The sequence below is a fragment of the Salegentibacter sediminis genome (genome assembly GCF_002078605.1).
GTDB classification, from domain to species: Bacteria; Bacteroidota; Bacteroidia; order Flavobacteriales; family Flavobacteriaceae; genus Salegentibacter; species Salegentibacter sediminis.
Genome location: NZ_MSJR01000005.1, coordinates 57672 through 173014 on the forward strand (window position 1 = coordinate 57672; position 115343 = coordinate 173014).

Annotated in this window: 102 protein-coding genes, 6 tRNA genes and 1 pseudogene (2 of these 109 cut by a window edge); 60 read left to right on the forward strand and 49 right to left on the reverse strand. The window is 40.2% G+C overall.

All coding sequences use genetic code 11. The features are described from left to right. Window positions 1–693, reverse strand: the 5' portion of a protein-coding gene (locus BUW93_RS09030) for a hypothetical protein (RefSeq protein ID WP_081211316.1). 81 nt of this gene lie to the left of the window's left edge; only the first 693 of its 774 coding nucleotides appear in the window; it begins with the start codon at window positions 691–693; the stop codon falls past the left edge of the window. Window positions 694–728: 35 nt separating this feature from the next. Beyond that, complete coding sequence (locus BUW93_RS09035) at window positions 729–1463, reverse strand: SAM-dependent methyltransferase (RefSeq protein ID WP_081211318.1); 735 nt, start codon at window positions 1461–1463, stop codon at window positions 729–731. Between the two features lie 11 nt (window positions 1464–1474). On the opposite strand from BUW93_RS09035, the gene BUW93_RS09040 reads away from it, so the two are divergent. Next, window positions 1475–1969, forward strand: a complete 495-nt coding sequence (locus BUW93_RS09040; RefSeq protein WP_081211320.1) for a YkgJ family cysteine cluster protein — start codon at window positions 1475–1477, stop codon at window positions 1967–1969. Here the strand turns inward: BUW93_RS09040 and BUW93_RS15175 are convergent. After that, window positions 1966–2211: a PLDc N-terminal domain-containing protein gene (locus tag BUW93_RS15175; RefSeq protein ID WP_081211322.1), complete on the reverse strand. Its 246-nt coding sequence runs from the start codon at window positions 2209–2211 to the stop codon at window positions 1966–1968. The genes BUW93_RS09040 and BUW93_RS15175 overlap by 4 nt on opposite strands. Window positions 2212–2229: 18 nt before the next feature. Beyond that, entirely contained in the window at window positions 2230–3459 is a 1230-nt protein-coding gene (locus BUW93_RS09050) for an exo-beta-N-acetylmuramidase NamZ family protein (RefSeq protein ID WP_081211529.1), read from the reverse strand. 9 nt (window positions 3460–3468) lie between these two features. Between BUW93_RS09050 and BUW93_RS09055 the strand changes: the two genes are divergently transcribed. After that, complete coding sequence (locus BUW93_RS09055) at window positions 3469–4701, forward strand: ABC transporter permease (protein WP_081211324.1); 1233 nt, start codon at window positions 3469–3471, stop codon at window positions 4699–4701. Window positions 4702–4770: 69 nt separating this feature from the next. Next, window positions 4771–5751 (forward strand): PLP-dependent cysteine synthase family protein, encoded by a 981-nt coding sequence (locus tag BUW93_RS09060; RefSeq protein ID WP_081211326.1) that lies wholly within the window; start codon window positions 4771–4773, stop codon window positions 5749–5751. A gap of 158 nt (window positions 5752–5909) precedes the next feature. Here BUW93_RS09060 and BUW93_RS09065 read toward each other — a convergent pair whose 3' ends face one another. Then, entirely contained in the window at window positions 5910–6476 is a 567-nt protein-coding gene (locus tag BUW93_RS09065) for a hypothetical protein (protein ID WP_081211328.1), read from the reverse strand. Window positions 6477–6533: 57 nt separating this feature from the next. Between BUW93_RS09065 and BUW93_RS09070 the strand changes: the two genes are divergently transcribed. From BUW93_RS09070 to BUW93_RS09185, 24 genes are all read left to right on the forward strand, one after another. Further along, window positions 6534–7238 carry an SGNH/GDSL hydrolase family protein gene (locus BUW93_RS09070; protein ID WP_081211330.1) on the forward strand — a complete coding sequence of 235 codons (705 nt, stop codon included), beginning with the start codon at window positions 6534–6536 and terminating at the stop codon, window positions 7236–7238. 44 nt (window positions 7239–7282) lie between these two features. Next, the gene (locus BUW93_RS09075) at window positions 7283–8563 is read left to right on the forward strand and encodes a DUF2851 family protein (RefSeq protein WP_081211332.1); all 1281 of its coding nucleotides are present in this window, start codon (window positions 7283–7285) and stop codon (window positions 8561–8563) included. Between the two features lie 23 nt (window positions 8564–8586). Further along, entirely contained in the window at window positions 8587–8817 is a 231-nt protein-coding gene (locus BUW93_RS09080) for a PspC family transcriptional regulator (protein WP_081211334.1), read from the forward strand. Window positions 8818–8952: 135 nt separating this feature from the next. Continuing rightward, window positions 8953–11031: an amino acid carrier protein gene (locus BUW93_RS09085; RefSeq protein ID WP_081211336.1), complete on the forward strand. Its 2079-nt coding sequence runs from the start codon at window positions 8953–8955 to the stop codon at window positions 11029–11031. 11 nt (window positions 11032–11042) lie between these two features. Next, a complete protein-coding gene (locus BUW93_RS09090) occupies window positions 11043–11915 on the forward strand; it encodes a ComEA family DNA-binding protein (protein WP_081211338.1) in 873 nt (290 codons plus the stop codon). A gap of 133 nt (window positions 11916–12048) precedes the next feature. Beyond that, complete coding sequence (locus BUW93_RS09095; protein WP_081211340.1) at window positions 12049–13218, forward strand: acyl-CoA dehydrogenase family protein; 1170 nt, start codon at window positions 12049–12051, stop codon at window positions 13216–13218. A 99-nt stretch (window positions 13219–13317) separates the two neighbouring features. After that, the gene (gene rpsU / locus BUW93_RS09100) at window positions 13318–13512 is read left to right on the forward strand and encodes a 30S ribosomal protein S21 (RefSeq protein WP_081211342.1); all 195 of its coding nucleotides are present in this window, start codon (window positions 13318–13320) and stop codon (window positions 13510–13512) included. A 133-nt stretch (window positions 13513–13645) separates the two neighbouring features. Beyond that, on the forward strand, window positions 13646–14536 hold the full coding sequence (locus BUW93_RS09105) for a tyrosine-type recombinase/integrase (protein ID WP_081211344.1): 891 nt from the start codon (window positions 13646–13648) through the stop codon (window positions 14534–14536). Between the two features lie 33 nt (window positions 14537–14569). After that, the gene (gene hpf, locus BUW93_RS09110; RefSeq protein WP_081211346.1) at window positions 14570–14872 is read left to right on the forward strand and encodes a ribosome hibernation-promoting factor, HPF/YfiA family; all 303 of its coding nucleotides are present in this window, start codon (window positions 14570–14572) and stop codon (window positions 14870–14872) included. Between the two features lie 103 nt (window positions 14873–14975). After that, window positions 14976–15049 (forward strand) — tRNA-Thr (locus BUW93_RS09115). Window positions 15050–15265: 216 nt separating this feature from the next. Then, window positions 15266–15347: transfer RNA gene (locus tag BUW93_RS09120), tRNA-Tyr, on the forward strand. A 76-nt stretch (window positions 15348–15423) separates the two neighbouring features. After that, window positions 15424–15496, forward strand: a tRNA-Gly gene (locus tag BUW93_RS09125). A 133-nt stretch (window positions 15497–15629) separates the two neighbouring features. Continuing rightward, window positions 15630–15701 (forward strand) — tRNA-Thr (locus BUW93_RS09130). Between the two features lie 58 nt (window positions 15702–15759). Further along, window positions 15760–16947 (forward strand): elongation factor Tu, encoded by a 1188-nt coding sequence (tuf, locus tag BUW93_RS09135; RefSeq protein ID WP_081211348.1) that lies wholly within the window; start codon window positions 15760–15762, stop codon window positions 16945–16947. Window positions 16948–17007: 60 nt separating this feature from the next. After that, window positions 17008–17080: transfer RNA gene (locus BUW93_RS09140), tRNA-Trp, on the forward strand. 78 nt (window positions 17081–17158) lie between these two features. Continuing rightward, the gene (secE, locus tag BUW93_RS09145) at window positions 17159–17356 is read left to right on the forward strand and encodes a preprotein translocase subunit SecE (RefSeq protein WP_081211350.1); all 198 of its coding nucleotides are present in this window, start codon (window positions 17159–17161) and stop codon (window positions 17354–17356) included. Between the two features lie 12 nt (window positions 17357–17368). Continuing rightward, complete coding sequence (gene nusG / locus BUW93_RS09150; protein ID WP_081211352.1) at window positions 17369–17920, forward strand: transcription termination/antitermination protein NusG; 552 nt, start codon at window positions 17369–17371, stop codon at window positions 17918–17920. 79 nt (window positions 17921–17999) lie between these two features. Then, window positions 18000–18437, forward strand: a complete 438-nt coding sequence (rplK, locus tag BUW93_RS09155) for a 50S ribosomal protein L11 (RefSeq protein ID WP_081211354.1) — start codon at window positions 18000–18002, stop codon at window positions 18435–18437. A 19-nt stretch (window positions 18438–18456) separates the two neighbouring features. Beyond that, window positions 18457–19155 carry a 50S ribosomal protein L1 gene (gene rplA / locus BUW93_RS09160; protein ID WP_081211356.1) on the forward strand — a complete coding sequence of 233 codons (699 nt, stop codon included), beginning with the start codon at window positions 18457–18459 and terminating at the stop codon, window positions 19153–19155. A gap of 10 nt (window positions 19156–19165) precedes the next feature. Next, window positions 19166–19687 carry a 50S ribosomal protein L10 gene (gene rplJ / locus BUW93_RS09165; protein ID WP_081211358.1) on the forward strand — a complete coding sequence of 174 codons (522 nt, stop codon included), beginning with the start codon at window positions 19166–19168 and terminating at the stop codon, window positions 19685–19687. Between the two features lie 57 nt (window positions 19688–19744). Further along, window positions 19745–20122 (forward strand): 50S ribosomal protein L7/L12, encoded by a 378-nt coding sequence (gene rplL, locus BUW93_RS09170; protein ID WP_081211360.1) that lies wholly within the window; start codon window positions 19745–19747, stop codon window positions 20120–20122. A gap of 130 nt (window positions 20123–20252) precedes the next feature. After that, window positions 20253–24065: a DNA-directed RNA polymerase subunit beta gene (gene rpoB, locus BUW93_RS09175; protein ID WP_081211362.1), complete on the forward strand. Its 3813-nt coding sequence runs from the start codon at window positions 20253–20255 to the stop codon at window positions 24063–24065. Window positions 24066–24142: 77 nt separating this feature from the next. Then, window positions 24143–28444: a DNA-directed RNA polymerase subunit beta' gene (gene rpoC, locus BUW93_RS09180; RefSeq protein ID WP_081211364.1), complete on the forward strand. Its 4302-nt coding sequence runs from the start codon at window positions 24143–24145 to the stop codon at window positions 28442–28444. A gap of 169 nt (window positions 28445–28613) precedes the next feature. Beyond that, on the forward strand, window positions 28614–28931 hold the full coding sequence (locus tag BUW93_RS09185) for a DUF3467 domain-containing protein (protein WP_081211366.1): 318 nt from the start codon (window positions 28614–28616) through the stop codon (window positions 28929–28931). A 42-nt stretch (window positions 28932–28973) separates the two neighbouring features. Here the strand turns inward: BUW93_RS09185 and BUW93_RS09190 are convergent, their stop codons facing one another. After that, window positions 28974–30341: an alanine/glycine:cation symporter family protein gene (locus BUW93_RS09190; RefSeq protein WP_081211368.1), complete on the reverse strand. Its 1368-nt coding sequence runs from the start codon at window positions 30339–30341 to the stop codon at window positions 28974–28976. A gap of 113 nt (window positions 30342–30454) precedes the next feature. Beyond that, window positions 30455–32044, reverse strand: a complete 1590-nt coding sequence (locus tag BUW93_RS09195; protein ID WP_081211369.1) for a peptide chain release factor 3 — start codon at window positions 32042–32044, stop codon at window positions 30455–30457. A 263-nt stretch (window positions 32045–32307) separates the two neighbouring features. Here BUW93_RS09195 and BUW93_RS09200 point away from each other — a divergent pair, with 263 nt between their 5' ends. The 6 genes from BUW93_RS09200 (at window position 32308) to BUW93_RS09225 (ending at window position 35663) form a co-directional block, all read left to right on the forward strand. After that, on the forward strand, window positions 32308–33792 hold the full coding sequence (locus BUW93_RS09200; RefSeq protein WP_157893306.1) for an OmpA family protein: 1485 nt from the start codon (window positions 32308–32310) through the stop codon (window positions 33790–33792). Window positions 33793–33847: 55 nt separating this feature from the next. After that, a complete protein-coding gene (gene idi, locus BUW93_RS09205; RefSeq protein ID WP_081211373.1) occupies window positions 33848–34366 on the forward strand; it encodes an isopentenyl-diphosphate Delta-isomerase in 519 nt (172 codons plus the stop codon). Beyond that, the gene (locus BUW93_RS09210) at window positions 34363–34773 is read left to right on the forward strand and encodes a 6-pyruvoyl trahydropterin synthase family protein (RefSeq protein ID WP_081211375.1); all 411 of its coding nucleotides are present in this window, start codon (window positions 34363–34365) and stop codon (window positions 34771–34773) included. The genes idi and BUW93_RS09210 overlap by 4 nt, the downstream gene beginning before the upstream one ends. Beyond that, window positions 34774–35229 (forward strand): peroxiredoxin, encoded by a 456-nt coding sequence (locus BUW93_RS09215; RefSeq protein ID WP_081211377.1) that lies wholly within the window; start codon window positions 34774–34776, stop codon window positions 35227–35229. It abuts the gene before it with no gap. An 82-nt stretch (window positions 35230–35311) separates the two neighbouring features. Then, window positions 35312–35578: a hypothetical protein gene (locus BUW93_RS09220; protein ID WP_081211379.1), complete on the forward strand. Its 267-nt coding sequence runs from the start codon at window positions 35312–35314 to the stop codon at window positions 35576–35578. Between the two features lie 11 nt (window positions 35579–35589). Further along, window positions 35590–35663, forward strand: a tRNA-Thr gene (locus tag BUW93_RS09225). 344 nt (window positions 35664–36007) lie between these two features. Here BUW93_RS09225 and BUW93_RS09230 read toward each other — a convergent pair. From BUW93_RS09230 to BUW93_RS09260, 7 genes and pseudogenes are all read right to left on the reverse strand, one after another. Then, complete coding sequence (locus BUW93_RS09230; RefSeq protein WP_081211381.1) at window positions 36008–37279, reverse strand: L-lactate MFS transporter; 1272 nt, start codon at window positions 37277–37279, stop codon at window positions 36008–36010. A gap of 163 nt (window positions 37280–37442) precedes the next feature. Then, the gene (locus tag BUW93_RS09235; RefSeq protein WP_081211383.1) at window positions 37443–38201 is read right to left on the reverse strand and encodes a DUF4369 domain-containing protein; all 759 of its coding nucleotides are present in this window, start codon (window positions 38199–38201) and stop codon (window positions 37443–37445) included. 52 nt (window positions 38202–38253) lie between these two features. Further along, window positions 38254–39516 (reverse strand): DUF819 family protein, encoded by a 1263-nt coding sequence (locus tag BUW93_RS09240; protein ID WP_081211385.1) that lies wholly within the window; start codon window positions 39514–39516, stop codon window positions 38254–38256. Window positions 39517–39631: 115 nt separating this feature from the next. Continuing rightward, window positions 39632–40441 carry a Cof-type HAD-IIB family hydrolase gene (locus tag BUW93_RS09245; RefSeq protein WP_081211387.1) on the reverse strand — a complete coding sequence of 270 codons (810 nt, stop codon included), beginning with the start codon at window positions 40439–40441 and terminating at the stop codon, window positions 39632–39634. Window positions 40442–40481: 40 nt separating this feature from the next. Further along, entirely contained in the window at window positions 40482–40643 is a 162-nt protein-coding gene (locus BUW93_RS09250; protein ID WP_081211389.1) for an Arc family DNA binding domain-containing protein, read from the reverse strand. A 4-nt stretch (window positions 40644–40647) separates the two neighbouring features. Next, window positions 40648–41589 carry an alpha/beta hydrolase family protein gene (locus tag BUW93_RS09255; RefSeq protein WP_081211391.1) on the reverse strand — a complete coding sequence of 314 codons (942 nt, stop codon included), beginning with the start codon at window positions 41587–41589 and terminating at the stop codon, window positions 40648–40650. A 38-nt stretch (window positions 41590–41627) separates the two neighbouring features. Then, a pseudogene (locus BUW93_RS09260) lies at window positions 41628–42487 on the reverse strand (SPFH domain-containing protein). Window positions 42488–42612: 125 nt separating this feature from the next. Here BUW93_RS09260 and BUW93_RS09265 point away from each other — a divergent pair. Further along, the gene (locus BUW93_RS09265) at window positions 42613–43392 is read left to right on the forward strand and encodes a S1/P1 nuclease (protein ID WP_081211393.1); all 780 of its coding nucleotides are present in this window, start codon (window positions 42613–42615) and stop codon (window positions 43390–43392) included. Between the two features lie 69 nt (window positions 43393–43461). On the opposite strand, the gene BUW93_RS09270 is transcribed toward BUW93_RS09265, so the two are convergent. Next, the gene (locus tag BUW93_RS09270) at window positions 43462–44019 is read right to left on the reverse strand and encodes an alpha-ketoglutarate-dependent dioxygenase AlkB family protein (RefSeq protein WP_317042193.1); all 558 of its coding nucleotides are present in this window, start codon (window positions 44017–44019) and stop codon (window positions 43462–43464) included. A gap of 2 nt (window positions 44020–44021) precedes the next feature. Then, on the reverse strand, window positions 44022–44381 hold the full coding sequence (locus tag BUW93_RS09275; RefSeq protein WP_081211395.1) for a DoxX family protein: 360 nt from the start codon (window positions 44379–44381) through the stop codon (window positions 44022–44024). Between the two features lie 143 nt (window positions 44382–44524). Between BUW93_RS09275 and BUW93_RS09280 the strand changes: the two genes are divergently transcribed. Beyond that, window positions 44525–46735, forward strand: coding sequence for a tetratricopeptide repeat-containing hybrid sensor histidine kinase/response regulator (locus tag BUW93_RS09280; protein WP_081211397.1), 2211 nt, complete (start codon window positions 44525–44527; stop codon window positions 46733–46735). A 69-nt stretch (window positions 46736–46804) separates the two neighbouring features. Here BUW93_RS09280 and htpG read toward each other — a convergent pair whose 3' ends face one another. After that, window positions 46805–48694, reverse strand: coding sequence for a molecular chaperone HtpG (gene htpG, locus BUW93_RS09285; protein WP_081211399.1), 1890 nt, complete (start codon window positions 48692–48694; stop codon window positions 46805–46807). 221 nt (window positions 48695–48915) lie between these two features. Here htpG and BUW93_RS09290 point away from each other — a divergent pair, with 221 nt between their 5' ends. After that, window positions 48916–49587, forward strand: a complete 672-nt coding sequence (locus BUW93_RS09290; RefSeq protein WP_081211401.1) for a TetR family transcriptional regulator C-terminal domain-containing protein — start codon at window positions 48916–48918, stop codon at window positions 49585–49587. After that, window positions 49588–50898: an ABC1 kinase family protein gene (locus BUW93_RS09295; protein WP_081211403.1), complete on the forward strand. Its 1311-nt coding sequence runs from the start codon at window positions 49588–49590 to the stop codon at window positions 50896–50898. A 174-nt stretch (window positions 50899–51072) separates the two neighbouring features. Here the strand turns inward: BUW93_RS09295 and BUW93_RS09300 are convergent, their stop codons facing one another. Then, window positions 51073–53529, reverse strand: a complete 2457-nt coding sequence (locus BUW93_RS09300) for a S9 family peptidase (protein WP_081211405.1) — start codon at window positions 53527–53529, stop codon at window positions 51073–51075. 141 nt (window positions 53530–53670) lie between these two features. Between BUW93_RS09300 and BUW93_RS09305 the strand changes: the two genes are divergently transcribed. Then, window positions 53671–54681 carry a 3-oxoacyl-ACP synthase III family protein gene (locus BUW93_RS09305; protein WP_081211407.1) on the forward strand — a complete coding sequence of 337 codons (1011 nt, stop codon included), beginning with the start codon at window positions 53671–53673 and terminating at the stop codon, window positions 54679–54681. A gap of 47 nt (window positions 54682–54728) precedes the next feature. Here the strand turns inward: BUW93_RS09305 and BUW93_RS09310 are convergent, their stop codons facing one another. From BUW93_RS09310 to BUW93_RS09320, 3 genes are all read right to left on the reverse strand, one after another. Beyond that, entirely contained in the window at window positions 54729–54926 is a 198-nt protein-coding gene (locus BUW93_RS09310) for a hypothetical protein (protein ID WP_081211409.1), read from the reverse strand. Continuing rightward, entirely contained in the window at window positions 54916–55164 is a 249-nt protein-coding gene (locus tag BUW93_RS09315) for a putative signal transducing protein (protein WP_081211411.1), read from the reverse strand. Before BUW93_RS09315 ends, BUW93_RS09310 begins: the two co-directional genes overlap by 11 nt. A gap of 77 nt (window positions 55165–55241) precedes the next feature. Further along, window positions 55242–55964 (reverse strand): hypothetical protein, encoded by a 723-nt coding sequence (locus BUW93_RS09320; RefSeq protein ID WP_081211413.1) that lies wholly within the window; start codon window positions 55962–55964, stop codon window positions 55242–55244. Window positions 55965–56134: 170 nt separating this feature from the next. Here BUW93_RS09320 and BUW93_RS09325 point away from each other — a divergent pair, with 170 nt between their 5' ends. Then, window positions 56135–56713: a DUF4136 domain-containing protein gene (locus BUW93_RS09325; RefSeq protein ID WP_081211415.1), complete on the forward strand. Its 579-nt coding sequence runs from the start codon at window positions 56135–56137 to the stop codon at window positions 56711–56713. Between the two features lie 83 nt (window positions 56714–56796). Here the strand turns inward: BUW93_RS09325 and pheT are convergent, their stop codons facing one another. The 3 genes from pheT to recG all read right to left on the reverse strand — a co-directional run bounded on the left by pheT (window position 56797) and on the right by recG (window position 62699). Then, window positions 56797–59223: a phenylalanine--tRNA ligase subunit beta gene (gene pheT, locus BUW93_RS09330; RefSeq protein WP_081211417.1), complete on the reverse strand. Its 2427-nt coding sequence runs from the start codon at window positions 59221–59223 to the stop codon at window positions 56797–56799. A 137-nt stretch (window positions 59224–59360) separates the two neighbouring features. Further along, entirely contained in the window at window positions 59361–60278 is a 918-nt protein-coding gene (locus BUW93_RS09335; protein WP_157893307.1) for a hypothetical protein, read from the reverse strand. 321 nt (window positions 60279–60599) lie between these two features. Further along, a complete protein-coding gene (gene recG / locus BUW93_RS09340; protein ID WP_081211421.1) occupies window positions 60600–62699 on the reverse strand; it encodes an ATP-dependent DNA helicase RecG in 2100 nt (699 codons plus the stop codon). 108 nt (window positions 62700–62807) lie between these two features. Between recG and BUW93_RS09345 the strand changes: the two genes are divergently transcribed. Together BUW93_RS09345 and BUW93_RS09350 are read left to right on the forward strand one after the other, a co-directional pair. Next, window positions 62808–64922, forward strand: a complete 2115-nt coding sequence (locus BUW93_RS09345) for a M1 family metallopeptidase (protein WP_081211423.1) — start codon at window positions 62808–62810, stop codon at window positions 64920–64922. Window positions 64923–65007: 85 nt separating this feature from the next. Next, window positions 65008–65931, forward strand: a complete 924-nt coding sequence (locus BUW93_RS09350) for a patatin-like phospholipase family protein (protein ID WP_081211425.1) — start codon at window positions 65008–65010, stop codon at window positions 65929–65931. Here the strand turns inward: BUW93_RS09350 and BUW93_RS09355 are convergent. The 3 genes from BUW93_RS09355 to BUW93_RS09365 are packed head-to-tail and all read right to left on the reverse strand — an operon-like array spanning window position 65928 to window position 69351. Beyond that, a complete protein-coding gene (locus BUW93_RS09355) occupies window positions 65928–66449 on the reverse strand; it encodes a DUF7935 family protein (RefSeq protein ID WP_081211427.1) in 522 nt (173 codons plus the stop codon). The two genes, BUW93_RS09350 and BUW93_RS09355, sit on opposite strands and share 4 nt — an antisense overlap. Further along, complete coding sequence (locus BUW93_RS09360; RefSeq protein ID WP_081211429.1) at window positions 66446–68068, reverse strand: FMN-binding glutamate synthase family protein; 1623 nt, start codon at window positions 68066–68068, stop codon at window positions 66446–66448. The genes BUW93_RS09355 and BUW93_RS09360 overlap by 4 nt, the downstream gene beginning before the upstream one ends. Before the next feature lie 2 nt (window positions 68069–68070). After that, window positions 68071–69351, reverse strand: a complete 1281-nt coding sequence (locus tag BUW93_RS09365) for an amidohydrolase (RefSeq protein WP_081211431.1) — start codon at window positions 69349–69351, stop codon at window positions 68071–68073. A 150-nt stretch (window positions 69352–69501) separates the two neighbouring features. Here BUW93_RS09365 and BUW93_RS09370 point away from each other — a divergent pair, with 150 nt between their 5' ends. After that, window positions 69502–71820: an ATP-dependent helicase gene (locus BUW93_RS09370; protein WP_081211433.1), complete on the forward strand. Its 2319-nt coding sequence runs from the start codon at window positions 69502–69504 to the stop codon at window positions 71818–71820. A gap of 197 nt (window positions 71821–72017) precedes the next feature. Further along, window positions 72018–72638, forward strand: coding sequence for an L-threonylcarbamoyladenylate synthase (locus BUW93_RS09375; RefSeq protein WP_081211435.1), 621 nt, complete (start codon window positions 72018–72020; stop codon window positions 72636–72638). Window positions 72639–72709: 71 nt separating this feature from the next. Here the strand turns inward: BUW93_RS09375 and BUW93_RS09380 are convergent, their stop codons facing one another. From BUW93_RS09380 to BUW93_RS09390, 3 genes are all read right to left on the reverse strand, one after another. Continuing rightward, window positions 72710–73543, reverse strand: a complete 834-nt coding sequence (locus BUW93_RS09380) for an OmpA/MotB family protein (protein ID WP_081211437.1) — start codon at window positions 73541–73543, stop codon at window positions 72710–72712. A gap of 93 nt (window positions 73544–73636) precedes the next feature. Next, the gene (locus BUW93_RS09385) at window positions 73637–74659 is read right to left on the reverse strand and encodes a glycosyltransferase family 2 protein (protein WP_081211439.1); all 1023 of its coding nucleotides are present in this window, start codon (window positions 74657–74659) and stop codon (window positions 73637–73639) included. Beyond that, complete coding sequence (locus BUW93_RS09390) at window positions 74649–75116, reverse strand: type I restriction enzyme HsdR N-terminal domain-containing protein (RefSeq protein WP_081211441.1); 468 nt, start codon at window positions 75114–75116, stop codon at window positions 74649–74651. Before BUW93_RS09390 ends, BUW93_RS09385 begins: the two co-directional genes overlap by 11 nt. An 86-nt stretch (window positions 75117–75202) precedes the next feature. Here BUW93_RS09390 and holA point away from each other — a divergent pair, with 86 nt between their 5' ends. The 6 genes from holA to BUW93_RS09420 all read left to right on the forward strand — a co-directional run bounded on the left by holA (window position 75203) and on the right by BUW93_RS09420 (window position 81063). After that, a complete protein-coding gene (gene holA / locus BUW93_RS09395; RefSeq protein ID WP_081211443.1) occupies window positions 75203–76207 on the forward strand; it encodes a DNA polymerase III subunit delta in 1005 nt (334 codons plus the stop codon). Next, window positions 76207–77109, forward strand: coding sequence for a 1,4-dihydroxy-2-naphthoate octaprenyltransferase (gene menA, locus BUW93_RS09400; protein ID WP_081211445.1), 903 nt, complete (start codon window positions 76207–76209; stop codon window positions 77107–77109). The genes holA and menA overlap by 1 nt, the downstream gene beginning before the upstream one ends. Window positions 77110–77226: 117 nt before the next feature. After that, window positions 77227–77907, forward strand: coding sequence for a metal-dependent hydrolase (locus BUW93_RS09405; RefSeq protein WP_081211447.1), 681 nt, complete (start codon window positions 77227–77229; stop codon window positions 77905–77907). An 18-nt stretch (window positions 77908–77925) separates the two neighbouring features. Continuing rightward, window positions 77926–78972 (forward strand): o-succinylbenzoate synthase, encoded by a 1047-nt coding sequence (locus BUW93_RS09410; protein WP_081211448.1) that lies wholly within the window; start codon window positions 77926–77928, stop codon window positions 78970–78972. After that, a complete protein-coding gene (locus BUW93_RS09415) occupies window positions 78963–79904 on the forward strand; it encodes a CPBP family intramembrane glutamic endopeptidase (RefSeq protein ID WP_081211449.1) in 942 nt (313 codons plus the stop codon). Before BUW93_RS09410 ends, BUW93_RS09415 begins: the two co-directional genes overlap by 10 nt. A gap of 61 nt (window positions 79905–79965) precedes the next feature. Beyond that, the gene (locus BUW93_RS09420) at window positions 79966–81063 is read left to right on the forward strand and encodes an AMP-binding protein (RefSeq protein WP_081211450.1); all 1098 of its coding nucleotides are present in this window, start codon (window positions 79966–79968) and stop codon (window positions 81061–81063) included. Between the two features lie 60 nt (window positions 81064–81123). Here the strand turns inward: BUW93_RS09420 and BUW93_RS09425 are convergent, their stop codons facing one another. The 4 genes from BUW93_RS09425 to BUW93_RS09440 form a co-directional block, all read right to left on the reverse strand. After that, the gene (locus BUW93_RS09425) at window positions 81124–81546 is read right to left on the reverse strand and encodes a DoxX family protein (RefSeq protein ID WP_081211451.1); all 423 of its coding nucleotides are present in this window, start codon (window positions 81544–81546) and stop codon (window positions 81124–81126) included. Window positions 81547–81702: 156 nt separating this feature from the next. Further along, complete coding sequence (locus tag BUW93_RS09430; protein WP_081211452.1) at window positions 81703–82635, reverse strand: 1-phosphofructokinase family hexose kinase; 933 nt, start codon at window positions 82633–82635, stop codon at window positions 81703–81705. Window positions 82636–83011: 376 nt separating this feature from the next. Beyond that, entirely contained in the window at window positions 83012–84649 is a 1638-nt protein-coding gene (locus BUW93_RS09435) for a M1 family metallopeptidase (RefSeq protein WP_081211453.1), read from the reverse strand. 57 nt (window positions 84650–84706) lie between these two features. Then, window positions 84707–86335 carry an acyl-CoA carboxylase subunit beta gene (locus tag BUW93_RS09440; protein WP_081211454.1) on the reverse strand — a complete coding sequence of 543 codons (1629 nt, stop codon included), beginning with the start codon at window positions 86333–86335 and terminating at the stop codon, window positions 84707–84709. A 157-nt stretch (window positions 86336–86492) separates the two neighbouring features. Between BUW93_RS09440 and BUW93_RS09445 the strand changes: the two genes are divergently transcribed. From BUW93_RS09445 to ettA, 3 genes are all read left to right on the forward strand, one after another. Further along, window positions 86493–86672: a CAL67264 family membrane protein gene (locus BUW93_RS09445; protein ID WP_081211455.1), complete on the forward strand. Its 180-nt coding sequence runs from the start codon at window positions 86493–86495 to the stop codon at window positions 86670–86672. Then, window positions 86673–87158 (forward strand): DinB family protein, encoded by a 486-nt coding sequence (locus BUW93_RS09450; protein ID WP_081211456.1) that lies wholly within the window; start codon window positions 86673–86675, stop codon window positions 87156–87158. Window positions 87159–87238: 80 nt separating this feature from the next. After that, window positions 87239–88930 carry an energy-dependent translational throttle protein EttA gene (gene ettA, locus BUW93_RS09455; RefSeq protein WP_081211457.1) on the forward strand — a complete coding sequence of 564 codons (1692 nt, stop codon included), beginning with the start codon at window positions 87239–87241 and terminating at the stop codon, window positions 88928–88930. A gap of 61 nt (window positions 88931–88991) precedes the next feature. Here the strand turns inward: ettA and BUW93_RS09460 are convergent, their stop codons facing one another. Together BUW93_RS09460 and BUW93_RS09465 are read right to left on the reverse strand one after the other, a co-directional pair. After that, window positions 88992–89246, reverse strand: a complete 255-nt coding sequence (locus tag BUW93_RS09460) for a DUF1456 family protein (protein WP_081211458.1) — start codon at window positions 89244–89246, stop codon at window positions 88992–88994. A gap of 25 nt (window positions 89247–89271) precedes the next feature. Next, window positions 89272–90567 carry a DUF2254 domain-containing protein gene (locus tag BUW93_RS09465; protein ID WP_081211459.1) on the reverse strand — a complete coding sequence of 432 codons (1296 nt, stop codon included), beginning with the start codon at window positions 90565–90567 and terminating at the stop codon, window positions 89272–89274. A 186-nt stretch (window positions 90568–90753) separates the two neighbouring features. On the opposite strand from BUW93_RS09465, the gene BUW93_RS09470 reads away from it, so the two are divergent. The 3 genes from BUW93_RS09470 to BUW93_RS09480 all read left to right on the forward strand — a co-directional run bounded on the left by BUW93_RS09470 (window position 90754) and on the right by BUW93_RS09480 (window position 93707). Continuing rightward, on the forward strand, window positions 90754–91197 hold the full coding sequence (locus tag BUW93_RS09470) for an Hsp20/alpha crystallin family protein (RefSeq protein ID WP_081211460.1): 444 nt from the start codon (window positions 90754–90756) through the stop codon (window positions 91195–91197). A 268-nt stretch (window positions 91198–91465) separates the two neighbouring features. Next, window positions 91466–93079 carry a thiamine pyrophosphate-dependent enzyme gene (locus BUW93_RS09475; protein ID WP_081211461.1) on the forward strand — a complete coding sequence of 538 codons (1614 nt, stop codon included), beginning with the start codon at window positions 91466–91468 and terminating at the stop codon, window positions 93077–93079. Window positions 93080–93107: 28 nt separating this feature from the next. Continuing rightward, entirely contained in the window at window positions 93108–93707 is a 600-nt protein-coding gene (locus BUW93_RS09480) for an indolepyruvate oxidoreductase subunit beta (protein ID WP_081211462.1), read from the forward strand. 134 nt (window positions 93708–93841) lie between these two features. Here the strand turns inward: BUW93_RS09480 and BUW93_RS09485 are convergent, their stop codons facing one another. Further along, on the reverse strand, window positions 93842–95059 hold the full coding sequence (locus BUW93_RS09485) for an aminotransferase-like domain-containing protein (RefSeq protein ID WP_081211463.1): 1218 nt from the start codon (window positions 95057–95059) through the stop codon (window positions 93842–93844). Between the two features lie 123 nt (window positions 95060–95182). Between BUW93_RS09485 and BUW93_RS09490 the strand changes: the two genes are divergently transcribed. After that, window positions 95183–97240, forward strand: a complete 2058-nt coding sequence (locus BUW93_RS09490; protein ID WP_081211530.1) for an acetate--CoA ligase family protein — start codon at window positions 95183–95185, stop codon at window positions 97238–97240. A 9-nt stretch (window positions 97241–97249) separates the two neighbouring features. Here BUW93_RS09490 and BUW93_RS09495 read toward each other — a convergent pair whose 3' ends face one another. The 5 genes from BUW93_RS09495 to BUW93_RS09515 all read right to left on the reverse strand — a co-directional run bounded on the left by BUW93_RS09495 (window position 97250) and on the right by BUW93_RS09515 (window position 105252). Continuing rightward, entirely contained in the window at window positions 97250–98464 is a 1215-nt protein-coding gene (locus BUW93_RS09495) for a hypothetical protein (protein ID WP_081211464.1), read from the reverse strand. Between the two features lie 112 nt (window positions 98465–98576). Continuing rightward, on the reverse strand, window positions 98577–100580 hold the full coding sequence (gene uvrB / locus BUW93_RS09500; protein WP_081211465.1) for an excinuclease ABC subunit UvrB: 2004 nt from the start codon (window positions 100578–100580) through the stop codon (window positions 98577–98579). Window positions 100581–100729: 149 nt separating this feature from the next. Continuing rightward, a complete protein-coding gene (locus BUW93_RS09505) occupies window positions 100730–103483 on the reverse strand; it encodes a T9SS type B sorting domain-containing protein (protein WP_081211466.1) in 2754 nt (917 codons plus the stop codon). A 24-nt stretch (window positions 103484–103507) separates the two neighbouring features. Further along, window positions 103508–104344 carry an ABC transporter permease gene (locus BUW93_RS09510; protein WP_081211467.1) on the reverse strand — a complete coding sequence of 279 codons (837 nt, stop codon included), beginning with the start codon at window positions 104342–104344 and terminating at the stop codon, window positions 103508–103510. A gap of 2 nt (window positions 104345–104346) precedes the next feature. Then, window positions 104347–105252, reverse strand: coding sequence for an ABC transporter ATP-binding protein (locus tag BUW93_RS09515; protein ID WP_081211531.1), 906 nt, complete (start codon window positions 105250–105252; stop codon window positions 104347–104349). A 94-nt stretch (window positions 105253–105346) separates the two neighbouring features. On the opposite strand from BUW93_RS09515, the gene BUW93_RS09520 reads away from it, so the two are divergent. After that, entirely contained in the window at window positions 105347–106414 is a 1068-nt protein-coding gene (locus BUW93_RS09520) for a hypothetical protein (protein ID WP_081211468.1), read from the forward strand. A 32-nt stretch (window positions 106415–106446) separates the two neighbouring features. Here BUW93_RS09520 and BUW93_RS09525 read toward each other — a convergent pair whose 3' ends face one another. The 7 genes from BUW93_RS09525 to BUW93_RS09555 all read right to left on the reverse strand — a co-directional run bounded on the left by BUW93_RS09525 (window position 106447) and on the right by BUW93_RS09555 (window position 113553). Beyond that, on the reverse strand, window positions 106447–107505 hold the full coding sequence (locus BUW93_RS09525; RefSeq protein ID WP_081211469.1) for a nucleoid-associated protein: 1059 nt from the start codon (window positions 107503–107505) through the stop codon (window positions 106447–106449). 247 nt (window positions 107506–107752) lie between these two features. Next, window positions 107753–108253: an IS1096 element passenger TnpR family protein gene (locus BUW93_RS09530; RefSeq protein ID WP_081211470.1), complete on the reverse strand. Its 501-nt coding sequence runs from the start codon at window positions 108251–108253 to the stop codon at window positions 107753–107755. A 49-nt stretch (window positions 108254–108302) separates the two neighbouring features. After that, a complete protein-coding gene (locus BUW93_RS09535) occupies window positions 108303–109316 on the reverse strand; it encodes a COX15/CtaA family protein (protein WP_081211471.1) in 1014 nt (337 codons plus the stop codon). Between the two features lie 45 nt (window positions 109317–109361). Continuing rightward, on the reverse strand, window positions 109362–110780 hold the full coding sequence (locus tag BUW93_RS09540; RefSeq protein ID WP_081211472.1) for a CCA tRNA nucleotidyltransferase: 1419 nt from the start codon (window positions 110778–110780) through the stop codon (window positions 109362–109364). Window positions 110781–110891: 111 nt separating this feature from the next. Then, window positions 110892–111461, reverse strand: a complete 570-nt coding sequence (locus BUW93_RS09545; RefSeq protein ID WP_081211473.1) for an L-threonylcarbamoyladenylate synthase — start codon at window positions 111459–111461, stop codon at window positions 110892–110894. Beyond that, window positions 111448–112563, reverse strand: coding sequence for a glycosyltransferase family 4 protein (locus BUW93_RS09550; protein WP_081211474.1), 1116 nt, complete (start codon window positions 112561–112563; stop codon window positions 111448–111450). The genes BUW93_RS09545 and BUW93_RS09550 overlap by 14 nt, the downstream gene beginning before the upstream one ends. A 3-nt stretch (window positions 112564–112566) precedes the next feature. Then, entirely contained in the window at window positions 112567–113553 is a 987-nt protein-coding gene (locus tag BUW93_RS09555) for a glycosyltransferase (RefSeq protein WP_081211475.1), read from the reverse strand. Window positions 113554–113684: 131 nt separating this feature from the next. On the opposite strand from BUW93_RS09555, the gene BUW93_RS09560 reads away from it, so the two are divergent. The 3 genes in view from BUW93_RS09560 to BUW93_RS09570 are tightly spaced (at most 18 nt apart) and all read left to right on the forward strand, a layout consistent with a single transcriptional unit that may run on beyond the window. Beyond that, entirely contained in the window at window positions 113685–114500 is an 816-nt protein-coding gene (locus tag BUW93_RS09560) for a glycosyltransferase family 2 protein (protein WP_081211476.1), read from the forward strand. After that, window positions 114497–115240, forward strand: coding sequence for a lipopolysaccharide kinase InaA family protein (locus BUW93_RS09565; RefSeq protein ID WP_081211477.1), 744 nt, complete (start codon window positions 114497–114499; stop codon window positions 115238–115240). Before BUW93_RS09560 ends, BUW93_RS09565 begins: the two co-directional genes overlap by 4 nt. Window positions 115241–115258: 18 nt before the next feature. After that, a protein-coding gene (locus BUW93_RS09570; protein ID WP_081211478.1) for a glycosyltransferase family 2 protein crosses the window boundary here: on the forward strand, window positions 115259–115343 show its start. The gene runs 740 nt beyond the window's last position; only the first 85 of its 825 coding nucleotides appear in the window; the start codon lies at window positions 115259–115261; its stop codon lies off the right edge, out of view.

The following is a 115343-nucleotide window of genomic DNA, read 5'->3' on the forward strand; positions in this document are numbered from 1 at the left end:
AATTCCGCTACCGAATTCTATGGAAGCCTGCATCAGGCAGCCCGAAACATTGCAATGCCCCGGATATTCTTCATCTTTATGATCTGATTGTGGCTCGGTACCCAGGTCTACAAGTCCGAAAAGATGTCCGAATTCGTGATTCAGGGTGGCAGCTTCAATATCTGCTTTTGATGGGGCGTTAGGGCGGTTGGCGAAATTTTTTATCGTTTCTCCGTAGATTACCATCGAGGTGTTTCTGAAGGCAGAGCCCAGAACAAAACGATTTTCTTCATCTTTTTCGCTACTGCCATCCGCAAAATAAATAAATACCGCAATTTCATCTCCTACATTATAAAGGCTTCTTGTATCTTTTTCTATTGCTGCTATTTCCTCAATATCGAAAGGAGCTTTCCCTGAGGATTCCACGGCCCTCATACTTATTTGAATTCCATCTGGTTTGTAAACCCTGTCCTGGAGGAAATTTTTAAACTCTGCTATGGCTTGTTGCGAGGGCGCGTAGTCGTTTACATAAGCAATCTCAATATTCATCGAGGTGAAACGCTCATCGCTAAGCAAATCGTGAGCTGAATCACCCAGTCCCTGGAGATTGGCAGTTTTATTAATCTTGTTATCATCGTCGGTATTATCTGATGTACAGGAAGACAATACCAGGAAGAGCGATAAAAACAGGGCTAAGTGATTTATTTTAAGCATTTGACAGAATTTGAAAGTTTGGTAAAAATAGAAATTTAATACATATTGGGCTTTAATTCAGCTAAATAATCATAGTGCTCCCCTTTTTTTATGAGTTTACAGCTGAAATTATTTTTATGAGCCGCCAGTTCCAGGGAGTTAAAATCGATGTAAAGCCAATTAAACCACGGGCCTTTTTCGCCTTTATAACTCAGCTGAAATTGAATTTCTCCATAATACCCCTCTGCAGGATTAACCCAGATTCCTCCATCTTCTTCAGGATCAAAGAGAAAGCTAAGGTCTGAAGAATCCAGCAGGATCTTTCCGCCGGGAGTTAATAAATTTCTGGCCTGGGAGAAGAATTGGTCCAGGTTGGAAAGTTTTCCGATTATTCCACTGCCATTCATCAGCATCAGTAGAGTATCGAATTTTTCATCTACCAGATCGAAGAAATCGATGCTTCGGACATCTTTTAGTCCGCGCAAACCTGCGATCTCTATGGCCCCTTCAGAAGTATCAATTCCGGTAACTTTTAATTTCTTTTGCTTCTGAAGATATAGCCCATGGCTTCCTGCGCCACAGCCTATATCCAGGACGTGCCCGGAACACAGCTGAAGCGCTTTTCGCTCCAAAGGAGGCATTTCAGAAAAACTCCTGAATAAATAAGGCACGGGTATAATATCATCATCAAAATCGGGGGAATGTACGTGGATAGGTGTGTCGTCTTTATGATGATAAAAAGCAGCGATCGCTTTTCCGAAGATATCTTTATCTGGAGTTTTGTTATTCATATCTTTGCAAAATGGAGGAAAATTTAGATAATCTCCCCGAGCGGGCCAAAGATAAGCATAAGGAAAATAAGAAGTTCTTTTCGCGGCTTCGGAAAAAACCACCAAGAGACCTGGACCGCCAAATGCAGGAGCTTCACGAGGATGAATTTTCCCGAACTAATTGTTTGGATTGTGCCAACTGCTGTAAAACCACGGGCCCGCTATTCACCAATAAAGATATTGAGCGAATAAGTAAACATCTTAAACTCAAACCGCAGCAGTTTATCGAACAATACCTTCGAATCGATGAGGATAATGATTATGTACTTCAGGAAGTTCCCTGTGCTTTTCTTGCTCCCGATAATTATTGTTTAATCTATGATGTGAGACCCAAAGCCTGCAGGGAATTTCCACATACCGACAGGAAGGACTTCCATAAGATCTCTAATCTCACCATAAAGAATACCGCGATTTGTCCCGCGGCATATAATATAGTGGAGGAGATGAAGAGGAGGATGAAAATCTAAGACCGCCGTCTGAAATGCCTTATTCTTCTCTTTCTAAGATTAAATTTCTTGTAGTTTTTAATTATTATAAAATATAATATCGGCCCGAAAAAGGGGAGGAAGATGATGATAAGCACCCAAATAAGACGATGCCGCCCCTTAAAGTTTTGCTTTAGCAAATGAGCAAAAGCAAGCACCGGGAGCACTAACAATGCCACCATAAAAGCCGAAAGCCAAAAACCGGATGTTTCTAACTCAATCATAGGGGATTTATTTTCCCCTTAATATAGTAAATATTTTTTTCGTTTTTCAGAAAATTCTGCTAATCCCGGTTTCCAGCTTTCACGAATTTCCTCCGCACTAAATCCTTCTTCTATTTGCTGCTGAAGTTTTGTTGTGCCGGCAAGCTTGGTAAAGAAAGCGTTGAAGAACTTATCTTTATCTTCGGTGTTTTGGTAGGCTTCAATAAGCCATTCCAGATTTATTTTATTCAGATGTTTGTGATCGCTTAGGTCACGTCCGTAGCAGGTTTTTCCAAGATGTTTTGGATTTTTCGCCCCATCTTTACTTTCGGGAGTGTAGCTATAATCAAAGTAGCTTTTATCTAAATAAGGCGACCCAAAAACCTGGAATTGCTTATCGGTGCCACGTCCGGCATTAACATTGGTACCTTCAAAAAAACAAAGGCTGGGATATAGATTTATTGACTGCGCATTAGGGAGATTGGGTGATGGTTTTACCGGGAGTTCATAGCTAAGAGAATGATCATAATTTTTCATTTCCACGACCTCCAGCTCACACTGAATCCCGTCTTTTAGCCATTTTTCGCCATTGATCATTTTAGCATATTCTCCCATCGTGAGTCCGTGTACGGTTGGGATTGGGTGCATTCCTACAAAACTTTTGTTTTCCATTTCCAGAATAGGTCCGTCTAGATAATGGCCATTTGGATTAGGGCGGTCAAAAACGATGAGTTGGATATCATTTTCGGCGCAGGCTTCCATCACATAATGTAAAGATGAGATATAAGTGTAAAACCTGGCTCCCACATCCTGAAGATCAAAAATAAGTACATCGAGTCCTTCCAATTGTTCGGGTTTTGGTTTTTTGTTACCGCCGTAGAGAGAGATCACCGGCAGCCCCGTTTCAGCATCTTTTCCGTCTTCAATGGCTTCACCGGCATCGGCCGTGCCACGGAAGCCGTGTTCAGGCGCGAAAACTTTTTTTAGATTGACCTCGAGTGAAAGCAGGGAGTCTACCAGATGAATATAACCGGATTCTGTCTCAATACGCGAGCTTTGATTTCCCACCAGGCCAACACTTTTTCCTTCCAACATGGGGAGGTAAGTTTCGGTGCGGTTTGCGCCGATAATTATGTTTTCTGAAGTCAATTCAGCTAGGTCCTTTTCCTCAGAAACTGTAGTGCTTTCTTTTTGGGAATTTGCGTTTCCGCAGGAAACAAGTCCAATAAAAGCGAATAAAAATGTACTTTTGAATAACCTTTTAATCATCCTGATAATTTGAATTTCGAATTTTTCGTAGTAAAGCGCCTCATCGGCGCCAAAGGCCATAAAAGTAGCATATCTGCCCCAATAATAAAAATCGCGATAGTAGCCATCGCTATCGGGGTTATCATGATGTTGGTTTCCTTTGCTACCGGGCTGGGACTGCAGGAAAAGATACGGGATAAGATTGCAGCTTTTAACGGGCATATTAGTATTTCCAGTTACGATAATAACAGCTCCCAGGTTTCCCTGGCTCCTATTTCCAAAGAGCAGGACTTTTACCCCGAATTCACCAGGGTAGAAGGAATTGAGCATGTTCAGGCTGTGGCTACAAAGGCTGGAATTATTAGAACTGAAACCGATTTTGAAGGGGTTTTGGTAAAAGGTTTGGGAGAAGATTATAAGTGGGAATATTTTAAAGACTTTATAATTGCAGGTGAAATTCCAGACTTCACCGGTAAACTTAACGATGAGGTGATGATCTCGGCTTATCTTTCCAACAGGTTGGGACTTAAGGTGGGAGATAAGGTACCGACATATTTCTTGCGGGAGGAGAGCGACCGGCCGCTATTGCGAGCCTTCGTGATCACGGGAATATATAATTCTGGTTTTCAGGAATTCGATGAATTGTATATGCTTGCAGATATCCGGCATATTCAGCGTATCAATCGTTGGGAAGAGGATGAAGTAGGAAATTTTGAGGTTTTTATAAGCGATTTTGGTCAACTGGATCAAAAAGGGCAGGAGGTTTACGAGAACACCGGTTCGTTTTTGGATGCGCAAACTATTAATCAGAAATACTATTCTATTTTTGAATGGTTGGAGCTTTTTGATTTTAATATAGCCCTTATTATAGGGATAATGATCCTGGTTGCAGGGATTAATATGATTACCGCGTTGTTGGTTTTAATCCTGGAACGTACCCAGATGATAGGCATCCTTAAGGCTCTGGGGAGCGGGGATTGGAGCATAAGAAAGATATTTTTATATAATGCGGGCTATTTAATTTTGTTGGGTTTATTCTGGGGAAATCTTATTGGAATTGGTTTGTTGCTAATCCAGAAATATTTTAAATTATTCCCGTTGAATCCCGAGACTTATTATGTAACCGAAGTTCCGGTGTATATAAACTGGGATTATATCCTTGCGGTTAATATTGGCACCCTGATATTATGTATGCTAATGTTATTGATACCTTCGGTAATTATCTCAAAAATATCCCCGGCAAAAGCTATTAAATTTGAGTAGAATGAAAGCCATTGAAGTTAAGAAGTTAATGCGACTACTTTTGGTAAGTTATAAATTGTAATATTTTATATGGAATACGCAGAAAATATTTTAGGAACCATTGGGAACACCCCTTTGGTGAAAATGAATAAAATAACTAAAGAGCTAGACGCCCTGGTTCTGGCTAAATACGAGACCTTTAATCCTGGCAACTCCGTAAAAGACAGGATGGCGGTTAAGATGATTGAAGAGGCTGAAAAAAGCGGAGCCTTAAAGCCGGGTGGGACCATAATTGAAGGTACCTCAGGAAATACAGGAATGGGGCTTGCCCTGGCCGCCATTGTAAAAGGTTACAAGATGGTTTGTGTAATCTCTGATAAACAGAGCAAGGAAAAAATAGATATTCTTAAGGCTGTGGGGAGTGAAGTAATAGTTTGCCCCACCGATGTTGCCCCTGAAGATCCCCGGTCTTATTATTCAACTTCAAAAAGGCTGGCAGAGGAGACCCCTAATTCATGGTATGTAAATCAATATGATAACCTGGCCAATACCCAGGCTCATTATGAAACTACGGGGCCTGAAATATGGCGTCAAACCGATGGGAAGGTCACCCATTTTGTAGTAGGGGTTGGAACAGGAGGAACTATCTCTGGGGTTGGTAGATACCTTAAAGAACAAAACCCCAATATTAAAGTTTGGGGAATCGATACCTATGGTTCGGTTTTCAAGAAATATCATGAAACAGGAGTCTTCGATGAAAACGAGATCTATCCTTACGTAACCGAAGGTATTGGAGAAGATATCCTACCCAAGAATGTAGATTTTAGTGTTATAGACGGATTTACCAAAGTAACCGATAAGGATGCGGCAATCTATACCAGGAAACTGGCAAAGGAAGAAGGTTTTTTTCTTGGAAATTCTGCCGGGGCAGCTGCAAAAGGTTTGCTTCAGCTAAAGGAACATTTTTCCAAAGACGATGTGGTGGTGGTATTATTTCATGATCACGGTAGCAGGTATGTTGGTAAGATGTTCAACGACGAGTGGATGAAAAAGATGGGATATATTGATTAAACTTTAATTCTTTTTCTCAAGAAGTAGTGGAGGTAAAAAACTTCAAAATACACACTGGAAAAGGTAAAAAGTGAAGATATGCTAAAGACCGGAAGAGGAATCTTCCGGTTTTTTTTATGAATTGTGTATATAAAAACAGGACAGTTTAAAGTGATTTTTTAATTCTCTTCCCATCCCCAGGGAGCGCCTGGATTTTCCACAGGTTGGTTTAAATTGAATTCAACAGAAAAACTGGTATTGGTGCCAATACGTTTCAGATTATAGGTAAAACTGTTTTCATCCAGTTCAATAAACCAAACATTGGTGGCTGCGGCCGGAAGTAAATCTGCAGTTTCTTTATCGGCAGGGAAGACTTGTAGGTCAGCAAGTCCTGTATTGGTAGCCAGTCCGCCATACTGTGTGATTTTATCTTCAGAACCATCACGGTGGCGGTGGTCGTGTTTTAGTTTTATCTTATCGTCCTTAAATGTAAGGACCCAGGTACGCGATTTATTGTCTCCTACAAAAAAGGGAATCCTGATAATGTTTTCATCACAGGACCTTACGTGCATGATGAGCTTTTTTCCAACGAAATCTTCTCCGGGATTTATACTGGTTATTGTTCCCTGGTAGGCTTCCCCGCAATGGCCCTGTAACTGTGTCCAGAATTTTTCTGCCGGACTGTGCTGGGCATAAAAGAATGAAAAGCTAAGAAATAAAAATAAGGAGATGTAGATCTTTTGCATACCTAAAAGTTTTGAGTTACTGCAAAATACAGTATTTTCAGCTTAAAATAATTTTAGATGAAAAAAATACTACTGGTTTTTATAGTCGCTGTATTTCTCACCAGCTGTGGGAGTGTAGTGGAAACAGTGCAGGAAGATGTAGCTCCCGAATATGAAATGGATTACAGTTATTTAGCACTGGGAGATTCTTATACCATTGGGGAAGGGGTGGCTGTGGCCGAGCGTTGGCCGGTTCAACTAACAAATAATTTACGGGACCGGGGCTATAAGGTCGCACCTCCAAAGATCATAGCTCAAACGGGTTGGACCAGTAGAAATCTTTTTAAAGCGATGGAGCAAGAATTGAATTATACCCGCAAATTCGATCTGGTTTCCATTCTTATAGGAGTGAACGATCAATACCAGGGAAAAAGCATTAGGGAATATGAAGAAGACCTGAGACAGGTATTTAGAATGGCCCTGAACTATTCAAAAACACGGGAGCACGGGGTCTTCGCCTTAAGTATTCCAGACTATGGGGTAACCCCTTTCGCCGGGGAGAAGGCTGAAGAGATCTCGGCTGAGATCGCTGAATTTAATGCGGTCTTCAGAAGAGTTGCTGAAGAATATGGTGTCGATTTCTATAATATCACCCCTGTTTCCCGGGAAGCCGCCCGTGATCCCGGCCTCCTGGTAGAGGATGAGCTTCATCCCAGCGGTAGGATGTACCGCTATTGGGTAGAGGAAATTATAGATGAAATCACCCAAAAGTTGCCAAATTAAGTCCTGGATTTTTAATAGGGGGAGGAGTTTTCTAATTTTAAGAAATGCAAGAAGATTTTCTCCATTACCTCTGGAAATATAAAAAATTCGATTTCACCCAGGCTCGAACTTCAGATGGCCAATCTGTAGTGCTCATAGACCCGGGGATGCATAACCATAATTCAGGTCCAGATTTTTTTAATGCGAGAATACGTATCGGGAATCAGCTTTGGGCGGGAAATGTAGAAATTCATTTAAGAGCTTCAGACTGGTATTTTCACCGGCATGAGACCGATAGCAATTATGATAATGTAATACTTCACGTGGTTTGGGAAGATGATATCGAGGTGTACCGGAAGAATAATTCTATAATTCCAAGTCTGGCTTTGAGCGGCTTAGTAGACAAAGCTCTTTTGAACAAATACCGTAACCTGGTAACTACCCGCGATAAATGGATCAATTGCGAAAAAAACTTCCCTTATGTCGACGAATTTAAATTGAGGCATTGGCTGGAACGGGTTTACTTTGAGAGATTGGAAAATAAATCGGAATTGATTCTGAAAATACTGAAGGCTTCTGAAAACAATTGGGAAGCCGTATTGTTCAGTCTTCTTTGCAGGAACTTCGGATTGAATGTAAACGGAGATGCTTTCCTGAGCCTGGCTCAGAGTTTCGATTTTTCCCTGGTTCAAAAATGTGCTTTGGACAGGTTAAGGCTGGAGGCTTTGCTTTTTGGACAGGCCGGTTTTCTAAAGGAAGATTCTTCAGAAATTTATTTCAGAAATCTTAAAAGAGAATATGAGTTCCTGCAACATAAATACCGGCTCAGGAATGATCAGGTTGTCCAGGCGAAATTCTTTAGGTTAAGACCGGATAATTTCCCTAATATTAGGCTCTCACAGCTGGCCTCGTTGTATCACCAGCATAAGAATTTGTTTTCAGAGCTCATTAGGGCCAGGGAACTCAATGCTATTGCTGAGGTTTTTAAGGTAGAGACTTCAGAATTCTGGCAAACTCATTATACATTTAGTAAAGCCCATAAAAAACGAACTAAAAGGATCACTAATAGCTTTGTAGATTTAGTTGTGATCAATACCGTGGTACCGCTTAAATTTTGCTATGCACGGGAAACAGGGCAGGAACCGGAAGAAGAAATACTGAATATTCTAACAGCTATAAAAGCTGAAAGCAATAGTATCATTGAGAAATTTAATCTGTTAAGACCTGGAACGACTTCAAATGCTTTGGATTCTCAGGCAGTGCTTCAGCTAAAAAACAATTATTGCGATATGAACAAATGTTTGAATTGTGAAATTGGAACAAGCTTATTACAGGCTGTAAATTAATTGGGAAAGTTTATCTTTGCGTAATGCGTAGTTTAATTTATAAAATAAGATACTTTTTTGAACGTCACGGTTTCTATGTTTCTTCGCGGCTGGCCGATAAAATTGGAATGCGTGCAAAGAGTGTAAGGCTATTCTTTATTTACGCATCTTTCTTCACCCTGGGAATAGGTTTTGTGGTTTATTTAACCCTGGCTTTCTGGCTTAAGCTCAAAGATTTGGTGTATACAAAGCGTACTTCTGTTTTCGACCTTTAAAAAAGATTTTTTAGTTGTGAGGATATTCTTTTTTAACAATTCCTTTACAATTTAACTCCTAAAAATTTGAAAAAGGCTATTTTTTTAGCATCTTGCTTCGCTGAAAAATAAAATCTAAATTAACTACTAGACTATATGGGAAAGTATATACTTTCATTGTTCTTTTTATTTTCATTTGTAGCTGTAAATGCTCAGGAACTTGAAGTTGAGGCCAAATTAGGGAATCCTTCAAATGTGATTAACAATGGTTTCATAGACCTGGATGTAAGTGGGGGCGTCCCGCCTTATACCTATCAATGGTCTAATCAGGAAACAGGATTAAATTCAGAGCGAGCCGAAGGCTTAACCGAAGGCATTCCTTATAATGTAGTAATCACCGATAGCGAGGGAACTTCTACGACCCGCTCTTATGAGGTGAAGGCGGAAGCTATCACCGAACATTTCAACGGTACCTTCGTACCTATCGTAGAAAATATGACGGCTATCCTTTTCTGGGATCCGTTTTCTGCAATTGGGGTCTACGACCCAATAGCTTATGCCGATATAAAAAATGTACCTACTCCGGGCTGGGAAGCCGGGATAGAAGATAGTTTTGTTCTCAAGCAATGGAATGTTGCTGAGGGGGAACACGTAGAAGAAGGCGAACTAATTGCGATAATAGGTTCAGACCGAGGAGAGGATATTAATGCCTATGCGAATACAACCGGTACGCTTCAGCACAAAGTGCCGGAGGGTGGCGTAATTTATGATTTTGAAAATACTGAGGATGTTATTGAGGCGGGAGCCCATTTTTTTGCCAGTATAGAATATGATGAGCCTGTTATGTTGACTCATCCTAACGGCGATCCTCAAACCCATAACATCCCTTTTATAGTAATATGGCTAATCTTTGGTGCGGCTTTCTTCACCGTTAGAATGGGCTTTATCAACTTTAGAGGGTTTAAACATTCTTTAGACCTTGCAAAAGGAAAATATGACGATCCCAATGCACCTGGTAGTATTACACACTTCCAGGCTTTAACCACTGCCGTTTCTGCGACAGTTGGTTTAGGAAATATTGCCGGGGTTGCCGTAGCGGTTTCCCTTGGTGGCGCCGGAGCAACATTTTGGATGATTATAGCCGGACTTCTGGGAATGTCTTCAAAATTTGTAGAATGTACCTTAGGAGTGAAATACAGATTTATTAATTCTGAAGGGCGCATCTTCGGAGGCCCAATGAATTATCTACGTTACGGTCTTGAGAAAAGAAATATGCGAGGTCTTGGGAAATTCCTGGCTGCATTCTTCGCTATTCTCGGTATTGGCGCCTCATTTGGTGGAGGAAATATGTTCCAGGCAAACCAGTCTTTTGAAATTCTTTCCGGACAATTCCCAATGCTTGTTGGAAATGGATTCTGGTTTGGAGTTGTGATCGCTGTTCTTGTAGGAATTGTGATTATTGGAGGTATACAGAGTATAGCCAAAGTAACCGGGAAAGTTGTACCATTTATGGCAGCCGTTTATATACTTGGTGCCCTTACCGTTATAGGTATTAACTTCGAAAATATAGGGCCTGCTTTTGCAGCAATTTATGACGGAGCTTTTAGCCCAACGGCATTAAAAGGTGGGGTTATTGGAGTACTTGTAGTAGGATTCCAGAGAGCTGCTTTCTCTAACGAAGCAGGTGTCGGATCTGCGGCTATTGCTCACTCCGCTGCTAAAACAAATAATCCGCCGTCTGAAGGTTTTGTAGCTTTACTTGAGCCTTTTATTGATACGGTGGTGGTATGCACTTTAACTGCTTTGGTGCTTATTTTTACCGGAATGCATGAGATAGAAGGTGTAGGTGGAGTTCAGTTAACCTCCGATGCTTTCGCCAGTGTTATTTCCTGGTTCCCTTACGTACTTGCATTGGCGGTATTCCTTTTTGCTTTTTCAACTATGATCTCCTGGTCATACTACGGAATGCGTTCCTGGACTTACCTTTTTGGTAAAAGCAAAAAAACCGAATTGGTGTATAAAATATTATTCCTTGTATTTGTAGTGGTGGGAGCATCCATTAGTTTAGGTGCTGTACTTGACTTCTCAGATATGATGATACTTGCTATGTCTTTCCCTAATATTATCGGGCTTTATATAATGTCTGGGGAAGTGCGGGAAGATCTTAGAGAATATTTCCGTAAATTAAAGGCTGGCGAACTCTTTAAAAAACAGAAGGAGGCCAAGGCTAGCTAATTTAATTTACAATGAAAGGTATAAGATCCCATTTTGTTTTTTCAAGAAATCAACAAAATGGGATCTTTCTTTTGGTGTTGATTGCTATAGTGCTGCAGGGAGTATTTTACTTTATAGATTTCAATACAGGGAAAAGTATTTCTGTGGAAGATGAGGAAATAAAAAGATTTCAGCAGCAAATAGATTCCATAAGAAGCGCCAGGGCAGAAGCCGATACCCTGAAGATTTACCCTTTTAATCCCAATTATATAACAGATTACCGGGGCTACACCCTTGGGATGAGCCTAAAAGAAATAGACCGGCTTCATAAATACCGGGCAGGGGATAAGTGGGTGAATTCGGCAGAAGAGTTTCAGAAAGTCACAGGGGTTTCTGATTCTTTGCTGAAAATTATTTCCCCTTATTTTAAATTTCCCGAATGGGTGACCAAGCCCAGACCATCCTTATCTCCAAAAACAGCATTGGTTCACCGAAGTTTTTCAGAAAAAGCCGATTTGAATACAGCTTCAGCAGAAGAACTTCGGGAAATCAATGGAATTGGGGAAGTGCTTTCCAGAAGAATCATTACTTATCGCAATAAGATTGGGGGCTTTGTGAACGACATTCAGTTAAAAGATATTTACGGTTTGGATTACGAAACCCGTGAAAAACTCAAGGCGCAATTCACCGTAAAAAGTAAACCCTCAATAGAGCTCTTGAATATTAATGAAGTCGGTCTCCTGGAGTTAAGTGAAGTGCCATATATTGGATATGAGCTGGCCCGGGAAATTATTGATTACAGATTGTTGCACGAGAAAATTGACAGCTTTGAAGAATTGTCAAAATTAGAGCGGTTTCCGGGGGATAAAATTGATAGGATTCAATTATATTTGAGCATTGATTAAGATTTCTAAATTATCTTTCTTATCAGGATTAACCTGGAATTTTTATTTCGGAATCTTGAAAAATCAGTTTATTTTTAACGAGTTAGAATTTAAAGGCTAAACTTCAGCTAGCCCTAAAACCTATTATTAGCGCATGAACAGTATGTATTTTACAGAAGAACACGAACTATTCAGAAAAAGTTTTAAGGATTTCCTTCAAAAAGAGGTGGTACCTCATATAGATAAATGGGAAAAAACGGGAGAGATTGAGCGTTTCATCTGGAAGAAATTTGGGGAAATGGGGTATTTTGGCCTTAATCAACCTGAAGAATACGGCGGAATGGGGTTGGACCTTTTTTACACCGTTATCTTTCTTGAAGAATTGCAAAAGATTAACTCCGGCGGTTTTGCTGCTGCTATGTGGGCCCATGCCTACCTGGCGATGACTCACGTAAAGACAGAAGGAAGCGAAGAGATCAAGAAGGAATATCTCACTTCCAGTATAGACGGAGAGAAGATAGGCTGTCTATGTATCACTGAACCTTTTGGGGGCTCCGATGTTGCCGGGATGCGAAGTACCGCGGTGAAGAAAGGAGATAAATATATTCTGAATGGATCGAAGACCTTTATCACTAACGGGGTATATTCAGATTATCTGGTAGTTGCTGCAAAAACCGACCCCGGGAAAGGGAGTAAGGGAATGAGCATCTTTATGGTAGATCGTGATACGCCTGGGATATTCAGTTCTAAACTCGATAAGCTTGGGTGGCGTGCTTCAGATACTGCCGAAATAGCTTTTGACAATGTAGAGATTCCTGCAAATCATTTGATGGGAGAGGAGAATAAAGGTTTTTCATATATTATGCAGCATTTTGCCATGGAGCGCTTAATAATGGGAATAAATGCGCACGCTCGTGCCGAATATGCCCTGGATTACACCCTGGAATATATGGCCGAGCGAGAAGCTTTCGGGAAAACTATAAATAAATTTCAGGCATTGAGACACAAGGTTGCCGATATGGCCAGTGAAGTAGAGATGTGCCGTGAGTTTAATTATTCGGTTACCAAAAGAATGGAGGCCGGGGAATACGTGGTAAAAGAAGCCAGTATGTCTAAGTTGCTTTCCACCAAAATAGCCGACCAGGTGATCTATGATTGTTTACAGATGCTGGGAGGTTATGGTTATATGGAAGATTACCCGCTAGCAAGAATGTTACGCGATAGTCGTTTAGGGCCAATTGGAGGTGGAACTTCTGAGATATTACGCGAGATAATCGCCAAAATGGTCATCGATAAGAAGGAATACAAACCTGCTGCCAAATAAATTTTTAGCGCTGCAGGAAATAATTTAAATAATAATTGTGGGTTTGTATAATTGAAGTATATTTGCAGCCTATAATTTTTAAAGAAAGGAGGTGACACTATGTTAATAATACCAGTAAAAGACGGAGAAAATATTGATAGAGCGCTGAAGCGTTTTAAGAGAAAATTCGATAAAACGGGAACGATGCGTCAATTGAGAAGTCGTCAACATTTCACAAAGCCGTCAGTAGAACGTAGGGCTCAAATCCAAAAAGCAGAATACATTCAGCATTTAAGAGATCAGGAAGACATCTAGAGCTTTTTTCTTTTAAGTTGATAATTCTCTTACAGAGATTTAAATTAAATCCAGGATAGCCTTGCTTCTTGGTATTTCAATATAACTGTTGGTAAAATAAAGTTTCATAACTTTGTTTACCAACAGTTTTTTTATGCCCTTTTCTCAGTTTCTGGACTACCTTCATTTAGAGAAGAATTACTCTGCCCATACTATTACCGCCTATAAGGCCGATCTTAACGCGTTTCTGAATTTTTTAAAAGAAGGGTTCGATACTGAAGATCTCGCTAAGGTGAGCTATCCTCAAATAAGGACATGGATCGTGAGCCTGGTGGAGACCGGGATCTCTAACCGAAGTGTTAACCGGAAAGTTTCCTCTTTGAAAGCCTACTATCGGTTTCTTCAAAAAACCGGCCAACTGGAAATTTCTCCCCTCGCTAAGCATAAAGCTCTTAAAACCCCTGTGAAAGTCCAGGTGCCTTTTTCTGAAAAAGAAGTGAAGCAGGTACTGGATTCTTTTGAAACCGATACCTTCGAGGGAATAAGAGATAAACTTATTGTGGAATTGTTTTATACCACGGGCCTCCGGCGAATTGAACTCATCAATATTAAGGCTGGGGATATCGATGAAGGAAATAAGGTGATGAAGGTATTAGGGAAACGAAACAAGGAAAGGTATATCCCATTACTGGGTTCGGTTTGCGAATCGGTTAAGGCATATCGGAGCGCCAGAATGGCTTTAATAGGAGGGGCTGGAAATAAGGAATTTTTTATAACTGAAACCGGCGTTAAATTATCTGAAAGTTTTGTTTATAGGATTATTAATAATTACTTTAGTAAGGTATCGGGGAAGCTAAAAACCAGTCCGCATATATTAAGGCATAGCTTCGCCACACATTTATTAAACCAGGGAGCGAACCTTAATGCTGTAAAAGAATTGCTGGGCCATTCAAGTTTGGCTTCAACACAAGTATATACGCACAACAGCATTGCCGAACTTAGTAAAGTTCATAAAATGGCGCATCCCCGGAACAAGAAAGACTAATTCAATTATTGTTTAATTAAACTCTTCGACAAGATGAAAGTAAACGTGCAGTCTGTAAATTTCAATGCTGATCAAAAACTCATTGATTTTATTCAAAGGAAATTAGATAAACTAGATAACTATTTTGATAAGATAATTTATGCTGATGTATTTCTGAAAACAGAGAACTCCAGTGATAAAACTAACAAGACCACAGAAATTTTACTCAGTATTCCCGGCGGGGAGTTAATAGTGAAAAAGACCTGCAAAAAATTCGAGGAATGTGTAGATGAATGTGTTGGATCTCTTCAAAGGCAATTGATTAAACGCAAAGAAAAAATGAACGCTCACGTTTAGGTAATTTTTTTTCGCAGAATTGTTTTGTGAAAGGAATAATTTATTTACATTTGCAGTCCGTTAGAAATAGCGGGCTTTTTTATGTGAAAAAAGTGGCTTAGAGGCCGATGTAGCTCAGCTGGCTAGAGCAGCTGATTTGTAATCAGCAGGTCGTGGGTTCGAGTCCCTCCATCGGCTCTTGAAATTTTGAAACACACAATTGTCCCTCTGGAAATAAAATATTCAGGGTTTAAGATTCTGGAGTTGAGGCGACTAAAAATTGTTCTTAAAATTTTTAAAAAAATGCTTTGGATGCTGCTGTAAATTTCTTTTTATTTGCAGCCGTTTTAAAAGACATCATAAAGCTTAACCGGGAGCGGTTATGGTTCTATGAAATAGTGGAAAATTTGTTTTGGGGAGATACTCAAGCGGCCAACGAGGGCAGACTGTAAATCTGCTGTTTTTAACTTCGCAGGTTCGAATCCTGCTCTCCCCACTTAATTAATTCAAAATTGAAAAATTAAAGATTCGAGGTTGGCCTTGAATTAAGGATTTGGAATATTGAATTGAACGCGGGAGTAGCTCAGTTGGTAGAGCGTCAGCCTTCCAAGCTGAATGTCGCCGGTTCGAACCCGGTCTCCCGCTCTGATTTTCCGATAGACGAATAGTTGACGTCTAAGTCGGATTAGGAACAAACGATTTTAAAACCCGTAAGCCTGAAGCAGGCTTATGGTGTTTTTTGTTTTTCTGAAAAAATAGGGGGGAAGCTTCCTTAAAAGCCGACGTAGCTCAGGGGTAGAGCGTTTCCTTGGTAAGGAAGAGGTCACGAGTTCAATTCTCGTCGTTGGCTCTAGATTTTGTATAAAATTGAACACTAATATATAACTAAGATTAAATAAGTATTAATTATGGCAAAGGAAACTTACGATCGGTCCAAGCCGCACCTTAATATAGGTACTATTGGACACGTAGATCACGGAAAAACGACTTTAACTGCAGCTATTACTAAGGTATTAGCTGAAGCTGGTTATTCAGAAGCAAGTGCTTTTGATCAAATCGATAATGCTCCTGAAGAAAAAGAAAGAGGTATTACTATTAACTCTTCTCACGTTGAGTATGCAACGGCTAACCGTCACTATGCTCACGTTGACTGTCCTGGTCACGCCGACTATGTAAAGAACATGGTAACTGGTGCTGCTCAAATGGACGGTGCTATTCTTGTTGTAGCTGCGACCGATGGTCCTATGCCACAAACTCGTGAGCACATCCTTCTTGGACGTCAGGTTGGTATTCCAAGAATTGTTGTCTTCTTGAATAAAGTTGACCTTGTTGATGATGAGGAACTACTTGAATTAGTTGAAATGGAAGTAAGAGATCTTCTTTCTTTCTACGAGTATGATGGAGATAACTCTCCTGTAATCTCTGGATCTGCTCTTGGAGCCCTGGAAGGTGATGAGAAATGGTCTAAAACCGTTCTTGAGCTTATGGAAGCTGTAGATAACTGGATCGAACTTCCAGAGCGTGATGTAGATAAGCCGTTCCTAATGCCAATCGAGGATGTATTCTCTATTACTGGACGTGGTACTGTTGCAACTGGTCGTATTGAGACTGGTGTTGCTAACACCGGAGATCCTGTAGAAATTATTGGTATGGGTGCAGGTAAACTTACTTCTACTATTACTGGTGTTGAGATGTTCCGTAAGATCCTTGATAGAGGTGAAGCTGGTGATAACGTAGGTATCTTACTTAGAGGTATTGAGAAAACTCAAATCTCAAGAGGTATGGTAATTACCAAACCTGGATCTGTAACTCCTCACTCTAAGTTTAAAGCTGAGGTTTATATCCTTAAAAAAGAAGAAGGTGGACGTCACACTCCATTCCACAACAACTACCGTCCTCAGTTCTACGTACGTACAACTGACGTAACAGGAACAATTAACCTTCCTGATGGTGTTGAGATGGTAATGCCTGGTGATAACCTTACTATTACTGTAGATCTTATTCAGCCAATTGCAATGAATGTTGGACTACGTTTCGCTATTCGTGAAGGTGGTAGAACAGTAGGTGCTGGTCAGGTTACAGAAGTTCTAGACTAATTAGAATTTTCATATAAAAAGGTATCCTGGTCTACAGCCGGGATACCTTCACTTATATTTACGGGTTTAGCTCAGTTGGTAGAGCACTGGTCTCCAAAACCAGGTGTCGGGAGTTCGAGCCTCTCAACCCGTGCAGAAAAAAAGAAACGAGAAGCCTGTCCTTAGGGAAACTGAAGGAAGTCTCTCAATCCGTTCAAATACTTTGAAAGAAATGGCAGGAATTGTTAATTACATATCTGAATCTTACAACGAATTAAAGAACCATGTTACCTGGACAAGCTGGTCAGAAGCTCAAAGGCTTACCGTACTTGTAGCGGTATTTTCTATAATTTTTTCACTAGCAATATGGGGTATAGACACTGTATTTAGTGGGGTTATTGAGGAATACTTTAAGTGGATTAAATCTTAAAATAAGTAGGCAATGGCAGATGTTAAGGAGAAAAACTGGTATGTAGTACGGGCTGTTAGTGGGCAGGAAAATAAAGTGAAGGAATATATTGAGCGGGAAATCGCCCATAATAATCTTGAAGACTATATCGATCAGGTTTTGGTTCCTACCGAAAAGGTGATCCAGATAAGAAACGGGAAGAAAGTTAATAAAGAAAGAGTTTATTTTCCTGGGTATGTAATGGTGCAAGCCAATCTTGGCGGAGAAATTCCTCATATTATTAAATCTATTAATGGAGTAATCGGCTTTTTGGGTGAAACCAAGGGCGGTGATCCGGTGCCTTTAAGAAAATCTGAAGTAAACAGAATGCTAGGTAAGGTAGATGAGCTTTCGGTTAAGACCGATAATGTGGCCATACCTTTTACCATAGGAGAAACCATTAAAGTTATTGATGGTCCTTTTAACGGGTTTAACGGTACGGTAGAAAAGATTAATGAAGAGAAGCGTAAACTTGAAGTAATGGTAAAGATCTTCGGAAGAAAGACACCATTAGAATTGAGTTATATGCAAGTTGAAAAAGTATAAAGATTTTATTGTTACATAGTTTTTTCGATAGTTTTTTTAAGCTTCCACTATAACAAACTATCACCTAAAAATTGAAAAAATGGCAAAAGAAGTAAGTAAAGTTGTAAAACTACAAGTTCGTGGGGGTGCTGCTAACCCATCACCACCAGTTGGACCTGCTTTAGGTGCTGCCGGGGTAAACATCATGGAATTCTGTAAGCAATTCAATGGTAGAACCCAGGATAAACAAGGTAAGGTATTGCCAGTTGCGATTAATGTTTACACAGATAAGTCTTTCGACTTTGTGATTAAAACACCTCCAGCTGCAGTACAGTTATTGGAAGCATCTAAAACAAAAAAGGGTTCAGGAGAACCTAACCGAAAAAAAGTAGCAAGTGTTTCTTGGGATCAGGTTAAAGCTATTGCAGAAGACAAAATGCAGGATTTAAATGCCTTCACGATAGAATCTGCTATGAAGATGGTTGCCGGAACAGCTCGTTCTATGGGAATAACTGTAAAAGGTAACGCACCGTTTTAATCCAAAAAGAAATTAAGAAATGGCAAAATTGACTAAAAAGCAAAAAGAAGCCCAATCTAAAATCGAAAGCGGTAAGACGTATTCGGTAGCAGAAGCTTCAGCTTTAATAAAGGATGTTTCCAATGAGAACTTTGACGCTTCTGTGGATTTAGCGGTTCGTTTGAACGTAGACCCCAGAAAAGCCAACCAAATGGTAAGAGGTGTTGTAACCCTTCCACACGGTACAGGTAAAGACGTTAAAGTATTGGCTTTGGTAACTCCAGATAAGGAAGAAGAAGCAAAACAAGCTGGCGCTGATTATGTTGGATTGGATGAGTATCTTGACAAGATAAAAGGAGGCTGGACCGATGTTGATGTAATTATCACTATGCCTAGTGTAATGGGTAAATTAGGACCTCTTGGTCGAGTTTTAGGACCACGTGGATTAATGCCTAACCCTAAGACCGGTACAGTAACTATGGATGTTGCAAAAGCAGTATCTGATGTTAAGGCTGGTAAGATCGACTTTAAAGTTGATAAAACCGGAATTGTACACGCTGGTATAGGAAAAGCATCTTTTGAGGCTGAAAAATTAGCCGGAAACGCGAGAGAATTATTAACTACTTTGGTAAAATTGAAGCCTCAGGCAGCAAAGGGAGTATACATTAAAAGTATACACATCTCTACTACTATGAGCCCAAGCGTGGAGATTGATACTAAAAGGTTCACTGAGCAATAATTAGATAGTTATGACAAGAGAAGAAAAATCAATAGTAATTGAAGATTTAACTGCCCAGTTAACTGATAATTCAATCATATATTTAGCTGATATTTCCGGTCTTAACGCCGGAGCGACCTCTAATTTACGTAGAGCTTGCTTTAAAGCTAATGTACAACTTGCGGTAGTTAAAAATACCTTGCTTGCCAAAGCCATGGAAGGATCTGATAAAGATTTCGGTGATCTTCCTGGAGTTTTGAAAGGCAATACCTCAATAATGATCTCTGAAACCGGTAACGCTCCGGCCAAAGTGATCAAAGAATTCAGAAAAAAATCTGATAAACCCCTTCTTAAAGGAGCTTTTGTAGAAGAAGCTATTTATGTTGGCGATGAGTATCTTGATACCTTGGTTAACATCAAATCTAAAGAAGAAGTTATTGGAGATATCATCGGATTGTTACAATCACCTGCTAAGAATGTTGTTTCAGCACTTCAGTCTGGTGGTGGTAAGCTAGCCGGAATTCTTAAAACACTTTCCGAAAAGGAAGGATAGCATAGTACGCACTTTTTAACAATTATATATTTAAAGAACATTTTAAAACGATAGAAAATGGCAGATTTAAAAGATTTCGCAGAACAATTGGTTAACTTAACCGTTAAAGAAGTAAACGAGTTAGCTGATATTTTAAAAGAAGAATATGGTATAGAGCCTGCAGCTGCTGCTGTAGCTGTTGCTGGTGGTGCTGCTGCCGGAGGTGGTGAAGAAGCTGAAGAGCAAACAGAATTCGACGTAATTCTTAAAGCTCCAGGTGGATCTAAACTTGCAGTAGTTAAATTGGTAAAAGAACTTACCGGTCTTGGTCTTAAAGACGCTAAAGCATTAGTAGATGGCGCACCAGCTCCAGTAAAAGAAGGAGTAGCAAAAGACGAAGCTGAAGCACTTAAAGCACAGTTAGAAGAAGCAGGAGCCGAGGTTGAGCTTAAATAAGCTTGCCGAAGCAATATTATTTAGGTTTAGGCCTCAGGATTCGCTCCTGAAGGTCTAAACCCTTTTGCGTATATAGAGCCAAAGCTTTATAACGCGCCGTTTTTTTATATAATTTATAATCCGTCCATTGATGTTAGCAAAGCAAACTGAAAGAGTGAGTTTCTCTTCTGTAAAGAACAGGCCTGATTATCCTGACTTTCTGGATATCCAGATCAAATCATTTCAGGATTTCTTTCAATTAGAAACCAAATCAGAAGAGCGGGGAAACGAAGGGCTTTATAACACCTTCCTTGAAAACTTCCCTATTACGGATACCCGTAATCAATTTGTACTAGAATTTTTAGATTATTTTGTGGACCCGCCAAGATATTCCATCCAGGAATGTATTGAACGTGGCCTCACTTACAGTGTACCGCTTAAAGCAAGATTAAAGCTTTATTGTACCGACCCTGAACACGAAGATTTCGAAACCATCGTACAGGACGTTTATTTGGGAACTATCCCTTATATGACCCCTAGCGGTACTTTTTGCATCAACGGCGCAGAGCGTGTTGTGGTATCTCAATTGCACCGTTCTCCCGGGGTTTTCTTTGGACAGTCTTTCCATGCAAATGGAACCAAACTTTATTCTGCCCGTGTAATTCCTTTTAAAGGAAGCTGGATAGAATTCGCTACCGATATCAACAGCGTGATGTACGCTTATATCGATAGAAAGAAAAAATTACCTGTTACCACGCTTTTCCGCGCCATCGGATTTGAGCGTGATAAAGATATCCTTGAGATCTTTGACCTTGCTGAAGAGGTTAAAGTTTCTAAGACAGGACTTAAAAAAGTATTAGGCCGAAAACTGGCCGCCCGTGTATTGAACACCTGGTATGAAGATTTCGTAGATGAAGATACAGGAGAGGTGGTTTCAATTGAGCGTAACGAGATCGTACTTGATCGTGATACCGAACTTGAAAAAGAGCATATCGAGGAAATCCTCGAAACCGGTACCAAGACTATCCTTCTTCATAAAGAAGATAATTCTACCGGAGATTATGCTATTATTCATAATACCCTTCAAAAGGATCCAACTAACTCTGAAAAAGAAGCGGTAGAACATATTTACCGTCAGTTGCGTAATGCTGAACCGCCAGATGAAGAGACTGCGCGGGGCATTATCGACAAATTATTCTTCTCAGATCAGCGTTACAGCCTTGGAGAAGTAGGACGTTACCGAATGAACAAAAAGCTTGGTCTTGATGTGTCTATGGATAAGCAGGTGCTTACCAAAGAAGACATCATTACCATTGTAAAATATCTTATCGAGTTAATAAACTCGAAGGCGGAGATTGATGATATCGACCACCTTTCTAACCGTCGTGTTAGAACCGTAGGGGAGCAATTGTCTCAACAGTTTGGAGTGGGTCTTGCCCGTATGGCACGTACCATTCGTGAAAGAATGAACGTTCGTGACAATGAGGTGTTTACCCCTATAGATTTGATTAACGCGAAGACACTTTCTTCTGTAATCAATTCTTTCTTTGGTACCAACCAGTTGTCTCAGTTTATGGACCAAACGAACCCGCTTGCCGAGATTACGCATAAGCGTAGACTTTCAGCATTAGGGCCAGGTGGTCTTTCAAGAGAGAGAGCAGGTTTTGAGGTACGTGATGTTCACTATACGCACTACGGAAGACTTTGTCCTATTGAAACACCTGAGGGTCCAAACATTGGACTTATCTCCTCGCTTTCGGTTTATGCCAAAGTGAATGGTATGGGATTCATTGAAACTCCATACCGAAAGGTTTCAGAAGGAAAATTAAACCTTTCTGAAGAGCCTATTTATTTAAGCGCTGAAGAGGAGGAAGATAAAAAAATCGCTCAGGCCAATATTCCTCTTACAAAAGATGGAACAATTGATTCAGACAGAGTTATTGCCCGTATGGAAGGTGACTTCCCGGTGGTAGATCCCAAAGAGATTCATTATACCGATGTTGCGCCAAACCAGATTTCCTCAATTTCGGCTTCGTTAATTCCGTTCCTGGAACATGATGATGCGAACCGTGCCTTGATGGGATCTAACATGATGCGCCAGGCATTACCATTGTTAAGAGCTGATTCCCCAATTGTAGGAACCGGACTTGAACGCCAGGTAGCTACAGATTCCCGTGTATTGATTAATGCTGAAGGAGCGGGAGAAGTAGAATATGTAGATGCGAAGAAAATCATTATCAAGTACGATAGGACCGATGAGGAACGAATGGTAAGCTTTGATAGTGATTCAAAATCTTACGATCTTATTAAATTCCGTAAAACCAATCAGGGGTCTTCCATCAACCTGAAACCTATTGTTAGGGTTGGAGACAGGGTAACCAAAGGACAGGTTTTATGTCAGGGATATGCTACTGAAGCCGGGGAACTTGCGCTTGGTAGAAACATGAAGGTGGCCTTTATGCCCTGGAAAGGATATAACTTTGAGGATGCGATCGTGATTTCTGAAAAAGTGGTTAGGGAAGATATATTTACTTCTATCCACATCGATGAATATTCGCTGGAAGTTCGGGATACCAAATTAGGTAACGAAGAGTTGACCAACGATATTCCTAACGTTTCAGAAGAAGCAACCAAGGATCTTGACGAGAATGGAATGATTAGAATTGGTGCCGAGGTTAAACCTGGTGATATTCTTATCGGAAAAATCACTCCTAAAGGAGAAAGCGACCCAACTCCTGAAGAGAAACTGCTTCGTGCAATCTTTGGTGATAAAGCCGGAGATGTAAAAGATGCTTCTTTAAAAGCTTCTCCGTCACTTAACGGGGTGGTAATAGAGAAGAAACTTTTTGCCCGTGCAATTAAAGATAAGCGCAAACGTGCTCAGGATAAAGAAGATGTTGCTGCTCTTGAGAAAAAGTACGATGCTAAATTTGCTAATTTAAAAGCAGAATTAGTAGATAAACTTTTTGCTATTATTGGTGGAAAAACTGCCCAGGGTGTTCAAAATGATCTTGGAGAAGAAGTATTGCCAAAAGGGAAGAAATACACCCTTAAGATGCTTAACTCTGTAGATGATTATACTCACCTTACTCACGGCACCTGGACTACAGACGATCACCTTAATGCTTTGGTGGCCGATCTTATCCACAACTACAAGATCAAGGAGAACGATCTTCAGGGTAACCTGAGAAGAGAGAAGTTCACCATCTCTGTAGGGGATGAACTTCCTTCAGGAATCCTTAAGCTGGCTAAGGTTTACATCGCTAAGAAGCGTAAACTAAAAGTTGGTGATAAGATGGCGGGACGTCACGGTAACAAGGGTATTGTTGCAAGAATCGTTCGCCAGGAAGATATGCCGTTCCTTGATGATGGAACACCGGTTGATATCGTGTTGAACCCTCTTGGGGTACCATCGCGTATGAACATCGGGCAGATCTATGAAACAGTTCTTGGATGGGCCGGACAAAAGCTTGGTAAGAAATATGCCACTCCAATTTTCGATGGAGCGACCATAGAGCAGATCAATGAACTTACAGATGAAGCCGGAATTCCACGTTTTGGTCACACTTATCTTTATGATGGTGGAACCGGAGACCGTTTTGACCAGCCTGCAACTGTAGGAGTGATCTATATGCTGAAATTAGGACATATGATCGAAGATAAGATGCACGCACGTTCTATCGGTCCGTACTCACTTATTACCCAGCAGCCTCTTGGAGGTAAAGCACAATTTGGTGGTCAGCGTTTTGGTGAGATGGAGGTTTGGGCACTTGAGGCTTATGGAGCATCAAGCACCCTGCGTGAGATCTTGACCGTAAAATCTGATGATGTGATAGGAAGGGCAAAAACCTACGAAGCGATCGTAAAAGGCGAGCCTATGCCGGAGCCGGGATTACCAGAATCTTTCAACGTACTTATGCACGAATTGAAAGGTCTTGGATTGGATATTAAGTTAGAAGAATAATACACTGTTTTAGAACAGGGGATGCCTTGGTGTCCCCTTAAAACAGGATTTTCACAATAATTATAGCAGCAGTTATTATGGCTAGAAATAATGATAAGAATACAGTACAGAGATTCAATAAGATCTCTATCGGTTTGGCTTCCCCGGAATCTATCCTCGCAGAATCCCGCGGTGAAGTTCTAAAACCGGAAACTATCAATTATCGTACACACAAACCAGAGCGTGACGGTTTGTTTTGTGAGCGTATTTTTGGTCCTGTAAAGGATTATGAATGTGCCTGCGGTAAATATAAAAGAATACGCTACAAGGGAATTGTTTGTGACCGTTGTGGGGTAGAAGTAACCGAGAAGAAAGTACGTAGAGATCGTGTGGGGCACATCAATTTGGTAGTTCCTGTAGCACATATCTGGTATTTCCGTTCTTTACCAAACAAAATAGGTTATCTACTTGGCCTGCCGTCCAAAAAACTGGACATGATCATTTACTACGAACGCTACGTGGTAATTCAGCCGGGTATAGCCAAAAACGAAGAAGGAGAACCATTGAAGAAAATGGATTTCCTTACCGAAGAAGAGTATCTGAATATTCTGGATAGCCTTCCGCAGGAAAATCTTTATTTAGATGATAACGATCCAAACAAATTCATCGCTAAGATGGGGGCGGAGTGTCTTATCGAAATATTAAGAAGAATTGACCTTAACGAACTTTCTTATGAGTTAAGGCACAAGGCAAATAACGAAACTTCAAAACAACGTAAAACTGAAGCGCTTAAGCGTCTTCAGGTTGTAGAAGCTTTCCGTGATGCCAATAATAACCGCGAGAATCTTCCTGAATGGATGATCATGAAAGTGGTGCCTGTAATTCCGCCGGAATTGCGCCCGCTTGTACCACTTGATGGTGGTCGTTTCGCGACTTCAGATTTAAATGATCTTTACAGAAGGGTGATTATTCGTAACAACCGTTTGAAAAGATTAATGGAGATCAAAGCTCCTGAAGTGATTTTACGTAATGAAAAACGTATGCTTCAGGAATCGGTAGATTCATTATTTGACAATACCAGAAAATCTTCAGCAGTTAAAACCGATTCTAACCGCCCACTGAAATCACTTTCAGACTCGCTTAAAGGTAAGCAGGGACGTTTCCGTCAAAACTTACTTGGTAAGCGTGTAGATTACTCAGCACGTTCGGTAATTGTTGTGGGACCAGAATTGAAGATGTACGAGTGTGGTCTTCCGAAGGATATGGCTGCAGAGCTTTACAAGCCTTTTGTGATTAGAAAATTAATCGAAAGAGGGATTGTAAAAACAGTTAAATCTGCTAAGAAAATTATAGATAAAAAAGAGCCGGTAGTATGGGATATCCTTGAGAACGTTCTTAAAGGACATCCTGTATTGCTTAACCGTGCCCCCACACTTCACCGTTTGGGAATCCAGGCCTTCCAGCCTAAATTAATTGAAGGAAAGGCTATTCAGCTGCACCCGCTTGCATGTACGGCATTTAACGCCGACTTTGACGGGGATCAAATGGCGGTTCACCTTCCTTTAGGGCCGGAAGCTATCCTGGAAGCACAGTTATTAATGCTGGCATCTCACAATATACTTAACCCTGCAAACGGATCTCCTATTACGGTACCGTCTCAGGATATGGTATTGGGTCTTTATTACATGACCAAATCAAGAGTTTCTACCGATGAAGTAAAAGTTAAAGGAGAAGGGCTTACTTTTTATTCTGCCGAAGAACTTGTAATAGCTTATAACCAGAAACAGGTAGATCTTAATGCGGTAATTAAGATAAAGACCAAAGATTTCAATGAAGCCGGAGAACTTGCTCTCCAGGTTATTGAAACTACAGTTGGTAGAGTACTCTTTAACCAGGCTGTGCCAGAAAAGGCCGGTTATATTAACGAAGTACTTACCAAGAAATCACTAAGAGACATTATTGGAAAGATTCTAAAGGTGACCAGTGTACCAGAAACTGCCGATTTCCTTGACGCTATTAAGGAAATGGGATATGGATTTGCTTTCCGTGGTGGACTTTCATTCAGCTTAGGGGATATTATTATTCCTGAAGAAAAGCAGACAATGATCGATGAAGCCAACGAGCAGGTTGAAGGTATTATAGGAAACTATAATATGGGTCTTATTACCAACAACGAGCGTTATAACCAGGTTATTGATATCTGGACCTCTACCAACGCAGGTCTTACCGAATTAGCGATGAAGCGAATTCGAGAAGATAAGCAAGGCTTCAACTCGGTGTTTATGATGCTTGACTCCGGGGCGCGTGGTTCTAAGGAGCAGATTCGCCAGTTAACCGGTATGCGTGGACTTATGGCTAAGCCTAAGAAATCCAGTTCTGGTGGTGGTGAAATTATTGAAAACCCAATTCTTTCTAACTTTAAGGAGGGACTTTCAATTCTTGAATACTTTATCTCTACTCACGGTGCACGTAAAGGTCTTGCCGATACGGCTCTTAAAACTGCCGATGCCGGGTACCTAACTCGTAGACTTGTAGATGTTTCGCAGGATGTTATCGTAAACGAGGAAGATTGTGGAACCTTAAGAGGAGTAGAAGTAAAGCCGCTTAAGAAAAATGAAGAAGTTGTTGAATCTCTAGGAGAAAGAATTCTTGGACGAATTTCTTTATATGATGTAACTCATCCTTCAACCGGGGACCTACTTGTGGCAGCCGGAGAAGAAATAACCGATGAGGTTGTAGAGAAAATAGATACTGCACCAATAGAAAGTGTTGAAGTTAGATCTCCACTTACCTGTGAGGCTAAAAAAGGTATCTGTACAAAATGTTACGGAAGAAACCTTTCCACCAACAAGATGGTTCAAAAAGGTGAAGCTGTAGGAGTTGTTGCTGCCCAGTCAATTGGGGAGCCGGGAACCCAGCTTACCCTTCGTACCTTCCACGTGGGTGGTATTGCAGGAAACATTTCAGAAGATAACAAACTTGAGGCTAAACTTGACGGTGTTGCCGAAATCGAAGACCTCAAAGTGGTTAAAGGCGAAGCTCCCGATGGTAGCAACGCCGAGATCGTGATCTCGCGTACAGCTGAACTTAAGATAAAAGACAAGAAAACCGGAGTGGTGCTAAGTACCAGTAACATACCTTATGGTTCTCAAATCTTTATCAATGATGGTGCGGAGCTTAAAAAAGGCGATGTAGTTTGCCAGTGGGATCCATATAACGGAGTAATTATTTCTGAATTTGCCGGAAAAATCAAATATGAAAACGTGGAGCAGGGGGTAACCTACCAGGTTGAAATAGATGAGCAAACCGGATTCCAGGAAAAAGTAATTTCAGAATCTAGAAACAAAAAACTTATACCAACGCTTCATATCCTAGGTAAAAAGGATGAGGTGATCCGTTCTTACAACCTTCCGTTAGGTGCTCACCTTATGGTAGATAACGGAGATAAGATCAAGGTAGGTAAGATTCTTGTTAAGATACCGCGTAAATCTTCTAAAGCAGGGGATATTACAGGTGGTCTTCCAAGGGTAACTGAATTGTTCGAAGCCCGTAACCCATCTAACCCTGCAGTTGTTAGTGAGATTGATGGTGTAGTTTCCTTCGGAAAGATCAAGCGTGGTAACCGTGAGATTATCGTAGAATCTAAACTTGGTGAGGTTAAGAAGTATTTAGTGAAACTTTCTAACCAGATCCTTGTTCAGGAGAACGATTATGTTCGTGCCGGAATGCCACTTTCTGACGGCTCTGTAACTCCGGAAGATATCCTGAATATCAAAGGACCAAATGCTGTTCAGCAGTATCTGGTAAATGAAGTACAGGAAGTTTATCGATTACAAGGGGTTAAGATCAACGACAAGCACTTTGAGGTTGTTGTAAGACAAATGATGCGTAAGGTAAGAATCCAGGATCCGGGAGATACGATTTTCCTTGAAAACCAGCTTGTTCATAAATCTGATTTCATCGAGGAGAACGATAAGATCTTCGGAATGAAAGTAGTTGAAGATGCCGGGGATTCAGAGAACCTTAAACCAGGCCAGATTATTTCCCCACGTGACTTAAGAGATGAGAATTCTCTGCTTAGACGTGAGGATAAGAACCTGGCTACGGCAAGAGATGTGACCTCTGCAACTGCGAAACCTGTATTACAGGGTATTACCAGAGCATCGCTTCAAACCAAGTCGTTTATTTCAGCGGCATCCTTCCAGGAAACCACTAAGGTTCTTAATGAGGCTGCAGTTAGCGGTAAGATCGATGAACTTGAAGGATTGAAAGAGAACGTAATTGTAGGGCATAGAATACCTGCAGGTACGGGAATGCGCGAGTACGACAGTATTATTGTTGGTTCTAAAGAAGAATTTGACGAAATGCTTGAGCGTAAGCAGGAAGTTAATTACAATTAATTTCAGATATAATCAGGGTCGCGATAGCGACCCTGTTTTTTTTTAATCCCGTCCTGATAGTCATCAGGACGGGATTTTTTGTATTTTAGTGATAGCCTGAATTTATTAAGATTGAATCTGGCCTTTAATTAATATTAAACATCAGAGAAATTAAATACCAATTAGTATTATGAGTGAAGAAAAAAAGCAGCCAAAAAAAGGACAAATAAATATAGAACTGGACGATAGCGTAGCCGAAGGAACTTATTCCAATCTTGCTATTATAAATCATTCTGTTTCAGAATTCGTGATCGACTTTGTGAATATCATGCCGGGAAAACCGAAGAGCAAGGTGAAATCCAGGATTATCCTAACGCCACAACACGCAAAACGCCTGCTCAAAGCCCTTGGAGATAATGTACAACGTTTTGAAAAAGCTCATGGAGAAATTCAGGATTTTGAAAAATCACCTATTCCCCTGAATTTTGGTCCAACAGGCCAGGCATAGAATTAATTAAAACCTCACCTGAAAAAGTGAGGTTTTTTGTTGCTATTTGTATCTCTTAAAATAGACCCGAGCCTCCTTCATTACTTTTGGCGCCAGAATAAGCGTACTTATCATAGTTGGAATAGCCATAAGGGCAAAGAAACCGTCTATAAGGTTAATCATCATACTTAGGGAAGTTGTCGCACCCAGGATAATACTAATAATATAGAAGTAGTTATAATAATGCTTTCTTTCTGCACCTATCAGGAAAGAAAGACATTTTGTTCCGTAGTAAGAAAAGGAAAAAAGCGAGGAAATACTGAATGCGGCAATACACAATAACAACAAATAGCTTCCTACATAAGGAATAGAAGCATCAAAAGCCGCGGCGGTGAGGCTTACTCCATTTACGTCTGTACTCTGCCACACCCCCGTTACAAGAATTGTAAGCGCGGTTAAGGTGCAAACCACTAAAGTATCTATTGCCGGTCCCATCATGGCCACAAGGCCTTCCCTGATAGGTTCAGAAGTCTTACTTGCCCCATGAGCCATAGTGGCTGTTCCAATACCGGCCTCATTAGAGAAAGCACCCCTTCTTATGCCCAGTAAGATTATTCCACCTACTACCCCTCCAAGGAGCGGTTCTCCTTTGTAATTATCAGCGGCAAAAGCATCGGTGAAGATGAGGGAAAAATAATAGGGCACCTGGTCATAATTAACAAAAAGAATAATTAATACTGAAAAAAAGTAAAGCCCTACCATAGCCGGGACAAGTTTGGAAACGGTATAACCTATCCTGCTCAGGCCTCCAAGAATAACTATGGAAGTTATAATAACGAGAATGATTCCAATAATTAGATTAGTTAAAAAGCCAGTGGGTACATTGTTAGGTTCAAGAAGTATAAAGTTGATCGCCTGTGTGAGTTGGTTAACGTTAAAAACCGGTAAGGCACCAATAAGGCCAGCTACACTGAAGAAAATAGCCATGAATTTCCATTTTTTACCAAGTCCTTCCACGATATAATACATCACTCCACCCTGGATATTTCCCTGGGTATCCCTGCCCCGGTACATCACTGAAAGGCTGTTGGTGAAGAATTTTGTAGCCATACCAACTACTGCACTAATCCATAACCAAAAGATGGCACCCGGCCCTCCAATAGCTATTGCAACCGCCACTCCTGCAATATTCCCCATTCCTACGGTAGAAGAGAGCGCGGTAGAAAGAGATTGAAAGTGATTTATCTCCCCGGGATCGTTAGGATTATTATATTTTCCACGAAGGACCTCCAAGGCATGACCCAGGTAACGAAAGGGTAAAAACCTGGAAAGTATTAGCAGGTAAATTCCTCCTCCAATTAATAAAATCACTAAGGGAATACCCCAGACCGCAGAAGCAAACTGGGCAACAATTTCATCTATTTCACTCATAAAATCAGGTTTGCGGTGAAAATATATGAAATTAACTTCTATTTAGGTGGAAGCCTACCTTGGTTTATTTATTTAGTGGTGCTTAAGTTCTAAGAATCAAAGGCTTTGATTGGTTAAAATTCAGAAGTAAAATGAAATTTTAAAGATGGGTACTTCTGCTGTGTCATTTGTAATGAAAACTGGGAATCTGCAAAAAACACGAGCTGACCCCGTTTGTCTTTAGCAAGAAATTTAGCTTTCACCCTTTTAAAATCTTTAAATTCTTCACTTTTTTCGTCCTCGGCTTCTACCCAGGTAGCCTTGTAGACGTTTAGATTTTCGTAAGTACATTTCGCTCCATATTCGTGTTCAAGTCTGTATTGAATTACTTCAAACTGAAGGGCTCCTACTGTGCCTATCACTTTTCGGCCATTCATTTCAAGAGTAAAGAGCTGGGCCACCCCTTCATCCATCAACTGGTCGATACCTTTTTCCAGCTGCTTGGATTTCATCGGATCAGCATTGTTGATGTACCTGAAATGCTCTGGTGAAAAGCTTGGCACACCACGGTAATTAAGATTCTCACCTTCAGTTAAGGTATCCCCAATCTTGAAATTTCCGGTATCATGAAGTCCTACTATATCCCCGGGATAAGAAACATCTACGATTTCTTTCTTTTCAGCAAAAAATGCATTTGGACTGGAGAATTTTAGTTTTTTTCCCTGTCTTACATGAAGATAAGGCTTATTCCTTTCAAATTTTCCAGATACAATCTTAATGAAAGCAAGACGGTCGCGGTGTTTGGGATCCATATTAGCATGGATCTTAAATACAAAGCCCGTGAACTGGTTTTCGTCTGGTTTTACGGTACGCACGTCACTATCTTTAGGTCGTGGTTTTGGCGCAATTTCAATAAAACAGTCCAGTAATTCGCGTACTCCAAAATTATTTAATGCCGAACCAAAAAATACAGGTTGTAAATTTCCCTGAAGGTAGGCTTCCTTATCAAATTCGGGATACACTCCCTGGGTGAGTTCCAACTCTTCCCTGAGGGTGTCGGCAGCAGTATCTCCAATTAAATGATCCAGTTCTTCAGAATTCAGATCGGAGATCTCCACGGTTTCTTCAATATCTTTACGCGGGTCTCCTGTGAAAAGGTTTACATTTTTCTCCCAGATGTTATAGATTCCTTTAAAATCGTAACCCATCCCAATAGGAAAGCTCAAGGGCGTCACGGTGAGATTGAGTTTCTGCTCAATTTCGTCCAGTAATTCAAAGGCATCTTTTCCTTCACGATCCAGTTTGTTGATGAAAACTATCATGGGGATATTGCGCATCCGGCAAACTTCAACCAGTTTTTCGGTTTGCTCCTCCACCCCTTTGGCAACATCAATAACCACAATTACACTGTCTACCGCTGTTAGTGTTCTAAAAGTGTCTTCAGCAAAATCCTTGTGACCCGGGGTATCCAGAATATTAATTTTTATGTCTTTATATTCAAAACCAAGTACTGAAGTAGCAACCGAAATCCCTCGCTGGCGTTCAATTTCCATAAAGTCACTGGTAGCGCCTTTCTTTATCTTGTTTGATTTAACTGCACCGGCCTCCTGTATGGCTCCTCCAAAAAGAAGTAATTTTTCTGTAAGTGTGGTTTTACCGGCATCGGGGTGAGAAATTATACCAAAGGTTCTTCGCCTGCTAATCTCTTTTTGAAAGCTCTTCATTCTGAATTTTTAAGGCTGCAAAAGTACAGTTTTTTCGGGAATTTACCTGAAAGGCAAAATGCTTAATTGGTTTAAAGTTACTTCAGAAATTAGCGTTAAAAATTAGATGAAAAAGGAATTTTACCACCAAACAATGCGTATTTTTACCAATTATGGGGCGCTATCTGTTTTTTTTACTTTTTCTGCTGTTTTCAGTGATTTTACTGCCGCTGAAAGCACAGAGTCTGCAACAAAATTTTGCAGCTGGTTCATATATAATTAATATGGGCGAGCGGCCACAAAGTCATCAAAATGCCTTAAAACCTTATGGCTTGTTATACCAGCTTTTGCAAGATCACGAAGTCGTGATAAAATGGATCATCAAGCCCGATAAAGAGAAAGATGGTATAGACTTTTCCTGCAGGGAGAAAGAATACCGTTCTGGTGCATTTTTGATTCCGGTTTCTTATGTTACTCCCGAGGTAGAAAACACCTTGAACCTCTGGCAGGAAAAAGGTGTGAAAATTCAAAGAACGGAGGAGGCCTTGCGCCTTCCGGTGTTTACGAGTCTAACAATTCCACCCAGGTGGACCCTGGATAAAGAAAACGGATATATTGCTGTTCCTTTTTTTAAGGCGGCAGGCATCCCCTCCTCAGCATATGGTGGAGCCCGGGTCTCAAACTGGAAAACCCCTGCAGAACTTGGGGTTTGTGATGATATTTTTGTACTGCCACATGCCGATCCCAAATTTGAAACCCATAAAAATCTCTATTCCTGGAACCAAAAATATAAAGGCGCGATTTGGGCAGGATGTCACGCTGCCAGTATTCTGGAAAATCTTTCGGGACCAGGAGAAGATTCTGAAGAACTAATTCAGCTTAATTTTTTATCGGCCGGATTTCCCGGTGCCCGAAGCGCTGGACTGGTGCCTTTCCGGGATCACCGGCACGGCACCCCACCCTATGACAATGCATATCCGGCAGATCCGGTTGCGCAATATCTTGGCAGCCCTGATAAAGCTCACCTGAATGGTTCTGAAAGAATATTCTTCCCCAAACGTATCAATAAGTGGCGCCCGGGAGCCAGGATCCTTGTTTCCGATCCCGACGCTCCAGATAAAGGTGAAATAACGAATGCTGATGCAGCAATCACTATTTATGGGCATGGTTTTGATAATCCTGAGAATGGGTTGGTGATGTACCAGGCAGGTCATAGTATATATGGGGATACTCCGGCCCACATAGCCGCTTTAAGAGCATTTTTTAATTGGAGTTTTTATGCTACAGAAGTTAAAAGAAATGAGAGCCTCATTAGTTTTAAAAGTCGGGATTCAAACCACAGAACGGTGGGAGCAAAGATAGGGGATGATCTTACCGATATCCTAAACCTTGATCCCATTCATTTTGACCTGGATGAATATGTGATTAGGGAAAAAGTGAAACTTCAATTGACAGAAATTGCAGAATTTATGCTGAAAAATCCGGCGATCCTGCTGGATATTCGTTCCCATACCGATAGCCGGGCAGACGATGCTTACAATCAACAACTTTCTGATGATAGAGTAGAAGCTACTCGTAATTTTCTCATAGAGAAAGGCATTGAAGAGCATCGAATATCTGGCAGGGGGTATGGCGAAACTGAACTGGTTAATAATTGCAGGAATGGGGTGCCTTGCAACGAGCAACAACACGAAGCCAATCGCAGGTCTGAATTTATTCTGTCTATAGACTGTAGCATCTATAACCGGGAAGAAGACCTGCGATTATAGTAAAACGCCTTGTTAATCCTAAGTCGATTTGTATTTTTGGCAAACAAAGAAAAAAATGGAAAAAGAAAAAGTAATACTGGTTAACGATAAAGATGAGCAAATAGGCTTGATGGAAAAGATTGAAGCCCATGAAAAAGCTTTGTTACACAGAGCATTTTCTGTGTTTGTCTTTAATGATAAGAATGAACTGATGATCCAGCAACGAGCCCTGGAGAAATACCATTCGCCGGGCTTGTGGACCAATACCTGCTGTAGCCATCAAAGAGAGGGTGAGAGCAATATAGAGGCGGGAAAACGCCGACTGATGGAGGAAATGGGCTTTACTACCGACTTGAAGGAAACCATCAGTTTTATTTATCGTGCTCCTTTTGATAACGGCCTTACCGAGCACGAATATGATCATATATTGGTTGGGCACTATGAGGAAGATCCAAAACCTAATCGCCACGAGGTTGCTGACTGGAAATGGATGTCTCTGGAAGATATTAAAAGGGATATGGAGAAGCAACCTGATGATTATACCGAATGGTTTAAAATAATTTTCGATAAATACTACAAACACATTCAGCAATGAGATTAACCGTTCACAGAAAAGCCCATTTCAACGCTGCGCATAGGCTCTACCGAAAGGATTGGGACCAGGCTAAAAATGAAGCAGTTTTTGGCAAATGCAGTAACCCGCATTACCACGGTCACAATTATGAACTGGTAGTTTCTGTAAACGGTGAGGTTGATGAGGAAACCGGTTTTGTGATGGATCTTAAATTATTGAAAGAATTGATCTACGAAGAGGTAGAGGTCCCTTTTGATCATAAAAATCTCAATGAAGAAGTCCCTGAATTCAAAGAGCTTAATCCCACGGCCGAGAATATTGCGGTGGTGATCTGGAATAAACTTCGAAGTAAATTAAAACCTGCCTTGAAGCTTGAGGTAACTCTTTATGAAACTCCAAGGAATTTTGTAACCTACAATGGAGATTAAATGGGACTAAAAATTGGAGATCAGGTGCCCGATTTAAGCCTGAAGAATGAGAAGGGTGAAGAATTTAGCTTTCGTGATACCGATAAAGCCTTAGTGGTTTATTTCTATCCTAAAGATTTTACGCCTGGTTGCACCAAAGAAGCCTGTAGCTTTAGGGATAGTTACGAAGACTTTAGAGATCTTGGAGCTGAGGTGGTTGGCGTTAGCGCAGATTCACAAAAATCGCATTCCAGGTTTAGAACCAAACATCAGCTGCCATTTCTTCTCCTTTCTGACTCCGATAAAACTGCTCGTAAAGCTTTTGGGGTGAAATCAAATTTGCTGGGTCTCCTTCCGGGAAGAGAAACCTTTGTCTTTAATAAAGAAGGTAAGCTTATATTTAGATTTAATAGTCTGAATTCTACCGGGCATATAGTAGAGGCTTTGAACGCTCTGCGAGAACATCTTCAGCAATAATTATATAATTATAGAAAATTATTTTGGTTTCAATCATTGGTATCGAAAAATAGACTAAATTCGCAGCCGAAATTTAAGCATTATGGCAAGTAAAAGACTATTAAAAAGGGATGTGAATTATGTGTTAGGCGATATTATTGAAGCCGCTTATATTAATCAATTAGCAAACCCAAAACAAGACCCTAAGCAAACCGAAGAGATCGTTGATGAAGCCATTACCACTTTCGACGAGCTTATCGTGAAGATAAACCAGAAAGATGTTGAGAATAAAAAGCAACACTTTAAGGCTATAGAAAAAGAACTGGAAACTAGGGCTCAAGGCCTGGTAGCAAAGATAAACGCACTTTAATAGCGTTTTTTGCCGATGTAGCTCAGCTGGCTAGAGCAGCTGATTTGTAATCAGCAGGTCGTGGGTTCGAGTCCCTCCATCGGCTCTTAATTAAAAACCTCTCATTTTTCTGAGAGGTTTTTTTGGTTGGTTGATTTTGGTACGAGAAGCCTGTCCTGAGCGGAGCCTTTTTCAGGCGCAGTCGAAGGGAGTCCCTCCATCGGCTCTTAATTAAAAACCTCTCATTTTTCTGAGAGGTTTTTTTGGTTGGTTGATTTTGGTACGAGAAGCCTGTCCTGAGCGGAGCCTTTTTCAGGCGCAGTCGAAGGGAGTCCCTCCATCGGCTCTTAATTAAAAACCTCTCATTTTTCTGAAAGGTTTTTTTGTTGGTTGATTTTGGGACGAGAAGCCTGTTCTGTAAAATCCCGTTTCAGTTTCATTACTTATTTTTCACTCGGTTGCAAGCGAGGTCTTTTTTTTATTTTTCTTCTTCACCCGCCTGATATCTAAAAATAGCAAGATCGAAATAACCAGCGCTATTGCGATCAAACCGGCGAAAACGTAGAAAACTGGAATATAACTTCCTGTTCGGGTGTAAATTTGTGAAACTAAAGTCGGGCCGATCAACCCGCCCAGAGACCAGGTGGTTAAAAGATAGCCGTGGATAGCGCCTAGTTCTTTTGTTCCGAAGAGATCGGCAATAAAGGCAGGGAGGTTTGAAAAGCCGCCTCCATAACAACTTACCACCAAAAATATTAAAATCTGAAAGATGATCACACTGGTAATAATGGGTAAGCTTAAAAATGTAACCAGCTGAATTATGAAAAAGCTAATAAAAACTGCCGGTCTGGAAATATAATCTGAAGCAGCTGCCCAACCAATTCTGCCGCCACCGTTAAATATACCCATAAGTCCTACCATTGTGGCTGCTGCTCCAGCCGATAGCCCTACTACCTGTTGAGCCATTGGGGAGGCTACCGAGATCATCATTATACCAGCACTTGTGTTTATGAGCATCATTGTCCATAACATCCAAAAATGTTTTGTGTTCACCGCTTCTTTACCGGTAGATTGGCTGAGATCCAGTTTAATCTCTTTTGTACCGGCTTTAACCGCTTCTTTCATACCAGCAGGTAACCAACCTTTTATGGGTGGTGCAATATATAAGGCAGCCAGCAACATGAATATGAAATAACAAATTCCAAGAATGTAAAAAGTGGTTGGGATGCTAAAGGCTTCCATTAAAGTAGCTGCAAGGGGAGCGGTGATAAGCGCCCCTGTACCAAAGCCCAGAACTGCCATTCCGGTTGCCAGACCGCGACGATCGGGAAACCATTTTACCAGGGTAGAAACGGGCGAGATATATCCGATACCCAGTCCAAATCCACTCAGTATTCCGTAAGTAATAAGAAATAGCGGAAGAGACTCTAAGGCAACCGCCAGACCAGAGCCGGCCTGTCCCAGACCAAATAAAATAGCCGCCAAAATCGCAGATTTTCGTGGTCCACTTCTTTCAACAAACCTTCCAAATAACGCAGCCGATCCACCTCCCAACACCATCATTATTGTGAATGCCATGGTTACGGAAGAAACCGACCAACCCAAGGTTTCGGTTAGTGGAATGATATAAACACTGTAAGCGTAAGCAGCACCAATGGATAGGTGAATTCCAATAGCCGAGAGGGCAATAAGCCAACGGTTTTTGGTTGAAGAAGTTTTCATAGACTAAGTTTTTGCTAAGAATTCTGATAATGATCAGGGAATTGTTTAGAAGGAAGATAGTTTTTTAATAAAAAAACAAGAAATATTAGTAAAAACCGCTTTTGCTGAATAAAAAAAATCCTGCCATATTTAGGCAGGATTATGTAATAGAAAAGGAGAATTATTAACTGATGTCCTCCTGAGCCTTAGTGTTTTCTTCCTGAAGTTCCCTTTGAACTTTTTCTTCCTCACGCCTTTCTTTTAAAAAACGTTCTAATTCCTTTCCGTATAAAGACTTTTGCACCTTCTTGTCTAAGGAAGTGTAAATGGTATCCAAGTACTTGATATTAGCATCGAATACTTCAGAAAGCGCTAGATAAGGGGCGATCTCCAGGTCCTTATTGTTAATCGCATAATTTACGGTATAAAGATATCGGCGTTTTAGCAGGTTCTCATATTTCTTATCGATCTCCATTAATCGCTCTTCATCCCCATCTTTTTCAGCTTCAAAACTTTCCTTGATAAGATCGAGGTTTCTGTCATTAAATCTTTTCTGAATCTTGCGGTATTCAATAAGTTTTTCCTGGTTGCGGGAGCCTATAATCTTGGCGTCTTCTTCAAATTTTTCGAGGCTTGTAGTGATGATCACTTCGCCTTTATCTGCGAAGAAATCCAGGCGATCATTGAATTCAGAATTATCTACTTTGTCCAGAGAAAGATACATCATTTGCGGACTTTCGATATATGTTTCCAGCTGGAACTCAGAATTTCCATTGATCACTACTGAATCTAAATTTACCAAAAGGGTGTCTTCTATCTTTTGAAGATATACCGTACCTTTTTTCAGACCTTTAATATTGGTCTTCACCACCAGGTTACTTTCCTTGGTTGAACAGGCCGAAACCCCAATTAGGATCAATAAAAGAAGGCTTAATTTTTTCATTTTTAGTTTAGGATTTAGGGGGCGCAAATATCTTATAATTTTCGGTTTTAAACTAACTCCCGGCTGCGATTTGCATTAAAATAGTAGTAAGAATAGCGCCATAGGTTCCCACCACATAACCGAAAACGGCAAGCAATACACCTACTGTTGCGAGTGATGGGTGAAAAGCCGCGGCTACCACCGGCGCCGATGCTGCACCGCCTACATTCGCCTGGCTTCCTACGGCCAGGAAAAAGTAAGGAGCCTTTATGATCTTGGCCGTTAAGAAAAGTACGACCACGTGAATAGACATCCATACCAGACCAATCCCAATTAAGCCGGGGTTGTCAAAAACCATGGTAAGGTCCATTTTCATCCCTATTGTTGCTACCAGTATATAAATAAAAATACTGCCCAGTTTACTTGCTCCGGTACCTTCATAACTTTTAAGTCGTGTGAAAGAGAAGCCAATACCAATGGCAGTGGCGATAGTGATCATCCAGAAGAAATCGGAAGAAAAGGAAGAAAGAGCACTTTTCTTATCGGTAAATACTTCGAAATTGGATGATAAATATGCTGAAATCTCATCGGCACCAAAGTGCGCAATACCCACAGCACCAAAAGCCAAAGCCAACATGATCATGTAATCTGGCAAGGCCGGGTTTCTCGTTACGCTGGCCGCATAGTTGGAAACTTTGTTCTTAAGATCTTCTATTGCCGAATTATCGGCTTTTAACCAGCGGTCTATTTTGTCGGTTTTACCTATTCCCATTAATAAGCCGGCCATTAAAAGGTTGGCAACAACGATATCTACCAGTACCATTCCTCCATAGAGATCAGGATTATATTCGTAGATTTCTAACATAGCAGCCTGGTTTGCTCCACCACCAATCCAGCTTCCTGCAATGGTAGAGAGTCCTCTCCAGATGGCATCAGGGCCAACTCCTCCCACGGTTTCAGGAGAAAATGTGGAAATAATCAAAATAGCCAAGGGTCCACCAATTACTATTCCTATGGTTCCGGCAAAAAACATAATTAATGCTTTTGGTCCCAAATTAAAAATTGCCTTAAGGTCGATACTGAGGGTCATAAGGACCAGGGCAGCTGGTAAAAGGTAGCGACTGGCTACAAAATAAAGTTGCGAAGATTGTTCATCTATTAGTCCCAGGGAATTGAAAATAGCCGGAAGTAGATAGCACATTAAAAGTGCTGGTACTACCGAATAGAATTTTTTCCAGAAACCTTCTTTTTGGGAGGAAGTGTAAAAAACAAATCCAAGGGCTATCATTAAAAGTCCGAAGACTATCGCATCATTGGTAAAAAGGGCATTTTCCATAAGAATAATTGATATAGGGCCGCCAAAATACAATTTTTATTAAACTATTCTTAAAAGCAGAACCAGCATTTTTTAAGAAATTCCTGGAACTCTCCCTTGCGCTTAGAAAGGTATTTTAAAGCTTGAAAAGCTTTTTTAGGGAAGTAGCAACTCCATCCTCTGTTCCTGCATCGGTAACCATATTGGCGACTTCCAAAACTTCCCTGCGCGCATTGGAAACGGCTACCCCCATTCCTACGCCATTTATCATCTCCACATCGTTATAATTATCGCCAAATGCGATGCAGTCCTGGGGAGTTAGGTTAAAGTGATTGTCCAGCAAATACTGAATGGCCGTAAATTTTGAGATATTCTTATTGGCGATTTCCAGGTAAGTGGGTTTAGAGCGGTAGAGGTGTAATTGATCTGGATATTCTTCCTTCAAAAAATCCCTGATGGCATCAATTTCAGCCTCGGTACCCATCGCCATTATTTTATGCGCACTTTTGCTTTCTGATTTCCATTTTTCAAGGACCTCAGCGTTGGATTTTATTTTTGGGGAAACCTGGGTATTGTGTTCTTCCCTTGCCGCCCAACGGTCCTGCTGGGGTACATACCATTCGTCATTATGATAAAGACTTAGATGGCAGTTAATTTTCTTATTGAATTCGGAAAGGCCTGCCAGAGTGGCAAATGGAATTTCGGTAGAACTCACTGGTTGTCCATTAACCAGGATAAGTCCGCCATTATAACTTATTATAGGCTGATCTTCAATTTCCAAATCCCGTTGAAGGTGTCGCATGGCAGCGGGCATTCTTGCAGAAATAAGCACTACCGGAAGTTTTTCCTTTACCTGTTTTAAGGTTTCGATAGTCGATGGAGAAAGCACACGGTCCCTGTTGAGTAAGGTGCCATCTATATCAGAAAAGATAATTTTGTATTGCATTAGAAATCTATGTTGTAATCCTGGCGCGCAAGATATAAATCTATTTTTTGTTTTTGGGATGTCTTTTGGCTTCTTTCAGGGTTTTATTAAGCATCCATTCTATCTGGCCGTTAGTACTTCTGAATTCATCAGCGGCCCATTTTTCGATGGCTTTCAACATCTCTTCATCTACCCTTAATGCGAATGCTTTTTTGTTGCCCATACTATTAATTATCAAGATTTTTAACGAACTCAACCAGAGTCGGAATCAGATTTGGGTGTAAAGGGCGCTTAGGCTCGTTATACGATTTAGTGTTTACCAGGGCATCATTATCCCTAATTTCCCTGAAAACGTGGTTCATATCCTGGAGCAGCACTAAATTTGAATTAGGAGCGGCCTCGTGTAATATTTTTGCTTCTGAAGTATCTACCTGTATATCGGCGGTCCCCTGAATTATGATTACTGGAATTTCAAGTTTTGCAATTTCTTCAGCCGGATTATACTGTATCCACGAGAGCATATAAGGTTGGACGCTCGGCCTGAAAATTGATCCCAGAACCGGTTCGTAGCTGTTGGTACTTCCTTTTTCAATCAATTCATCAAAAGATTCTCTTGTATTCTGCTTAAGCCCGGGGGCCTGTTTCCCGATCTGGTCTACCACGATCTCATCGATGCTGCGGCCGGCTCCGGCAAGAGAAATAAGAGCATCTGTATTTTCGTTTGCCGCGAGAATCCCTATCAGGGAGCCTTCACTATGGCCTGCGAGAATGATCTTGCTGAATTCTCCTCTTTCCTTGAAATAGGCGGTGATGGATTGAACATCTTCTACAAAATCTTCAAAACGCAAATCTTCTTCCTTGATTTTTAACTTGTTCATTTTAAAGATCCGCTTGTCGAACCTGAAGCTGGCAATTCCTTGTTCTGCAAGCTGATGTGTAATCTTTTTAGCAAAATCACTTTTCATCATGGATTGATTTCCATTCCGGTCGGTAGGTCCCGATCCCTGGATGAAAATCACCAATGCTTCATTTTGGTTGACAGCGGGTTGGGTTAAAGTACCATCAATAAATTTATTGATGCTTATCTCTGTCTCTCTAAATGATTCAGTTTGTGCCAGAGCAAAATTAGTGCTCAACAGGATTATTAGCAGGAGGAGTTTCTCTTTCATAATTCTATGGTCGTATTTAAATGAAATCGCTTTCAGGATTAGTGATTTAAGGTTCCTGCATTTACCACAGGAGTAGCATCTTTATCACTACACAGTACAACCATCAAATTGCTTACCATAGCCGCTCTACGTTCAGCATCAAGATCAACAAGTTCTTTTTCACTTAATTGGTGTAAAGCCATCTCTACCATACTTACTGCACCTTCCACAATCTTATGCCTGGCTGCAACAATTGCTGTTGCCTGCTGGCGCTTAAGCATTGCGCTGGCGATCTCGTTGGCATAGGCAAGATATCCTATTCTGGATTCTAAAACTTCTATCCCCGCGATCTCCAGGCGTTCTTCCAGCTCATTTTCCAGAGCTTCGCTTACTTCGTTTACACTGGAACGCAGAGTAATATCTTCATCTAAACCTTCATCGGCAAAATTGTCATAGGGGTAGAGGCTGGCGAGTTTTCTCACAGCGGCATCGGTTTGTACAACCACAAAATTCTCATAATTATCTACATCAAAGGAGGCTTTGTAAGTATCACGTACCCGCCACACCAGAATGGTACTAATCATTACCGGATTGCCCAGCTTGTCGTTCACCTTTAATCTTTCACTGTCGAAGTTCCTTGCCCGTAGAGAAACTTTCTTTTTGGTGTAAAAAGGATTCACCCAAAAAAGTCCGTTTTTTTTCACTGTGCCTTTGTAATCGCCAAATAAAAGGAGCACTCTGGAGCCATTGGGATTTACCAGGATGAGCCCGGGGAGTATAAAAAGAGAGAAAATGCAATTGCCAGAAACCAGGCATTTTCAAGAATTGCAAAAACTGCAATACTCCCTATGAATAAAATAAAAAAAACAAACAGCATAACATAGCCGTTGAAGGGTTTAAGATCTCTTTCCAGATTCATAATATTAATGGATTAGTTGATATTATTTTGATATCATAAAAATATAATATTAAATTCAATAATGAATAAGAATTAACATTTAAATAATTCAGTCTTGTTTACCTTTGTCTAAAATTAAATACTTCATGAGGAAATCAATTTTTATTTTATTTGCGTTACTTCTTACTAATCTTAGCTTTGCCGATAGTGACTGGGGTAAAACCGGGCATCGGACCACCGGGGAAATCGCCGAAAAACATTTGAGCAAAAAAGCCCAAAAGGCAATAGATAAACTTCTGGATGGCCAAAGCCTCGCTTTTGTCTCTAATTATGCCGATGACATAAAGAGCGATCCCGATTATCGTAAATATGGTCCCTGGCATTACGTGAATATCGATCCGGAAGACGAGAAATATGATCGTGAAAAGGCTAATAAAGGGGGCGATCTTATCCAGGCAATCGAAAAAAGTGTGGAGGTTTTGAAGGATAAAAATGCTTCCCGGGAAGACAAACAATTTTACCTCAAAATGCTGGTTCATTTTATGGGAGATTTGCATCAGCCGTTTCATGTAGGGCGTAGCGCCGATAAAGGCGGGAACGATATACAGGTGAGATGGTTTAATGAAGGCTCTAACATTCATAGGGTTTGGGACAGCCAGATGATCGATTCTTACCAAATGAGCTATACCGAATTAACCGAAAACCGCAAGGAATTGACCCGGAAGGAGTTAAAGGAGATTGAAGCTGGCAGGCTACACGATTGGGTTTATGAATCGCGGGAAATGGCCGATGTGCTTTACGATTCTGTGCAAATTGGTGAAAAATTGGGCTATGAGTACATGTACAAATGGTTTCCGAAAGTGAGGGAGCAGTTGCATAAGGGCGGAGTGCGTTTGGCAAAGGTTTTAAACGAGATCTACGGCTAAGAAAATATAAGCAATAGGAAAGGCTGCCGGTTGACGGCCTTTTTTAATATATTTTTCTAAAGGTAAGGTTTAGCCGCGGCCCAATCCTTTTTTTGTCCTGGGTAATTGATGTTTCCAGTGGTGTTGGGTGGGTCCTTCCATTATTAGAAGGCTGCCGTGCTTTAGCTGAATTTTTTCTTTCGAAACTTTATCGGTTTTGTGTTTGAGATGGAAGATCCTTTCGGCGCCAAAGCTAACCGAAGCGATTACGGGATTTTTGCCTAGTTCTTTTTCATCGTCAGAATGCCAGCCCATGCTATCCTGGCCGTCACGGTAAAGATTGGCAAGGCAGGAATTAAAAGTGAGTCTGGAGTAGGCTTCAACCCTCTTTTTGATCTGAACAATTTCTTTTGAAAAATCCTGAGGCTTCAGTTTGAGGCCTGAATATGTATAGTTCAAATCCTTTTCAGCAAAGAATGCACTTAATCGGGGTTGAAGATGTTCTTTGCCAAAAAGCCTGATCTTATCCTGTTTCCAGGGAATTTCCTGCTGTAGTTTTTCAAAATAAAACCTGGCTTCTTCAGAATTAAAGAATTCGGGAATATATCGAAGCCGGGCATCCTTTAAATCAAAAATTTCTGTTTTCATTCTTAAATTTTAAGGTAAAACCAGGCCCACCAAATTAGGAAAAACTGTAGAGGAATTCTTAGCCATAAAGCCCATTTCGGGATTCCAGCCCCTGCTTTGGTTGAGCTAAGCATATAAAAATGAACGCTGAAAAATAGTATCAACATTAAAATTAAACCATAAATGGCGATATCTTTTGTTGCAGGGAAAAAGAGCCCGAGGCCAAGGATTATTTCGGCAAACCCGCTTAAGTACACTAGCGATTTATGCTTTGGGAGATATCGTGGCATTATGCGCATATACATTTTTGGCTTTAGAAAATGTAAAACACCCGCGAGAATATACATTAAGGCCATTGCGTACAAATGCCAGGGATAGTTCATAGGTAGAAATTGATTATTTATAAAACTAACGGGCTGAACCGGAAATCAATAAAATTTAAGTTAGTTTTAACAACTGTATTGGATATTAGGGATAAAAAACTTAAATTTCAGCTGCCTTAAAAAGATTTATCAAACCTGCTATTTTGAGAAAAATTTTTCTTTCGCTTGTACTTTTCTGTGCCGGCCTGGTCTTTTCCTTCGCACAGGAAAAAAAAGTAGTAAGGCAGGATAGTCTGGAAAAACTACTTGATCAAACCGCGGGTTTTCTTAATAAATATAGCTATCATGAAGGAATTGATGAGGCTTTAAAGCTTTTGGAAGCCTCAAAAGTTGTTGGAAGTGATTATTATCATTTTCACGCGCATAATTTCCTGGGCCTTGCTTACACTGAACTGGATGATACCATTAGAGCAAAGAAAAATTATGAATATGCTCTGGAGTTTGCTGAAAAAACTAAAAATGATACCCTAATTCTCTGGGCCTACAATAATCTGGGAAATATATATTCAGAAAATCCTCAAACTGTTAATAAGGGGATAGAAATGTACGAGAAAGTAATTCTGCTTTCGGAAGAGACCGCTATGCCCCAGGAAGGACTGGCTCCAAAAATAAATATAGCCTGGACTTATCTTGACCTGAAGAAACCTCACAAGGCTATTCCTTATTTAAAGGAATCGGTGAATATGTTGAAGGATAAAGAAGATAATTATGTGCGTTCGCAATTGTATATGTTATTGGGTAGATATAACAGGGCAATTTCGAGACCAGACTCTGCAGAGGTTTATTTAGCTGAAGCCTTTAAACTCGCAGAAAAAGATTCGCTAATACTTCCGGCCTCAGAAATAGCAAAGGAATACGCAGCTTTGCTTTTTGAAGAAGAGCGTTACCGCGAGGCCTATATTAATCTTTCCAGGTATGAAGAGTATAAATCAAAGATTTTTGAAAAGGAAAAGCTGGAACAGGTTGAGGCAGCAAACGCCAGGTTTGACGTAAGCGAATACCAGAAAAATCTAGAGATTGCCAAAAAGGAACAGGTATTCCAGGAGCAGATTATCAGCAAGTCTAACGAGAAAGTCATGGTGATGGTGATCTCTTCATTTGTGTTAATGATTATTCTTTTAATACTGAACAAGATCAACCAGGACAGGAAACAACTTATTTATCAACTGCGGTCAAAAAACCGACAGTTACAGGAGGCCAAAGAAAATGCCGAAAGATTAACCAGGCTTAAAACCCAGTTTTTTTCAACGGTAAGCCACGAGTTAAGAACTCCGCTTTACGGGGTAGTGGGAATTACCTCCTTGTTACTGGAAGAGAAAGGACTCAAAAAACATCATAATGACCTTAAATCGTTAAAATTTTCAGCCGATTATCTCCTGGCCCTTATTAATGATGTGCTGCAGATGAACAAAATGGAATCCAACCTTGTTTCTCTGGAGCATATTAATTTTAATCTTGAAGAGTTGATGTTAAGCATCGTAAAAAGTTTTGAGTTCACCCGACTTCAAAATCATAATAAAATACATTGCGAGATTGATGAGGAGATCCCAAAAACCTTAAAAGGTGATCCGGTAAGGTTATCTCAAATCCTTATGAACCTTGTAGGAAATGCGATGAAGTTTACCGAAAGGGGAGATATTTATATTTCAGCCCGGCTGGAAGAGTTGAAAGATACTAAGGCAGAGATCTGTTTTGAGGTTGAAGATAATGGGATTGGGATTCCGCCGGGCAAGCAGAAGCTTATTTTTGAAGAATTTGCCCAATTAAAAAGCACAAATTACAATTACCAGGGCACCGGGCTCGGCCTGCCCATAGTGAAAAAATTGCTTAAACTGTTCGGGTCTGAAATTCACCTTGATAGCGAAGAAGGTGAGGGCGCTGCCTTTAGTTTCAGGATTCTTTTTGAAATAGTTTCTACTAATTATTCTGAAATCACAAAGACAGAAGCACTTCCAAAAGATTATACCGGCCATAAAAAAGTGCTTATCGTGGATGATAACCGAATAAACCAGGTGGTAACCCAACGTATTCTTGAAAAGAAAAACTTCACCTGTGAGGTGGCTGCCAGTGGGGAGGAAGCAATAAAAAAAATCAGGGAGCACGCTTATAACCTGGTGCTTATGGATGTGAATATGCCCGGAATTAGTGGGCTGGAAGCGACGAGAAAAATTCGGGAATTTGATAAAAATGTACCTGTAGTAGCTCTTACCGCAGTGGAAATCGAAGAGATAAGAAATAAAATCTTTGAGGCCGGGATGAATGATATTATTGTTAAGCCCTACGATGTGCAGCAATTCTACCAGATCGTTTACCGAAATCTTAGGCTAGAAACAATAAAAGAATTGCACCCCTAATCAGTACAGAAATAAAAAAACAGGCTGTCTGCAAGACAGCCTGTTTTGAATTATTATATTCCTGATTTACTATTTCACCATATCAAAACTGCGTTTGATGAAGGCAGTTAGCTCTTCTCCTTTTAACAGGTTTTGAGATAGTCTTGCCAAATCAAGAGACTGTTTGATCAATCGCTCTTGTTTCTTGGCTGTTTTGGTGTTTAGGATATCTGAGATAAGCGGGTGATTGGTATTCACTACCAGGTTGTACATCTCCGGCATATTGCCCATTCCAAACATGCCGCCACCTCCGGTTTGCTGCATTTCCTTCATTCTTCTCATAAACTCGGGTTGAGTAATAAGAAGAGGAGCCGCATCGCTGTCCATTGCTTCTAACTGTACTGTATATTTCTCCTTCGGAATTACGTTTTCAAAATCGGTTTTGAGTTTTTCCTTTTCCTCATCAGAAAGTTTTGAAATCTTTTCCTCGTCTTTTTTAATGAGGTTATCTACGTGGTCGGCATCTACCCGAACAAAAGAGATCTTTTCTTTTTCGCTTTCCAGTTTTTGAAGTAGGTGAGAAACAATTGGAGAATCCAGCATTAAAACTTCATAACCTTTGGCCTTTGCAGCCTCAATGTAACTGTGCTGAGAATCTTCATTAGAAGCATATAAAATCACCATATTCCCGTCTTTATCGGTTTGGTTATCTTTAATCTTCTCTTCCAGTTCAGTGTAAGTGTAATACTTTTTATCTACCGTTGGGTATAAAGCAAAATCATCGGCTTTCTTAAAGAATTTATCTTCGGAAAGCATTCCGTATTCAATTACGATCTTGATATCGTCCCATTTCTTTTCAAAATCCTCACGGTTATTGTTGAAAAGTGACTTCAGCTTATCGGCTACTTTTCTTGAAATGTAACTTGCGATCTTTTTCACGTTGCTATCTGCCTGGAGGTATGAACGCGAAACATTAAGAGGAATATCCGGTGAATCGATAACTCCGCGAAGCATCGTTAAGAACTCAGGAACGATCCCTTCTACATTATCGGTTACGAAAACCTGGTTTTGATACAACTGAATTTTATCCCGCTGAATATCCATATTCCCTGTTAATTTCGGGAAATAAAGAATCCCAGTTAGGTTAAATGGATAATCTACATTCAGGTGGATATGGAATAATGGTTCTTCGAATTGCATAGGGTACAACTCGCGGTAGAATTCCTTGTAATCTTTATCCTCTAACTCGTTAGGCTGCTTTGTCCAGGCCGGGTTCGGGTTGTTGATGATGTCATCAACGGTTTTGGTTTCCGGCTTGGCATCTTCCGGAGCATCTTCAGGAAGTGGTAAAGATTCTTCTCTTGTCCCGAATTTGATCGGGATTGGCATAAATTTGTTATACTTGGTTAGCAACTCCCGGATGCGGGCTTCTTCCAAAAACTCTTTATCATCTTCATTGATATGAAGAATAATTTCTGTTCCGTGCTCTTTTTTATCGGCGCCTTCAAGGGTGAATTCGGTAGTACCTTCACATACCCAGTGGGCTGCAGGCTCATCTTTAAAAGATTTGGTGATGATCTCCACTTTGTTGGCCACCATAAAAGCAGAATAAAAACCAAGACCAAAGTGACCTATAATTCCGCTGTCTTTAGCAGAATCTTTATATTTTTCCAGGAATTCCTCGGCTCCGGAGAAAGCTACTTCGTTGATGTATTTCTCAACTTCCTCCTTGGTCATACCCACACCCTGATCTATTACGTGAAGGGTGTTGTTTTCTTTATTGATCTTTACTTCAATCCTTGGATTTCCGTATTCAACTCCCCCGGCTTCCCCAATATCGGTGAGGTGTTTTAATTTCAGGGTTGCGTCAGTCGCATTGGAGATTAGTTCCCGTAAAAAGATCTCGTGGTCGCTATAAAGGAATTTCTTTATCAGCGGAAAAATATTCTCAACAGATACATTAATGTTTCCGGTTGCCATATATATTTAAAGTTTAAATTAATCTCGTTTGGTCTTCAGAGGTCAAAAAAAATACCATTCCCCACGCGCTGACAAACTGACAGCGAATCTGTAATACAAAGAAGTCTCTTCCGTCTAACAAATTGGTTGCTAAACTTTCTACATAATATTTAACAAACATTTTGTTTAAATTTAAACATATAAGTTTAAACAAAACTTATCTTTGAAAAAGAAAATTTGCTATGAGTACCACTAAAAAAAATACCCCCACTAAAAAAACTCTTACCAGCGATAAGCTGATTTCGCTTTATATGGATTATGTTCTGGAGAATGAAAGAACTCCAAAAAGCGTTTACAAATTTTGTAAAGAGAATAAGATAAAAGAGGAGCAGTTTTATAATTTCTTCGGAAGTTTTGAAAGCTTGGAGAAAGGAATCTGGAAGCGGTTTTTTGAGCATACCTTAAATGTGCTGGAAACAAGCCCTGAATATCATGATTTCACCAACCGTGAAAAAATGTTAACCTTTTATTACACCTTTTTCGAAATGCTTACTGCCAATCGTAGTTTCGTCTTATTTAGCCTGAGAAAACATGAAAACAAATTGAAAAATCTCGAGCAGCTAAAAGGCTTGAGGAAACAGGTGAAGCATTTTGCACAGGGATTGATCAAAGAAGAAAATGAAAGTAAAACCCTGAAAGCGCTGAAACAATCTGAAGCTATTTTTTCTGAAGCCGCATGGATTCAGTTGTTGTTTTTGATAAACTTCTGGATGGATGATAATTCGGCAAAATTTGAAAGTACCGATGTGGCCATAGAGAAGTCTGTAAACACCGTTTTTGATGTTTTCGACAATACTCCTCTGGAGCGGATAATAGATTTTGGAAAATTCCTGTGGAAAGAAAAGATGGCTTAAATGAAGACAATAGATAAAATACCCACAGGCAAACTGGGGCGAACTTCGAAAATGGTCACAACCGGGGTGAAGGTTGGGGGTAACTACCTGAAGTACTACGGTAAAAAGGCTTTCAATTCTGAACTTACCCGGGAAGAATTAGATCAAAGTAATGCCGATGACATATATGATGGTTTGAAAAGTCTTAAAGGGAGTGCCCTAAAAGTGGCCCAGATGCTTTCTATGGAAAAGAGTTTATTGCCGGGCGCTTATGTCGAGAAATTTAGCCTTGCCCAATTTAGTGTGCCACCCCTTTCGGCACCTTTGGTGAGAAAGACATTTAAAAAATACAACGGAAAATATCCTGAAGAACTCTATGATACTTTTACCAGCCAGAGCGTGAACGCCGCCAGTATTGGTCAGGTGCATCGCGCCGAAAAAGATGGGAAAAAACTTGCTGTGAAAATCCAATATCCGGGCGTGGCAGATAGTATAAGTTCAGATCTCGCGATGGTTAAACCCATCGCGACCAGGATGTTCAACCTTCAGGGAAAAGATTCGGATAAATATTTTAAGGAAGTTGAAGGCAAGCTACTCGAAGAAACCGATTATTTGCTGGAAGTACAGCAAAGCAAGGAAATATCTGAAGCCTGCGCACATATTCCAAATCTTAAATTCCCAAAATATTACGAGAAATTATCCAGTGAGCGCATCATCACGATGGACTGGATGACCGGAGTTCACCTTAGTGAATGGGCTAAGGCAAATAGAGATCAGGAGAAAGCTAATAAAATTGGACAGGCGCTTTGGGATTTTTATATGTACCAGATGCATGGTTTAAAAGCCGTACATGCCGATCCGCACCCCGGTAATTTCCTTATCGATGAAGAAGCTAACCTTATCGCCATAGATTTTGGTTGTATCAAAAAAGTACCTGAGGATTTCTATAAGCCTTATTTTGAGCTTGCCAAAAAAGAAAATATCAATGATCCGGACTTCTTCAATTCAAAACTATTTGAATTGGAAATTTTAAGAAAAGACGACTCTCCAAGAGAAGTGGAATATTTCTCAGAGCTGTTCTACCAGATGCTAAATTTATTCACCAGCCCGTTTCATTCCGAAACTTTCGATTTTGCCGATGAATCCTTTTGGAACTCTATTACCGATTTAAGCGAAAAATACAGTAAAGATACCGAATTAAGGAAAATGAACGGGAACCGGGGAAGTAAGCATTTCCTGTATATAAACCGTACGTTTTTTGGACTATACAATTTGCTTCACGATTTGAAAGCAAAAGTGAAGATTAATAAGTTCCACGATTATCTGTCATAATTGTAGGTTTTATTTATTGGTTAGGTTGTAGAAAGCCTGAACGCCTTAATTGCGATCAGGCTTTCTTTTTTCGCAACAATTGATATTTCCTTATCGAATTAAAAAAGCTGCAAATTCCACCGATCCTAAATCAGCGAAATTTACAGCTTAAGAAAAATCTCTAATATCCCGGAATTAGTCTTTTAGCATCTCCGATTTATTTTCTACGGTATTCTTGTCTTTATCTTTTACATATTTTTCCAGCCATCTATCCTGTTCCCATAAAACGTGCAAAACAGATTCTTTGGCGCTATAGCCGTGACTTTCCTTAGGAAGCATTACCAATCTTGCGGTAGCGCCAAGACCTTTTAACGCATTGAAGTAACGCTCGCTCTGCATTGGGTAGGTCCCCGAATTATTATCGGCCTCTCCGTGAATAAGAAGGAGGGGTGTCTTCATTTTATCGGCGTGCATAAATGGTGACATATTGTAATAAACTTCGGGTGCTTCCCAATAGTTTCTTTCTTCACTCTGAAAGCCGAATGGCGTAAGGGTTCTGTTATAGGCTCCACTACGGGCGATCCCGGCAGCAAAGAGGTTAGAATGCGACAGTAAGTTGGCAGTCATGAAGGCACCATAGCTATGTCCTCCAACGGCAACGCGTTCTCTATCTATATAGCCTAGCTCGTCAACTGCATCGATAGCCGCTTTGCCATTGGCTACCAATTGATCTCTAAAAGTATCGTTGGGTTCTTCTTCGCCTTCCCCAATAATTGGAAAGCTGGCATCATCCAGTACCACATATCCACGGTTTACCCAGTAAATTGGGGAGCCATAATACGGATAGGTGAAATCGTTAGCGTTAGAAGTATTTTGAGATGCAGAGTTTTTATCCTTAAACTCCCTTGGATAAGCCCAAATAATCATTGGTAATTTCTCGGGGTTTTCCTTGTCATAACCGGCAGGAAGGTAAAGGGTGCCATTAAGCTCCAGTCCGTCTTCTCTTTCATAGGTGATTACCTCTTTGCTAACATTTTCCAGGCTTTCAAAAGGATTCTTAAAAGAGGTGATCTGATTAAGTTCTCCTGAATTCAGATCTCTAATATAATAATTGGGATATTCTGCTGAAGATTCAATTCTTACCAGAATTTTACCCTCTTCAATGTCCAGGGCTTCTACCAGGCTTTCTTTTTTATCGTTATATCCAGACTGATAAAGGCGCTCGGTTTCTCCGTTCTCCAGGTCGATCTTATCAGCAAAAGGGAACTGACCCTCTTCTGTAAATCCTGCACCAAGTAAGAATGCGTGTTCATCATCCAACTTTAATACATCCTGACCCCACTCATTTTTAGTGGTAACAAATCTTCCCGGATCGCTATATCGATCCTGGTAATTTCGGTCGAAGATCGCATCCGGTTCTCTGGAAGGCTCGGAAGGATTGAAAACATAAGTGCGGGTATTCCTGTTATTCCACCAATAATCATTGGCAATAGCTATTTCATCTGTACCCCAGATAACTCCACTAAAACGATCTTTGGTTTTTAGAATGGACTTTCCTTCACCATTAAATGAAGCTTTTAATACGAAAACTTCATCACGAAATTCTACTTCATTTTCCGGATCCCCTTCATCCAGCGCTTCAACGTACATTAGAGTCGAAGCTTTATCACTGCGCCACTGCAAGTTTCTTCTTCCCGTTTGGGTTGCCATAAATCCCTTCGGAAGGTCTTCCAGTAAGGGTTCGTCATTTACTTTGTTTACCAGATTCCCATTTGCATCATAAATATTGGTTTCCGAAGGGAATCTATAATAAGGCACCAGATAAGAAAAAGGTTTTTTGATGTGGGAAACCATTACGTACTCTCCGTTTGGAGAAAAGCTTATGCTATTAAACATTTTAGCATCCATCCATTTCTGGCTGCTACCATCAAGATTAACTTTTACCAGTTCGGCACGAGCCAGTTGTTCAAAATTATATTCATCGTTAGGATTCTTTAAAAGATCCTGATAAGTACGATTTTGGGCTTCTTTTCCATCACTTACAGAAACAGTTGGCCCGGTGGGAACAGCTGTTTTGGTGTTTATAAGTTCTTTGCGGTCTTCGGGCAACATTTTTACCAAAATTGCTGAATTATCCTTAAACCAATTAATGACATCGCGCATGTTGGCATTAAGCCGGGCCTCGGTAAGTTTCTTTGCTGAAGCTGTTTTAATATTGGCAACCCAAAGTTCTACGCCAGAATCGGTGGTGTGAGTAAAAGCTATTTTTGATTCATCAGGAGACCATGAAAAATTGGTAAGTCGTGGCTCCTCAGGCAAACCTGTAATTTGTTTGGGCTCATCTTCATCGATGGTTTTTACTTCAAGATTGTTAAAGTAGGTGGCGCGGCTGTTGATATTGGTAACAGGGTTTATTCTTAATCCCCCCAAACGTAGTTCTTCTTCACTCAGTTCAGCGATAGACTTATACTGGTCTCGGTATAGGAAGACCATCATTTCTCCTTTACTATCTATAATAGTACTTGGTGCCAAAGGCACATCTACAAGCTCCAGGATTTCCTGCGGTGGTTTTTGATAGGTGAGGTTTTCCTGTGCCTGAAGACTTCCCAGTACAAGAAAAAAACTAAAAATACTTAGGCTAAGTTTTTTCATTAAGTATACTTTTATTGATGAATAAAATAATTAAGCAGCCATTGAATAGAGATTATTAATCTTTGCTATATTGCTGGCTCATATTTTATGAAATGCTTAATTTTAATAATGATATTTTCTAAATATACTAAAGTTTAAATTATGTTTCAATCTAAAATAGCCGGGCTAGGTAGTTATGTGCCAGAAAATGTGGTTACCAACGATGATCTGGCAAAACTTATGGATACCAGCGATGAATGGATTCAGGAGCGAACCGGTATTAAGGAACGCCATCACATTAAAAAAGGAGATGGCAATACTACTGCCACAATGGGGGTGAAAGCGGCAAAGATCGCATTGGAAAGAGCCGATATCTCCAAGGACGATATAGATCTTATCGTTTTTGCCACCCTAAGTCCCGATTATTATTTCCCTGGCTGTGGGGTGCAGGTGCAGGAAATGTTGGATATAAATACCTGTCCTGCCTTAGACGTTAGGAACCAGTGTAGTGGTTTTGTGTATGCGCTATCTGTTGCAGACCAGTTTATCAAAACCGGAATGTATAAAAATGTACTTGTTATTGGAAGTGAGAATCACAGCGGGGGCTTAGATTTTACCACTCGTGGACGTTCGGTTTCGGTAATTTTTGGAGATGGCGCCGGAGCTGCTGTCCTTACCCGAAGCGATCATAACGGAGAAGGGATCCTTTCTACCCATCTGCATTCTGAAGGGAAACACGCAAAGGAACTTTCGCTCGAAGGCCCAAGTACTATGCACTGGGTCCCTGAGATTATTGCTGAAAATCCGCAAGGAGACCATATCCCGTATTATCCATATATGAATGGACAATTTGTTTTTAAACATGCGGTTCAGCGTTTTTCTGAAGTTATTATGGAAGGCCTGGATGCAAACGGGCTTGAGGTAAAGGATATCGATATGCTTATTCCACATCAGGCGAATTTGCGCATCTCCCAATTTATTCAACATAAATTTAAACTGAGTGATGAGCAGGTATATAATAATATTCAGAAATATGGAAATACCACGGCAGCCTCTATTCCAATTGCTTTAACCGAAGCCTGGGAAAAAGGTAAGATCAAAGATGAAGATGTGGTGGTGCTTGCTGCTTTCGGTAGTGGTTTCACCTGGGCCAGCGCAATTATTAGCTGGTAAGGCACAATTGATATATAAATAAGAGAAGCCGGAATTTCCGGCTTCTTTTATTTTCCAGTAAAATATTTATACAAATCGTAAATCCCCAATCCTACAAATGCTATGGCCAGGATGAGGCCAAAGGTGTCTGTTTCGACGCTATTTAAATGATAATATAGTCTATAGGAACCATAACCAGTAAAAGCAATTCCCAGAATTAGGTTCCAGATATTTCGTTGAGTAGGTTGGTGTTCATTATTCGTCATCGGTATAATCTTTCGGGAAGGTTGTTTTTGCGATTTTCAGGGCTTCGTCATAATGGCTTTTGATAACAAAAAGCTGTACCTGCCCCGGGAGCCCTCCCCCGAAGCCTGCTCTTAGGCCCGAGTCAAAATCGTTTCTAACCCGCGAAGAAATACCGGACTTGTCGAAGATTTCCTGTAGATATTGGACATTGGTTTCAGATCCTGTATAGACCCGTTCGTAACTGTCTTCAGTACTCATGATTGATTGGTTTTTGTTACTAACCAAAATACGAATTCCCCTGCTTACGGCATAGGTTTTATACAGAGTTTAACGTTCTAAGCATTGTAATACCGGCTTTGCCAGATAGCCGAATTAAAATTTTTACCGAATTTGACTCCGTAGAAAATAGAGAGCCCTGCGATCCATTTAAAGACAAAAAAGAAAATTATAAAAAACTGGGTGGTGGTTTGCTTAGGGGAGAACAATCCATCTGGTACCATTAGAGCGAGGAGAAAACTACAGACCAATAGGCTTAAAACAAAATTTTCCATACACTTAAATGGCCACATAAGGAGTTTTCGCAAGGGGTGAAGGTCGGTGCCCCATTTATGGATTAGGTAGAAATAATTATTCCCCATAGGAGCGAAAAGCAAAGGATCGTCGGCATTGTCGAGCTTTAATAGTTTTGATGGAGCAATAATTTTAAATCCTTTCAGGCTGGTGCGATGCTGTTTTTCAAGGTTCTTTATTTCTGAAATCGCCTCTATGGGAATTTCAGCTTTAAAAAAGCTGGAGTCTAAAAACCTGAGGCGATAGTCTATGCAGATCTTTTCAATATCAGAAAGATGATATATTCTTCCACTTTCCAGAAGGTCGAAATTAAAAGTATTGATATGATCCCCGCTCCCGTGGCTAAGGGTCTCTTCAATTTGTTGGTCTTTGCGTAGTTCCTCTTCGAAAATCTCCTTAACCTGATCCAGAATATTTTTCTCTGCAGTTCTTCGGTTTCTTACTTTTTGCAGCTGATTTTCAATATTTGTACGTGGTAATTTCAACATCTTCTCTTCCTCTTTAGAATAAATCTAAAAATAAATAATTTGTAGAAAACAATCGATAATTAAAAGTTAAAGCAGAAATCGCCCTGTTAAATTATATTAAAAGAGCTGGAAATCCTTTTGGGATTAAGGCTTTCAGGCTATATTGAATTTATATAAAAAAGAAAAATTCTATGAAAAAATTACAGATCACTATGCTTGGTTTAGTCTCCGTCCTAATGCTGGCCGCTTGTGGTGCGGGGCGTAAACTCACAGATGAAGCAAAAGCTTTAAGAAATTATAATTCCTATGCCTTTTTGCCTAATAATGATACTATTATGAGCCGGGCTTATGATAATAAAAGGGTAAATGAGGCCATAGTTTCTACTATTAATGCGAACATGAAGGATGAGGCTTATATTCTTGATACGCGTCAACCTGATGTGCTAATCTATGTGCATACAATGTTTGATGAAAAGGCCGATGTGAATGCTAATCCCGTGTATACCAATTACAGCTATTACCGTCCGGGCCTTTATATTGGGCCTTATGTTGAAGATTATGTATATCAGGATTATTATACCATTCAACGTTTAAGCGGAAATAGTATAAAGCAATTGCCATACCGGGAGCGAAGTATCGTGATAGATTTTATAAACCGAAGAAGTAAGGAGATCATTTGGCGGGCTACTTCTGATGCTGAAATAGGAACACGCCGTATGGATAGGGATATAAGAAATTATGTAGATGAAATTTTCAAAAACTTTCCCTGATTCTTAAGCTTAAGAAAAATAAAAAAATCCGTGGCTTTTATTAAAACCACGGATTTTTTTATGTCATAAAATTATGGAATATCTTATCTCAATTCAGCCTTAAGATCGCTTTCAAATCTTTGCTGGAGTTTACTCATCATCTTGTCTACCTGTTTGTCGGTTAAGGTTTTGTGCTCGTCCTGGAACAAAAAGCTTACCGCATAACTCTTTTTACCTTCCGGTAGGTTGCTGCCCTGGTAAACATCAAAGAGGTTAACTTCTTTAAGCATTTTTTTACCGGTTTGTAGCGCGATATTCTCAATCTCTTCGTAAGAAACCGATTCGTCTAACAGAAGCGCGAAATCACGTCTTACAGCAGGGTATTTTGGGATAGGATCAAATTTCTTTCTTTGTGCCGTAGCCTCCTCAACTATAGCTTCCCAGTTAAAATCAGCAAAGAGCACTTCCTGTTGAATATCGAAATGCTTCAAAATAGATTTCTTTACGACACCAAATTCCACAAGTTTCGCTTTCTTAGAGCTCATAGTGAGACCTTCAGAAAACAAATCGCTTTTTGTAGCCGAGGTTTTGCTGCTCTTAACCCCAAGCCGATCCAGGATGGCTATAATGATGCCTTTTAGATAGAAGAAATTACCGTTAATAGGTGTAATATTCCAGTTCTCTGCCTGCCTCTTTCCGGTTACAGTAAGGGAGAGGTGTTTTGTCTCGTTTCTACCGCTTACAAAACTGTGATAAGTCTTCCCGAATTCGAACAGTTTCAAGCTGTTTCGCTTTCGGTTAATATTATAGCTGGCGGCCTCAAGTGCTGAAAATAACATGGATTGACGCATAACCGAAAGGTCCTGGCTAAGCGGGTTGAGCATTTCTACATTATACTCTTCCTTAATCTGTTCACTTAGTTTAGTATATGCCGGCGTGGTTAGTGAATTGGCCATACTTTCGTAAAAACCCTGTCCTACCAATTGGTTGGAGATGAGGTTCTGTAATTTGTAGTCTTCAAATTTAGAAGAAATAGCTACAGAGGCATTTAGCTTATCGCTAAATTTTATATTGTTATACCCATAAACTCTCAGTATCTCTTCAATTACATCGGCCTCGCGCATTACGTCTACCCGATAGGAGGGAATGGTTAGGCCCATTCCGGTTTCGGTTACATTATTCACTCTGATTTCAAGACTTGCCAGAATAGATTTTATGGTTTCTTCTTCCAGGTTTTCACCAATGAGTTTATTTACCTTGTCGAAAGTAAGGAAGACCTGAAAGTCTTCTATTTTTTTGAAATAAAGGTCGTCTATATCACTGGTGACCTCTCCGCCCGCAATTTCTTTTATGAGAAGTGCAGCTCTTTTTAGCGCATATTCTACGGAATTAATATCAATTCCACGTTCAAACCTAAAAGAAGCATCGGTGTTTAAACCATGTCTTTTTGCTGTTTTTCTAACGCTAACAGGATTGAAATAAGCACTTTCCAGGAATATTGCGGTGGTGTTTTCTGTTACGCCGCTGGTGATACCGCCAAAAACTCCTGCAATACATAGTGGTTTTTCGGCGTCACAAATCATAAGATCCTCTTCGTGTAATTCCCGTTCCACTTCATCTAAAGTGATGAATTTGGTACCCGACTTTAAGGTTTTAACCTGGATCTGGTTTCCGGCAATTTTTCCCGCGTCAAAAGCATGTAAAGGCTGGCCGAGTTCATGCATGACGTAATTGGTAGCATCTACCACGTTATTTTTTGGGGTAATCCCAATGGCCTTAAGCCTGTTCTGAAGCCATTTGGGAGAGCTTTCAACCTTAATATCTGAAATGGTCACCCCGCAATACCTTGGTGCCAGGTTGGAATCTTCCACTTTAATTGGGATCTTCAGGCTGCGACTGTCTACGTGAAAACTGCTGACCGATGGGGTGATAAGTTCCAGGGTTTTACCTTGTTGTTGATAGCCGGCTTTCAGGTCGCGGGCTACTCCCCAGTGACTCATCGCATCGGCTCGGTTGGGGGTTAAACCTATTTCAAAAACCTGATCATTTTCAACCTCAAAAATTTCAGCTACGGGTTTTCCCGGTTCCAGATCATCTTTCATTACCATGATCCCCTGGTGATCCTCACTTAATCCAAGCTCTTTTTCAGAACATATCATTCCAAAACTGGCTTCCCCACGTATTTTTCCTTTTTTTATTGGCCAGGCTTCCCCTTTTTCATCATAGAGGGTAGTCCCTATCGTGGCAACCGGCACCTTCTGTCCGGTGGCAATATTTGGAGCGCCACAAACTATCTGTACCTGCTCTCCATTGCCAAGAGCAACGTTGGTAAGCTTTAATTTATCTGCGTTGGGGTGGTCTTCACAACTAAGAACGTGTCCCACAACGATTCCCTGTAATCCTCCTTTTACGCTTTGAAATTCCTGAATGCCTTCTACCTCCAGGCCAAGGTCGGTAAGTAATTCGCCTGTCTCCTCAGGCTTTTCCGGGAGTTTGATAAATTGCTTTAACCAGTTATATGAAATCTTCATCGAATTGTTTTTTCAGGCAGCAAAGATAGTATTACGAACGGTTTTGGCATAATTTGAAATTTTAATTTTCATCTAATTACAAATTAAAAAGAGAAGCGGAAAGCTTCTCTTTTTGGAATCGGGTTAAAATACCTGGATTAGGTTTTTCTTTTAAATCTCATTTGGTTCACTAGCTCCCATTCATTATCAGTTTCATTTTGAAGATATACATTCCATTCAATGTTATCATTTCCATTACGGGTTATTTCGTGCCTTGCCAATTTTTTTTCATTGTCCTGGTGATATTCCTCCATCATTTCGAATCGGTTTTCTCCAAGATCTTTAATATCCAAATTGGAGATTTCTATTCCGGAGGGATTGCTGGCGTTAATATAAGCCATCTCGTACCTTTCTTCTAAGGCATCGTAGGCGATTAATCGCTCGCAGCAGGGATTGTTTTGTGCGTTGGTGTGCTTGACTCGCAAAACAGCGTCACCTGGCAGATAGGTGATGCTCTGGGTGCTGCTCGGAACATCTATAGCATTCCCTTCGCGATAACCGGTTTGTTCCATAATCCATTCCCCGGCTAGGAAATCGAGTTTACGGTGTTTGTTTTCCAGTTTTGAGAGTTTAGCCTTGGAGCCGGCAAGAATTCGGGTTTTTTCGTCTTCGTTGGAACTGTTTTGAGCTATCTCGATAGATTTTTTCAAGTACTCTTTAGCCATTTCAGGTTCTCCTTTTTCGATGAGGTAATCGGCGTAGGAGTCGTTGGGGTTTGCTGCCTCAGGATACTCTTTCATATTGTATTTAAAAACTTTTTCTGCAGCCGCCATATCATTTTCTTCCATAAGTTTATAGCCTATGGCATTCAATTCCCATTCATCCCAATTGTATTTCTCCTTTTTCTCTTTTTTTAGCTTTTCATAATGGGTCAGAGCAGCGTCTATGCCATTTTCTTTATACTGTTCATAGACAGTTTCTCCAATAGAGTTTTTCTCCTTTTCTTCCTGCGCGATTGCACTAGTAACCAGACTCATAAAAAAGATCCCGGTTAACATCAATAATCTTGTCTTCATAACTCATAGATTTAATAGTTAACCTCATAAATTTACGAATTATCTCAGCTTTTAGCACCTGGGTATGAGGCTCCGAATAATGTTTACCGGGATGAAAACCCTCGAATTATACACTGCTGATTAGTTTGCGGAATCTTTATTTAAAGGGTTTTGGAAGAAATTGACTTAAATTTTTGGAAGTAATAAAGAGGGGATAATTTAGGTTAAAAATACAGGAAAGCCCGTAGGTACTTTTAGGACTTTTGAAAGTTTGGTAGAGTATGGTCTTTCTTTCCTGTCATAGTTTTTTATTTTGAAAAAGGAAACCGTGGATAGAATAGCCTAACTGATATAATTCCAGATTGTTTTCTTTTTTGAAATTTGAGCGAAAGTGTGGTGCAGGATCCTGTTTTTTTCTAATTGAAGATTGGGGTCTTCTTTTAAGATTTTAGTTGCGAGATGTCTGGCTGCTTTTAAGATATCGTTGTCTTTTACGATATCGGCAATTTGTAGATTTAGCACTCCGCTTTGTTGAGTTCCCATGAGGTCTCCGGGACCACGGAGTTTTAGATCCACCTCTGCGATCTCGAAACCGTCGTTAGTGCCCGTCATGGTTTGCAAGCGTGTTTTGCTGTCTTCCGATAGTTTGTGGCCGGTCATAAGAATGCAAAAGCTCTGTTCGGCCCCACGACCCACCCTGCCCCGAAGCTGGTGTAGCTGGGATAGGCCAAATCGTTCGGCGCTTTCAATAATCATTAAACTGGCATTGGGAACGTTAACGCCAACCTCAATTACGGTGGTGGCTACCATAATTTGGGTTTCTCCTCGAACAAAACGATCCATCTCATAATCCTTTGCCTCTGCTTTCATTTGGCCATGAACTATGGAAATTTGAAATTCAGGAAACTCCCTGGCAATACTTTCGTAGCCGTCCATCAGGTCTTTGTAATCCATAGTTTCTGATTCCTGTATTAACGGATAGACGATGTATACCTGTCTGCCTTTTTTGATTTCTTCCCTTATAAAAGCAAATACTTTTAGTCGATTGGCATCATACCGATGCACGGTTTTTATCGATTTCCTTCCCGGAGGTAGTTCATCGATAACCGAGATATCCAGGTCGCCATAAAGACTCATCGCTAAAGTTCGTGGAATTGGGGTAGCAGTCATCACAAGGATGTGAGGAGGGAGGTCGTTTTTCTTCCATAATCTCGCCCTTTGGGCCACCCCAAACCGATGTTGTTCATCAATAACTGCCAGCCCTAAATTCTTAAATTGCACCTTGTCTTCCAGTAAAGCGTGAGTACCAATTAGGATGTCTATTTCACCATTTTTCAGTTTTTCGTGAATCTCTCTTCTTTTTGAAGTTTTGGTTGAGCCAGTGAGCAGTTCTATACTGGTATTTAAGTTCTTACATAAATCAACCAAGCCGTTGTAGTGTTGTACTGACAAAATTTCAGTAGGAGCCATAAGACAAGCCTGGAAACCGTTGTCAAGTGCTATAAACATTGACATTAGAGCAACAATGGTCTTTCCTGAGCCCACATCCCCTTGCAAAAGCCGATTCATTTGTGCGCCACTGCCTAAATCATTTCTTATTTCTTTAATTACTCTCTTTTGTGCCCCGGTTAAATCGAAGGGTAAATGTTCATTATAGAAGTTGGTGAAATTATCTCCAACTTTTTCGAAAACATATCCCTTAATTTTCTTTTTATGAAGAAGGTTTTTCCTGATGAGTTGAAGCTGTATGTAAAAAAGTTCTTCAAACTTTAAACGGAATTGTGCCTTTGCAAGCAGTTCCTGACTTTTGGGAAAATGGATATTGAAAAGCGCTTCAGACTTGGAAATCATTTTAAATTCCTGCAAAATTTCTTCTGAAAGACTTTCAAAGAATCTTCCTTTAGCTTCCAGAAAAAGTTGCTGCATTATTTTATTGATTACCCTGTTAGAAATACCGGCTTTTGCAAGTTTTTCGGTTGAGGGATAAATGGGCTGCATCGCGGTACGCAACTGCTTTTTATAATCTTCAACCAGTTCCATTTCCGGGTGAGGCATGCTAAAAGTCCCGTTGAACCAATTGGTTTTTCCGAAGATCACATAGGGGGTGTTGAGTTTAAGGTTTTCCTTTATCCATTTTTGGCCTCGAAACCACACCAATTCCATCTTTCCAGTACTGTCTATAAAATCGGCGACAAGGCGTTTTCCACGTTTTTGTTCCACGCTTTTTATATGGGTGATCTTACCAACAACCTGCACGTCTGCAGAATTACGCTGCAATTCATTTATTTTATAAAAACGGGTTTTATCTAAATAGCGGTTCGGGAAAAAGTTGAGCAGATCGCCATAGGTTTGAATGCCCAATTCCGTTTTCAGGACTTTCGCCCGGTTTGGGCCAACACCTTTGAGATAATCTATGGGAGTTTGAAGCAAATTGGCATTCATGGAAACGAAGATATTAAAATCAGGTTTTTTGGCTTCGATTTTCTTAAAAAAATATCCCGTTGTTCAAGGGGTAGGTTTTTCGTAATTTGCAAGCCATATAACTTCTGTATGAAATATCTTTTTCTAAGCATTTTACTGCTCAATTTCAGCGGGGTCTTTTCCCAGGATTATATTTCTTCCCAGCTCAAGAATATCAATTTTGCAAATATTGACGCCAGTATTGCAATTACTCCCGATTCCGGAAAGCTTAAGGGAAAGGTGGTTTACCGTTTTGATGTTTTAAACCAGGTGGATTCCATCTATCTTGATGCTCAAAATATGAAATTTTCAGAAGTGGTAATTAATGGAGAAAGCATCCCAACTAATAATACCGGGAATGTTCTTTGGTTAAAAACTAAACTTGAACCTTCTGAGGAAAACGAGATCAGGTTAAAATATTCGGCTAAACCCCAACAAGCGATGTATTTTATAAACTGGGATGTCCCACAGGAAATCACAGCTTCAAGGCAGGTGTGGACACAAGGTCAGGGAAAGAATTCTTCCCACTGGATCCCGGTAATTGATAATTTAAATGAAAAGGCGGTTTACGAGCTCAGTTTTGATTTCAAGAAAGGCTATGAGGTGATTTCTAACGGAGAATTAACTTCGGTAGCAGTCTTAAATGATTCGGTTTCCCGATGGGATTTTAAAATGCAGAAACCGATGAGCAGCTATTTACTGGCCGTGGCGGCAGGGAAATTTGAAAAAGAAGAGTTGAAATCGGCCTCCGGAGTCAGCATGGAGTTATACCTGGAAGAAGACGAGGATTCTCTACGGGAACCAAGTTATAGGTACAGCCAGGAGATATTTGATTTCCTGGAAGAAGAAATAGGAGTAAAATATCCCTGGCAGAATTACAAACAGGTGCCTGTGCAGGATTTTCTCTATGCGGGAATGGAAAACACAGGGATTACCATTTTTTCCAGGGCTTTGCTTACCGATGAGGTGGGTTTTAAGGACCGCAATTATGTAAATGTGAATGCCCATGAACTGGCCCACCAGTGGTTTGGGAACCTTGTAACCCAGGAGGAAGAAAAACATCATTGGCTGCATGAAGGTTTTGGGACTTATTATGCGCTGCTTGCCGAAAAGGAAATTTTTGGAGATGATTATTATTACTGGAAATTGTATGAATCGGCAGAGAGGTTAAAAGAATTAAGCGACTCGGGTAGGGGAGAAGTATTGATGAGAAAGGGTGGCAGCTCCCTAACTTATTACCAGAAAGGAGCCTGGGCCTTGCATATCCTGAGGGAAAAAGTGGGAGATGAGGCTTTCAAAACAGCGGTTAAAAATTACCTGGAACTCTATGCCTACCAAAATGTGAACACCGATAATTTTATAGCTGAGGTGGAAAGGGCCTCCGGGCAGGATCTTTCTGAGTTTATAGCCAATTGGCTTAAGCAAACAGCCTTCCAGGGTACAGAAGCGCTAAATTCCCTGAAAAAATCTGAATTTATACGGAATTATCTCGATATAGCTGCTTTAAGGGAAAGTACATTGGAGCAGAAGGCCCCTTTTTTAAGAAGTGCGCTTCAGAAGCCTGTAAATGATTATATAGGACAGGAAGTGGTCTTTCAGCTTGCGGGAGAAACTTCCACTGAAGCCTTTCAGCTTTATAAACTGGCCTTTCAAAGTGAAAACATTTTTGTGCGGCAGGCTATTGCCTTGAGTATGGATGAAATTCCGCCGCAATTAAAACCTGAATATGAGTCACTGTTACAGGACGAATCCTGGTTGACCATAGAAGCTGCGCTTACCAATCTTTGGATGCAATTTCCGGAGGAAAATACTAGATACCTCCAGGAAACAAAGGGTTTGGTAGGCTTTACTGATAAAAATATAAGGATTCTTTGGTTAACCCTTAACCTGGCGACACCCGCTTATGAGCCCGAAAAGCAGCAGAAATATTACAAAGAGCTTTCCGGTCACACAGCCCCGCACAGGCCATTTGGAGTTAGGAAAAATGCCTTTGGTTATCTCTACCAGATAAACGCTTTTAGCGATAAAAATCTTAAAAATTTGTTGGAAGCAACACAACACCCTAACAGCCAGTTCAGGAAATTTAGCCGGGAATTGCTTTCAGAATTAATGAAAAATCCTGATTATCGCCTGCAGTTCCAAATGCTTAAAGAGAATCTACCGGAACGGGAGAGGCTTTATTTGGAAAAAAAATTAGAGAGTTAAAGGCTGAACTTATATCTTCGTTTTAAATCAATCACTTATTTTGGTAAGATATAATTGATGCCAGAATATAAAAAGAAAACAGGTAATGCGAGCATTGGTAATATCTGGAGGTGGGAGTAAAGGTGCTTTTGCCGGAGGGGTGGCCCAATATTTAATTCAGGAAGAAGGAAGAAAATATGATATGTTCCTGGGAACTTCTACTGGGAGTTTGCTTATCCCGCATCTTGCTGCGGGAAATATTGAAAAGGTATATGATATTTATACCAATGTAAACCAGCACAAAATCTTCAGTGTTAATCCCTTTATTGTCAAGAAAAAAGAAGGCCGTGAGTATGTAACCATTAATTACCTGAATACTTTCTGGCAATTTATTCGCAAGAAAAGAACCTTTGGGGAAAGCCAGAATTTAAGAAAGCACATAAAACGTAATTTTTCACCCGAAGAATTTGAATTGTTGCAGACTTCGGTAAAAGATGTAGTGGTTACTGTTTCTAACCTTTCCAGAAACCGGGTAGAGTATAAGTCTATTCATGATTTTTCTTATGAAGATTTTTGTGACTGGATTTGGATAAGCTGTAATTACATTCCGTTTATGAGCCTTGCCCAAAAAGACGGTTTTGAGTATGCCGATGGTGGCCTGGGTTGCGTTATCCCAATTAGGGAAGCTATAAAACGCGGTGCAAAAGAAGTGGATGCCATTATTCTTGAGGCCGAAAATATGGAATACAATAAAGTGCTGGGGAAAAATCCATTTTCGTTGATGATTAATCTGTTTGGATTTTTACAAGACCAGGTAGAATATCATGACATCGTGGAAGGTAAGCTCGCTGCCCTGAATAAAAAGGTGAAGCTCAATACTTACTACACCCCCACCAAACTCACCGAAAATTCATTGGTTTTCAATAAACACTTAATGGCTGAGTGGTGGCAACAGGGTTTTGATCACGCCCGGGAAAGGCATATGCAATACCTGGAACAACGTAAGAAAAACTTCTTCGGATTCTTTTAAATAAAGGATTTTACTTCTTTTTTAATAAAAGCGATTGCCGCATCTGTAGGCGCCGGTTTTTCCATCAGGTTTTTTAATATGGTTTCCCGCAAAGCGTCGGCTGTAGTTACTTCGTCTAGATCTTTTGCTTTTCTAATGAGCCCGATGGTGGCATTCTTTGCTGTTTTGATGTAATCCCAGCAATCTCCGCTAAGGTAAATTTGTTGGGCCAGGTTATGTTCAAATTCCTGTTCTATGGTTTTTATAAGCAATCCTTCATAGAGAGCCGGATCATCTGAATTCGGTTTTACCCTGAATAAAATTTTGCCTGGGGAGATTCTCTCCAGGAAGAGCGTCATTCTTTCGTAGGCTTGCAGCCGTATTGGTAATGCCGTCTTCTGGTTGTCTTTTACCAGGAGGAACCGCCGTCGGCCTTCCTCGCTTTTGATAAATGTTCTGAAAAAATAATAAGCCAAAACACCAACAATAAGTGCTGGTAAAAGTGCTAAGAGTAGTTGTGAAAGTTCTATCTGATTCATTCTTTTTTATCGTAAACCGAAGTATCTTCGGTCTCTGCTTCTTTGGTTTTAACTTCTTTTTCTTTGTATTTTCCACCTAAATGAGGACACTCCAGGTGTTCTTTTATACTGCCGAAAGGTACTTTTTCTTTGTGATACGTAAAAGTTGAAGCCAAATTTTCTGCCAGGTTCTTGTCACTAAGGTTAATTTCCACATCATACATCGTAAATTGGCAGGGGTGTTCATAACCGCAGGCGTGGGTAATTTCCAGAAGTTCTTTTCTGAATTTTGTGAAGTAATAATTAACCCGTCTTGCCTTATCTTTTACATTCAAACCAGATTGCAGCCATTTATTCTGGGTAGCTATCCCTGTGGGGCAGGTGTTGTTATGGCAGGATTGCGCCTGGATGCAACCAATGCTCATCATAGCCTCTCTGGCCACATTTATACAATCGGCACCCAGGGCGAAAGCCATTGTGGCTTTGGCTGGGAATCCCAGTTTCCCACTGGCTATAAAAACGATCCGGTTGGTGATCCCTTCATTTAGAAAAATTTTATAAACTTCAGAAAAAGCATAGATCCAGGGCAGGGAAACGTGATCGGCAAAACTCGGTGGTGCTGCTCCTGTTCCGCCTTCGCCGCCATCTATAGTTATAAAATCGGGGCCTCGTTGTGTTTTTGCCATAATAGAAGCCAGTTCTTCCCATTGACCTAATTTACCCACCGCTGATTTAATTCCTACAGGCAACCCGGTAGCTTCTGCAATATCTTCAATGAAATCTATCATTTCAGGAATCGTGCTGAAGGCCGAATGATTAGGAGGGGAAAGCACATCTTTTCCCAGGGGTACGTGTCGGATTTCAGAGATTTCCTGAGTGATTTTTGAAGCTGGTAAAACCCCGCCTTTCCCCGGTTTAGCTCCCTGAGATAATTTTACTTCTATAGCTCTTATCTGGGGATTTTCCTCCACCAGTTTCACCATTTTTTCCATTGAAAAATTTCCGTTTTCATCCCTGACTCCGAAGTAACCGGTCCCGAAATGAAATACCACATCAGCCCCTTTTCGGTGGTATTGAGATAGTCCACCTTCACCCGTATTGTGATAGGCAGCGGCTTCTTTGCATCCCTTGTTCAGGGCTTCTGTCGCCCTGGCCGAAAGTGAACCAAAACTCATCGCCGATACATTGATAACCGATGCCGGCCGGAAAGGACGCTTTCTCTTGTTGAATTCCCCCATTACCTTTGCGCAGGCAATAAAACCGGGGTCTTCCCTGTGGGGATGATTTTCACCTACCTTAAAAGGTAACATCGCATTATTGACAAATATATAATGATTGGAATAAATATCCTGGTCGGTTCCGAAGCCTTCATAGTTATTCTCGTTTTTTGCCGAAGCGTAGATCCAGCCTCGTTCTGTTCTGTTAAAAGGTAGTTCCTCCCGATTGCTGGCCACGATGTACTGCCTAAGTTCAGGACCAATGCTTTCCAGCAAATACCTGAAATGACCCACAATGGGGAAATTGTGTTTTATAGTGTGTTCCCGGCTGATGAAAATATCTTTTAGGGCTACAAGGACGAGAAAAATAAGGATCCATCCCCACCAGCTTATAGCTGAGAGGAAATTCAAAACTTCATTCATAATTAATGCTTTAAATAGTCTATGGCTATTTGAGACATGGTTTTTACTCCTAACAAAAGGCCACTTTCATCGATAAAGAAATCGGGGGTGTGGTGCGGCGCAGTCTCAGAAGCGTCCAGGGGTTTTCCTCCAAGAAAAAAATAGAACCCGGGTATTTCTTCCTGAAAGAAAGAAAAATCTTCTCCCCCGGTTGTGGCTTTCACCAATTCTACTTTATCCTTCCCGGCAACTTTTTCCAACGTTGGAAGCATTTGGCGGGTAAGCTCCGGGTCATTATAAGTAATGGCGGTATTATTCTGGATGTCAATAGTAGCTTCTCCACCATAAGCTTCTGCAAGGGCTGGAATCATTTCGCGCATCCTTCCCAGGATCACTTCTTTCATTTTGGGATCAAGGGTACGCACCGTGCCTATCATTTCAGCAGATTCAGGAATGATATTGAACCTTACGCCACTGGTGATCTTTCCTATAGTTATAACTGCGGCTCCATCTACCAGTTTGGCATTGCGACTGATAATAGTTTGCAAGCCGTCAATGATTTTGGCCGAAATAAGAATTGGGTCGATACCGCTCCAGGGTGCCGAACCGTGGGTTTGTTTTCCTTTTACGTTTATTACAAAACGCTCTACGGCTGCCATAGTTCCTTCGGGTTTGTAGCGAATTGTTCCTACCGGAGTTTCAGAATTAATATGAAGTCCGAAAATAGCATCAACATCGGGGTTTTTTAGCACTCCTTCTTTTATCATAAGCCCGGCGCCACCATCTTCCCCGGGAGGCGGACCTTCTTCGGCGGGTTGAAAGATAAATTTTACCGTTCCATTGATCTTGTCTTTATTTTGAGAAAGTACTTCGGCAACACCCATTAAAATTGCCACGTGCGTATCGTGACCGCAGGCATGCATAACTCCGGTTTGAGAGCCTAAGAATTCTGTGGTAACTTTAGATTTGAAGGGAAGGTCGTTGCGCTCGGTAACAGGCAAAGCATCCATATCGGCGCGCAAGGCAACGGTTTTTCCCGGATGATCTCCCTTTAAAACTCCAACCACTCCTGTTTTCGCTACTCCGGTTTGAGTTTCAATTCCCAGTTTCTCGAGATGTGCCGCAATTTTTTCCGCGGTTTTAAATTCTCTATTGGAAAGTTCGGGGTTTTGATGAAAATCCCTTCGCCAGGAGATTACCTGTTCTTCAAGATTTTCAGCAGCGGTATTGATTTCAGGATCGATTTCCTGGGCGGTAATGCCTAAGCCGAAAAGGGCAAAGAAGGCAAGGCTAATTTTTTTCATAATAGTTTAGTGAGCATTGAGCTTTAAATATATTTAAATTATAGGTTTTTGCCATTGCATCTTAGGGATTTGTTTAAAAAGAATAGTCCTGTGGGTTTAATTTTCAGGGCATTTTGGTTAAATTCACCCCTTTAAAAAACTGAAGGAAATTTGGAAAATTATTTAGCCGAATTAAATGAGGCTCAGCGAGCTCCGGTCCTGCAGAAGGACGGTGCTATGATTGTAATTGCAGGGGCAGGATCGGGAAAAACCCGGGTGCTTACCTACAGGATCGCCTACCTGATGAGCCAGGGGGTAGATCCCTTTAATATTTTGTCACTCACTTTTACCAATAAGGCGGCCCGGGAAATGAAAAGCCGTATCGCTAAAATCGTGGGAAACTCTGAAGCAAAAAATCTGTGGATGGGGACTTTTCACTCCATCTTTGCTAAGATCCTGCGCTTTGAAGCCGATAAACTTGGGTATCCTTCCAATTTCACGATTTATGATACTCAGGATTCCCAAAGCGTGATAAGGGCAATTATAAAAGATATGCGCCTGGATAAGGATGTTTATAAATACAAGCAGGTTTATAACAGAATCTCCTCTTACAAAAACAGCCTTATCACGGTTAAAGCCTATTTTCAGAATCCTGAACTTAAGGAGGCCGATGCGATGTCTAAAAAACCTCGTTTAGGTGATATTTATAAAGAATATGTAGAGCGTTGTTTTAAGGCCGGCGCTATGGATTTTGATGACTTGCTGTTAAAGACCAACGAACTCTTAAACCGGTTTCCCGAGGTGCTTCAGAAATATCAGAATCGCTTCAGGTACATTTTGGTGGATGAGTACCAGGATACCAACCACTCCCAGTACCTTATCGTGAAAGCGCTTTCAGATAAATTTCAGAATATATGTGTGGTTGGGGATGATGCTCAAAGTATTTATGCTTTCAGGGGAGCCAACATCAATAATATTTTAAACTTTCAGAAAGATTATCCCGATGTACAGATGTACAGGTTGGAACAGAATTACCGCTCTACCAAAAATATTGTGAATGCGGCGAATTCTATAATCGAGAAAAATAAAACCAAACTTGAAAAAGTGGTTTGGACCGAAAATGAAGATGGGCCAAAAATTGTGGTAAACCGCTTACTTACCGATGGGGAGGAAGGGCGTTTTGTAGCAGGATCCATCTTTGAAAACAGAATGCAGCATCAGCTTAAAAACAGTGATTTTGCGATTTTATACCGCACCAATGCTCAGAGTAGGGCAATGGAAGATGCCCTGAGAAAAAAAGAGATTCCGTACCGAATTTATGGTGGACTCTCATTTTATCAGCGCAAGGAGATCAAAGATGTGCTGGCATATTTACGTTTGTTGATCAACCCGAAGGACGAGGAAGCTATAAAACGGGTGATCAATTATCCTGCACGGGGAATTGGCCAGACCACTATGGATAAATTAACCATTGCTGCGAATCAATACGGACGTTCGATCTTTGAGGTTATTGAAAATATCGATCAACTTAATTTAGGTATAAACAGTGGTACCCGCACTAAGCTCAAGAACTTCGTGAATATGATTAAGAGTTTCACGATTCTTGCTGAAAATGCCGATGCTTTTACGGTTGCTGATACGGTAACAAAAAAGTCTGGTTTGGTCCAGGAGTTCAAAAAAGATGGTACTCCCGAAGGAATTGCCCGTATAGAAAATATCGAGGAATTGCTGAATGGGATCAGGGACTTCGTGGAGGAACAAAAAGAACTGGCCGATGCTAATGGTTCTCTGGCTGAATTTCTGGAAGATGTTGCCCTGGCTACCGATATGGACAAAGACTCCACCGATGATGACAGGGTTGCCCTGATGACTATTCACCTGGCGAAAGGCCTGGAGTTTCCGTATGTATATATTGTAGGATTGGAGGAAGATCTGTTTCCTTCAGCAATGAGTATGAATACCAGGAGCGAATTGGAGGAAGAGCGCCGGCTTTTTTACGTAGCCTTGACAAGGGCTGAAAAACAAGCTTATTTGACCTACACCCAATCGCGATACCGATGGGGTAAATTGGTGGATGCTGAGCCCAGTAGGTTTATCGAGGAGATCGATAATGAGTTTATGGATTATATGATTCCACAAGATGATTATAAATATAAACCGCTTATAGATACCGATATTTTTGGAGAGGTAGATAAATCAAAGCTTAGGCAATCTAAGCCTAAAAACGGTACTCCGCCACCGGCACATAAACCCACGGAATCACAATTAAGAAAACTGCGAAAACTTAAACCCGCTGCCCCTGAACCTGAAAAGGCAAAAAATTCTATAAAACTGGAAGCCGGCAACGAGGTGGAGCATATGCGTTTTGGGAAAGGGAAAGTATTAAGTATAAGCGGAGTAGGACAGGATAAAAAAGCTGAGATCGATTTTGAGAATGGTGGAATAAAGAAACTTCTCTTGAGATTTGCAAAATTAAAACTGCTTAGCTAAGCCGTTAAACTTCTGTTATTTAAAGCCGCGAAAAGCGGCTTTATTTTTACCTTCAAGCTAAATTATTCTATATAGTTTTTCCTGAGTTTAAAAATTTGCCGGCCACAGGAAGAAGGAATCAAAACGAATTAAGCTTAAATAATAATCTGAAAACACCTAGAATTTTGTAAATTTTAGGGTATTTTAAATATGTAATTATGGCGGAACTAATAAGAATTTACGAAGAGAACCCAAGTCCAAAATTAATTAATAAGGTGGTTGAAGTCCTTAGAGATGGGGGGCTTGTAATTTACCCTACGGATACAGTTTACGGGTTGGGCTGTGATATCACCAATACTTCGGCCCTGGAAAAGATCGCTCAAATCAAAGGGGTTAAATTAGAAAAAGCAAACTTTTCTTTTATTTGTGAAGATCTTAGTAACCTTTCAGACTATGTGAAACAAATAGATACGGCAACTTTTAAAATTCTTAAAAGGACGCTTCCGGGGCCTTATACCTTTATTCTGCCGGGGAATAACAACCTCCCTAACGTTTTTAAAAAGAAGGAAACAGTAGGTATTAGGGTGCCTGATAACAATATTTGTAGAGCCCTGGTCTCGGCTTTGGGAAATCCTATAGTGTCAACATCAATAAGAGATGATGATGAAGTCCTGGAATACACCACAGATCCAGAGCTTATCAAAGAGAAGTGGGATAACCTGGTAGATATTGTTATTGATGGGGGTTATGGAGATAACATTCCTTCTACGGTAATAGACTTAACCACAGCAGAACCTGAAGTTATAAGGGAAGGAAAGGGAAGCATTGAGATTATGTAAGCAGAATTTTTATAAAATAAAAAACCCTCGCCTTGGCGAGGGTTTTTTTTGAAATCATATATGGTTTCAAATTATTCGGCTGCTTTCATTCCTTCTTCGATCATTCCGTAGAATTGGTCAAGTTTTGGAAGTACTACGATACGGGTTCTGCGGTTTTTCGCACGACCTTCAGCAGTTTCATTGGTAGCTACAGGGATGTAGTAACTTCTACCTGCTGCAGTCATTCTTGCTGGCTCTACACCAAATTCATCCTGAAGGATACGAACTACAGAAGTTGCACGTTTTACAGAAAGATCCCAGTTGTCTTCAAACATAGAAGTTTTAATTGGCTTGTCGTCGGTATGACCTTCAACCATAAATTCTATTTCCGGACGGTTCTTTACAACAGTTGCAACTTTTCCAAGTACTTCTTTAGCACGTGAAGTCACATTGTAACGTCCGCTGTCGAATAGCAATTTATCGGAAATAGATACGTAAACCACACCTTTTTCAACATTGATTTCGATGTCTTCGTCGCTCATATTTCCAAGAGCTCCTTTTAGGCTTGTAACAAGAGCAAGGGTTACAGAATCTTTTTTGTTGATAGCATCACGCATTCTGCTGATGGCTAAATCTTTTTCTTTAATGCTTTCCAAAGAACGCTCAAGGTTTTCAGCTTCTTTTTTAGAAAGGGTTGCCAAATCCCCAACGTTGTTTAATAGGGCGGCATTGGTGTTGTTTAGCGTTTTGATTTGCCTGTTCAGGCCTTCTTTCTCCTCTAAACAAGAATTTAATTTAATGGTGGCCGTGTTTAACTGGTCCTGGGTTTCTTTTTGCTTGGCTTCCAACTCTGAATATTTCTTCTGGGAAACACAAGAAGAAAGTAATACAGCAACAGTAGCCGATAAAAGCATGATTCGTTTCATAACTTGTAATTATTATTAATGTTAGATGTCCCAAAAGTATCAAAAAAATATAAAGGGGAAAAGAAGCTTTAACATTAGTTTGTAAATGTTTTGCTATAAATCAGAAAATTTCCTCTTACCGCCTATGAAATAAGAGATAACAATAGATTTTTGACTAAAATAATCTTTGGTTTTCGGTAAATTATTACGTTTTTCCAAAAGTATCCTGATGTTTCTGTAAAAGCTGAGATGAGCCTGGAAAATAGCGTAGAAATGAGCGAATTTACCAGCTGCAATAAATTTTAGGGCTGCAAGGGCATCAAGACTCATCCGTAAAAAGATAATGAAAAAGCTTAGGGTGCCCGGCGTATTTTTAAGTAGGGAGTATAAACTATTTCTAAAATTAAAAAAAGTCTTTCGAGGATTCATAGCGTTAAGGGTGGCTCCACCCAGGTGATAAACCCTGGATCCTCCTGTGTATTTAATTTTATAACCCAGGTTATGCAGTCTCCAGCAGAGGTCGATTTCCTCCTGATGCGCAAAATAGGTTTCATCAAGTCCTCCGGCCTCATAAAAAGCCAGGTTTCTAATGGCCAGGCAGGCGCCACTTGCCCAAAAAATATAAGTATCGTCATTATACTGGCCGTGATCTTCTTCCAGACTTTCAAAAATACGGCCCCGGCAATAAGGATAGCCCAGCATATCTATAAAACCACCGGCCGCCCCGGCATATTCAAAATAATTTTTGTTTTTGTAATCCAGTAATTTTGGTTGTACCACCGCGGTATCCGGTTCGGTGTAAAATATGTTGAGGATCGGTTCAAGCCAGTTTTCAGTAACTTCCACATCAGAGTTCAGCAGGATAAAAACATCTTCCTTGAGATGTTTCAGGGCATCGTTGTAGCCTTTGGCGTAACCTCCATTTTCTTTATTCTGAATAAGCTTTACCATAGGGAATTCTTCCCTTATTATGGAAACCGAATCGTCGGTGGAAGCATTGTCTGCCACATAAATATTTGCTGTTTGAGAATGCGCTATCACAGAAGGCAGGAATTCCCGGAGCAGGTCTCTTCCATTCCAGTTTAGGATAACTACAGCAATGCTGAGGCTTTTGTTTTTACCAGCTTCAGTTTTCATCGGCTTCGTTTTTTGTTCTCCAATCGGGAAGTTTCTTTAGAAAATTGTAGCTTTCCTTTTCGTAATCCATCTGGCAGTAATAGTGTTCAAGCCCATTGCTAAGCATTAAATACTCGGCCTTTAGACTTAGATTATACCGGGCAATCTGGTCAAAGGTATCCTGGCTTATCTTCACGCCGGGAGCCTTGCATTCAACAATAAGAAAAATACTACCATCAGGATTATACACTATAAGGTCATATCTTTTTATAAGTTTTCCCAGTTTTAACTGCTTTTCGGCATTGATAAGACTTTTTGGATATTTTTTATCTTCGATTAAAAACCGAATGCAATGCTGCCTCACCCATTCTTCGGGAGTTAAGACTACGAATTTTTTCCGCAGTTCATCAAAAACGGCTATTTTATTTTCATTATTTTTGAACCGAAACCGGTACCGGGGAAAATTGAGGTCAAGCATAGGCCCAAAAATAGCAAAGTCAGAAGATTATTTTGTACCAGATTATCAATTAAATTCCAAAACTACCAGCGGAACTAAATCTTTACATGGAAGAAGCAAAGCAAATTGTGAACAGCATCAGGCAGGGGAACATCAGTCCCATTTACTTTCTGATGGGGGAAGAGCCATATTATATAGATAAGATCTCCGATTTTATTGCAGAAAATATCCTCGCCGAGGAAGAAAGGGGCTTTAACCAGATCGTGATGTATGGCCGGGATAGCACTATTGATGAAATTGCCAGCAATGCCCGCCGTTACCCGATGATGGCAGAACGCCAGGTGATAATTGTAAAAGAAGCTCAGGACCTTTCCCGAAGCATTGAGAGTTTGACCGCTTACGCCGATAATCCGCAACCTACTACGGTATTGGTGATGTGTTACAAATACAGGAAGATAGATAAGAGGAAGAAATTATATAAATCGGTAAAGCAAACCGGGGTAATTTTTGAAAGTAAACGCCTGTATGATAATCAGGTGGGGCCCTGGATTCAAAAAACCTTAAAATCGAGAGGCTACAGTATATCCCCTAAAGCTGCCCAGATGCTGGTGGAATTTCTGGGAACCGATCTTGGCAAGATCGACAACGAACTGGAGAAGCTTCAGCTTATCACCCCAACGAACACCCAAATAACTCCAGAGCTTATTGAAGAGAACATAGGTATTAGTAAGGATTTTAATAACTTCGAACTGCGTAATGCCATAGGAGAGCGGGATGTTGTGAAAGCGCATCGTATTATCAATTATTTTGCTCAAAACCCCAAAGACAATCCTTTGGTGATGACTATCTCTTTGTTGTTTGCCTATTTTTCACAGGTGCTACAATATCATGGCTTGCCGGATAAATCCAAGGCAAATGTGGCAAAACAATTAAAGGTTAACCCATATTTTGTGGGAGATTATGTGATAGCAGCAAGAAATTATCCTATGAAAAAAGTGAGCCGGGCGATTGACCTTTTACATCAAACCGATGCAAAGAGCAAGGGGGTTGGGGCAGCCAATGTTTCCCAGGGTGACCTGTTAAAAGAACTACTGGTTAAAATAATGAATTGATGAAGAAATTAAACTCCTGGATAAACGCTGCCCGCTTAAGAACCCTTCCGTTATCGGTTTCTGGAATTATAGTTGGAACTACTATCGCCGTGCAAAACGGATATTTTAATATAGCTATTTTTAGTCTGGCCCTGGGAACAACTTTAGGCCTGCAGGTGCTCTCCAATTTTGCCAATGATTATGGGGATGGAGTAAAAGGAACCGATAACGAAAACCGGGTAGGGCCACAACGTGCCCTACAAAGTGGCTTGATTACAAGGGTAGAGATGAAACAGGGGATTATCATTACCGCAATAGGCACCTTGTTGTTGGCTATCTTACTTATCTACGCTGCCTTTGGAAGAGAAAATTTACTTTTCGCATTAATGTTTTTTTTCCTGGGTATTGCCGCTATTGCTGCAGCCATAAAATACACCGTAGGAGAATCGGCTTATGGTTATCGCGGTTTGGGAGATGTGTTCGTATTTCTTTTCTTTGGATTAGTGGCGGTTTATGGCTCATATTTTCTGTATTCACATGAGTTTAAATGGGAGGTTTTACTTCCTGCCTGTACAATAGGTATGTTAAGCATGGGAGTCCTGAACCTCAATAATATGCGCGACCGGAATTCTGATGAGAAAGCAGGAAAAAATACACTTGCTGTAATTCTTGGCGATAGAAAAGCGAAGAATTATCATTATTTTCTGATTCTAACCGCGATTTTTTGCCTGGTGGTTTATACGGTCCTTAGTTTAGATGGCTTAAGTGATTTTCTTTATTTGCCTGCGCTGGTGCCACTGGTGCTTCACCTAAAGAGGGTCGTTGAAAATGAAAATCCAGTGCTGCTGGATCCCGAATTAAAGATCCTGGCACTTACCACATTTGCTATAGCAATCCTCTTTGGGATTGGGCAGATTATCTGAGTTTTTAACAAAATTATATAAAACCGGGGCCATACAGAAAATGCCTAATGCTTAAATTTACAGATAAGGCTGGTATAGCTGTTTTTAGTGTTATTATTCAAACAAAAATTTATTAAGATGAAAATCAGTTTTTACGGACAAAGTTGCCTGGGATTGAAGATAGGAGAGACGTACGTTCTGGTAGATCCTTTTATCACAGGAAACCAACTTGCAAAAGATAAAATAGATATAGAAGAGCTTAAAGCAGACTATATATTGCTTACTCACGCGCATCAGGATCATACCCTGGATGCCGAAGCTATTGCCAAAAGAACAGGGGCCGTAATTGTAAGCAATTTTGAAATTGCCAATCATTACGAAGCAAAAGGTATTGAGGTACACCCAATGAATCATGGCGGAAGCTGGGATTTCGATTTTGGAACCGTGAAGTATGTGAACGCCATCCATACCAGCTCTTTTCCTGATGGTTCTTATGGTGGACAACCTGGAGGTTTTGTAATAGAAGGGGAACATAAAAATATTTATATTGCCGGGGATACGGCCTTAACGATGGATATGAAACTCATCCCGATGCAAACCAGCCTGGATTTGGCCATTTTGCCAATTGGGGATAATTTCACGATGGGAATTGATGATGCAATTATTGCCAGTGATTTTGTGGAGTGCGATAAGGTGTTAGGGTGCCATTATGATACCTTTGGCTATATCGAAATTGATCACGAAGAAGCTAAGCGTAAATTTTACGAAAAAGGAAAAGATCTGATGCTTCTTGAAATTGGAGAAAGCATAGAATTATAAATAAAAACAATCCTGTAAATGCAGGCAAAATACAAGAAATATATTTTAAATTTTAAACGCCCCAGCGGAACTTCCCGGGGCGTTCTTACTACCAAAGAAACCTGGTTGCTGCAAATTAGCGATGGGAAGAATACGGGAATTGGAGAATGCGGGATCCTTAGAAGTTTGAGTGTAGACGATCGCCCCGATTATGAGGAAAAGCTAAAATGGGTCTGTGCCAATATTAATACCGGTCCTGAATTTTTGTGGGAAGAATTAAAGGAATTTCCGAGTATTCAGTTTGGGGTAGAAATGGCTTTTAGGTCCTTATATTCTGAAAATAAATTTGAACTTTTTCCTTCAGATTTCACCCGGGGGGAAGCTTCCATTTCTATCAATGGTTTGATTTGGATGGGTGATAAATCTTTTATGAAGCAGCAGATTTCCGAAAAGATAGAAGCGGGCTTTGATTGTATCAAGATGAAGATAGGCGCTATCGATTTTGAAACAGAACTCGAACTTCTGAAATATATCCGGAGAGAATTTTCTTCCGAAGAAATTGAATTAAGGGTAGATGCCAACGGAGCTTTTTCTGCGGAAGAGGCTTTAGAAAAGCTGAAACAGCTTAGTGAATTTCAGTTACACAGTATAGAACAGCCTATTAAGCAGGGACAATGGGAGGTAATGGCAAGCTTATGTGCGAAAACTCCTCTTCCAATAGCTTTGGACGAAGAGCTTATCGGGATTTTTGACCCGAAGGGAAAAGCAGAAATGTTGGAGGTCATAAATCCCCAGTATCTTATATTGAAACCCAGTTTAATAGGTGGATTTAAAGGTACCCAGGAATGGATCGATCTTGCAGAAAAACAGAAAATCGGTTGGTGGGTAACCAGTGCCCTTGAAAGTAATATAGGCTTGAATGCCATAACACAATGGACTTATACCCAAAACACAAGAATGCCACAGGGACTAGGCACAGGAAGCCTTTATACCAATAATTTTGAAAGTCCGCTGGAAGTAAAACACGGTCAAATTCACTATAATCCCGGGCAAAAATGGGATTTTAATTTTAACACATGTATATAGCTGAAGCTTTTAAATATCACCACGAATTCTGGCGATATATTCTGGGAACTCTTTTAGTAATAGCCGGCGTAGTTATTGGCCAAATTCCTCTAGCTGTGGTAATCTTTCTTTCCGGAGGCATGGAAGTCATGGGGATGGATGAATCCCAGATTATGCAGATTCTCGAACCAAACCTCAATCTATTTCTAATGCTGCTAACTTTTGCTGTTGGCCTGGTGGCGGTTTTTCTGGCGGTTAAATTCCTTCACGGGCAAAGCCTGAAATCTCTTACCACAAGTAGAAAAAAAATAGACTGGAGTAGGGTTTTCTTTGCTTTTGGACTTGTGGCTGTTCTAACAGTGCTGTTAAGTCTGGCAGACTATTATGCTAACCCCGAGGATTTTGTGGTGAATTTTAAACCGGTTCCTTTTTTAATTCTCACTTTGATTGCGATAGTGATGATACCCCTACAAACAAGCTTTGAAGAATATTTTTTCCGGGCTTATCTAATGCAGGGTATAGGTGTTTTTGCGGGAAACAGATGGCTTCCGCTTATAATTACCTCGGTTGTATTTGGTGGGCTTCATTTTTTTAATCCGGAGGTAACCCAGATGGGCAATATTATTATGACTTATTACATAGGTACCGGTTTTATGCTGGGCATCATGACTTTAATGGATGAAGGTCTGGAGCTCGCTCTTGGTTTCCACGCAGCTAATAACCTGGTGGCCGTTCTCCTGGTCACCGCCGAATGGACTGCTTTCCAAAGTCATTCTATTTTAAAGGATGTTTCTGAACCAACTGCAGGGTGGGATGTGCTTATCCCTGTATTTATAATTTACCCTGCGCTATTATATATTATGGCGAGAAAATATGGCTGGACGGACTGGAAACACAAACTTTTTGGTAAAGTAGAGGCGCCGCAAACCTTAAAACTTTCTGAAGAAGCTTAAAATTTTCACAACTATTTGGTAACTTTAGGTAATCAGTAAATCTCCAACTTTGGTTCAACAAATGGCAGATAAATATAAAGTCCCGGAAACGCATCCGGATTTCAAGCTTAACAAGCGCTATTTTTCCAATGCTGAACTTTATCAGGTTGCCTATAGTTTTATAAAAGAAGGGGAGCCTTTTGAAGAAAGAATTGGTAGTTTTATTCTGGACTGGATCAAGCCTGGATCCACTATAGAAGTCCAAACCTCTGGCTCAACCGGGACCCCTAAAAAAATCAGGATCAAGAAGGAGTATATGATCAATTCGGCACTTGCTACTTCCAAATTCTTTGATCTCCCGGAGAAAACCACTGCACTTATGTGTCTGCCCGCCGATTTCATTGCAGGAAAGATGATGTTGGTGCGGGCTATGGTTTTGGGATGGCATCTTGATCTTGTACCGCCATCTTCCAATCCATTAGATCAGGTTTTTAAACGTTACGATTTTTGTGCAATGACCCCTTTTCAACTGGATAATTCCATAGGTAGGCTGCATCTTATTCAGAAACTTATTGTTGGGGGAGGAGCGGTTTCACCACGTCTACAGAAAATGGTTCGGGGGTTGGAAACCAAGGTTTTCGAAACCTATGGTATGACTGAAACCGTTACGCATATTGCTGCCAAAAGGATAAACCCAAAGAAAAAGAAAAAGCAACCCCGACCTTTTAAGGTGTTACCTAACATCAATATTTCCCAGGATGAAAGAGGTTGCCTGGTAATCAAGGCTCCAAAACTAGCCGATGAACCTATCATTACTAATGATATAGTAGAAATTCTTACTTATAAAAAATTTATTTGGAAAGGGCGCATAGATAATATGATCAATTCGGGGGGGATAAAGCTTTTTCCTGAAGAAATAGAACGAAAACTCGAAAAGATAATCGATCAACGTCTCTTTGTAACTTCAATGCCCGATGATGCCCTGGGAGAAAAACTGGTGCTTTTTGTAGAAAGCGATTTTTCAGAAGAAATACTATCCGATTTACAGGAGCGTATAAGCAAGCTTAAAAGCCTGGATAAATATGAAGTTCCGAAAAAGATCTATCTCATTGAAAAGTTCGAAGAAACCCCAAATGGTAAAATTCACCGGGAGAATACTGTAAAAAGCAAGGTGGACTAAGCTCTGCCAAACGGAACTCCTTTTGATTCCGGTTGAGAAAGCTTCGAACTAAACTTTGGGCTACTGCCTCATTTTCATCATATAATCTGCCGAATGTTTTCCGGAGCCGTAGAATAGGAAAAACAGGCTGATCAAAAGGACAATGGCAGCTTCAAAAAGTCTTGCTCCGTTGAAATCTCCCATAAAATTAATAAGGATTGCACCCAATAGGATGGGGAGTTGTGCCACGATCGCCCAGCGGGTCAACAAACCAAAAGCTATTAGCAAGCCTCCCACTAAATGGGCCGGAGCCACATAATGTATCGCAAGCATTGCCCCTCCATAGCCTTGTAAGGGCTCAAACAGATCAATCAAGATCTGACTTTGGGCAACAAAACTTATCCCTTTGATGAAAATAAATACTCCCAGAGCGATGCGAAGTATATCTAACGGATAATAAGTGTGCGCGTTGGCCCACTTATTCATTGATCTAATACTTAACATATCTTTATTTTTATATTAAATTACTGATTTTCATTTAATTATGAAAATTTTATTTTTTAATAAAAAATAAATATCTCTAAAGAAATTAAAATAGACTTAAGAACAGGGGTGGAGGAAAACAGAGTAAGGAGGCTCTAAAAATTAGGGTTCAGAATATTATTTCTTTTCCTTAAGCCATTTAAAAATAATTTCCACATCCTTTTTACGACATAATTCGGTCCCTGGGGTTATTGTTGCGGCTGTACCCGAGGCCACTCCCCATTTTACCGCATCGAGTAAGGCATCTCCCCGGGAGAGGGATAATATAATCCCTGCCACCATCGAATCCCCGGCGCCAACTGTACTGTCCTGTTTCACTGTAGGAGGTATCACATAATCAACAGTCTCCTTTGTAACTAGCATTGCTCCCCGGGCGCCCAGTGAAACGATAAGGATGTTTGCCTTGCCCTGGTTTATTATCTTTTTTGCGATCTCTTCCTGTTCTATCCCCGAAATTTCTTCTTTTTTTGCCAACGTACTCAATTCACCTAAATTGGGCTTCATGATATAAACTCCCATTTCCGAAGCTTTCACTAAAGCCTCGCCTGAGGTATCTACCAGGCATTTAATATTTTTACTTTTGGCAATTTTAGCAATCCTGCCGTAGAAATCATCGGGGGCATCAGGGGGCAGGCTGCCGCTGGCAACCAGGTATTCCACATCATCGGGAAGACCCTTTATTATATTCAGGCATTGTTGCAGGACTTTCTCGCCTACTTTTGCTCCGGGCATCCCGAACCTGTATTGATTTCCGGTCGAACTTTCCAGAACCATCAGGTTTTCCCGGGTGTTATGTGGTATGTTTATACGCTGCTGATGTATACCTTCTAATTTCAGGAGTTCTTCAATTTTATCACCAACGGGGCCTCCACCTGCATAAATTGCCATGGAATCACCTCCCAGGATCTTTATGGCCCTGGAAACATTAATACCACCCCCTCCGGGATGATAGACAGGTTCTTTACATCGTAATTTCTTTTGGGCCTGCAACCTGTCTATAGATGTGCTTTTATCCAGGGCCGGATTTAATGTTAAGCTTACAATTTTCATAAGTGATTATTGATATCTTCTATATATTAATTTTTGTTAGGTTTTATTTCCTGTTAGTCATTTGTTGCGATATTCCTTTTTTCTTTATTTGACCTCTTTTTAGGGAAGACCATTTTCAGGATTCGCAGAACTGCCACTGGAGTAATTTTAGAATTTTATTGATTGATGATTATGCTAACAATATTTCATAGCCCATACATGATTAATTTACCAATAATTTCCTTAATTAACCTTGAATATTAGAGGATTAGAATAAATTTAACGCCACAGGGAGTAATGATTTTCTGCAGAAAATTGTGGTGTTGTTTTCAAAATAAAACAAAAAAAACCTGCAGTTTTTTAATCCTGCAGGTGAATCTTAATAATGATGTTTTTCTTATTTCATAAAAGAGACCTCTATATAGAACCCGAGATCGTTCACTTTTATATCGTCCATATCTTCGACTTCTGAATCAAAGAACTGCCAGTTTTCGCTGGGGAAAATTCTCTTTTCGGTTTCATCTATAAAAATATCTACTGGCATGGCAAACTGGTCTACATCCGTTTGCCAGCGATAGGCGATTCGCCCATGTTCTTCTTTGAACTGGAGTACAGGTAGGTTAGTATATCGTAGATATTGATCAAAAACAGGCTGCAGGTCTATCTCGGTTGCTGTATTAAAAAATGCTTCAGTTTGGTTGGTATTTATAGTTTGATGTTTATAGGTTTCGGTGTAATCTTTTAGGGTTTTCCACCATAGCGCATCATCGTTATAAATACTTCTGATGGTATTTAATAAATTAGCTCCTTTAGGGTACATATCTCCAGAACCTTCACTATTCACACCATAATCCCCGATAATAGGTTTAGAATTTCCAATTCCCCGTCTTGTGCCTTTAAGGTATTCCAGAGCTTGCTCTTTTCCCCAGCGACACTCGATATAGACCGCTTCAGAATAGGAAGTGAAACCCTCGTGGATCCACATGTCGGCGATGTCGTTTGCGGTGATACTGTTGCCATACCATTCGTGTCCCGATTCGTGAATGATGATGAAATCCCATTTCAAACCAATTCCGGTTCCCGATAGGTCGTTGCCCAGGTACCCCATCTTATATTCATTTCCATAGGCCACGGCGCTTTGGTGTTCCATTCCTAAATATGGAGTTTCTACCAATTTAAACCCATCTTCTACAAATGGATATTCCCCAAATTTATCATAAAAGCAATCCATCATGGGTTTTACCTCTTTAAACTGTTTTTTCGCTTTTTCAAGGTTATATGGCAAAACGTAATAATCGAGTTGCAGATCTTTATATGAATCTGAGAAATGCTCATAATTCGCAATATTTATCATTACGTTGTAATTATTGATGGGATTAACCGTCTTCCAACTCCATTGAGTAAAACCATTGCCGAGATCTTTTTCTCCTAAAAACTGCCCGTTGGATACATTCATAAGTCCGTTAGGCACCGCGATATCCAACTGAACTTCTTCCGGTTCATCGCTCTGATGATCTTTGTTGGGATACCAGAGGCTGGCGCCTGTTCCCTGAACGGCCACGCCAATCCAATGATCCCCGTTTTGGTCTTTATCCCATACAAAACCGCCATCCCAGGGTGCATTTTTAGCGATAATGGGATGTCCCGAATAATGGAATACTAAAGAATCCAAAGAGCTTTTGGGAAGCGGCTCTTTAAATTCAACAAAAACAGCATTGTGTTTTCGGTTATATTGAAGTTTTTCTCCCTGATGAACTATGGAATCAACCTTCATGTTTTCGAAGAGATCTATCTGAATTGTGGATAGCTCTTTCTCAGGCCTGAAACTTATGGTGTTAGATCCCGAGATATATTTTTTATCCGGTTCAATTGTAAGCTTCAAATGATATTTCTGAACGTCATAAGCCCTTTCAGGCCGAAGTGTGCCCCTTAGAGTATCGGCTTCGGAATATTTCCCTTCCTTATGGTTTAAAATCTGAGCGTTTAGGTTGAAGGTAAACGTTAAGAGTATAAAAGTAAATAGGCTTATTTTCATTCTTAGTCAATTATAATGATTTCCTGAAACAGTTTTTCCCTTTTAGGCGTAGTGCCCTTAAGTCTGGATTACGCCCATATTAAAGTCTTTCTCAATAGGAGCGTGGTTGGCAGCCTCAATTCCCATAGAAATCCATTTCCTGGTGTCTAATGGATCTATAACTGCATCTGTCCATAAACGAGCTGCTGCATAATACGGCGAAGTTTGCTCGTCGTACCTGGATTTTATTTTATTAAAAACCTCTTTTTCCTTTTCTTCATCAACTTTTTCTCCTTTTTTCTCCAATGCGGCGGTTTCGATTTGAGCAAGAACTTTTGCTGCCTGGGTTCCACCCATTACGGCGAGTTCGGCACTGGGCCAGGCTGCAATTAAACGGGGGTCATAGGCTTTTCCGCACATGGCATAATTTCCAGCCCCGTAGGAATTCCCCATAATAATGGTGAATTTTGGCACTACAGAATTACTTACCGCATTAACCATTTTCGCACCGTCTTTTATAATTCCGCCGTGTTCGCTTTTACTTCCTACCATAAATCCGGTAACATCCTGGAGGAATACCAATGGGATTTTTTTCTGATTACAATTAGCAATAAACCGGGTGGCCTTATCGGCCGAGTCAGAATAGATTACACCGCCAAATTGCATTTCCCCTTTTTTGGTCTTTACAACTTTTCGCTGATTAGCAACTATACCCACGGCCCAGCCATCAATCCTTGCGTAGCCGGTGATAATGGTTTGCCCGTAGCCTTCTTTATATTCTTCAAAGTCTGAGCCATCTACCAGGCGGGAAATAATTTCCCTTACATCGTATTGGTCGCTGCGTTTTTTAGGTAAAATTCCGTAGATTTCTTCCTGTTTTTCTTTTGGTTTTATCGCTTTTTTATGGCTGAAACCGGCTTTGTCGAAATCACCCATCTTATCCATTATATTTTTAATCCGGGTAAGTGCGTCTTTATCATCTTTGGCCTTATAGTCTGTCACCCCACTAATTTCAGAATGTGTGGTAGCTCCGCCAAGGGTTTCGTTATCCACACTTTCCCCAATGGCAGCTTTTACCAGGTAACTTCCGGCCAGGAAAATACTTCCGGTTTTTTCAACAATAAGCGCTTCATCGCTCATAATTGGCAGATAGGCTCCCCCTGCTACACAACTTCCCATCACTGCAGCAATTTGGGTAATTCCCATGGAGCTCATCACCGCATTATTCCTAAAGATCCTTCCGAAGTGTTCCTTATCGGGGAAGATCTCATCCTGCATAGGCAGGTAAACTCCTGCGCTGTCTACAAGATAGATTATGGGCAGACGATTTTCAATAGCGATTTCCTGGGCGCGGAGGTTCTTTTTACCGGTAATGGGAAACCAGGCTCCTGCCTTTACAGTGGCATCATTAGCTACAATTATACATTGTTTTCCCGAGACATATCCAATCTTCACCACAACACCTCCTGAAGGGCATCCGCCGTGTTCCTCGTACATCCCCTCGCCGGCAAAGGCTCCTATTTCTATAGATTTAGATTTATCGTCCAGCAAAAAATCGATCCGTTCGCGGGCGGTCATTTTACCTTTGGCGTGGTGCTTTTCTATACGTTTTTCGCCACCACCAAGTTTAACTCGTTTAAGTTTATGCTTTAATGAAGATACCAGAAGTTTATTATGGTCTTCATTCTTATTAAAGGTCATATTCATATTATCTTTTTTCTGAAGTAAACTGATTATTCCTTATTAAAATTTCAGATTTTAATTTAAATGTCGGCTCGATTTTGGCTAAAATACAAAATAGGTGGTATTTTTAAACTCTAAATTATACTCAAAAAAATCTGATATTTACAATAAAGAATAGATTATGGGAATGAATAAAAATACCATCTTCGCCTGGGCTTCTTTTGCGCTATTTATAATTGGTGCTGCCATTATTTTATTGGGCGTGCTTAAATACCGGGAGTATGCGATCGGGTTTTCGGTTACTGGAATAGGTTTCTTCGCAATTTCCTGGGCCTTTAATGCGTTAAAAGGCAGGGTTTAAATGGATTCTTCTACAGCTCGGAAACAATTGGTCAAGCATCTTCGGGGAGGCGAAGCTTTTATGGCTATTGATGACTTTATTGACCAAATGGATTTTAAAATGCTGGGCAAGCGGCCGGAAGGCTTGCCTTATTCCTTTTACGAACTTTTCTATCACATAAGATATGCCCAGAAGGATATCCTGGATTTTTGTGTCTCCGGAACTTATAAAACCCCGAATTGGCCGGATGATTACTGGCCCGGTTCGTTAGCTCCTAAAAATGCAACTGCCTGGGAAAAATTGAAATCAGATTATTTTAAGGAGCGCGAAGAATTTGCTTCGTTTATTTTAAATGAAAACAATGACCTCTTAAGACCGGTGAAAAACGGTAAAGATAAAACTTTGCTAAGAGAGCTTATGCTGGTGGTACAGCACACTGCTTATCATACAGGGCAACTTCTGCTTATTTCAAGGCTATTGGGAGTTTATTCAGCCAGGAACTCTTAAATTTCTGAGTTAATTTTATGATATTTGCATCACTTCAGAAATTAAACTTCTGAAGTCCAAACCATTAAAAATCAATTAATATGTCAGACGATAAAAAAGTGATCTTTTCAATGTCTGGAGTGACTAAAACGTTTAAAAACGCAAACACTCCGGTTTTGAAGAATATATATCTGAGTTTCTTTTATGGTGCCAAAATCGGAATTCTTGGTCTTAATGGCTCGGGTAAATCTACTTTGCTGCGCATTATTGCCGGAGAAGACAAAAATTACCAGGGCGATGTGGTATTTTCCCCGGGATATTCTGTAGGATACCTGGAACAGGAACCTAAACTCGATGAAGATAAAACAGTACTGGAGGTAGTTAAGGAGGGAGTTGCTGAGACCGTAGAAATTCTCGATGAGTATAACAAAATCAACGATATGTTTGGTCTGCCAGAGGTATATGAAGATGCCAATAAGATGCAGAAACTTATGGATAAACAGGCCGTACTTCAGGACAGGATTGATGCCAGCAATGCATGGGAACTGGATACTAAATTGGAGATCGCGATGGATGCGCTTCGTACCCCGGAACCCGATAAATTCATAAGCGTACTTTCGGGAGGAGAAAGAAGAAGAGTGGCTTTATGCAGACTTTTGCTTCAGGAGCCTGATATTTTGTTGCTGGATGAGCCTACCAACCACCTTGATGCCGAATCGGTGCATTGGTTGGAACATCACCTGGCGCAGTACAAAGGTACTGTGATCGCAGTAACCCACGACAGGTATTTCCTTGATAATGTTGCAGGTTGGATCCTGGAGCTGGACAGGGGAGAAGGAATTCCGTGGAAAGGAAATTATTCTTCCTGGCTGGATCAGAAATCAAAACGATTGGCACAGGAGCAAAAACAGGCTAGCAAACGTCAAAAAACCCTGGAACGAGAATTGGAATGGGCAAAGATGAACCCCAAAGGTCGACAGGCCAAGCAAAAAGCCCGACTTAATAACTACGACAAACTTCTTAGCCAGGACCAAAAGCAGGTAGATGAAAAGCTGGAAATTTATATTCCTAACGGGCCACGTCTTGGTACAAATGTTATCGAGGCGAAGGGCGTTAGCAAAGCTTTTGGCGATAAATTGCTTTATGAAGATTTGAATTTCAAATTACCCCAGGCGGGAATTGTTGGTATTATTGGTCCTAATGGAGCAGGTAAAACCACTATTTTTAGGATGATCATGGGGGAGGAAAAACCAGATAAAGGGACTTTTGAAGTTGGAGAAACTGCAAAAATCGCTTATGTAGATCAAGCCCATTCGAACATCGCTCCGGAAAAAACTATTTGGCAAAACTTTAGCGATGAACAGGAACTCATTATGATGGGTGGCCGGCAGGTGAATTCCAGAGCTTATTTGAGCAGATTCAATTTTAGCGGAAGCGAACAGAATAAAAAGGTTAGTATGTTATCTGGCGGGGAACGTAACCGGCTTCATTTGGCTATGACCCTTAAGGAAGAAGGTAACGTGCTCTTGCTCGATGAGCCTACCAACGATTTAGATGTGAATACCCTACGGGCTTTGGAAGAAGGTTTGGAAAATTTTGCAGGTTGTGCTGTGGTAATCTCTCACGACAGATGGTTCCTGGATAGGGTGTGTACCCACATTCTGGCTTTTGAAGGTGATTCTCAGGTTTATTTCTTTGAAGGTAGCTTCTCTGATTACGAGGAAAATAAGAAGAAGCGTTTGGGAGGTGATCTAATGCCTAAGCGAATTAAATATAAAAAACTGGTGCGCTAAGCTCCCGTCAATGTTTATTAATTAAAAAACCTCTTTCATTTCTGAAGGAGGTTTTTCTTTTTTAATCCTGTTTCTTTTTCGGTTTTTTTTCAGGCATTGGCCCTCGAAGATGGATTATAAGACCGTTGAGGAAATTCCGCAGGAATTGGTCTCCACACTCCATATATTTAGGGTGATCTTCACTTCGGAAAATTGCTCCTATTTCACTCTTAGTTACCTTAAAATCTACCAGGGCACAAATTTTAACGATATCGTCATCGCGTAATTTGTGAGCCACTCTTAATTTTTTAAAAATATCGTTGTTTGTTAATCCCATAGAGCAAAAATAAACTTTTCTTATTTCAGCGGTTAACTTTCAAATGTAATTTTTCTGAAAGTTCCCTGAGAAGCTTTTGATCTCCCTGATTGGAAATTTCCTGAAAGGCATCCTGCATCAAAGCTTTGGCCTCTTTGGTTATCACTTTATGATAAGCCTGGTCAATACTCTGTTGGTTTTCCAGGTATTGAAACATTAGACTTAATTTCTGAATTATAATTATATCCTGTTTGCAATAGGTGCGTAGGGAAGCCATTACATTATACATTAGTTCACTAAATGTCACAACATTGAATTTAATTCTATGCTCATTGTTGGTGATATGTACACTGGAGTCATTTTTTTGCATCCTCATGGCAAAAAGTTCGGTGAGGTAATCTATCCCATTCATTGCGGTTCCCGGATCATTTATTCCCGGTGACATAGCTTTTACGATAATCTCGGTGATTTGTTTAAAAGCCAGGGCGTAATTTAGGGATACCAATTCTGCACGAGAAAAAACTATAGCTTCCTGGATTTTCTTTATGGTTTCCTTTTCAAGTTTCTTAGAAGTTTTAAAAAGAGGGATCCCTTTTAAAACAAAAACCCCCTTCACCGGTAATATTTGGAGATCTATTTCTTCCTGGTCACAGATGGCTTTTAAATTTTCCAGGTTCAGGTATTGAAAATATCCGCTCTTTTCGGCATAATATTCGGGCCATTCTTGTGTGTCAGGAAAATTCCCGGTAGTATCTGCAGGATCTTCGATTAAATAGTTAAGGCGCTTTTTGGCACTTTGATAAATACCATCCAGTATATTATTGATTTGAATGCTTTGAGAGATGGTATGTATGAAATAAATAAAGGCCCATATACAAATCACTGTAAAAACGATACCCAGTAAAACTGAAAAGCCCGGAACCTGGTAATCTTCACCATGAGGCTGAATGGAAATTGCAATAAAAATACAGTAGAGAATCGTCGCAAGGTATACCCCAAGAATCACCTGATGTTTTTTATCAGAGATCAAACCGGGTAAAAGCCTTGGAGAATAATTTGTTGAGGCCTGGTTTAGTAAAACCATTACCATAGAAAAACTGAAAACCATCATTGAAATAAGACCTGTAATACAGGCGCTGAGTATGGTTAAAGCCGTGTCACCATTATTAACAACCAGTGTAGGAATATTATCCATAAGATACGCTGAAATACCTCGGTTTTCGGCGTAGATCATTACAAAAGCGAGTAAAAATCCGAAGATAGCAAAGAGCGAAGGATAGAATGCGATTTTGCTCTGGATGGAGTGGAAAACACTACTGAGGTTTGACCAAATTTGCTTCATTTAAGTTTTAATTTGAACTAAGGTAGGAATTTCCCAAAATAACAGGTTCATTAATTTCAGGATCGATGTCAAAAATACAGGATAAACCTCTGCAAATAAGACAAATAGTCATTAATATTTATTTGGAATTTAAATTGCTAATAAGTTTTAAGAAAAAATAATGTTCCACTATAAAATATATAAGCTATGAGTTTAATTAAGAGAGATGAGACTAATTGGTTGCCATCGGTTTTTGATGATATGTTTAAAACCGATTGGTTAGGAGGTACTACTAATGTAAACAGTATCGGAACCAGTATTCCTGCGGTTAATATCCAGGAGGATGACGAGGCCTTCACCGTGGAAGTTGCTGCCCCCGGGAAGACCAAAGCCGATTTCAATATCGAGCTTGATAATGATGTATTGACAATTTCTTCTGAAGAAAAGAAAGAAAAGGAATCTTCAGATAAAAATGGAAGATACACACGAAGAGAATTTAGCTACAACAATTTTAAGCGTGCCTTCAGTTTGCCTGATTCTGTAGATACTGAAAAAATATCTGCTTCCTACAAGGATGGGGTTTTATTTATCGGGCTTCCTAAGCGCGAAGAAGCCAAGGTACAGGCCAAACGAATGATAGAGATCGCTTAAAAAGGACATTTTAATTTGGTTAGTTATTAAGGCGCCCGTTATGCGGGCGCTTTTTTATGTTATAATCCAAAGCTACACCAAATCTGCATATAACATTTTAGTAGTTTTTAATATCATCCAGGTATGATATTGATCATACTCTTTTAATCATGATACTTTTAAATTAGTTCGCAAAACTGGAAGTATTTCATGAAGTGCTTATTAATCATTTTCCGATTGACCGGTGTGATTAGCATGGCATTCCATCCGACCCATAAAAAAAATACAGATGAAAAGTTTACTATTAGGTAATGAAGCACTTGCTCAAGGTAGTATTGATGCAGGTTTATCTGGTGTTTATGCTTACCCCGGCACACCTTCAACTGAAATAACTGAATATATTCAAAAGTCAAAACTAGCTAAGGAATTAAAGATACATACCACCTGGTCGGTTAATGAAAAAACGGCCATGGAAGCAGCTTTGGGCATGTCCTATGTTGGGAAGAGAGCTATGGTGGTAATGAAGCACGTAGGATTAAATGTGGCTTCAGATGTTTTTATGAATATGGCGGTTTCCGGAGTAAATGGTGGACTCGTAGTTGTAGTAGCCGATGATCCTTCCATGCACTCCTCGCAGAATGAACAGGATTCTCGTTTTTATGGAAAATTTGCGATGATCCCAATTCTTGAACCATCAAATCAGCAGGAAGCTTATGACGTTATGTCTTATGCCTTTGATCTTTCGGAAGAACTAAAACTACCTGTATTGTTAAGACTGGTTACCCGTTTATCGCATTCGCGGGCAGGTATAGAAATAAAAGAAAGACGGAAGCCAAACGAAGTAAATTTACCCTCAGATACCTCACGATTTGCTTTACTACCAATGAATGCTAAAAAGCAGTTTGATTTACTGGTTAATAAACAGGATATTTTAATCGAGCATTCTGAAAATTCCAGTCTAAACAGCCTTAAGTTAAGTAACAACAGTAGCATAGGGATCATAGCCTGTGGGTTGGCCTATAATTATGTGATGGAAAATATAGGAGAAGATGAAAGCTCTTATTCTATTTTAAAGATCTCCCAATATCCATTACCCAAAGAAAAAATAAAGACCTTATACGGGCACTGCGATGAAATTTTCGTTATAGAAGAAGGCTATCCAATAGTAGAAGAATTATTGCATAACTATTTTGATGAAAATGATAAAATAAAAGGAAAGTTATCGGGTGATCTTCCTCGAACCGGAGAACTGAATCCCAATATAGTTGGCCGTTCCTTAGGCCTTATTAAAGGTAGTGATAAACCTATTCCTTCAATAGTTACTCCCAGGCCACCACAACTCTGTGAAGGTTGTGGTCATACAGATCTTTTTAATACTATAAATGAGGTGATTCCTGAAATTGGGAACAAAAATGTCTTCGGAGATATTGGTTGTTATGCCCTGGGGGCTTTGCCACCTTTGAATACCATAAATGCGTTAATAGATATGGGAGCATCCATAACAATGGCAAAAGGAGCTGCAGATGCGGGGCTGGAACCTGCTATTGGGGTTATTGGCGATTCAACTTTCACCCATTCGGGTATGACAGGGCTTTTGGATGCGGTCTATGAAAATTCACCTATTACGGTTATTATTTCAGACAACTCTGCAATTGCTATGACAGGAGCTCAGGAATCAACTGCCGTAGGAAGATTACATAAGATTTGTTTAGGTATAGGAGTCCATCCCGATCACCTGAAAACTATAGTGCCTCTAAAAAAGAACCACGATGAAAATGTAGAAGTATTGCGGAATGAATTAAAATACAAAGGTGTGTCAGTCATTATTTCTGAAAGACCCTGCGTGAGACTATCCAGAGATCAAAAAGCAGAAATTAAAGCAAGGATCGCTTCATTAAACTAGAGTATTTGACTTAGAAAAAATTAAACAGATGAAAACAAATATAATATTATCAGGTGTAGGCGGTCAGGGAATTTTAACTATTGCTGCGGTTTTGGATACAGCTGCTTTAAGCGATGATTTGTTCATTAAACAATCAGAGGTTCACGGGATGAGCCAACGCGGCGGTGCCGTTCAGTCACACGTAAGAATATCTGACCAAGAAATATTTTCTGATCTCATTCCGGAGGGAAAAGCTGATTTAATTTTATCGGTAGAACCAATGGAATTATTAAGGTATATGCCTTTTCTGAAGAAGGATGGCTGGCTGGTCACAGATTCAGAATCTTTTGTAAATATTGCTAATTATCCTGAAAAAAATGATCTGTTTGACCAGATAAAAAAACACCCGAATCATGTAATTGTAGATGCCACCGAAATCGCTAAAAAGATCGGGAATTCAAAAGCGGCTAATATGGTATTATTGGGAGCGGCATCAGCGATAATTCCTTTATCGGAAGAGAGCCTGATCGAAGCCATCAAAAAATTGTTTCAGCGTAAAAGTGAAAGAATCATTAAGCTGAATTTGGAAGCTTTTGCTGAAGGTAAAAAAGTAGCTGAAGGAATCACAGATCTAGCCACACATACATAAATTATTAAGGGATTTTGGAGAATTATAAAGATAAATAATATTCATGCCGGGAATTAAATTCTTATTCTCGATAGAATTTTTTATAAATCCTTAAATAAATCTTTATTTGATATAAAAAACTGTAGATCAGGAAACTATAAAGATTCTATTTTAGAGTTCTCAAGTACTTTTTTTATGGCTTCAGATAAAATAATGACGCCTTTTTCTATACTATCCTTTGGCATATTTGAAAAAGAAAGTCGCAATCTGTCATCCTTTTTACTGGCAGGATCAAAGGTTCTGCCGGTTACAAATACAACCCCTTTAGTAACACTTTCGTTGAAGATTTCTGTTGATTTGATATGAGACGGTAATTTAAGCCAGATGTAAAAACCGCCTTTTGGTTCATTCCAGGTGATCTCTTTCGGCATATAGGTTTTTAGATGTTTTTGAAGCAAATTCTTGCGCTCTAAATATTCATTTCTCAAAAACTTCAGATAAGGCTCGAGTTTATGCTGTGCTAAAAATTCATTTGCCAATATTTGCATGAAATTAGAGGTGCAGGCGTCCATTGCTTGTTTGACCGTTTCCGCTTTTTCGAAAATTTCTTCCGAAGAAAGCATAAAGCCTAATCTGAAACCAGGTCCCAATATTTTTGAAAATGAGCCTGTATAAATAATTTCTACATCCTTGGCACCATAGGATTTCATTGATTTGGTGAGGTGTTGTTCCTCTTCATTAAAATATAAGTCACTGTAAGCATCATCTTCCAGTAATATTATTCCTGTACCAGCTAAAACTTCCAAAAGTTCTTTTTTCCTTTCAGGAGTGTAAATAATTCCCGCCGGATTGTGATAATTAGGCGTGACATATAGAAATTTAGGCTTTCGGTCTAAAGATTCAATTTTACTTTTCAGGGCTTCTATATCAATACCATCTTTATCAATTGGGATGCTATGTATCTCAGCTCTGGCAGTTTCAAACACAGACAGTGCTCCTAAAAAGCTAGGGTTTTCGGTTAATATAATATCCCCTTCATTAACAAATTCCTGAGTGATAATGGAAATGGCTTGAAGCGAACCGGTAGTGATTAAAATTCTATTGTCTTCAACTGCCAATCCCTTATTTTTCAAATAGCTTTCCAGGGATTTGATTAGAGGGGGATAACCAGAGGTTGGACCATATTGAAAACATAATTTTTTTATGTCTTCAGGCAGGGAATTATAAATGTCATCAATTTGTTTTACGGGAAACAGATCATTGTTTGGCATACCCCCGGCAAATGAGATCAGGCTTTTTCCGGAAGCCTGTTTCATTAATTGTTTAATGTCTTCTGAATGCATGGAGTTAACTGCGTTCGAAAATGCATACATATCCTTAAAAGTTTTAACTGTCTTCTCAAAAGAACAATTTTTTAATTAAACAAATTGTGATAATGATCAGCTAAAGTCCTTTTTTAAATGGTTTATTTTACAATTATTAAATCCCTTGTCTTTATGCTTCATTCAAAATTAATTCATCCCAAAAGTATTGTTGTTGTTGGAGGGTCTGATAATATTCATAGTCCTGGTGGCAGAGTTTTAAAAAATTTAATCGATCATAAATTTAAAGGACGATTATTCGTGGTTAATCCCAGGCAGGATGTTGTTCAGGGGGTTATATCTTATAATAATATCAATGATATTCCCGAAGTAGATTTAGCCATAATTGCGATCTCAGCAAAATATGTTGTTGAAGCCGTTATGGTTCTTGCACAACAAAAGAATACTAAAGGCTTTATAATTTTCTCTGCCGGTTTTAGTGAAAAAGATGAGTACGGCGCTAAGTTAGAAGAGGAAATTGTTGGATTAATCGATGAGGCAGGCGGAAATTTATTAGGTCCCAATAACATCGGATTAATAAATAAACATTATACGGGAGTTTTTACAACACCGGTGCCTAAACTAGATGAAAGCGGAGTTGATTTTGTATCAGGTTCTGGGGCAACAGCTGTTTTTATAATTGAAGCGGCACAAAGAATGGGGCTTAGGTTCTCCAGTATTTATACCGTTGGAAACAGTGCCCAAATAGGCGTGGAGGAAATTTTGGAATATTTAGACCAATCTTTTAAAAAAGATATAAGTTCAAAAGTAAAACTGCTTTATATTGAAAGTATTAAGAACCCACTTAAGTTTTTAAAACACACTACTTCGTTAATACGTAAAGGCTGTAAAATAGCGGCCATTAAGGCGGGTAGTTCAGAAGCAGGAAACAGGGCGGCTTCCTCACATACAGGCGCTATAGCTAATTCAGATGTTTTTATAGATACCCTGTTCAAAAAAGCCGGTATAATTCGTTGCTATGGCAGAAATGAACTTATTAATGTTGCCGGTATTCTCTTGCAGAAAGAATCTAAAGGAAAGAACATAGCCATCATTACTCATGCCGGAGGTCCTGCTGTAATGTTAACAGATGTGTTGTCAAAGAATGGTTTAAAGGTCCCACCTCTGGAAGGAAAAGATCACGATGTTTTGTTAGACCAGTTGTTTGATGGATCTTCTGTGTCTAATCCTATTGATTTCCTGGCAACAGGCAATGCTGAGCAGTTAGAAGCCATACTTGAACACTGTGAAAACAAATGTCCTGAAATTGATGCGATGGCTGTTATTTTTGGGAGTCCGGGCCTGATTGGGGTGGATGATGTGTATGAAGTGCTGGATAAAAAAATAAAGACCTCTAAAAAGCCGATCTATGCCATTCTACCTTCAGTGGTGAATGTGAAAAATGAAATTCAGGAGTTTATAAAAAAAGCCAATATAGCATTTGATGATGAAGTTTTATTCGGAAGTGCCCTGGCTAAGGTATATAATCATACCTCAATTAGTGATGGGACTAAAAACGCTGAATTTAAATCTTTGCAAAAAACGAGACAACTGATCGATGCGCTTCCAAACGGATATATGCCAACAGAATCGGCCGTTACCTTGTTGGAGTATGCAGGAGTAAAATTTGCAACGCCATATTATGTTAAGAATAGAGAGGAATTAGAGAATGTTTTACAAACCGTTAAATACCCTTTAGTTCTTAAAGTTGAAGGACCTTTGCATAAATCTGATGTAGGTGGGGTTATTTTAAATATTGCAAGTGACACCGAATTAAAAAACAGCTTTCATAAGCTGATGCAAATTGAGGGTGCAAATTCAGTTATAATCCAGCCTATGCTGAAGGGAATGGAGCTATTTATTGGGGCAAAAAAGGAAGCTAATTATCCTCACGTTATTTTATGCGGCCTGGGTGGTATTTTTGTAGAGGTGTTAAAAGATGTGAGTGCTGCAATGATTCCTGTTTCACATGAAGATGCTCTAAAAATGGTTAATGATCTAAAAGCATATCCAATATTAAAAGGCGTTAGAGGTCAAAGTGGGATAAATATTGAATTTTTTGCCGAGACTATTGTCAACATTTCCAATTTGCTGATTATGGTTCCGGAAATTGCAGAATTAGACCTTAATCCTCTTATGGCTAATGAAAATGATGTGACTGCCGTGGATGTAAGAATTCGTTTAGAAAAATAGATTTTTCACTCACTTATATAAGAGAAGCCATCGGTTACCAGCACTTTGAATAGTGAACACCTCATTGGAATTAATTTGATTTATCTGGGTATTAGATTTTAAATCCAAAAGATTATCGCCTGATTTAAAATTTAAATTTTTAGTCGCGTTGCCGGGCCAGTTAATTAATATAATTATCCTGCCCTTATTTGTGGAAGCATCTGGAATATTGATGCCTGAGACGTTATTATTAATCCTTAAGGTATAAGTTTCATCGGGTATATCATAGTTTCCTGTTGAGCTTGTAGTGGAAGAGTAAACTTTGTGCCCACTATTTTTCCATTTAACCTCTCCGTTATTTTCAGCCATTAATACCTGGCCTTCAGTACCCCGGAGATCAGGTAGAACATAATCATTAGCCGGGTTACTCCCAATGCCAACCCGGCCTTCAAAATAACCTGCAAAAACCTCAGAACTGCTATTCCCCAGGGCTTTTGCATAAATTCCATAGATATTACCTCTCCCGGATGCTTCTCCTATTTCGGTATAAATTCCATAATTATGACTACTGGCTCCGTCTGTTCTTCCTACAGAATTATAGATTCCATAAATATCTGTGGTATTGAGGCCTTGAGAGGTTGTATTATAAATACCATATCGTATTCCGCCTCCATCACCTGTAACATGGTTTTTTATCCCATATTTAATATCATTGGTTTTACTGCTGTTTTTCACTTCTATGCCATAGGTGTTTCGGGTATCTTCCGAATTGCTGTTAACCACTTCAATTCCTTTTTTGATATCCAGGTCCACCCCGGGATTTATCGCGATTTGAAGTTTGCTCACAATTTGTTCGGTTCCTATTCCAATATTTCCCTTTCTAAAAATTGGATCGTCCACGTTTCCCGGACTCTCCAATGTATTTTCTTTATAAAAATTAGCAGCCTTAGCATCTGATACAATGGATTTCCATTCGGTATCCTGATTATGCCAGTAATAAAAACCTACCGGAAATTTCGGGAGATTATTATTGAGATAGATTAACATCCCGTGTTGGGCGGCGCCTGGGTTCACAGCCGGAAAATTGTTGATCCGGGGAATTAAAAGTCCGTCAATATTCTCCGGATTAGAAGGATTTGAGGCTACGATATCCAATTGGGCGCCAGGAGTGGTGGTACCCACGCCCACCTGGGAAAAAACAGATAGTGACGATAAAAACAGAAAAAACAGTAGCGTACTCTTCATTTTCTTAAGAATTTAATGAAAGTTCGCTAAAATGTTATGGAGAATTTAAAAATAGCCTAAATTTTAAAACGGTCTTTTAAAAAATAAAATTTACGTGAAAACCCTAATAGAATCAGGCCTTTTCCTTAGCTTTTTCCTGCAAGGTTTTAATTTCATCCCTTAGCCTGGCAGCTTCCATAAAATCCAGGTCTTTAGCAGCGGTCTCCATAGCCTTGCGTTTTTCCTTTATTTTTTTGTCGAGTTGAGGTTTGGTAAGGTAGGCCATTTCTTCCTCGGCAGCCTTTGTGGTTATTGGTTTCTCATAATCGTATACATCCAGTTTCTGCTTTACCAAAGCACTATCTATCTTTTTAACCAGTGGAGTAGGGGTGATATTATGTTCTTTGTTGTATGCAATTTGCTTTTCCCTGCGGTAATTGGTTTGGTCTATAGTCTTTTGCATACTGTCAGTTATCTTATCAGCATATAGAATTGCCTTTCCTTCTACGTGCCGGGCAGCGCGGCCAACGGTTTGGGTGAGAGAGCGGTTACTACGAAGAAAACCTTCCTTATCAGCATCAATTATGGCTACAAGGGAAACCTCGGGAAGGTCCAGACCTTCCCGAAGAAGGTTAACTCCAATAAGGACATCAAAGAGACCTTTTCTCAGATCCTGCATAATTTCTACCCTTTCTAAAGTATCCACATCAGAGTGTATATAACGACAGCGGATATCGATTCGGGTTAAATATTTAGTCAGTTCCTCTGCCATTCGTTTGGTGAGCGTGGTTACCAGGATGCGCTCATCTTTTTCTACCCGAACATGAATTTCCTCAACAAGATCATCGATTTGGTTTAAACTCGGCCGCACTTCAATTACCGGGTCAAGCAATCCCGTTGGACGTATTACCTGTTCCACATAAACCCCTTCAGATTTCTGAAGTTCGTAATCGGCTGGCGTGGCGCTAACATACACCACCTGATTCTGTAAGGCCTCAAATTCTTCAAATTTCAACGGTCTGTTATCCATCGCAGCAGGTAGTCTAAATCCATAATCCACCAGGGTTTCCTTTCGGGAACGGTCTCCACCATACATCGCGTGTACCTGGGGAATAGTTACGTGACTCTCGTCTACTACCATTAAATAGTCATCGGGGAAATAATCCAAAAGACAGAAAGGGCGTGTGCCGGGTTTCCTTCCGTCCAGGTACCTTGAATAATTTTCAATCCCGGAACAGTATCCCAGCTCCCTAATCATCTCCAGGTCGAAGTTAGTTCTTTCATCGAGGCGTTTGGCTTCCAGGTGTTTCCCAATATCCCTGAAATAATCGACCTGTTTAACCAGGTCATCCTGAATCTGATGAATCGCACCCTGTAGCACATCAGGCGAAGTCACAAACATATTGGCAGGATAAATATTCAGACGCTCATATTTCTCGATCACGTCATTGGTGCCCGGGTCGAAGGCTTCAATCTCTTCGATTTCATCTCCAAAAAAATGTATTCTGAAGGCGTTGTCAGCATAACTTGGATACACATCTACCGTATCTCCTTTAATTCTGAAATTCCCATGAGAGAATTCTGCTTCAGTTCTGGAATAGAGACTCTGGACAAGTTGATGCAATAATTTTGTGCGGGAAATATTCATATCCCTTTCAATAGAAACCACATTTTTACGAAACTCCACCGGGTTACCAATACCATACAAACAGGAGACCGAAGCCACCACAAGCACATCTCTTCTTCCGCTTAACAGAGAAGAAGTGGTACTAAGTCGGAGTTTCTCGATCTCTTCGTTTATGGAAAGATCTTTTTCAATATAGGTGCCCGAAGAAGGAATAAAGGCTTCAGGCTGGTAATAATCATAGTAACTAACAAAATATTCTACCGCATTATCGGGAAAAAACTGCTTGAATTCTGAATAAAGCTGGGCGGCCAGGGTTTTATTGTGTGCGAGTACCAGGGTGGGTTTTTGCACTTCCTGCACCACATTGGCCATACTAAAGGTCTTCCCCGAACCGGTAACCCCAAGTAGGGTTTGGTATTGGTCATTTTTATTAATTCCTTCTACCAGTTGGCGAATCGCTTCGGGTTGGTCTCCGGTTGGTTTATAATCTGATTGTATTTTGAATTTCATATGAGCCTGTCTATTGTTGTTCAGTAGACATATGTAACATCCTTATAAAATTTTAATTCCTATCGGGTTTTCCGGGAAGGATGTTTCATGAGTCTTTTCTTAGCCTTTCCAAACTAAGCAATTATCATACCTTTTCAAATCACTGGATGCTAATTTCGCTCCCGCTTCAGGCTAAAGTGATCTTTGAATTCCCGGCCGTTTTCAAGGCTGATCTTAAACCAGTAATCATCAGAGGGCATGGGGCTGCCATTAAAAGTCCCGTCCCATCCAATTCCGCTGGGATCCAGTTCCTTTATCAGTTTTCCGTAGCGGTCAAAAATACGAATGCTTTTAATGCGATATTCAGGATCCTGAATCTGGTAGGGCAGCCAGTTATCATTATAACCATCGGCGTTAGGTGTGAAAAACGAGGGAAAACCAAACACCAAAATCTCTTTTTCCACGATCTCACAATTATCGGTGTTTTTTGCATAGACAACGTGTGGACCCCCGGGTACATCACGAAATACTGGACTGGCCTGAAATGGACCATTTATATCATCCAGGGAAAAAGAAACCGGTGTATTTGAGGCGTAGATTACCCTAAGAGTACTGCTGTTTCCCTGGCTTTCAATTTCTATATCCTGGATCGAAGGGCTGGAGAGTGCAGTAACTTCAAAAGAGACGGTTCTTCCGCAGCCAATATTGTTATCAATAATTTCTACGGAATAATTTCCCGGCTGAGTTACAGTTAAATCCCGGCCGATGTTGCCGTTGTCCCAATGAAAGCTGAAATTAGCATTATTAGAGAGGCTGATGTTCGGTGAAATTTCCAAAGGAAAAGCAGAAGGGCAAACCTTTACTTCAGTTAAAGCCTGAACCTGGGGAAAAGGATTGACTTCCATTGCCATACTACCAAAACCATAACAGATATTTTGATGATCGGCACGAAGGTATAAAGTTCCCGCTTCAGAAATATGTAAATTAGGCAGGGGATTCTGGCCTATTGCCGCTTCGTCTTCATCCTGATGGAAGCTTATGTCGATTCCGGCAGGTAAATTTAGGTCAGCAATAATTTTCTGGCGTATTCTTTCCAGGTTGAATTCAGCTGTGCCATCCCCCAGGTCACAACCCTGGGCGGGGGCAGGGGAAAGATCTATCGTTGGTTTTGTTTTTAATTTGACTTCAGCAATATCAAAACATTCCGAGTTGAACTGATAGATCTTTGCGTAGACTACTTGTCCCGGCTTTTGGTTTGTATAGAAATCATTAACGGCGAGTTGGTTTAAAGTGTCGTTCACCGCGGTTTGATAATCTTCATAAAAATAGGCCTGGGTATTGGGGTTATTGTAAGTTAAAGGATCTTTAGCCAGCTGAAGATTGAACATGGCAATTCCATCGTTAGTATCCTCCCCCGTATCACATTGTACCAGTTCGTATTTATCCATTATCTCAGGGATTTCAGCGATGAAAATTTCTTTTCGGATGGGATCCAGGGCCTCCCCGTCTATGTATTTTGTTAAGCTAACTACGTAACTTCCGGAAGAGGAGTAGGTATGCGTAGGGGCTTCTGCAGAGGAAGAGTTGCCGTCTCCAAAATCCCATTTAACCGAATCGAAAGGTTCATCACTGGTTATGAAAAATTCAGTTTGATCCCCGAGGCAAAGGTTTTTGAAATCGAAATTGGTTAGAAACAGGGACTGTATAAATGGAGGAAGCCCGAGTTTTACCAATCCGGGGCTTAGATTAAGAGAATTATGAGAGTAATTTACTGCATTTACAGCGGCTTCAGGGTTTTTAATCACCGATATATATGGATGTCTTTCTTCAAATATAGGATACCCGGCCCGGTAAATCCTACCGTCTATTGCCAGCTGTAAGGCTCCCGCCACATTATTGCTGCTGGATACGGTTTTTCGAGAACTTATAACATTACTACTCTCGAGATCGAATTGATAGAGATCGCTATTTAATAGAACATCTTCCTCATTATATACATTTGCAGTTACATAAAGTTTGGTAGACTTTGGTGAGAACTCTACACCATAGGGATAGGTGGCTGATAATATTACCCGTTCATTACTCACCTTTCCGGTTAAATTATCAAAATCGTATAAAAATACTTTTCCAGATCTTTTAGTTCCGGTTCTTGGGCTGCCCAGGTTGGTAGAGCTATTTGCAGAAGCTATCATAGTGGCATCCGGAGAAATCTTCAGATAACCAATTGCTGTAACATTTATATTATATTGGTCCAGCCTGGGAGGAACCGAATTTGGCGTGGTAGAAACTACCGGATTTGTATCTACACCCTGAGCGCTCACTTTAAAGGAAAGAAAACGATCTATAAATTGGGTTACCACCCAAAAAGAGCTACCATCGGCGTGATTAACCGCTGAAATTTTTTCTGAATTCTTAAATTCATTTTCTATGGGATCATTCGGGTTATAGGTAATAAGGTGAATATTTTTTTTGCCCGGCACTACATCTCCATACCCGTTATTCAGCGACATATCAATTTCGGTGTAGTTTACGCCTTCAATAGGATCATCTTCAATTTGATAATAATCGGGCTTATCTACCGTGAAAATGTAATATTTACCTGGATTTGCCGGTTTAGGAATAATAATAGCCGATTGTGTGCTGGAGACATTTCCCTTCAAACCATAACCATTAGGCATTCTATTATGCTGGCGATCATATACCTGGATACCATCGGTGTAAAAAAGCAGGTTCCCCAATCGGTCTGATATCGTTGCACATCCCTCTACCGTTTGAAGATTGCCATTTTGAGGTATGGGCACGCCTGTGTTGAAATCAAGCCCGGCCCTATCCCCAAAATACCAGTTTGCTGCCTCCCGCTGAGCCATTAGCGGCTGGAAAAGTGCCAGAAAAATAATAAAGACTAAGGATAAGAAGAGTTTCATTGTAGTAATGTGTTCTCCAATGTATTACAAATCCCGCTTCTTTAATAATTTATACGACAGAAAGACAAAAATAACCGTCCAACCAAGCACGATTAGAATGTCGGTAAGATGTACACTGTAATCTTTTTCAATTGCAGATCCTATTTGAGTGGCAGCCATTTGTACCGCTCCAAGTCGGCTAAAGGGCTCTACCAAAAGCTTGCTCATAGCTTCCAAAGGGAAAAAACCGGCTATTTTATCGGCGATTTCAGTCTCGCGAAACAAGCGCCATTTTAAGATCCCGTAAGCGATATTTTCCAGAACCCACCAGATAAAGATAAACCCAAGGGCAAAAGCCGATCGTTTTATTAGCATCCCAGCGAACATACAGAAAGCAAAGAAGCCAGTGAGGTTTAAAAAATAGGCGAAAATATATTCCATATCGGAAAAGATGACAGCAACTTCCGTATCATCTGAAAAGGAAAGCCCCAGAATAAGAGATAGGATAAAAAGAAAAAGAGTGGAGGCTACTGAAAGTACCAGCACGGTAAGAAACTTTGAACTTATAAATTCCTTTTTACTAAGGCCATCTATCAAATTTTGTTTTAACGTGCGATTGCTATATTCATTAGAGATCATTGAGACAATAACTATAGCCAGAAATAATTTTAAAAAGGAAGCGATATAGGCGTTAAAATGCCAGATAAACGGAAAATTAAATATACCCTGATCTGCAACCCTAAACTCCAGGCTACCTATGTTGAATTCTATTGAAGCGATCAAGGCGATAAAACTAAGGAGGATAAAATAGGAAAACACCAGTATTTTTGCAGACCGGCTATATCTTAACTTATGAAATTCTATGTCTAGTAATCGTAACATAATCAGGCTGAATGGGTTTGTTTAGTTAATTCCAGGAACTGTTCTTCCAGGCTCTCACGGCGTTTTACTAAATAAGAAAGAGAAAGACCTTTTTCAAAAATATATTCATTGATGGTCTCTGGCTCCATAGGATCGGCAAGAATTGCGGTAACCAGGCCATCTTTTTCTGAAACCTTGGCGATATGTGGATGCCCTTCAAGAATCTGGATTAATAGATCGGTGTTTTTGGCTTTCAGTTCAAAGAAGCCATGGCTGGCATTAATGCCATCTACCGGGCCGCTGTATAATTTTTTCCCTTTTCCTATAATCACCACATGGGTGCAAACTTTCTCAACTTCGTCCAGCAGGTGAGAGGCCAGCAAAATTGTAGTTCCGCCAGCAGCGATCTTTCTTATGATCTCCCTTATCTGGTGAATCCCTTCGGGATCTAGCCCGTTGGTGGGTTCATCCAGAATGAGAATTTCAGGATCATTCAACAGGGCTGAGGCAATCGCCAGGCGTTGTTTCATTCCCAAAGAAAAAGTTCTGAATTTGCTGTCTTTACGGTCCAGCAGGTTTACAATCTTTAATTTTTCTTCGATTCTCTCCTTTTTAACCCCTTTTATCTTACAGACCAGTTCCAGGTTCTGGACAGCGGTCATATAAGGATAAAAATTTGGGTGTTCGATTATGGCTCCTACTTTTTTAAGCGCCTCGTGAGTAGATTCAAAGCCTTCAAACCAGGAAAAATCTCCGGAGGTTTTATTTACCACATTTAGAATCATTCCCAGGGTAGTGGATTTCCCGCTCCCGTTTGGGCCTAGAATTCCGTATACATTTCCTTTTTGAATACTAAAGGAAAGTTGGTCTACCGCGGTAAGGGAACCGAATTTCTTAGTGAGCCGGCTTATTTTTAGAATTGTTTCCAAAATTGAAGAAATATTTGTAATATGACTACTAAGGTAAGCTTTTGTTACAGAGTTCAGCACAGATAGCTTATTTTTGAAAAAAATCGCGCCAAGCATGGAAGAAAAATTAATGTCCAGGAAAAAACCCTCATTTCCTGTTAATGAGAGATTTAATCGGTACCTGGCCAAACATAACCGCAACACAAAAATCCCCGTTTTTTATGATGACCTTTTAAGGTTTGCTGGTTCCATTGTGGTTTACGATCAGCATGAACAGGATACTTTTTGGGTGCGCTGTTATTATGAAGATCACGAGCGAACCGAAATTGATGAAAGCCTGAAACAGGTCTATACCATCCTGCATTCTGATGGGAGTGACGATTCGCTGGAGTTTCTCAATATCGATGCCATAGATTACTGTACTTTCGGAAATTCAAAACCTTTCAGGGTAAGAGTGCGAAATATTCTAAATGATAGTTTCACATATTTCTATGTGAAAAAAGCTGATGCTTCCCGGATCTACGGACTTGAATTTGAACACTTGCTGTCGCCGCACCGTATTAACTTTCTGGTGTATAAGGACACCTTAATTGAAGAACATATAGCCGGAATCCCGGGCGATGTTTTTATCGAGGAACATTTGCCGGCCTGCGATAACCGTGCGCAAACCCAAATCGCAAAACAGTTCGTGAAGTTCAATGAGCGTTGTACAGTTAGATTGCTGGGAGATATGAGGTCTTACAATTACGTGGTAATCCCAACCCACGACTTTGACCACGTAGAATATCAGATAAGAGCGATAGATTTCGATCAACAGTGCTTTGAAGGGAATTTGAAAGTTTACCGGCCGCAGTTCTTTAAAGAGAACTATACCATGGTAAAACTTGTTCAGGATAAATTACAGGAATCTTCTATCGAGCAATACCGTAAGGAAGAGCGATCCTTATTGGCTAAAAGAATGATCAATACACGCCAGCGTTATAAAGAGCTGATAAGATGCATGATAAATGACCATGTTTCAACCCAGCATAACGTGAAAAGCCTGCGCAAGGATCTTTACAAATATACCAATGATATGAAGTTTAAACGGGCTAATACTATGGGGCAAATTCTACGTACGGCCCTGGATTTTGTAATGCGAAATTATGAAGATGTTAATATGAAACGTCTGTTACAAGATTAAAAAAAAGGGACTGCAAGGTCCCTTTTTCAATTTTAGCTTTTTTCTTCTTTGTTGAAATATACCAGATAATAGTACATCTGTTTTTCTTCATCCCAGCCTTTTTCTACAAATTTATCTGCAGATTCAGCATTAACAAAGTCCATCTTGATCTGTATGTTGGTATCGAGATTAATGATGTTTTTAATCTTTTTCCGGGCATCGGTAACCGCCTTATTGGCAATAGGGAATTCGGTGAGATCTTCTATCTTGTATTTTGGGCCTTTCTCGGTTTTGTAATGTTGAAACTCAGGTAAAAGGTCTGGATTGTCAACCACAGAACTTAAAAAATTGCTTTCCTGGAAGTCATCGTTTTTAGCAAAATAATCCATACTTCGGTTCATAAACATCACCTCTTCTTTTTTATCTTCTGCAGGCAGAACAACGTCTTTGGCGAAATTCTTACAAAAATTCAGGTAGCTTTTGGTGTTGTAATTTTCATCCCGCATCACATCTACGCCCAGGAAGTTTTCCAGCCAGTATTTAGTGTCGTATTTATTGGAATCTACCGAAAGGATTTTGTAGCCTTCAGCCCGGTTTTTATTGAAAATTAAGGCGCCTTTGTCCAGTTTGTTGAGGTTTATACCCTGCTGAACGATCATATCCAGAATACTGCCTTTTTCCTCAAACTGAAGGAAATCGTGTTTAAGCTCCGATTTGAATATGCCGATAGCTGGAACTTTTTCATTATCCAACTGCATGTTTTCAAAATAAACGACATATACCTCCCCGCTTTTTATATGCGGGTGCGAGGATTGTTCATAAAGCAAGGTGGTGATTTTCTTGGAAACCTCATGAATACCCGCAGGATCATCAAAGATGGTCCCGGCCAAATTATATAACTCGTTGAACTCTAAATCTGCCTCGTGCGAAAAATGAAAGTAATTTTCTTCTTTTTCTCTGAAGGCTTTAAGGAAATATTCCTTGATAAGCGGCATTATCTCATCGTTTAATTGATATGGCGCTGCCGATAGAAAAATGTTCTCGTTCCTGCTTTTATTCCCTACCCTGTGAATAGAAAGCGATTCAATTTGAGCATTAAAAAGGTTGATCATTCAGTATAAAATTTAGGTCATTTCCGCCCATCCCAACATCGGAATAACCTCCGGCGGAAATCTGTTTAGTTATTGCAAAATTCCGGGTCCCTGGGTTTCAGCGAAATGAAACACGGCGCACCAGTTTTTAGATTCAGGTGTAATAGTAGTGAATTTTTCCTTTCTGAAATGGTTCACCTCAAAACTTTAAAGCGGAAAAATGTCTGGAAAATTATCCCGAAGCAAGTTTGGGTTGATTGCTTCGCAATCAATTCCAGTTTTCGTCGAAAGACAAATTATCGTAGTCGTCTATATCCAGATCATCATCAAATTCCCCCGGGATATTCTCGTCTTCCGCCACAAATTCTTTATCGGGCGCTGAATCCGGCAATTGCCCATGTACGAACATGAGATTAGGGTAGTCACGTCCTTCTTCAATTTCAGCGATTTCGCCGAGTTCAATGAGGAATGTCCACATATTTAAAAAGTCGTATACGTAGATAATTTTCCTGTTTTTCTCGTCTAAAATACTTTCCAGGCTGGTTTCGTTCATAAGGCGAACCTCTCCCCCCATATCGAACTGTGAAATTTCTTCGCCCTGGTTCCAGTCTTCGTCACTAAGATAAAATGAAGCCATTTCTGTACCGTCAAACCCAAAGGATTGAATGATAGTATTATGAAGGTCCTCCAAAGTACTTTCCTGAAGTATCTCTATATCCCTGAACACATCTTCTTCTGCATCGAGAATTACTCTAAATCTGTAAACCATAATAAAATTTTAAGGCTTCAAAGTTACGTTTTTTAGATGAGAATGAAAGCTATTTGGTAAATCTGTGCAGGGTGTAGGTCATAGCTGCCAGGAGGAAAAATGCGCCTACCTGATGTGCGACCCCAAGCCAAACCGGCACATAGAGAATTAAGGTGAACACGCCAAGCAAAAATTGAAGTCCCAGCAGGATCAGCAAGGTATTTATAGCTGTTGGATGCCGGTGTTCAGGGGCTAATTTCCTGGATCTGTACCAGATGTAAAGGATAACCGCCACCACGATATAGGCAAGATATCTATGTATAAACTGAACTCCACTTTTTCCTTCAATAAAATTCATCAAAAGCGGTTCCTGTTCAATCCATACCGTCTCGTGTATCAATTTCCCTTCAGCCATAAGCGGCCAGCTATTATGAATAAATCCGGCATCGAGACCGGCTACAAAAGCTCCCCAAATGATTTGGAGGATAAGGATGATCATCCCAAATCTTAGCAGGTTTCTGAAACCTTTGTTAATACTGCTTCGGTTTGGATAAATAAGATCGAGGGCAACCCAGAAGGTATATCCGAAAGTTAAAAAGGCAGTTGTTAGGTGGGCCGCGAGCCTGTAATGACTAACATCGGGCATATCTACCAGGCCGCTTTTTACCATGTACCAGCCCAGGAACCCCTGGAATCCGCCAAGAAACAGTAATATAATCGATTTCCTGATGGTAGGCTTGCTGAGTTGTTTGGTGATGAGGAAATACAAAAAGGGAATGATAAAAACGATGCCAATTAGCCTACCCAAAACACGGTGAAGCCACTCCCAAAAATAAATATCTTTAAATTCCTCCAGGGTAAAATGATAATTTTTCTTTTGGTATTCGGGAAACTGCTTGTAATAATCAAAGGCCTCTGTCCATTCCTGCTCATTCAGTGGTGGAATAGTACCCCTTACGAGTTTATAATCTGAGATCGATAAGCCAGAATGCGTAAGACGCGTAATGCCGCCCACAACTACCATTATAAAAATTAGAATACAACCCGTAAACAGCCAGTAAATTACTTTTTTATTATCTTTCATCTCTTGAATATAATAGGCTCATAAAATAATTTTTTCAAAAGAACCTCAGTTAGCCGTTAAACCAAGTTCCTTTCCTTTTTTAAGCATTAATTCCCTGGCAGGCTCATGTTCGTTAGGGATTTCTCCTTCCAGGATTGCTTCCTTAATGGTTTCTTTTATGATCCCAATCTCTCTTGAAGGTTTAATGTTGAAGGTTTCCATAATTTCTTCTCCACTCACCGGAGGTTGGAAATTGCGAACGTGATCCCGCTCTTCTACCTCCTTCATCTTAGAACGCACCAGTTTAAAGTTGTTATGATACTTTTTAAAGCGCTTAGGATTTTTCGTGGTAATATCGGCTTCGCAAAGCGTCATAAGGTCTTCTATATCCTCGCCGGCATCAAAAATAAGTCGTCGCACGGCAGAATCAGTCACATCATTATCAACTATAGCGATGGGGCGGGAGCTCATCAGGACTAATTTCTGAACAAATTTCATTTTTTCGTTCAGTGGCAGGCGAAGACGTTTAAATAACCTATAGACCATCTTTGCGCCTACGAATTCATGCCCATGGAAGGTCCATCCAATCTTTTTATGAAATTTTTTAGTTGGCGCTTTTCCAATATCGTGTAAGAGAGCCGCCCAGCGTAACCAGAGATCATTGGTGTTTTTGGAAATATTATCCACCACTTCCAGGGTATGCCAGAAATTATCTTTATGCCGTTGTCCTTCAATTTCATCTATGCCTTCAAGAGCGGTTAATTCTGGCAGGATGAATGCTAAAAGTCCTGTTTTATGTAGAAGGGAGAATCCTTTTGAAGGTTTATCGGTGAGCATTATTTTGTGAAGCTCATCGGTAATCCTTTCTTTTGAAATGATTTTTATCCTGTTTTTATTGCGGGAAATTGCTTCGAGAGACTCCTTTTCGATTTTGAAATTCAATTGGGTAGCAAACCTAATGGCCCGTAGCATTCGCAGAGGATCATCTGAATAGGTGATGTCGGGATCCAGTGGGGTTCTAATTGTTTTTGCATTCAGGTCTTCCAGACCATTAAATGGGTCCAGGAGATCACCATAATTTTTATCGTTTAATCCAAGGGCCAGCGCATTTATGGTGAAATCCCTGCGGTTTTGGTCGTCTGCAAGGCTTCCGTCTTCTACCCGTGGTTTACGGCTATCTTTTTGATAGCTTTCTCTGCGGGCCCCAACGAATTCAATTTCCATATCGAAGGCACGAAGCATAGCCGTACCATAGGTTTTAAAAATCTGGACTTTGGGCTTATGCGGAAGCTTTTCAGCCACTCTCTTTGCCAGTTCAATTCCACTTCCTACTGCCACAATATCTATATCTTTTGGTTCGCCGCGCTTTAGAATATAATCGCGAACAAAGCCACCAATTACGTAGCTTTCCAGTTGAAGCTCTTCAGAAGCATCAGAAATTACCTTGAAAATATTATGAGTTAGGGCGTTCTTGTAGTTCTCCACCTTTTGGGTATTTTGGGTATCCTTGCACTTAGGGCTAAACTAACTTCAGCTTTTTTCAATTTAAAGCCTTTTCAGGCTTAGAATGCAATAATTACCTTTAAAATTTTTAACCTATTTCCTAATTACTGTAACCTTCCCATCGTTTGTTAACTTAATGATAGCCGATGGTTTGCCAGACTGTTTTGACCGCTGCAAATTTACTACATAGTCAACACCTTTTAAAATCTCCGGGCTAATTTGAGCAAAGGATTGCGGAGTTTTTTCACCACTTATGTTGGCGGAGGTCGAAACGATTGGTTTTCTGAATCTTTTAACCAATTCATTGCTGAATTTATCTTTAGAAACCCTAATTGCCAGCGAATTGTCATCGGCGATCAGGTTCTCGGCAACTCTTATGGGATCGTCATAGATTATAGTGGTGGGTTTGTGGGCGTATTTCAAAATGTCGTAAGCCACTTCCGGCACGTTTTCTACAAACTGGTTAAGCATTTTATAATCTGAAACAAGACAAATTAACGCCTGACTTTCCTTACGTTTTTTTAAAGCATAAATCCTGTCTACCGCATCCGCATTGGTAGCATCGCAGCCTATTCCCCAAACAGTATCGGTAGGGTAAAGAATGAGCCCGCCGCGTTTAAGGGTTTCCAGGCAATTTTGCATTTCGGTTTTATAATCGCTCATTGAGTATATTTTTATATTCGGTTAAAGTTTTTTCTGCCATAATATCAGAAGTGAAATCCTGTAATAATTTATGATAAGAAATTTCGACAAATTTCGGGATCAATTCTTCATTATTACTCAAAAACAGGATGTTTTCGCATAATTTTTTTTCATCGTGGGCCTCTGCCAGTAAACCGTTAATTTTATGACTTATAATTTCGGGGATTCCGCCCACGGAGGTGCTGATTACCGGAACCTTATGAAAAAAGGATTCATAGATAAACTGGGGTAGGCCTTCGCTTTGAGAAGTCATAATTGAGATATCAAATTGAGGAATAAGCGCTGAAGCATTTTCACGGAACCCCAGGAAGCTAAAATGTTCTTCTAAACCATATTGTTTCACCATTAATTTTAGTGATTCGGTGCGTTGCTTTGTAAAGTTTCCAATTTGAACAAAATGAAAGTCGCTTCTGGTTTTAAGATTAATAAGCTGGTTAGCGGTCTTAACAAGAGTGGGAAGATCTTTTGGTCTTATATGATTGGCAATATTTCCTATAATCTTTTTATCTGAAGAAAGCTTAAGATGTTTTCGCAAGTTCAATTCTGCTTTTGAACCTGATTGCTGCTGTATGGCTACCCCATGATAAAGCCTGATTAGTTTTTTTTGATCAATAATGCTTTTGGAAGTTACTTTTCTGGTTTCTTCTGATACACATAAAATCTTTTTAATCTTTGGGTAATTATATTTATAAAGGCTTTGTTTTCTTGGTTTAATGGGGAAACTCGTTTTTTTACTTAATACAAAAGGGGGGAGGTCTGCCAGGTGATCTGCCACGACGGCCAGGGTGAGTGCCGTACTGTCGTGAATGTGCAGTAGATCGAATTTTTGTTTCTTCACTAATCGGATAAGCCTGTACAAAAATCGGGGGTCCAGTTTATTATCCAGGGGCGCCGCATGTAAGAGTATTCCTGTTTTTTCCAACCTTTGGTGAAGAATGCCTTTTTTAACACATAATACGTGATTTTCAGCCAGGCCTTTTTTATCCAGTTCAAAACAAAGATTTTCCAGGTGGTTTTCACCGCCACCCCATTTTTTAGCTGCAGAAAGATGGAGGATCTTCAAAATTTATCTAAATTCAGCAATACGGTTCAACTGCGGATTATATTTGGGCACTTTTTCATTCACCGGTTCTCCTTTATATACCTTCTCATATAGATTTAAATATTTTTCTGTCATAAGCCTGGAATTAAATTCTTTTAAAGCATACTCATGGCATTTTTGCGGATCATATTTAAAAGAGCTCATGGCCTCTGCAATTTCCTTTTCTGAATTTGCGGTATGGCCGGTTTCGGGGGTTAGAAGTTCGGGGAGGGACCCGTTGCTAGTTCCAAAAACCGCACAGCCAAAATAAAGGCTTTCGATAATGGCCAGGCCAAAGGGTTCATGCCAGAGCACAGGAAAGACCAGGCCTTTTGAGCGTTCCAGGATTCTGCTCTTTTCAAGATTGCCAAGAAAGCCGTGAAATTTGATCCTGCTATCAAATAGTAGTGAAAATCCATCCTTTAAATTCCGCGAAGTCCATTTTTTACCGCCTATAACGTTCAGGCACTCATTAATCCTTCTGGCGATTTTCATTGCACCGATAGCATTTTTAACACTCCATCTCGCTTTGCCCAGAAAGTGATATCCCTTGCGGGGTAGTTTAAGATTTGGGACAGGGTAGTCTTCCCATAACAACCCATTGTAAACAAAGGTTTCGGAATTATGCCGGGCTGCATGATTCCTGGATATAAATACAGTATTAATGTCCAGTACCTCATCAGGTTCTGGATTACCATGCATGGTCACCAGATATGGTTTTTCAATTTTATCTTCCGGGGTGAAATTAAAGTGTACCACATCTATATCCTCAGGGATTTGTTCATTGAGGTTCCGCTGGCGATCGAGAAAAAGGACATGGGCAAAATCTGAAGACGAGCCTTCGGGAACCAAAAAAGTAACCTCATGGCCAAGAGCGTGTAATTCCTTACCCAGGCCCCAGATCACCCTTTCTGTCCCGCCGTAATTCACTACCGGGATCTTATGGCCTCTGTCTACAATACAAATTTTCATGCCTTGAATTTGGAGGGCTAAATTACAGCTTTAATTGATAAGACCGAATTAACCGGGGCAATTCCAGGGGCTTTGGACTCGATATTATAGATTAAAGAAAACCTGTACCTTTGCCGGAACAGGCATAAAATATGAAAACTGCTTTACTTCTTTCTACCTACAACTGGCCCGAGGCTTTAAATTCGGTTTTAAAAAGCCTTGCTGCTCAAACTGTATTGCCTTCTGAAGTTATAATAGCAGATGACGGGTCGGGGAAGTCGACTCGCGAAGTGATCTCCCAATTTCGAAAGAAACTTGCAATTCCTGTAAAGCATATATGGCAAAAGGACAAAGGTTTTCGAAAGTCTGCAATCCTCAATAAAGCTTTGGCCCAAAGTTCAGCCGATTATATTATTCAAATAGATGGCGATTGCATTATGCATAAAGATTTTATTCGGGATCATCTTGCCCGGGCAGAATCGGGAGTATTCTTGTTTGGGTCCCGGGTAAACATTAAACCTGAAGTAGTAAAAAAGATTTTGAACCTGGACAAAGTTCAATTCACACCTTTTTCCTCAAGCATAAAAAATAAAACCCGAAATATAAGAATTCCGGCTTTTCAGGAGTTTTATAAGCCCAAATCAGATTTTTCAGAAAAGACGCGTGGGTGTAATCTTTCTTACTGGAGAGAAGATTTTTTGTCCGTAAATGGATACGACGAAGCTATGGAAGGTTGGGGCAGAGAAGACTCTGAGTTTGTGATTAGGTTGCTCAATAAAAATATAAAAGGGAAACGATTGCGTTATGGTGGGATTGTTTACCACATTTATCATCCTGAAAAATCTAAAGAATTTGTAAAGGCAAATTCTGAAATTCAGCAACGCACAATTAAAGAAAACAAGCAGTGGTGCCAGAATGGTGTAGCTAAATACCTGGCTCAAAACTCAATGAACAAACCGATAGAATGAAAGTAATCGTTTCTCCTCAATACAGGGACCGGAAAGACCAGATTTTCCATTTTATTGAAAACTTCAGCAATGAAGGTGATCTCCTTGGAAATGGGGATAGGAATACCATAAAGCTGTTTGATCTAAATGGGGAGCGGATAAATATTAAATCCTTTAAAGTCCCCAATATGGTAAATAAAATTGCCTATCGGTTTTTCAGAAAATCCAAGGCTGAAAGGTCTTTTAATTATGCCCAAATTTTAGGCGAGAAGGGTATTGGCACTCCAACGCCAATTGCCTATGCCGAGGAGACCACTGCTACTCAGTTTTTAAAGAGTTACTATGTAAGTCAACAGCTAAAAGCAGACCTTACCTTTAGGGAAATTAATCTTGAAAGGGAAGGTCATGAGGCTATACTTCGCGCGTTTACCAGGTTTACTTTTCATCTTCATGAGCAGGAAGTGGAATTTCTGGATCATTCGCCGGGAAATACCTTAATTAAGTTAAATGGCGGTAATTATGAATTCTTTCTGGTAGATCTAAACCGAATGAATTTTGGGAAATTGAATTTTACCCAGCGGATGATGAACTTCTCCCGTCTTACGCCGAATGAAAACATGATAAGGATCATGGCTAATGAATATGCCTCCCTGATCGAGAAATCTGAAAATGAAGTTTTTGAAAAGATGTGGTTCTTTACCAATCAGTTTCAGGAAAAATTCCGAAGAAAAAAAGCGCTAAAAAAGAAATTCGGCTTATAGCTATAATTTAATTCCCCAATGAAGAAACCTGAGATTTCTGTAATAATTAGCACCTATAATGCCGTAGAATGGCTAAGGAAAACTTTAACCGGCTATAAAATTC

Bases quoted from the DNA above. Each gene is read 5' to 3' on its own strand.
- BUW93_RS09035 (WP_081211318.1), bottom strand. From the start codon at position 1,463: ATGAATAACAAAACTCCAGATAAAGATATCTTCGGAAAAGCGATCGCT.
- BUW93_RS09040 (WP_081211320.1), top strand. From the start codon at position 1,475: ATGGAGGAAAATTTAGATAATCTCCCCGAGCGGGCCAAAGATAAGCAT.
- BUW93_RS15175 (WP_081211322.1), bottom strand. From the start codon at position 2,211: ATGATTGAGTTAGAAACATCCGGTTTTTGGCTTTCGGCTTTTATGGTG.
- BUW93_RS09050 (WP_081211529.1), bottom strand. From the start codon at position 3,459: ATGATTAAAAGGTTATTCAAAAGTACATTTTTATTCGCTTTTATTGGA.
- BUW93_RS09060 (WP_081211326.1), top strand. From the start codon at position 4,771: ATGGAATACGCAGAAAATATTTTAGGAACCATTGGGAACACCCCTTTG.
- BUW93_RS09065 (WP_081211328.1), bottom strand. From the start codon at position 6,476: ATGCAAAAGATCTACATCTCCTTATTTTTATTTCTTAGCTTTTCATTC.
- BUW93_RS09070 (WP_081211330.1), top strand. From the start codon at position 6,534: ATGAAAAAAATACTACTGGTTTTTATAGTCGCTGTATTTCTCACCAGC.
- BUW93_RS09075 (WP_081211332.1), top strand. From the start codon at position 7,283: ATGCAAGAAGATTTTCTCCATTACCTCTGGAAATATAAAAAATTCGAT.
- BUW93_RS09080 (WP_081211334.1), top strand. From the start codon at position 8,587: ATGCGTAGTTTAATTTATAAAATAAGATACTTTTTTGAACGTCACGGT.
- BUW93_RS09085 (WP_081211336.1), top strand. From the start codon at position 8,953: ATGGGAAAGTATATACTTTCATTGTTCTTTTTATTTTCATTTGTAGCT.
- BUW93_RS09090 (WP_081211338.1), top strand. From the start codon at position 11,043: ATGAAAGGTATAAGATCCCATTTTGTTTTTTCAAGAAATCAACAAAAT.
- BUW93_RS09095 (WP_081211340.1), top strand. From the start codon at position 12,049: ATGAACAGTATGTATTTTACAGAAGAACACGAACTATTCAGAAAAAGT.
- rpsU (WP_081211342.1), top strand. From the start codon at position 13,318: ATGTTAATAATACCAGTAAAAGACGGAGAAAATATTGATAGAGCGCTG.
- BUW93_RS09105 (WP_081211344.1), top strand. From the start codon at position 13,646: ATGCCCTTTTCTCAGTTTCTGGACTACCTTCATTTAGAGAAGAATTAC.
- hpf (WP_081211346.1), top strand. From the start codon at position 14,570: ATGAAAGTAAACGTGCAGTCTGTAAATTTCAATGCTGATCAAAAACTC.
- tuf (WP_081211348.1), top strand. From the start codon at position 15,760: ATGGCAAAGGAAACTTACGATCGGTCCAAGCCGCACCTTAATATAGGT.
- secE (WP_081211350.1), top strand. From the start codon at position 17,159: ATGGCAGGAATTGTTAATTACATATCTGAATCTTACAACGAATTAAAG.
- nusG (WP_081211352.1), top strand. From the start codon at position 17,369: ATGGCAGATGTTAAGGAGAAAAACTGGTATGTAGTACGGGCTGTTAGT.
- rplK (WP_081211354.1), top strand. From the start codon at position 18,000: ATGGCAAAAGAAGTAAGTAAAGTTGTAAAACTACAAGTTCGTGGGGGT.
- rplA (WP_081211356.1), top strand. From the start codon at position 18,457: ATGGCAAAATTGACTAAAAAGCAAAAAGAAGCCCAATCTAAAATCGAA.
- rplJ (WP_081211358.1), top strand. From the start codon at position 19,166: ATGACAAGAGAAGAAAAATCAATAGTAATTGAAGATTTAACTGCCCAG.
- rplL (WP_081211360.1), top strand. From the start codon at position 19,745: ATGGCAGATTTAAAAGATTTCGCAGAACAATTGGTTAACTTAACCGTT.
- rpoB (WP_081211362.1), top strand. From the start codon at position 20,253: ATGTTAGCAAAGCAAACTGAAAGAGTGAGTTTCTCTTCTGTAAAGAAC.
- rpoC (WP_081211364.1), top strand. From the start codon at position 24,143: ATGGCTAGAAATAATGATAAGAATACAGTACAGAGATTCAATAAGATC.
- BUW93_RS09185 (WP_081211366.1), top strand. From the start codon at position 28,614: ATGAGTGAAGAAAAAAAGCAGCCAAAAAAAGGACAAATAAATATAGAA.
- BUW93_RS09190 (WP_081211368.1), bottom strand. From the start codon at position 30,341: ATGAGTGAAATAGATGAAATTGTTGCCCAGTTTGCTTCTGCGGTCTGG.
- BUW93_RS09195 (WP_081211369.1), bottom strand. From the start codon at position 32,044: ATGAAGAGCTTTCAAAAAGAGATTAGCAGGCGAAGAACCTTTGGTATA.
- BUW93_RS09200 (WP_157893306.1), top strand. From the start codon at position 32,308: ATGGGCGAGCGGCCACAAAGTCATCAAAATGCCTTAAAACCTTATGGC.
- idi (WP_081211373.1), top strand. From the start codon at position 33,848: ATGGAAAAAGAAAAAGTAATACTGGTTAACGATAAAGATGAGCAAATA.
- BUW93_RS09210 (WP_081211375.1), top strand. From the start codon at position 34,363: ATGAGATTAACCGTTCACAGAAAAGCCCATTTCAACGCTGCGCATAGG.
- BUW93_RS09215 (WP_081211377.1), top strand. From the start codon at position 34,774: ATGGGACTAAAAATTGGAGATCAGGTGCCCGATTTAAGCCTGAAGAAT.
- BUW93_RS09220 (WP_081211379.1), top strand. From the start codon at position 35,312: ATGGCAAGTAAAAGACTATTAAAAAGGGATGTGAATTATGTGTTAGGC.
- BUW93_RS09230 (WP_081211381.1), bottom strand. From the start codon at position 37,279: ATGAAAACTTCTTCAACCAAAAACCGTTGGCTTATTGCCCTCTCGGCT.
- BUW93_RS09235 (WP_081211383.1), bottom strand. From the start codon at position 38,201: ATGAAAAAATTAAGCCTTCTTTTATTGATCCTAATTGGGGTTTCGGCC.
- BUW93_RS09240 (WP_081211385.1), bottom strand. From the start codon at position 39,516: ATGGAAAATGCCCTTTTTACCAATGATGCGATAGTCTTCGGACTTTTA.
- BUW93_RS09245 (WP_081211387.1), bottom strand. From the start codon at position 40,441: ATGCAATACAAAATTATCTTTTCTGATATAGATGGCACCTTACTCAAC.
- BUW93_RS09250 (WP_081211389.1), bottom strand. From the start codon at position 40,643: ATGGGCAACAAAAAAGCATTCGCATTAAGGGTAGATGAAGAGATGTTG.
- BUW93_RS09255 (WP_081211391.1), bottom strand. From the start codon at position 41,589: ATGAAAGAGAAACTCCTCCTGCTAATAATCCTGTTGAGCACTAATTTT.
- BUW93_RS09265 (WP_081211393.1), top strand. From the start codon at position 42,613: ATGAGGAAATCAATTTTTATTTTATTTGCGTTACTTCTTACTAATCTT.
- BUW93_RS09270 (WP_317042193.1), bottom strand. From the start codon at position 44,019: ATGAAAACAGAAATTTTTGATTTAAAGGATGCCCGGCTTCGATATATT.
- BUW93_RS09275 (WP_081211395.1), bottom strand. From the start codon at position 44,381: ATGAACTATCCCTGGCATTTGTACGCAATGGCCTTAATGTATATTCTC.
- htpG (WP_081211399.1), bottom strand. From the start codon at position 48,694: ATGGCAACCGGAAACATTAATGTATCTGTTGAGAATATTTTTCCGCTG.
- BUW93_RS09290 (WP_081211401.1), top strand. From the start codon at position 48,916: ATGAGTACCACTAAAAAAAATACCCCCACTAAAAAAACTCTTACCAGC.
- BUW93_RS09295 (WP_081211403.1), top strand. From the start codon at position 49,588: ATGAAGACAATAGATAAAATACCCACAGGCAAACTGGGGCGAACTTCG.
- BUW93_RS09300 (WP_081211405.1), bottom strand. From the start codon at position 53,529: ATGAAAAAACTTAGCCTAAGTATTTTTAGTTTTTTTCTTGTACTGGGA.
- BUW93_RS09305 (WP_081211407.1), top strand. From the start codon at position 53,671: ATGTTTCAATCTAAAATAGCCGGGCTAGGTAGTTATGTGCCAGAAAAT.
- BUW93_RS09310 (WP_081211409.1), bottom strand. From the start codon at position 54,926: ATGACGAATAATGAACACCAACCTACTCAACGAAATATCTGGAACCTA.
- BUW93_RS09315 (WP_081211411.1), bottom strand. From the start codon at position 55,164: ATGAGTACTGAAGACAGTTACGAACGGGTCTATACAGGATCTGAAACC.
- BUW93_RS09320 (WP_081211413.1), bottom strand. From the start codon at position 55,964: ATGTTGAAATTACCACGTACAAATATTGAAAATCAGCTGCAAAAAGTA.
- BUW93_RS09325 (WP_081211415.1), top strand. From the start codon at position 56,135: ATGAAAAAATTACAGATCACTATGCTTGGTTTAGTCTCCGTCCTAATG.
- pheT (WP_081211417.1), bottom strand. From the start codon at position 59,223: ATGAAGATTTCATATAACTGGTTAAAGCAATTTATCAAACTCCCGGAA.
- BUW93_RS09335 (WP_157893307.1), bottom strand. From the start codon at position 60,278: ATGAAGACAAGATTATTGATGTTAACCGGGATCTTTTTTATGAGTCTG.
- recG (WP_081211421.1), bottom strand. From the start codon at position 62,699: ATGAATGCCAATTTGCTTCAAACTCCCATAGATTATCTCAAAGGTGTT.
- BUW93_RS09345 (WP_081211423.1), top strand. From the start codon at position 62,808: ATGAAATATCTTTTTCTAAGCATTTTACTGCTCAATTTCAGCGGGGTC.
- BUW93_RS09350 (WP_081211425.1), top strand. From the start codon at position 65,008: ATGCGAGCATTGGTAATATCTGGAGGTGGGAGTAAAGGTGCTTTTGCC.
- BUW93_RS09355 (WP_081211427.1), bottom strand. From the start codon at position 66,449: ATGAATCAGATAGAACTTTCACAACTACTCTTAGCACTTTTACCAGCA.
- BUW93_RS09360 (WP_081211429.1), bottom strand. From the start codon at position 68,068: ATGAATGAAGTTTTGAATTTCCTCTCAGCTATAAGCTGGTGGGGATGG.
- BUW93_RS09365 (WP_081211431.1), bottom strand. From the start codon at position 69,351: ATGAAAAAAATTAGCCTTGCCTTCTTTGCCCTTTTCGGCTTAGGCATT.
- BUW93_RS09375 (WP_081211435.1), top strand. From the start codon at position 72,018: ATGGCGGAACTAATAAGAATTTACGAAGAGAACCCAAGTCCAAAATTA.
- BUW93_RS09380 (WP_081211437.1), bottom strand. From the start codon at position 73,543: ATGAAACGAATCATGCTTTTATCGGCTACTGTTGCTGTATTACTTTCT.
- BUW93_RS09385 (WP_081211439.1), bottom strand. From the start codon at position 74,659: ATGAAAACTGAAGCTGGTAAAAACAAAAGCCTCAGCATTGCTGTAGTT.
- BUW93_RS09390 (WP_081211441.1), bottom strand. From the start codon at position 75,116: ATGCTTGACCTCAATTTTCCCCGGTACCGGTTTCGGTTCAAAAATAAT.
- holA (WP_081211443.1), top strand. From the start codon at position 75,203: ATGGAAGAAGCAAAGCAAATTGTGAACAGCATCAGGCAGGGGAACATC.
- menA (WP_081211445.1), top strand. From the start codon at position 76,207: ATGAAGAAATTAAACTCCTGGATAAACGCTGCCCGCTTAAGAACCCTT.
- BUW93_RS09405 (WP_081211447.1), top strand. From the start codon at position 77,227: ATGAAAATCAGTTTTTACGGACAAAGTTGCCTGGGATTGAAGATAGGA.
- BUW93_RS09410 (WP_081211448.1), top strand. From the start codon at position 77,926: ATGCAGGCAAAATACAAGAAATATATTTTAAATTTTAAACGCCCCAGC.
- BUW93_RS09415 (WP_081211449.1), top strand. From the start codon at position 78,963: ATGTATATAGCTGAAGCTTTTAAATATCACCACGAATTCTGGCGATAT.
- BUW93_RS09420 (WP_081211450.1), top strand. From the start codon at position 79,966: ATGGCAGATAAATATAAAGTCCCGGAAACGCATCCGGATTTCAAGCTT.
- BUW93_RS09425 (WP_081211451.1), bottom strand. From the start codon at position 81,546: ATGTTAAGTATTAGATCAATGAATAAGTGGGCCAACGCGCACACTTAT.
- BUW93_RS09430 (WP_081211452.1), bottom strand. From the start codon at position 82,635: ATGAAAATTGTAAGCTTAACATTAAATCCGGCCCTGGATAAAAGCACA.
- BUW93_RS09435 (WP_081211453.1), bottom strand. From the start codon at position 84,649: ATGAAAATAAGCCTATTTACTTTTATACTCTTAACGTTTACCTTCAAC.
- BUW93_RS09440 (WP_081211454.1), bottom strand. From the start codon at position 86,335: ATGAATATGACCTTTAATAAGAATGAAGACCATAATAAACTTCTGGTA.
- BUW93_RS09445 (WP_081211455.1), top strand. From the start codon at position 86,493: ATGGGAATGAATAAAAATACCATCTTCGCCTGGGCTTCTTTTGCGCTA.
- BUW93_RS09450 (WP_081211456.1), top strand. From the start codon at position 86,673: ATGGATTCTTCTACAGCTCGGAAACAATTGGTCAAGCATCTTCGGGGA.
- ettA (WP_081211457.1), top strand. From the start codon at position 87,239: ATGTCAGACGATAAAAAAGTGATCTTTTCAATGTCTGGAGTGACTAAA.
- BUW93_RS09460 (WP_081211458.1), bottom strand. From the start codon at position 89,246: ATGGGATTAACAAACAACGATATTTTTAAAAAATTAAGAGTGGCTCAC.
- BUW93_RS09465 (WP_081211459.1), bottom strand. From the start codon at position 90,567: ATGAAGCAAATTTGGTCAAACCTCAGTAGTGTTTTCCACTCCATCCAG.
- BUW93_RS09470 (WP_081211460.1), top strand. From the start codon at position 90,754: ATGAGTTTAATTAAGAGAGATGAGACTAATTGGTTGCCATCGGTTTTT.
- BUW93_RS09475 (WP_081211461.1), top strand. From the start codon at position 91,466: ATGAAAAGTTTACTATTAGGTAATGAAGCACTTGCTCAAGGTAGTATT.
- BUW93_RS09480 (WP_081211462.1), top strand. From the start codon at position 93,108: ATGAAAACAAATATAATATTATCAGGTGTAGGCGGTCAGGGAATTTTA.
- BUW93_RS09485 (WP_081211463.1), bottom strand. From the start codon at position 95,059: ATGTATGCATTTTCGAACGCAGTTAACTCCATGCATTCAGAAGACATT.
- BUW93_RS09490 (WP_081211530.1), top strand. From the start codon at position 95,183: ATGCTTCATTCAAAATTAATTCATCCCAAAAGTATTGTTGTTGTTGGA.
- BUW93_RS09495 (WP_081211464.1), bottom strand. From the start codon at position 98,464: ATGAAGAGTACGCTACTGTTTTTTCTGTTTTTATCGTCACTATCTGTT.
- uvrB (WP_081211465.1), bottom strand. From the start codon at position 100,580: ATGAAATTCAAAATACAATCAGATTATAAACCAACCGGAGACCAACCC.
- BUW93_RS09505 (WP_081211466.1), bottom strand. From the start codon at position 103,483: ATGAAACTCTTCTTATCCTTAGTCTTTATTATTTTTCTGGCACTTTTC.
- BUW93_RS09510 (WP_081211467.1), bottom strand. From the start codon at position 104,344: ATGTTACGATTACTAGACATAGAATTTCATAAGTTAAGATATAGCCGG.
- BUW93_RS09520 (WP_081211468.1), top strand. From the start codon at position 105,347: ATGGAAGAAAAATTAATGTCCAGGAAAAAACCCTCATTTCCTGTTAAT.
- BUW93_RS09525 (WP_081211469.1), bottom strand. From the start codon at position 107,505: ATGATCAACCTTTTTAATGCTCAAATTGAATCGCTTTCTATTCACAGG.
- BUW93_RS09530 (WP_081211470.1), bottom strand. From the start codon at position 108,253: ATGGTTTACAGATTTAGAGTAATTCTCGATGCAGAAGAAGATGTGTTC.
- BUW93_RS09535 (WP_081211471.1), bottom strand. From the start codon at position 109,316: ATGAAAGATAATAAAAAAGTAATTTACTGGCTGTTTACGGGTTGTATT.
- BUW93_RS09545 (WP_081211473.1), bottom strand. From the start codon at position 111,461: ATGAGCGATTATAAAACCGAAATGCAAAATTGCCTGGAAACCCTTAAA.
- BUW93_RS09555 (WP_081211475.1), bottom strand. From the start codon at position 113,553: ATGAAAATTTGTATTGTAGACAGAGGCCATAAGATCCCGGTAGTGAAT.
- BUW93_RS09560 (WP_081211476.1), top strand. From the start codon at position 113,685: ATGAAAACTGCTTTACTTCTTTCTACCTACAACTGGCCCGAGGCTTTA.
- BUW93_RS09565 (WP_081211477.1), top strand. From the start codon at position 114,497: ATGAAAGTAATCGTTTCTCCTCAATACAGGGACCGGAAAGACCAGATT.